Origin of the sequence: Neolewinella agarilytica (genome assembly GCF_900110645.1) — a bacterium.
Classification (GTDB): domain Bacteria; phylum Bacteroidota; class Bacteroidia; order Chitinophagales; family Saprospiraceae; genus Neolewinella; species Neolewinella agarilytica.
This window is the reverse complement of sequence record NZ_FOFB01000003.1, coordinates 57,672-173,014: the sequence shown is the minus strand read 5'-3', so window position 1 is coordinate 173,014 and position 115,343 is coordinate 57,672. Positions and strand designations below refer to the sequence as shown.

93 protein-coding genes, 1 tRNA gene and 1 other RNA gene (2 of these 95 cut by a window edge) are annotated in these 115,343 nt (G+C 52.9%); 46 read left to right on the top strand and 49 right to left on the bottom strand.

Annotation, left to right across the window (positions count from 1 at the left end; translation table 11 throughout):
• The 3 genes from BM123_RS04195 to BM123_RS04185 all read left to right on the top strand — a co-directional run.
• Nucleotides 1–1,395, top strand: the final stretch of a protein-coding gene (locus BM123_RS04195) for a T9SS type A sorting domain-containing protein (RefSeq protein WP_090165609.1). The gene continues 2,892 nt to the left of window position 1, outside the view; only the last 1,395 of its 4,287 coding nucleotides appear in the window; its start codon lies beyond the left edge, outside the window; its stop codon occupies nt 1,393–1,395.
• Nucleotides 1,396–1,571: 176 nt separating this feature from the next.
• Nucleotides 1,572–2,504, top strand: coding sequence for a sulfurtransferase (locus BM123_RS04190; protein WP_245748421.1), 933 nt, complete (start codon nt 1,572–1,574; stop codon nt 2,502–2,504).
• 142 nt (nt 2,505–2,646) lie between these two features.
• On the top strand, nt 2,647–3,012 hold the full coding sequence (locus BM123_RS04185; protein WP_090165608.1) for a DUF2237 family protein: 366 nt from the start codon (nt 2,647–2,649) through the stop codon (nt 3,010–3,012).
• 99 nt (nt 3,013–3,111) lie between these two features.
• Here the strand turns inward: BM123_RS04185 and BM123_RS04180 are convergent, their stop codons facing one another.
• The 5 genes from BM123_RS04180 to tamL all read right to left on the bottom strand — a co-directional run bounded on the left by BM123_RS04180 (nt 3,112) and on the right by tamL (nt 9,064).
• Entirely contained in the window at nt 3,112–3,768 is a 657-nt protein-coding gene (locus tag BM123_RS04180) for a hypothetical protein (RefSeq protein ID WP_090165606.1), read from the bottom strand.
• Between the two features lie 134 nt (nt 3,769–3,902).
• Nucleotides 3,903–4,568, bottom strand: a complete 666-nt coding sequence (rsmI, locus tag BM123_RS04175; protein WP_090165604.1) for a 16S rRNA (cytidine(1402)-2'-O)-methyltransferase — start codon at nt 4,566–4,568, stop codon at nt 3,903–3,905.
• Between the two features lie 95 nt (nt 4,569–4,663).
• On the bottom strand, nt 4,664–5,263 hold the full coding sequence (locus BM123_RS04170) for a hypothetical protein (protein WP_090165603.1): 600 nt from the start codon (nt 5,261–5,263) through the stop codon (nt 4,664–4,666).
• A 54-nt stretch (nt 5,264–5,317) separates the two neighbouring features.
• On the bottom strand, nt 5,318–6,232 hold the full coding sequence (locus BM123_RS04165; protein WP_090165601.1) for a sterol desaturase family protein: 915 nt from the start codon (nt 6,230–6,232) through the stop codon (nt 5,318–5,320).
• Nucleotides 6,233–6,544: 312 nt separating this feature from the next.
• Complete coding sequence (gene tamL / locus BM123_RS04160) at nt 6,545–9,064, bottom strand: translocation and assembly module lipoprotein TamL (RefSeq protein ID WP_090165599.1); 2,520 nt, start codon at nt 9,062–9,064, stop codon at nt 6,545–6,547.
• On the opposite strand from tamL, the gene BM123_RS04155 reads away from it, so the two are divergent.
• Nucleotides 9,033–9,791 (top strand): TrmH family RNA methyltransferase, encoded by a 759-nt coding sequence (locus tag BM123_RS04155; RefSeq protein ID WP_175489243.1) that lies wholly within the window; start codon nt 9,033–9,035, stop codon nt 9,789–9,791. The two genes, tamL and BM123_RS04155, sit on opposite strands and share 32 nt — an antisense overlap.
• 243 nt (nt 9,792–10,034) lie before the next feature.
• On the opposite strand, the gene BM123_RS04150 is transcribed toward BM123_RS04155, so the two are convergent.
• On the bottom strand, nt 10,035–10,979 hold the full coding sequence (locus BM123_RS04150; protein WP_090165595.1) for a T9SS type A sorting domain-containing protein: 945 nt from the start codon (nt 10,977–10,979) through the stop codon (nt 10,035–10,037).
• Between the two features lie 174 nt (nt 10,980–11,153).
• Between BM123_RS04150 and BM123_RS04145 the strand changes: the two genes are divergently transcribed.
• A complete protein-coding gene (locus BM123_RS04145; protein WP_090165593.1) occupies nt 11,154–11,978 on the top strand; it encodes a purine-nucleoside phosphorylase in 825 nt (274 codons plus the stop codon).
• Between the two features lie 100 nt (nt 11,979–12,078).
• Here BM123_RS04145 and BM123_RS04140 read toward each other — a convergent pair whose 3' ends face one another.
• Nucleotides 12,079–13,245, bottom strand: coding sequence for a thioredoxin family protein (locus BM123_RS04140; protein ID WP_090165592.1), 1,167 nt, complete (start codon nt 13,243–13,245; stop codon nt 12,079–12,081).
• A gap of 417 nt (nt 13,246–13,662) precedes the next feature.
• On the opposite strand from BM123_RS04140, the gene uvrA reads away from it, so the two are divergent.
• Entirely contained in the window at nt 13,663–16,503 is a 2,841-nt protein-coding gene (gene uvrA, locus BM123_RS04135; RefSeq protein WP_090165590.1) for an excinuclease ABC subunit UvrA, read from the top strand.
• Between the two features lie 211 nt (nt 16,504–16,714).
• Nucleotides 16,715–17,380 carry a nicotinamide riboside transporter PnuC gene (gene pnuC / locus BM123_RS04130; protein WP_090165588.1) on the top strand — a complete coding sequence of 222 codons (666 nt, stop codon included), beginning with the start codon at nt 16,715–16,717 and terminating at the stop codon, nt 17,378–17,380.
• 16 nt (nt 17,381–17,396) lie between these two features.
• Here the strand turns inward: pnuC (BM123_RS04130) and BM123_RS04125 are convergent, their stop codons facing one another.
• The 4 genes from BM123_RS04125 to BM123_RS04110 all read right to left on the bottom strand — a co-directional run bounded on the left by BM123_RS04125 (nt 17,397) and on the right by BM123_RS04110 (nt 23,782).
• Entirely contained in the window at nt 17,397–19,808 is a 2,412-nt protein-coding gene (locus tag BM123_RS04125) for a TonB-dependent receptor (protein WP_245748420.1), read from the bottom strand.
• Between the two features lie 89 nt (nt 19,809–19,897).
• Nucleotides 19,898–21,025, bottom strand: a complete 1,128-nt coding sequence (locus BM123_RS04120) for a DUF4249 domain-containing protein (RefSeq protein ID WP_139211752.1) — start codon at nt 21,023–21,025, stop codon at nt 19,898–19,900.
• Nucleotides 21,026–21,155: 130 nt separating this feature from the next.
• On the bottom strand, nt 21,156–22,196 hold the full coding sequence (locus tag BM123_RS04115; RefSeq protein WP_090165584.1) for an MBL fold metallo-hydrolase: 1,041 nt from the start codon (nt 22,194–22,196) through the stop codon (nt 21,156–21,158).
• 38 nt (nt 22,197–22,234) lie between these two features.
• On the bottom strand, nt 22,235–23,782 hold the full coding sequence (locus BM123_RS04110; protein ID WP_090165582.1) for a M20/M25/M40 family metallo-hydrolase: 1,548 nt from the start codon (nt 23,780–23,782) through the stop codon (nt 22,235–22,237).
• 224 nt (nt 23,783–24,006) lie between these two features.
• Here BM123_RS04110 and BM123_RS04105 point away from each other — a divergent pair, with 224 nt between their 5' ends.
• Nucleotides 24,007–25,077 carry a Fic family protein gene (locus tag BM123_RS04105; RefSeq protein ID WP_090165580.1) on the top strand — a complete coding sequence of 357 codons (1,071 nt, stop codon included), beginning with the start codon at nt 24,007–24,009 and terminating at the stop codon, nt 25,075–25,077.
• A 161-nt stretch (nt 25,078–25,238) separates the two neighbouring features.
• Here BM123_RS04105 and BM123_RS04100 read toward each other — a convergent pair whose 3' ends face one another.
• Entirely contained in the window at nt 25,239–28,424 is a 3,186-nt protein-coding gene (locus BM123_RS04100; RefSeq protein WP_090165578.1) for a DUF7619 domain-containing protein, read from the bottom strand.
• Nucleotides 28,425–28,730: 306 nt separating this feature from the next.
• On the opposite strand from BM123_RS04100, the gene BM123_RS04095 reads away from it, so the two are divergent.
• On the top strand, nt 28,731–29,534 hold the full coding sequence (locus BM123_RS04095; protein ID WP_090165576.1) for a pseudouridine synthase: 804 nt from the start codon (nt 28,731–28,733) through the stop codon (nt 29,532–29,534).
• A 104-nt stretch (nt 29,535–29,638) separates the two neighbouring features.
• Here BM123_RS04095 and BM123_RS04090 read toward each other — a convergent pair whose 3' ends face one another.
• The gene (locus tag BM123_RS04090) at nt 29,639–30,457 is read right to left on the bottom strand and encodes a mechanosensitive ion channel family protein (RefSeq protein WP_090165574.1); all 819 of its coding nucleotides are present in this window, start codon (nt 30,455–30,457) and stop codon (nt 29,639–29,641) included.
• A 242-nt stretch (nt 30,458–30,699) separates the two neighbouring features.
• On the opposite strand from BM123_RS04090, the gene BM123_RS04085 reads away from it, so the two are divergent.
• Both BM123_RS04085 and pyrH read left to right on the top strand, forming a co-directional pair.
• A complete protein-coding gene (locus tag BM123_RS04085; protein WP_090165572.1) occupies nt 30,700–31,185 on the top strand; it encodes a regulatory protein RecX in 486 nt (161 codons plus the stop codon).
• Nucleotides 31,186–31,329: 144 nt separating this feature from the next.
• Nucleotides 31,330–32,055 carry a UMP kinase gene (gene pyrH / locus BM123_RS04080; protein WP_090165570.1) on the top strand — a complete coding sequence of 242 codons (726 nt, stop codon included), beginning with the start codon at nt 31,330–31,332 and terminating at the stop codon, nt 32,053–32,055.
• A gap of 92 nt (nt 32,056–32,147) precedes the next feature.
• Here the strand turns inward: pyrH and BM123_RS04075 are convergent, their stop codons facing one another.
• The 3 genes from BM123_RS04075 to BM123_RS04065 all read right to left on the bottom strand — a co-directional run bounded on the left by BM123_RS04075 (nt 32,148) and on the right by BM123_RS04065 (nt 37,454).
• Nucleotides 32,148–33,518, bottom strand: a complete 1,371-nt coding sequence (locus BM123_RS04075; RefSeq protein ID WP_090165568.1) for a Gfo/Idh/MocA family protein — start codon at nt 33,516–33,518, stop codon at nt 32,148–32,150.
• 12 nt (nt 33,519–33,530) lie between these two features.
• Nucleotides 33,531–34,325, bottom strand: coding sequence for a 3-keto-disaccharide hydrolase (locus tag BM123_RS04070; RefSeq protein WP_090165566.1), 795 nt, complete (start codon nt 34,323–34,325; stop codon nt 33,531–33,533).
• A 135-nt stretch (nt 34,326–34,460) separates the two neighbouring features.
• Entirely contained in the window at nt 34,461–37,454 is a 2,994-nt protein-coding gene (locus BM123_RS04065; RefSeq protein WP_090165564.1) for a glycoside hydrolase family 3 N-terminal domain-containing protein, read from the bottom strand.
• Between the two features lie 268 nt (nt 37,455–37,722).
• On the opposite strand from BM123_RS04065, the gene BM123_RS04060 reads away from it, so the two are divergent.
• Complete coding sequence (locus BM123_RS04060; RefSeq protein WP_090165562.1) at nt 37,723–38,232, top strand: hypothetical protein; 510 nt, start codon at nt 37,723–37,725, stop codon at nt 38,230–38,232.
• 132 nt (nt 38,233–38,364) lie between these two features.
• Nucleotides 38,365–38,913, top strand: a complete 549-nt coding sequence (locus BM123_RS04055; protein WP_139211751.1) for a hypothetical protein — start codon at nt 38,365–38,367, stop codon at nt 38,911–38,913.
• Between the two features lie 53 nt (nt 38,914–38,966).
• Here the strand turns inward: BM123_RS04055 and BM123_RS04050 are convergent, their stop codons facing one another.
• The 4 genes from BM123_RS04050 to BM123_RS04035 all read right to left on the bottom strand — a co-directional run bounded on the left by BM123_RS04050 (nt 38,967) and on the right by BM123_RS04035 (nt 42,392).
• A complete protein-coding gene (locus tag BM123_RS04050; RefSeq protein WP_090165558.1) occupies nt 38,967–39,536 on the bottom strand; it encodes a GNAT family N-acetyltransferase in 570 nt (189 codons plus the stop codon).
• A 206-nt stretch (nt 39,537–39,742) separates the two neighbouring features.
• On the bottom strand, nt 39,743–40,705 hold the full coding sequence (locus BM123_RS04045; protein WP_090165555.1) for a transketolase family protein: 963 nt from the start codon (nt 40,703–40,705) through the stop codon (nt 39,743–39,745).
• Between the two features lie 135 nt (nt 40,706–40,840).
• Entirely contained in the window at nt 40,841–41,686 is an 846-nt protein-coding gene (locus BM123_RS04040) for a transketolase (protein ID WP_090165553.1), read from the bottom strand.
• 184 nt (nt 41,687–41,870) lie between these two features.
• Nucleotides 41,871–42,392: a class IV adenylate cyclase gene (locus BM123_RS04035; protein WP_090165551.1), complete on the bottom strand. Its 522-nt coding sequence runs from the start codon at nt 42,390–42,392 to the stop codon at nt 41,871–41,873.
• Between the two features lie 59 nt (nt 42,393–42,451).
• On the opposite strand from BM123_RS04035, the gene BM123_RS04030 reads away from it, so the two are divergent.
• Nucleotides 42,452–43,465: an AAA family ATPase gene (locus BM123_RS04030; RefSeq protein ID WP_090165549.1), complete on the top strand. Its 1,014-nt coding sequence runs from the start codon at nt 42,452–42,454 to the stop codon at nt 43,463–43,465.
• 4 nt (nt 43,466–43,469) lie between these two features.
• Here the strand turns inward: BM123_RS04030 and BM123_RS04025 are convergent, their stop codons facing one another.
• Entirely contained in the window at nt 43,470–44,621 is a 1,152-nt protein-coding gene (locus tag BM123_RS04025; protein ID WP_090165547.1) for a DUF819 family protein, read from the bottom strand.
• A 127-nt stretch (nt 44,622–44,748) separates the two neighbouring features.
• On the opposite strand from BM123_RS04025, the gene BM123_RS04020 reads away from it, so the two are divergent.
• Together BM123_RS04020 and BM123_RS04015 are read left to right on the top strand one after the other, a co-directional pair.
• Nucleotides 44,749–46,167, top strand: coding sequence for a sulfatase-like hydrolase/transferase (locus BM123_RS04020; RefSeq protein ID WP_090165545.1), 1,419 nt, complete (start codon nt 44,749–44,751; stop codon nt 46,165–46,167).
• A gap of 100 nt (nt 46,168–46,267) precedes the next feature.
• On the top strand, nt 46,268–48,556 hold the full coding sequence (locus BM123_RS04015) for an FdhF/YdeP family oxidoreductase (protein WP_090165543.1): 2,289 nt from the start codon (nt 46,268–46,270) through the stop codon (nt 48,554–48,556).
• Nucleotides 48,557–48,590: 34 nt separating this feature from the next.
• On the opposite strand, the gene BM123_RS04010 is transcribed toward BM123_RS04015, so the two are convergent.
• The 3 genes from BM123_RS04010 to BM123_RS04000 form a co-directional block, all read right to left on the bottom strand.
• Nucleotides 48,591–49,397: an alpha/beta hydrolase gene (locus BM123_RS04010; RefSeq protein ID WP_090165541.1), complete on the bottom strand. Its 807-nt coding sequence runs from the start codon at nt 49,395–49,397 to the stop codon at nt 48,591–48,593.
• A 4-nt stretch (nt 49,398–49,401) separates the two neighbouring features.
• Nucleotides 49,402–50,523 (bottom strand): Zn-dependent alcohol dehydrogenase, encoded by a 1,122-nt coding sequence (locus BM123_RS04005; protein WP_090165773.1) that lies wholly within the window; start codon nt 50,521–50,523, stop codon nt 49,402–49,404.
• Nucleotides 50,524–50,833: 310 nt separating this feature from the next.
• The gene (locus BM123_RS04000; protein ID WP_090165539.1) at nt 50,834–51,892 is read right to left on the bottom strand and encodes a Fic family protein; all 1,059 of its coding nucleotides are present in this window, start codon (nt 51,890–51,892) and stop codon (nt 50,834–50,836) included.
• 134 nt (nt 51,893–52,026) lie between these two features.
• On the opposite strand from BM123_RS04000, the gene BM123_RS03995 reads away from it, so the two are divergent.
• The 5 genes from BM123_RS03995 (at nt 52,027) to BM123_RS03975 (ending at nt 58,987) form a co-directional block, all read left to right on the top strand.
• Nucleotides 52,027–53,043: a metal ABC transporter solute-binding protein, Zn/Mn family gene (locus tag BM123_RS03995; protein ID WP_090165537.1), complete on the top strand. Its 1,017-nt coding sequence runs from the start codon at nt 52,027–52,029 to the stop codon at nt 53,041–53,043.
• A 195-nt stretch (nt 53,044–53,238) separates the two neighbouring features.
• Nucleotides 53,239–54,966: a GMC oxidoreductase gene (locus BM123_RS03990; RefSeq protein ID WP_090165535.1), complete on the top strand. Its 1,728-nt coding sequence runs from the start codon at nt 53,239–53,241 to the stop codon at nt 54,964–54,966.
• Between the two features lie 109 nt (nt 54,967–55,075).
• Nucleotides 55,076–55,717, top strand: a complete 642-nt coding sequence (locus BM123_RS03985) for a gluconate 2-dehydrogenase subunit 3 family protein (RefSeq protein WP_090165533.1) — start codon at nt 55,076–55,078, stop codon at nt 55,715–55,717.
• Nucleotides 55,718–55,909: 192 nt separating this feature from the next.
• Complete coding sequence (locus tag BM123_RS03980; RefSeq protein WP_090165531.1) at nt 55,910–57,175, top strand: aminotransferase class V-fold PLP-dependent enzyme; 1,266 nt, start codon at nt 55,910–55,912, stop codon at nt 57,173–57,175.
• A gap of 96 nt (nt 57,176–57,271) precedes the next feature.
• Nucleotides 57,272–58,987, top strand: coding sequence for a GMC oxidoreductase (locus BM123_RS03975; RefSeq protein ID WP_090165529.1), 1,716 nt, complete (start codon nt 57,272–57,274; stop codon nt 58,985–58,987).
• Here the strand turns inward: BM123_RS03975 and BM123_RS03970 are convergent, their stop codons facing one another.
• From BM123_RS03970 to BM123_RS03960, 3 genes are all read right to left on the bottom strand, one after another.
• Nucleotides 58,988–60,472: a D-alanyl-D-alanine carboxypeptidase gene (locus BM123_RS03970; RefSeq protein WP_175489242.1), complete on the bottom strand. Its 1,485-nt coding sequence runs from the start codon at nt 60,470–60,472 to the stop codon at nt 58,988–58,990.
• Between the two features lie 171 nt (nt 60,473–60,643).
• Nucleotides 60,644–61,387 carry a response regulator transcription factor gene (locus tag BM123_RS03965; RefSeq protein WP_090165526.1) on the bottom strand — a complete coding sequence of 248 codons (744 nt, stop codon included), beginning with the start codon at nt 61,385–61,387 and terminating at the stop codon, nt 60,644–60,646.
• A gap of 33 nt (nt 61,388–61,420) precedes the next feature.
• Nucleotides 61,421–62,845, bottom strand: a complete 1,425-nt coding sequence (locus tag BM123_RS03960; RefSeq protein ID WP_090165525.1) for a sensor histidine kinase — start codon at nt 62,843–62,845, stop codon at nt 61,421–61,423.
• Between the two features lie 218 nt (nt 62,846–63,063).
• Between BM123_RS03960 and BM123_RS03955 the strand changes: the two genes are divergently transcribed.
• Nucleotides 63,064–63,798, top strand: coding sequence for an RDD family protein (locus BM123_RS03955; RefSeq protein WP_090165524.1), 735 nt, complete (start codon nt 63,064–63,066; stop codon nt 63,796–63,798).
• Nucleotides 63,799–63,803: 5 nt separating this feature from the next.
• Nucleotides 63,804–64,565 (top strand): sulfite exporter TauE/SafE family protein, encoded by a 762-nt coding sequence (locus BM123_RS03950; RefSeq protein WP_090165523.1) that lies wholly within the window; start codon nt 63,804–63,806, stop codon nt 64,563–64,565.
• Here BM123_RS03950 and BM123_RS03945 read toward each other — a convergent pair.
• On the bottom strand, nt 64,562–65,476 hold the full coding sequence (locus BM123_RS03945) for a PfkB family carbohydrate kinase (RefSeq protein ID WP_090165522.1): 915 nt from the start codon (nt 65,474–65,476) through the stop codon (nt 64,562–64,564). The genes BM123_RS03950 and BM123_RS03945 overlap by 4 nt on opposite strands.
• Nucleotides 65,477–65,568: 92 nt before the next feature.
• A tRNA-Asn gene (locus BM123_RS03940) sits at nt 65,569–65,642 on the bottom strand.
• Between the two features lie 151 nt (nt 65,643–65,793).
• On the opposite strand from BM123_RS03940, the gene pnuC (BM123_RS03935) reads away from it, so the two are divergent.
• From pnuC (BM123_RS03935) to BM123_RS03920, 4 genes are all read left to right on the top strand, one after another.
• On the top strand, nt 65,794–66,462 hold the full coding sequence (gene pnuC, locus BM123_RS03935; protein WP_090165521.1) for a nicotinamide riboside transporter PnuC: 669 nt from the start codon (nt 65,794–65,796) through the stop codon (nt 66,460–66,462).
• Nucleotides 66,463–66,483: 21 nt separating this feature from the next.
• Nucleotides 66,484–67,548 carry an AI-2E family transporter gene (locus BM123_RS03930; RefSeq protein WP_090165520.1) on the top strand — a complete coding sequence of 355 codons (1,065 nt, stop codon included), beginning with the start codon at nt 66,484–66,486 and terminating at the stop codon, nt 67,546–67,548.
• Between the two features lie 62 nt (nt 67,549–67,610).
• Nucleotides 67,611–68,060, top strand: coding sequence for a cytochrome B (locus tag BM123_RS03925; protein WP_090165519.1), 450 nt, complete (start codon nt 67,611–67,613; stop codon nt 68,058–68,060).
• 12 nt (nt 68,061–68,072) lie between these two features.
• Nucleotides 68,073–68,780 carry a class I SAM-dependent DNA methyltransferase gene (locus tag BM123_RS03920; RefSeq protein WP_090165518.1) on the top strand — a complete coding sequence of 236 codons (708 nt, stop codon included), beginning with the start codon at nt 68,073–68,075 and terminating at the stop codon, nt 68,778–68,780.
• Nucleotides 68,781–68,907: 127 nt separating this feature from the next.
• Here BM123_RS03920 and BM123_RS24160 read toward each other — a convergent pair whose 3' ends face one another.
• The 3 genes from BM123_RS24160 to BM123_RS03910 form a co-directional block, all read right to left on the bottom strand.
• Nucleotides 68,908–69,075, bottom strand: coding sequence for a hypothetical protein (locus BM123_RS24160; protein ID WP_175489241.1), 168 nt, complete (start codon nt 69,073–69,075; stop codon nt 68,908–68,910).
• 440 nt (nt 69,076–69,515) lie between these two features.
• Nucleotides 69,516–71,054 (bottom strand): hydroxymethylglutaryl-CoA synthase family protein, encoded by a 1,539-nt coding sequence (locus BM123_RS03915; protein ID WP_090165517.1) that lies wholly within the window; start codon nt 71,052–71,054, stop codon nt 69,516–69,518.
• A gap of 121 nt (nt 71,055–71,175) precedes the next feature.
• On the bottom strand, nt 71,176–72,030 hold the full coding sequence (locus BM123_RS03910; protein WP_090165516.1) for an alpha/beta fold hydrolase: 855 nt from the start codon (nt 72,028–72,030) through the stop codon (nt 71,176–71,178).
• Nucleotides 72,031–72,205: 175 nt separating this feature from the next.
• On the opposite strand from BM123_RS03910, the gene BM123_RS03905 reads away from it, so the two are divergent.
• Nucleotides 72,206–73,483, top strand: coding sequence for an MFS transporter (locus BM123_RS03905; protein ID WP_175489240.1), 1,278 nt, complete (start codon nt 72,206–72,208; stop codon nt 73,481–73,483).
• Here the strand turns inward: BM123_RS03905 and BM123_RS03900 are convergent.
• From BM123_RS03900 to BM123_RS03885, 4 genes are all read right to left on the bottom strand, one after another.
• Nucleotides 73,446–73,907: a hypothetical protein gene (locus BM123_RS03900; protein ID WP_090165514.1), complete on the bottom strand. Its 462-nt coding sequence runs from the start codon at nt 73,905–73,907 to the stop codon at nt 73,446–73,448. The genes BM123_RS03905 and BM123_RS03900 overlap by 38 nt on opposite strands.
• A gap of 81 nt (nt 73,908–73,988) precedes the next feature.
• Nucleotides 73,989–74,348 carry a hypothetical protein gene (locus BM123_RS03895; RefSeq protein ID WP_090165513.1) on the bottom strand — a complete coding sequence of 120 codons (360 nt, stop codon included), beginning with the start codon at nt 74,346–74,348 and terminating at the stop codon, nt 73,989–73,991.
• Between the two features lie 47 nt (nt 74,349–74,395).
• Entirely contained in the window at nt 74,396–75,043 is a 648-nt protein-coding gene (gene pdxH, locus BM123_RS03890; RefSeq protein ID WP_090165512.1) for a pyridoxamine 5'-phosphate oxidase, read from the bottom strand.
• Between the two features lie 115 nt (nt 75,044–75,158).
• Nucleotides 75,159–79,040: a PASTA domain-containing protein gene (locus BM123_RS03885; protein WP_090165511.1), complete on the bottom strand. Its 3,882-nt coding sequence runs from the start codon at nt 79,038–79,040 to the stop codon at nt 75,159–75,161.
• A gap of 429 nt (nt 79,041–79,469) precedes the next feature.
• On the opposite strand from BM123_RS03885, the gene BM123_RS03880 reads away from it, so the two are divergent.
• From BM123_RS03880 to cysS, 4 genes are all read left to right on the top strand, one after another.
• Nucleotides 79,470–80,090 (top strand): DNA-3-methyladenine glycosylase family protein, encoded by a 621-nt coding sequence (locus BM123_RS03880; RefSeq protein WP_090165510.1) that lies wholly within the window; start codon nt 79,470–79,472, stop codon nt 80,088–80,090.
• Between the two features lie 35 nt (nt 80,091–80,125).
• Nucleotides 80,126–80,668 carry a DUF6794 domain-containing protein gene (locus tag BM123_RS03875; protein ID WP_090165509.1) on the top strand — a complete coding sequence of 181 codons (543 nt, stop codon included), beginning with the start codon at nt 80,126–80,128 and terminating at the stop codon, nt 80,666–80,668.
• A gap of 129 nt (nt 80,669–80,797) precedes the next feature.
• Complete coding sequence (locus BM123_RS03870; protein WP_175489239.1) at nt 80,798–81,961, top strand: TlpA family protein disulfide reductase; 1,164 nt, start codon at nt 80,798–80,800, stop codon at nt 81,959–81,961.
• 138 nt (nt 81,962–82,099) lie between these two features.
• Nucleotides 82,100–83,593: a cysteine--tRNA ligase gene (gene cysS, locus BM123_RS03865; protein ID WP_090165507.1), complete on the top strand. Its 1,494-nt coding sequence runs from the start codon at nt 82,100–82,102 to the stop codon at nt 83,591–83,593.
• Nucleotides 83,594–83,731: 138 nt separating this feature from the next.
• Here the strand turns inward: cysS and BM123_RS03860 are convergent, their stop codons facing one another.
• The 6 genes from BM123_RS03860 to rnpB form a co-directional block, all read right to left on the bottom strand.
• Nucleotides 83,732–86,596 carry a phosphatidylinositol-specific phospholipase C domain-containing protein gene (locus tag BM123_RS03860; protein ID WP_090165506.1) on the bottom strand — a complete coding sequence of 955 codons (2,865 nt, stop codon included), beginning with the start codon at nt 86,594–86,596 and terminating at the stop codon, nt 83,732–83,734.
• Nucleotides 86,597–86,796: 200 nt separating this feature from the next.
• Nucleotides 86,797–87,561, bottom strand: a complete 765-nt coding sequence (gene ppgK / locus BM123_RS03855) for a polyphosphate--glucose phosphotransferase (protein WP_090165505.1) — start codon at nt 87,559–87,561, stop codon at nt 86,797–86,799.
• Between the two features lie 156 nt (nt 87,562–87,717).
• Nucleotides 87,718–88,596 carry a peptidylprolyl isomerase gene (locus BM123_RS03850; protein WP_245748419.1) on the bottom strand — a complete coding sequence of 293 codons (879 nt, stop codon included), beginning with the start codon at nt 88,594–88,596 and terminating at the stop codon, nt 87,718–87,720.
• A 12-nt stretch (nt 88,597–88,608) separates the two neighbouring features.
• Nucleotides 88,609–89,256, bottom strand: coding sequence for a peptidylprolyl isomerase (locus BM123_RS03845; protein WP_090165503.1), 648 nt, complete (start codon nt 89,254–89,256; stop codon nt 88,609–88,611).
• 39 nt (nt 89,257–89,295) lie between these two features.
• On the bottom strand, nt 89,296–89,661 hold the full coding sequence (locus BM123_RS03840; protein WP_090165502.1) for a hypothetical protein: 366 nt from the start codon (nt 89,659–89,661) through the stop codon (nt 89,296–89,298).
• Nucleotides 89,662–90,284: 623 nt separating this feature from the next.
• An RNA gene (gene rnpB, locus BM123_RS03835) (RNase P RNA component class A) lies at nt 90,285–90,690 on the bottom strand.
• Nucleotides 90,691–90,768: 78 nt separating this feature from the next.
• On the opposite strand from rnpB, the gene crtD reads away from it, so the two are divergent.
• The 3 genes from crtD to BM123_RS03820 all read left to right on the top strand — a co-directional run bounded on the left by crtD (nt 90,769) and on the right by BM123_RS03820 (nt 93,564).
• Nucleotides 90,769–92,250, top strand: coding sequence for a 1-hydroxycarotenoid 3,4-desaturase CrtD (gene crtD / locus BM123_RS03830; protein ID WP_090165501.1), 1,482 nt, complete (start codon nt 90,769–90,771; stop codon nt 92,248–92,250).
• A gap of 144 nt (nt 92,251–92,394) precedes the next feature.
• Nucleotides 92,395–93,111 carry an OmpA family protein gene (locus tag BM123_RS03825; RefSeq protein ID WP_090165500.1) on the top strand — a complete coding sequence of 239 codons (717 nt, stop codon included), beginning with the start codon at nt 92,395–92,397 and terminating at the stop codon, nt 93,109–93,111.
• A gap of 69 nt (nt 93,112–93,180) precedes the next feature.
• Nucleotides 93,181–93,564, top strand: a complete 384-nt coding sequence (locus BM123_RS03820; RefSeq protein ID WP_090165499.1) for a VOC family protein — start codon at nt 93,181–93,183, stop codon at nt 93,562–93,564.
• Here the strand turns inward: BM123_RS03820 and BM123_RS03815 are convergent.
• Both BM123_RS03815 and BM123_RS03810 read right to left on the bottom strand, forming a co-directional pair.
• Nucleotides 93,548–95,440, bottom strand: coding sequence for a cation:proton antiporter (locus tag BM123_RS03815; protein WP_090165498.1), 1,893 nt, complete (start codon nt 95,438–95,440; stop codon nt 93,548–93,550). The two genes, BM123_RS03820 and BM123_RS03815, sit on opposite strands and share 17 nt — an antisense overlap.
• 13 nt (nt 95,441–95,453) lie before the next feature.
• A complete protein-coding gene (locus BM123_RS03810; RefSeq protein WP_090165497.1) occupies nt 95,454–95,765 on the bottom strand; it encodes a YbaB/EbfC family nucleoid-associated protein in 312 nt (103 codons plus the stop codon).
• A 322-nt stretch (nt 95,766–96,087) separates the two neighbouring features.
• Here BM123_RS03810 and fabG point away from each other — a divergent pair, with 322 nt between their 5' ends.
• A complete protein-coding gene (fabG, locus tag BM123_RS03805) occupies nt 96,088–96,822 on the top strand; it encodes a 3-oxoacyl-[acyl-carrier-protein] reductase (RefSeq protein WP_090165496.1) in 735 nt (244 codons plus the stop codon).
• 38 nt (nt 96,823–96,860) lie between these two features.
• Here the strand turns inward: fabG and BM123_RS03800 are convergent, their stop codons facing one another.
• Together BM123_RS03800 and BM123_RS24860 are read right to left on the bottom strand one after the other, a co-directional pair.
• Nucleotides 96,861–97,742 carry a T9SS type A sorting domain-containing protein gene (locus BM123_RS03800; RefSeq protein ID WP_090165495.1) on the bottom strand — a complete coding sequence of 294 codons (882 nt, stop codon included), beginning with the start codon at nt 97,740–97,742 and terminating at the stop codon, nt 96,861–96,863.
• 808 nt (nt 97,743–98,550) lie between these two features.
• On the bottom strand, nt 98,551–98,766 hold the full coding sequence (locus tag BM123_RS24860) for a T9SS type A sorting domain-containing protein (RefSeq protein ID WP_406603238.1): 216 nt from the start codon (nt 98,764–98,766) through the stop codon (nt 98,551–98,553).
• Between the two features lie 213 nt (nt 98,767–98,979).
• Between BM123_RS24860 and BM123_RS03790 the strand changes: the two genes are divergently transcribed.
• From BM123_RS03790 to BM123_RS03770, 4 genes are all read left to right on the top strand, one after another.
• Nucleotides 98,980–100,200: a transposase gene (locus BM123_RS03790; RefSeq protein ID WP_090165493.1), complete on the top strand. Its 1,221-nt coding sequence runs from the start codon at nt 98,980–98,982 to the stop codon at nt 100,198–100,200.
• A 198-nt stretch (nt 100,201–100,398) separates the two neighbouring features.
• Complete coding sequence (locus BM123_RS03785) at nt 100,399–101,103, top strand: glycosyltransferase family 2 protein (RefSeq protein WP_090165492.1); 705 nt, start codon at nt 100,399–100,401, stop codon at nt 101,101–101,103.
• Between the two features lie 2 nt (nt 101,104–101,105).
• Nucleotides 101,106–102,719 carry a cellulose synthase family protein gene (locus tag BM123_RS03780; RefSeq protein ID WP_090165491.1) on the top strand — a complete coding sequence of 538 codons (1,614 nt, stop codon included), beginning with the start codon at nt 101,106–101,108 and terminating at the stop codon, nt 102,717–102,719.
• A gap of 493 nt (nt 102,720–103,212) precedes the next feature.
• Nucleotides 103,213–105,015: a tetratricopeptide repeat protein gene (locus BM123_RS03770; protein WP_245748418.1), complete on the top strand. Its 1,803-nt coding sequence runs from the start codon at nt 103,213–103,215 to the stop codon at nt 105,013–105,015.
• 110 nt (nt 105,016–105,125) lie between these two features.
• Here BM123_RS03770 and feoB read toward each other — a convergent pair whose 3' ends face one another.
• The 3 genes from feoB to BM123_RS03755 all read right to left on the bottom strand — a co-directional run bounded on the left by feoB (nt 105,126) and on the right by BM123_RS03755 (nt 108,432).
• Entirely contained in the window at nt 105,126–107,267 is a 2,142-nt protein-coding gene (gene feoB / locus BM123_RS03765; protein ID WP_245748417.1) for a ferrous iron transport protein B, read from the bottom strand.
• A gap of 31 nt (nt 107,268–107,298) precedes the next feature.
• Nucleotides 107,299–107,532: a FeoA family protein gene (locus BM123_RS03760; RefSeq protein ID WP_175489238.1), complete on the bottom strand. Its 234-nt coding sequence runs from the start codon at nt 107,530–107,532 to the stop codon at nt 107,299–107,301.
• A gap of 231 nt (nt 107,533–107,763) precedes the next feature.
• Complete coding sequence (locus BM123_RS03755; RefSeq protein WP_090165488.1) at nt 107,764–108,432, bottom strand: GldM family protein; 669 nt, start codon at nt 108,430–108,432, stop codon at nt 107,764–107,766.
• Between the two features lie 249 nt (nt 108,433–108,681).
• On the opposite strand from BM123_RS03755, the gene BM123_RS03750 reads away from it, so the two are divergent.
• The 6 genes from BM123_RS03750 to BM123_RS03725 all read left to right on the top strand — a co-directional run.
• The gene (locus tag BM123_RS03750; protein WP_090165487.1) at nt 108,682–109,929 is read left to right on the top strand and encodes an efflux RND transporter periplasmic adaptor subunit; all 1,248 of its coding nucleotides are present in this window, start codon (nt 108,682–108,684) and stop codon (nt 109,927–109,929) included.
• Nucleotides 109,930–110,009: 80 nt separating this feature from the next.
• Nucleotides 110,010–111,509, top strand: coding sequence for a TolC family protein (locus BM123_RS03745; protein ID WP_090165486.1), 1,500 nt, complete (start codon nt 110,010–110,012; stop codon nt 111,507–111,509).
• A gap of 100 nt (nt 111,510–111,609) precedes the next feature.
• Nucleotides 111,610–112,275 carry an ABC transporter ATP-binding protein gene (locus tag BM123_RS03740; protein ID WP_090165485.1) on the top strand — a complete coding sequence of 222 codons (666 nt, stop codon included), beginning with the start codon at nt 111,610–111,612 and terminating at the stop codon, nt 112,273–112,275.
• Nucleotides 112,276–112,379: 104 nt separating this feature from the next.
• On the top strand, nt 112,380–113,708 hold the full coding sequence (locus BM123_RS03735) for an ABC transporter permease (RefSeq protein WP_090165484.1): 1,329 nt from the start codon (nt 112,380–112,382) through the stop codon (nt 113,706–113,708).
• A gap of 48 nt (nt 113,709–113,756) precedes the next feature.
• Entirely contained in the window at nt 113,757–114,935 is a 1,179-nt protein-coding gene (locus tag BM123_RS03730; protein ID WP_090165483.1) for an ABC transporter permease, read from the top strand.
• 48 nt (nt 114,936–114,983) lie between these two features.
• Nucleotides 114,984–115,343 carry the 5' portion of a hypothetical protein gene (locus BM123_RS03725; protein WP_090165482.1) on the top strand. 33 nt of this gene lie beyond the right edge of the window, so only the first 360 of its 393 coding nucleotides appear in the window; it begins with the start codon at nt 114,984–114,986; its stop codon lies beyond the right edge, outside the window.

Below are 115,343 nucleotides of genomic sequence, written 5' to 3'. Positions count from 1 at the left end.
ATCACCTACGCCATTTACCGGGAAGAAGAAGCTGCCGTACCCGGCTTCACCCCACAATCTGACCAGTCGAATTTAACCGTTAGCTGCGTAGACATCGGGGAAGTTCTCCTGCGCGTTTACGCCTTTGCGGAGAGTAACGGTCAGAACGGCTTCTGCAACGTCTCGCTGAACGTAAGAACCAACAACGAAATTTGCGAAGACCGTAATGGCATCATTGCCGGTGTGATTCAAACGGAGCAGGGAGAAGCCATGGAAGGCGTTGATGTCTATAATGACGGCCACAGTACTACCCAGCGGCAACAGACGAATGAGAACGGCAATTTCCTCTTCAACGGGCTGGAGGAAAGCCAGGACTATACCATTCAACCCCTGCTAAACGCTAACCCGATTAACGGAGTATCCACCCTGGACATCAACCTCATTGCCCGTCGCCTGCTGGGGGTTGACGACGGGCTTTCGCCCTACCAGCTCATTGCAGCGGATGTGAACAACAATGGTCAGATTACGATCCGCGATCTGATTATGATCCGGGAAGTCATTTTGGGTCTTGAAGAGGATTTTGCCAACAATAACAGCTGGCGGTTCATCCCTAAAGACTACGATTTTCCGGACCCGACCAACCCCTGGTTGGAGCGATTCCCGGAGGTTGCCAACTTCAATAATCTGGAGGGGCAGGAATTCGTGGAGTTTATCGCCATTAAGGTGGGGGACGTCAATGGTAATGCGTTACCCCACAACAGCAACGCCCTGCCTCCGGGCACTGGCAGCGGAAATATGGCCACACTGGAATGGCAACAGGACGAGCAAACGGAAGCCTGGGCGCTGTACGCAGGTGCAGAGGAAGGTATGAGAGCCATGCAATTTAGTTTGGCACTGCCAGCTAAGACTTTCGTCCGTCCTGGTCTTATCTCTGCGGCGGAATACACCTATGATGAGCAGGGACATCTCCACGTAAGCTATGCTCCCGACCCCTTATCGGACATTCCCGCTAACCGGCCGCTGCTGACCTTAAGCAGCCCGGAGCTGAGCCAGGCGCCTGACTTCCTGCAAGCGCCCGAGGCACTTGCCGCAGAGGTTTATTTCGAGGACCTTTCCACCCGTCCCCTGGGTATGCTTCAGATGGGCGAAGACCGCCCTTCGGCCACCGCCAGCCTCTTCCCCAACCCCAGCCGGGCGGCTACGCGCCTGAGCTTTGACTGGCCCCGGGCGGAGGTCCTTACCCTCAGCGTACATGACCTGGCCGGTCGGGAACTTCGCCGACAGCGACTGACGGCCACCCTGGGACATAACCAGCTTACACTTACGGCAGATGCTTTCGGTGCGGCGGGCGTTTACCTGCTTCGGCTGGAAGGGGATGCCGGGCAGACGGTAGTGTTACGGGCGGTGCGGGAGTAAGCGAGAGTATGCTCGCGGAGGACGCGGAGAGGAGGAGATACGCGGAAGGAAGACGCGGGAGTGATGTCTCCCCTAAAAAAATGTTGCCGAAATGGGGAACAGACACTCTCTTGCGCCTCAACTCCTTCGGAAAACTATCCCCTTGAGAATTACACACCTCAGAAAGTAATAGTCGCTTGGCAGGCAAATTTTCCGGAGGAGCTGGAGGAGAAGAGGAGTTGGAGGAGAAATCGCTCAATTATTGTTGGCTGCCCTATCTTTCCGGATATAAGCCATTACCGATGCCCAGCCTTCCTACCCCCATTATCTCTGCTGAAGAATTGTACCCATTGACGGGACAGTCGGACCTGCTAATCCTCGATTGCCGGCACAACCTCTTTGACACCGGCGCCGGGCGCCGGCTCTGGGCCGAAGCCGCCCTGCCCGGCGCTCAGTATCTGCATCTGGATGAAGACCTCTCCGGCCCCATCCTACCCGGCCAAACGGGCCGGCACCCGCTACCGGAGACTGCCGACTTTGCGGCAGTGATGGGCAAGCTCGGACTGGAGGCCGCGACTTACGTGGTCGTTTATGATGACAAGGGTGGCGGCATCGCCGCCCGCCTGTGGTGGATGCTGATGGCCCTGGGCCACGAACGGGTGGCCGTGCTGGACGGTGGTATTCAGGCGTGGGAGGCAGCGGGGTACCCGCTGCTGCCGGGCAAAGAACGGACCGGAGCGCCAACCCAACCCCGCTTCCCCAACGGGGATTTCCCTGGCACCTGCGACCGCGCCCAGACGGACAAACTACGCCAAGACCCCGCTTTTACCCTGATCGACTCCCGTACCGCCCCCCGCTACCGCGGCGAAGAGGAACCCATTGACCCCGTTGCCGGCCACATCGAAGGCGCCATTAACCTGCCCTGGCCCGACAACCTGAAAGACGGAAAACTTCGCCCACGGGAAGAACTCCGGGAGCGCTTTGCCGTTCTGCAGGCAGAGGCCCGTCAGAACGTATTCTACTGCGGTTCCGGCGTAACGGCCTGTCACAATATCCTGGCCTATCACTACGCCTACGGGGAAATGCCCGGCCTCTACCCCGGGAGCTGGAGTGAATGGCTTATTGGTTAGTAGTGTAGTGCTGTAGTTTTGTAGTAATGTAGTGCTGCCGCTCGGCAATGTGCTTCTACTACGAACAGCAGCACTACAGTACTACCGACTACAGTACTACCGACTACAATACTACATTACTATTCCCCCCTCAAGCCCTCCCATGCCCAACAACGTACTTGGAACTCCTCTCATCGGCTGCTGCATTGATCCTATGACCGGATATTATCGTGATGGCGTCTGTAATACCGGCCCTACGGACAGTGGTCGCCACGTTGTTTGTGCCATCATGACGGAGGAATTTCTCCTGTTCACCAAAAGCCGGGGCAACGATCTCTCTACCCCCCGGCCGGAGTATCAGTTTCCTGGTCTGAAAGCCGGTGACGGCTGGTGCCTTTGTGCTCTGCGCTGGAAGGAAGCCTGGGAAGCGGGCGTCGCCCCGCCCGTGAAGCTGGAAGCTACCCACGAAAAGGCCCTGGAATACCTTGATTTTAGCGCATTGCTGGAAGCGAAGGTGGTGAAGGAGTGAATTGGGGAACAAGAGAATGGGAGAATGGGAGAATGAGTAAATGCGGTAAAGCCATTCTCTCATTCTTGCATTCTTGCATTCTCTCAATCCTGCATTCTCTCATTCGAATACTTCCAGTCCTTCGAACAGCTCATCCAAGTCATCAAAGCTTTTATAGCCGACCTTTTCCTCACTACTCCCACGTACAGCGAAGCCGGTGAGCGGGTAGGTCTCTTTTATGGTCACCGGATCATTGCCGGCGGTGTCAATCTGCAGCAGGCAGGGGCGGATGGCCAGCAATTCGCGAAGGTTATCCAGGCTGAAGGGGCTGCCCGCCGCCAGGTCTTGCCAGGTGATGCCGCCCTGTTCAAAATCAAGCAGCACGAGTTCAGCTTCGGGGTGCTCCCGGATGGCATCCGCTACATCTTCGGCACTTTGGTAGCCCGCTACTTTTACGTGAGAGAAGACGCGGATACCGGCGGCCTTCAGGGCTTCAGGCGCGGACGCAGGTGCCGTGGAAGCTACGAGCGCAATGTTGATATTCTCCGCCTGCAGCGTCGTGGCCCAGGCGCTTCCTTCATCGATGTTGCCCAGCTCCGCGACGATAGCCGGCCCTTCAATCCACTCTCTCAGAGCGTTGAGCATATCCAGGCTGATGGCCTCGCCATCGGTCTTTTCCCCAAGGGGGAAGGCAAGGTAATCCACTTCCCAGGCGGCGAAGTAGCGGGCGTCCGTAAGGTGGGTAATGCCGGAGGCAAGAAGTTGGGTAGCTAGCATGGGGCAAAGGTAGTTTAGTAGACGGTAGATTGGTAGACAGTAGTCGGTAGATTGGTAGTCGGTAGTCGGTAGAGATGTAGAGCCTCCCTTCTGCAATTTTGCCGTCTACAAAACTACAAACTACCGTCTACTATCTACTTCCCCGCAACGACGACCACAATTTCCCCTTTCACCTTGCCCTTGGCTTCGTAGTGGGCTTTCAGCCCGGCCAGAGTATCGGTCGTAATCTCTTCGTGGAGCTTGGTGATCTCCCGGGCGACGCAGGCGGTGCGCTCTTCCCCGCAGAACTCGGCCAACTGGCCGAGCAGCTTTACGATGCGATGGGGGCTTTCGTAGAGGGCGAAAGTATTGGGTAGCTCCGCGAGGTATTTCAGCCGCGTTTGCCGTCCCTTTTTGTGGGGCAGAAAACCTTCGAAGTGAAAACGGTCGCAGGGGATGCCGCTGGCCGCCAGCGCAGGTACGAACGCTGCCGGACCGGGCAGGCAGCTGACTGCCACGCCTGCCTCCCGACAGGCCCGTACGAGCAGGAAGCCCGGATCAGAGATGCCCGGGGTGCCGGCGTCCGTAATCAGGGCGTAGGTAGCTCCGTCTTTCATGTCCTCCACTAGCTGGGGGGTAACGCCGTGTTCGTTGTGGGCGTGGTAGGCCCGCAGTGGGGTATCGACTCCGTAATGTTGTAAAAGCGGGCGACTCGTGCGGGTATCTTCCGCCAACACCAGGTCAGCTTCGGAGAGTATCCGGATGGCGCGGGCGCTCATGTCTTCACGATTGCCGATGGGGGTGGGAACGAGGTAGAGCACGAAATGGGGAGTTGAGGAAGTTCAGCGGAAGTGCGAAGAACGGGCTAAATACGCTGAAAAGCATCAGGCCAGGCTAAGAATCTGCCTGACTAAGGTTAGTCCTCATCCAAATAATAGCGAACGGCCCGACGGGTAATCTCCAGAGTTACCCCGAAAGCAACGTGGCCGGCGATCTTTTCTAACTTGTCATCCGCAGCGTCCTTCACCGTAGCGGGGGCTATGCCCAGAACAGGGAGGGCCAGCTGTTGGGTGGTAGCCAGGAATTTGTCCTGGCCCATGTCTTTCACTTCAGGAACGGCTTCCACGGCCAGCCCGTATACGCCACCGATGAGGGCTCCCATGCCGAATTCCACAAAGGTTTCAGCGATGTCCTCCTCTTCCTCCGTGAGGTCAATGTGGGTAAATGCTTCGGCGGCATTGACGGCCGCTTCGGCGTAGTCGTCTTCGATCTGCCGTCTTTTAGGGGCGATCTTTCCGTCTACGAGCATTTTCACCCCTACGGCCACCAGGCCGCCCAATACACCCGCCAGAAACCCTTTACCAAAGTTCTTATCCCGGGTTCTTTCTGTCTTCGCCATAAATTGATCGACGGAGTCAATCTTGCCTCCGGAAAATTGCTGAATCTGCTGGCTGTCAATGTTCCCTGCGGCATCCTTTACGGTGTCGATGATCATTTGAAGCGTGGAAGTGGCCATGAAGGGTCTTTTGGTCTGTTAAGAGAACGAAGAGAGGGGGGCTAGGTTCGATGTTTAACCGCCTGGTTTGATTGTTTTTTTTAACTGTTGCTCTTCCTGTCGCAGTTGCTCACTGGTCTTACGGCTACCATCATGGCTCCAACCGGGTGGGCCGAAGAGATAGCCTAATCGGCTCCGCCAATCCGGAGCCAACCAAACATCCCGCCCGATGGCGGCCCATTCATGGGTCGCGATTCGTAGCGGGTTGTGCGTATGGATGTTGCTCACCAGGCCGTATACCGGTTTCTCTTTTTCCGGGGTGAAGGTCCCAAAAAGACGATCCCAGATGATGAGCACTCCACCGTGGTTTCGGTCCAGGTAGGCGACGTCGCTTCCGTGATGTACCCGGTGGTGGCTGGGGGTGTTAAACAACCATTCGATGGGCCGCCAGAATTTGTCAATGGCTTCAGTATGTATCCAAAACTGATAGATAAGGCTGAGGCTTCCGAAAATGGCAATCATGATGGGGTGAAAGCCCAGCAGTGGCATCCATGCTTTAAAGATCCAGGCGCCGGAGAGATCGCCGGTCCAGGTTTGCCGCAGTGCCGTGGAGAGGTTGTATTTCTCACTACTGTGGTGCACAACGTGGCTCGCCCAGAAGTAGCGGATGGAATGGCTCCCCCGGTGAAAGGCGTAGTAACTTAAGTCTTCGGCAAAGAAGCATAGTACCCACACCCACCAGGCATGCCCCAGATCGAAAAGCCGAAATTGATACAGGAAAAAGAAAGCCCCGATGGTAATGGTCTTGGTAAACAAGCGGATGATGGCGTTACCAATCCCCATGGATAGTGAGCTTAGGGTATCTTTAGTCTCATACCAGTCACGGTCCTGCCAAACCGCTACTCCTATCTCTAACAGGAGCAGAAGCAGAAACCCGGGGATAGCGTAGTGGATGGCTACGGGGTTGTCCAGAAAAATGAAATCAGGCATGACGGAAAAGATGATCGACGCAGAGCAAAATTAGCGAAATTTCGCTTACTGGCGTTTCACCCCCCCCTTTGGTGTGTATAGCAAATTGCACTAACGAAGTATAAACGGCCCCTCGACTACGCCCTCCACACCCTTCGACTTCTATCTCGACTCCCTCCGGTCGCTCGATATCCGCTCAGGGACCGGTCGGGCTCCGCTCGGAGACCAAAGGGAGTCGAGATGGTAGTCGAGGGGCATTCGCGCAAATTGTTATCCTCCCCTTGCACCTGCGCAACCGCGCCCAAAAAATCTCCATTCCTGAAACTACGCCTACTAAAAAGGATACCCCAGCCCCAACTGAAAGGTAATATCCCGTAAGCGGAAGCCCCTGAAGCTACTCCAGTAATCGCTTTCCAGAACGTCATTACTGTCCCGGTCAAGCGGTTCTCCGAAGCCATCATTCGGATAGTTGTAGCGAAGCGGCACGGCAGCATCCAGTCGAAAAATGAAATAACTGAGGTCGACCCGGATTCCGGTACCCGCCGCAATAGCCAGCTGTCGGTAAAAGGGTTGGAAGAGTACACTGCCATCCGTACTCAGCTCTTTACGGAGTCTAAACTTAGAGCCGGGTCGCCCGCCGTCTTCATCATCGTCCAGGGTCCAGATGTTGCCAATGTCCGCAAAAATGGCTCCCCGAAAGAAGGAGGCAATGGGGAAGCGATATTCCAGATTGAGTTCCAGGCGCAGGTCCCCCGTTTGAAACAAGCGCAGGTTATTGTCCGTGTCCAGGCTGAGCGTATCCACGTAGCCTCCCGGCCCCAGCCCACGCGGTGCCCAGGCCCGCATGGAATTGGCTCCTCCGACGAAAAATTGCTTCACATAAGGCACTTCGTCATTACCGTCAAAGGGCTTAGCCGCAGCAGCCAGGAATCGAGTGGCGAAACTGCTCAGGGGGGTATAGTTTTTGTAAAAGCGGACGTCCGCTATCCCGAGGTAGTACTTTGAAAAAGTGGCCCCTTGTTTTGGAGTTAGAATGGTATCGTCTTCCCGGAAAACATTCAGCAGCCCATTGAGCGCTGACACTTCTGCCCCGGCCACCTCAAATTGCCCGTTAAACGTAATCGACCTTCCTTTATGATCCGACCGCCCTACCCGGCTGTATTCAATATTCCGGAACAGTACAGAAAAAAAGTACTGTTCCCCAAAGCTCCGTTCCAGGAACTGATTTTCTCTCAGGATAGCATTAAACTGCGGCTCCGTTACGGGATCAAGAATATTAATGGCCAGGTGATTAATTCGATAGCGGGTAGTTGCTGACCGTCGGAAGTCATAGCCCAGGCTGGCGTTGAAGATCGTGTAGGAGTAAAAATTTCGAATCAGCAGATATTCATAGCCCAGACTGTAGCGGGTGTTCGCACGTTCCCGTAGCTGGCTGAGCAAACCATCGGAAACCATTTTACCTCCCCAGGGGGCCGGCAACTTATTCATCAGCCGGTAAAAGCCAAAATCTTTAAACCGGGGTAAATACAGGCTTACATCCGCTCCCAGGTCGATCGTATTGAAAAAAGCGCCCCTCCTCGACCCGAAGCCCGGGTTAATTTCCACCCCCGCCCGAAGGCTGGTGACGAGTAACTCTGCCCCCCCGAGCAGATTTCGGTTTTGAAAGCTGGGCCGAACACTCAGACCAACAAGGTTTCCGGCCCGAACCGGGCCACTGCGGTCGGTGTAACTGACGTCCAGATCAGCACCAACAGACATGCGCTCACTTGGCGTTAGCTGTATCTGGTAATTGATGACCTCACTGCCATCTCCTTCAATTTTGGAGTTAATCCTCACAAAGCGGTAAATCCCCAGCCCGTTTAGCGAAAGCCTTGTTTTTTCCAGGTTCTCCCGCTTGAACAATTCTCCGGGTTTCAGAAAAATATTTTTACGCAACAGTTCCGGTCGCATTTTAAACTCCTTCTTATCGGAGGCAAACCGTACGCCGTCAATGATGGTATCCAGTAAAAACGTCCCCCGGTCAATGGCCAGAGGGTTTACATCCGTCAACACCAGTATTTCTCCTACCCGATAGCGCTTGTAGTTTTCCTCTTGCTCCGGTGGCAACACGTTGAAAAACACATCGGCATAACCTGACCGGCGGCTGGTGTCAATCTCCAGCTTATCGAAGTTGGTCGCCGTAAAGAAGGCGTAGCCGTGGTTATTCAGGTAATTCCCGAGTCGGGCTTTTTCCTGATCAAACTTATTGAGGTCAAGCGGCTCTCCACTTACCAATAAAGTTTCTTGCTGGGCTTCCTCCAGCAGGCTGTCAATTAAGGGATCCGGGCTGGCGAAGACCACCGAATCAATGATGAACCGACGGCCTGGCTGTATGTGATAAATCAGGTTTACTTTGCGTTTTTTACCCCGATCAGCTTCGTGGTAAGCCGTTGCGTTGAAATAACCGAGGTAGCGCAGGTAGTCCGTCATGGCGGCTACCGAACGGCGGCTAAGACTATCACTATAGATCGCTGGCTCCTGCCCGATGGTTCTGCGCAGGAAGCGATCAATGCGGGTGGTGTCCCGTGGTTTGTCGTTATCGAGGTAGAAATATTCCCGGGGCCATAAGAAAAGGAAATTACCGTTGGGCTGCTGTTTGGCAATGGTGGAAAGCTCGTAGGTAATGTCCGCCCGGTTAGTCAATGTGGCCCCTTTCTCTATTTTTACCCGCTGCGAGACCAGTAGTTCCTGATTAGGCGCCAGATATTTGGTAGTATTGCAGGACGCCAGGAAGGCCGCCAGTAGTATGGCTGGCCCAACCAGGCGCAAACTTCGCGCCAGTATGCCCATCAGCTCCGGTACCATTAAGTTCATAAGCAGCCTTCGTCAGAAAAAAGTTAGGCAAAACTACCACAAATTCACCGCCGAAGGGGGACGTATTGTGGAAGAACTGTTGGGGCAGTCCCGATACGTCGTTGACCACCTCTATGCGCTCGAGTCATGGGTAGCGGAGTTACCCGGTGATCCCGGCGTTCCATTAACGACCGTTACCCCAAAAGAATTGGGTAGAATCTCCCAATTGAAGACCGCCAATCAGGTTTTGGCCGTGGTGGACATCCCCCGGGAGGCAGAGCAATTACCAGCCTCCATCGCAGAGGGCTGGTCTCTTTACCTGGATGGCATCCAGTCACCCAGCAACCTGGGGGCATTATTGCGCATTGCGGACTGGTTCGGCTTCCACCACGTCATCGGTGGCCCGGGTACGGCTGATCTGTACAACAGCAAAAGTGTGCAGGCCTCGATGGGCTCCTTCCTGCGGGTACATTTTCGTCAGGGGCAGTTGCAGGAGATTACGGAGCGGTTCCCGGAGTTGCCCGTCTTCGGCGCAGATTTGAATGGTGAGAACATCTACGAGCTGCAGGCACCAAAGCAAGGCTTGCTCGTCATCGGCGCGGAAGGCCCGGGGGTGAGTCAGGCGGCGCGGACGCAGGTGCAAAGATGGTTAACCATTCCGCCCGCTCCGGGGCGGCAGGCAGAGAGCCTGAACGCTGCCGTTGCGGCGGGGATTCTCTGCGGGGGGCTGCGGTTTGGGGGAAAATAAATCCTGTATAGACATCCCCAGGCAGGTTGTGCATCACCGTAAGTATTGGCCGCCTGTTCAAGCACTTTTTCCAATCGCTTGGTTAAATAGCCCCTATAAAAAGCGATCAGCGGACCGCATTCAGAACTCTTCCTTCTGAATGCAGTCCGTTGATCGCTTAAAGTCTTGTCAACTCTTTAAAACACAGTCATCACTTTCAGGATCAGGGATAGTCCCCATTGTTTTAAGTAGGCTGATCTGCACTTATTTAATCACCAGGCGAACGGGCTTTATTTCTTTACCCGGAACACGTAGGAGGTAAACTCCTGCAGCAATATCATTCGGAACGATCGTCTGACCGCTTTCCACCGTTAACTGTCGCAATACCTGACCGTTCATTCCGAGAAGGTCAACCCGGGATGCCTCCGCTACGCCCTGAAGACGAATCGTTTGACCAGCTTTGCCAGGGTTAGGGAATACACTCAACCCTGAAGCAGCATCCGCTTCCCAGCGAACGCTCCGAATACCAAGCTCCCGGTTTGCGCCACTAAAGTCCCGCTGCGTCAGGCGGTAGTAAACGTTTCCGGAGAATGCCGGGACATCACTCACTTCGTAAGATTGCGTTGTAAACGCGCTTCCACGGCCATCAACAATTGTTACGGGCTGAAAGCTAAAGCCGTCATTACTTATTGAAATCTCAAAGGATTCATTCTCGAATTCCTCCGCGACAACCCAGGTAAGCATTACTTTTTTAGCCATAACCCGTGCATCAAAAGAAAGGAGAGAAACAGGTAAGACTCCGTTTGCTAATTCGGCGGCTTCACCAAGCGTTGTTGCTCCCCCAACCATTTCTGCATTGAGGTCATCAAGATCCGGGGAACCATTTTTACCGAATGAATAGGGCGTTCCTCCGACGATTACCGTCAAGTCGGTATTACCCGTTCCCGTGACAAAGGATGTAGAGGCATCTACCACTGTCTCTGCAGGGAGCGTAAGGTTGACCTGATTTCCAAGGTCTACCGTAACTCCACTAAGATCAAGAGGACCAGGAACGTCCATATCAGCCGTAACCATGATGATGCCATCGGCAGGATTGGGCAAACAAGCCGCAAACTCCGCAGCCGTGGAAGCGGTACATTGAGCTGACAGGATCGAGCTAGAGCCAATAAGAAATAAGAAGGAGGTTAAAAAAAGAACTGGATTGTTCATAACATGGGTATTTTTCCTGAGTCGCCTCAGAAGTGAAAAAAAACCACATTAGCCAATTACTAATTTCAACACTTTTAGAAATCACAGTATAGAACTCTAAATATAGCAGTTAAAAAACTAAAACACATCGCTATTCGCTTATCTTACCTAGTTTTGTAATTTACCCATACCAATATGTCTCTGTACAACGAAATTCAGGAATGCCTTGCCTTCATCCAAAAAAGGTCCACTACCAAGCCAAAGCTCGGCATCATTTTAGGTACGGGATTGAGTTCTGTAGCTGATGATATTGTAGTAGAGCGGGAGTTCATCTATGGGCTCCTACCCTATTTCTGTACTTCTACCGTAGACTCTCACCGGGGCAAACTCATTCTGGGCACGCTGCATGGCGTGCCGGTCGTGGCCATGGCTGGCCGCTTACACTATTACGAAGGTTACAGTATGCAGCAGCTTGCCTTCCCCGTCCGGGTCCTTGCAGCGCTGGGTATCGAGCACCTTATTATCTCGAATGCCTCCGGCAGCGTGAATGCTGACATTAACGCCGGAGACCTCATCTTCCTCCGCGACCACATCAACATGCAGCCGGAAAACCCGCTGCGGGGTGCTAATGATGAGCGCCTTGGCCCACGTTTTCCGGATATGCTCCATGCCTACGACCGGGAGCTCAACGCCTGGGCCATCGAACGGGCCGCTGATCACGGTCTTAAAGGTCACGAAGGCGTCTACCTTGCCCTGGCCGGCCCCAACCTGGAAACGCCCGCGGAGTACAAGATGGCCAATATCATCGGCGCAGACTGCATCGGCATGAGTACTGTTCCCGAAGTACTGGTAGCCCGTCACGCCGGCCTTCCGGTATTCGTTATCTCCGTTGTCTCCAACAAGTGTTTCCCCATTGCAGAGATTCAACCTACCACCGTGGATGACGTGATAGAGACCGTCAAAGCCGTTGAAGAAAAACTACGCAAGCTGATGAAAGACGTCGTTCAGAAGCTGGGCTAAGCTTTACAAACGAACATCCAAATAATACCGGACACCACAAATACGGAAGCGGTATCGGGAATATCCCCGGTACCGCTTCGACAGTAAAAAGGCAGAAGGTCTACTTCTCCTTCAACAGTTCTTCTGTGTCTTCGTAAGGCACACCCGCTTCCTTGGCGATCACGATGGCCTTTTTAGCTGTTTCAACTGCTTTAGCCCGGTTGCCCACCTTATCATACAATCTGGCGAGGGTATCAAGGCTATTGTAGTTTTCTTCCAGTTCCACAGACTTAATGGCCCAGGTCAGTGCTACTTTCAGAGCAGCCATATCTTCACTGTTTTCAAAGATGCTCCAGGCAGCTTTATCCAGTTCGTAAGCATCTTCACTGGGGTACGCATTGAAATACGCTAATGCTGCGGGTACGTAAGCGTCCATATCCCGGCTCTGCTCAGCGTGCAGCATTCCGTAGTGCGCCATCAGGCGACCTCTGATCGGAGCGGCCCACTTCGTATAAACAGTTTCCATTTTTTCCGCCGGGGGTAGCGCCCGGACGCCTGCATCTCTCATATATTTAGTAATCAGGGAGCGCTGCATCGTCATCATATAGCTGGCGCTACCCGCCGTCTTAATGGCCGCATCTGCATGTTCTACGAGATAAATCATTCGCTTATCACCGGGCTCACCGGGGTTATCGAGAATCATCGTCATTATTTCGGGACTGGACCAATCTTTCTCTGAATCCAAATAAACCGAGATAACCTCTCCGGCCCGCTCCTGCTCATAAACATCGGTCAGGGTTTGCGCGTACATTTTCACAAATTCGGGACTACGCTCACCAGCCTTATAGCGTGCGTTTAGTGCACCGAGGTTATTATCGCTTACGGCAACATCAGCCAGGGCAAGAAATTTATCCTGCGGGATGTACCCCAGCCCCTTGTGCACGATATCACCGTTGCCGTCCACGAAAAGGTAGGTGGGATAAGCCACTACATTGTAGCGCCTGGCGAGCGCAGGGCCTTCTCCTTTTTCCATGTCAAACTTAGCGTTGATAAAACGCTCGTTGTAAACCGTTCCTACCGTGGCATCCGGAAAGATTTTAGCCGCCATCATTTTGCAGGGCCCGCACCAGGTCGTGTAGGCATCGATGAAGATCACCTTATCTTCCGCTTTGGCCTGCGCCAGAAGCTCTTCGAATGGTTTTTCCACGAATTCCATTCCTCCTCCCTTTTCCTGAGCGGATAAAGAGAAGGTAAACAGGAAGAGTAGCAGGTAGAAAGAGTACTTCATAATGTTAGTAGTTATTATGTACCGAAAATAAGGGGTTCTCCGGGCATGACACCTAAAACGGGGCTGTCTTTAAGATAATTGTAAGGAACGCGATAGCCCGGGAGGTAAATAGCGGCCTAATTCAGGGAGGTCAGGGCAAGGCACGGGATCATGGCTGCTGAACGAAGCCAAAATACAGGTGCAAGAGTAAGCTCGTGCAGCGCCGCTGGCGCTGGAGCTGAGCAAGCATCCAATGCTTTACAAGCTACGCATTGCACCTGCGTGCTCGCCCCTTTCTTTTTCAACAAAAAAGAAACTACTTTCTGGTTTTCTAACTATTTTTGTCTCCCGCTACTAATTATCCCGGAAAGTTGAACTACCACCGGGGAAATTGCTTTTGCAGAGTGAATACCTGCCAACCGTCCAAAAGACTACTCCTTGTCCAAGAATTCCGATCTCTCCGCTGCCGACCTCCGCACCTCGATATTCATCAAAGGTGCTGCTGCGAACAATTTGAAAAGCGTGGACCTCGTCATCCCGAAGAACCAACTCGTGGTGGTGACCGGTGTCAGTGGCAGCGGGAAGTCAAGCATCACCATGGACACCCTCTTTGCTGAGGGCCAGCGCCGGTACGTTGAGTCTCTAAGCAGCTACGCCCGCCAGTTCCTGATGCGGATGAAAAAGCCCGAGGTAGACTACATCCGGGGCATCTGCCCGGCCATTGCCATTGAGCAAAAAACGACGACGGCCAACGCCCGGTCTACGGTAGGCACCCTCACCGAGATTTATGACTTCTTTCGGCTGCTCTACGCCCGTGCCGGACGAACCTTCAGCCCCATCAGCGGAAAGGAAGTAAAACGACATCGGGTAACCGACGTCGTTGACCATATTCTCGCTATGGATGAAGGTTCCCGCGTTCACCTATACGCTCCCCTGCCCCGGGAATACGACGATCGTACCCTCCGCCGGGAACTCGAGCTCCTCGTACAGAAAGGCTATACCCGCGTCATGGCCGATGATGAGGTAAAACAGATAGAAGACATTCTGGAGGAAAACCTGCCCAGTCTGGCTAAAACGTTGATTGAGCTGGAGGATCACGAAGAAATGATGGTGCTCATCGATCGTTTTATCGTCAAAGCCGACGACGAAGAGAACAACAAACGAATTGCGGACTCCGTACAAACCTCCTTTAGTGAGGGCGGCGGAGAGGTGATCGTTTATCTGGACGCCGATAACTGGACGGCCTGGAACAACCGATTTGAGCTGGACGGCATGACTTTTATGGAGCCCAGCCCCAGCCTGTTCAACTACAATAATCCGGCTGGCGCCTGCCCTACCTGCGAGGGCTTCGGCCGCACGATGGGTATTGATGAAGACAAGGTCATCCCCGATCCCTCCAAATCCGTATACGACGGTGCAGTGGCGCCGTGGTCAGGGGCGACCTTCGGCAGCTGGCAGAAAGACTTTCTCCGGCAGGCCAACAAGTTTGAATTTCCGGTCCACACTCCCTATGGCGACCTGACCAAAGATCAGCAGCGGGTCCTCTGGGAAGGTAACCGTCATGTGGGGGGTATCACTGACTTTTTTGATCAGCTCGGTAAAAAGCTGTACAAAATCCAAAACCGGATCATGCTGGCCCGCTACCGCGGCCGGACCACCTGCCACACCTGCCGGGGTGGTCGCCTCCGTCGGGAAGCCGAGTACGTGAAGGTGGGGGGCACCGCCATCACGGAGTTGATTGATCTGCCGATTGATCAGCTACAGACCTACTTCAAAAATATCAAGCTCAACGAGCATGACGCCACCATCGCCCGCCGGCTCCTGCTGGAGATTAACAACCGGCTGAAGAGCATGATGGACCTTGGCCTGAGCTACCTTACCATCAACCGGCTGAGCAGCACGTTGAGTGGCGGCGAAAGCCAACGAATCAATCTGACCCGTACGCTGGGCAGTAACCTGACGGCCTCAATGTACATACTCGATGAGCCGAGCGTCGGCCTTCACCCAAGGGATACGGAACGGCTGGTAGCCGTCCTCCGCCGCCTGCGGGACCTGGGAAATACCGTGCTCGTCGTCGAACACGAGGAAGGTGTTATTGCCGCAGCAGACTACCTCATCGACGTCGGCCCCGCCGCGGGTATCCACGGCGGAGAGATCGTCTTTGCCGGCCCCTACGAAGACATCCATAGTGAAGCAGCCGACAGCCTGACGACGAAGTATATGAACGGGACGATGTCCGTCCCCGTCCCCGAACAACGCCGCCGCCTGACGAACTGGCTCAACATTGAAGGAGCCCGGATGCACAATCTCAAAAAGATCGACGCGAAGATTCCGCTCAACGCGCTGACGGTCATCTCTGGTGTTTCCGGCAGCGGAAAGACCAGCCTGATTAAGGGCATTCTTTATCCCGCCCTCAGGCGGGAGTTGGGGGAAGGCTCCAGCCAGGCACCCGGCCCGCATGCCGGCCTGAGTGGAGACCTGAAAATACTTACGCAGGTGGAGATGGTCAGTCAGAGCCCCATCGGTAAGTCCAGCCGGTCAAACCCGGTCACTTACGTCGGAGCCTACGATACCATTCGGGCCATGATGGCGGATCAGCAGTTGTCCAAGATCCGGGGCTATGGCCCGGGTCACTTCAGCTTCAACGTTGATGGCGGCCGTTGCCCTACCTGTAAGGGAGAAGGCGAGCAAACGGTGGAGATGCAGTTTCTGGCCGACGTTCGCCTCGTCTGTGAAGAGTGTAACGGAGCCCGCTTTAAGCGGGAGCTGCTGGACGTAAACTACAACGGAAAAAACATCTCCGAAATTCTGGACTTAAGCGTGGATGAGGCAGTGGACTTTTTTGCTGAGGAGGCTTCCATTAGCAGAAAACTCAAGCCGTTGCAAGACGTTGGCCTCGGCTACATCACCCTCGGGCAGGCATCCTCCACCCTCTCCGGTGGCGAAGCCCAGCGGGTGAAGCTCGCCAGCTTCCTCACCAAAGAGAAAAAGGGAGAGCACATCTTCTTCATTTTCGATGAGCCTACGACCGGACTGCATTTTCACGACGTAGCCATTCTGCTTACGGCCCTGAATGCACTCGTGGAACGAGGGCACACCGTGCTGGTCGTCGAGCACAACATGGACGTAATTAAATCCGCCGACTACCTCATCGACCTCGGCCCCGAAGGCGGACGTGATGGAGGGCACATTGTTTTCCAGGGCACACCGGAAGCCCTGGTGGAAAACGGAGAAGGGTTTACGGCGGGGTATTTGAAGGAAGCCTTGGCGGGCAACTAGTACAGTATAAACTAAGTATTCGCTGGTTCCTGCTTGGTCTTTTGCCCGCTGGCGTCATGACAAAACAGGTCCGTCCCGCAATACTGCGGGATGCACCGGTTTTTTCATTTAGCCAGCAAACAAAATCCCGGCGCAAAAACCTATCTCAACTTAGTTTACACGGTACTAGTCCTTGTCATTACCTCCCTGACCATTTGATGATTTCCTTCCCATGCCGCCATCACTCCAACGTACTTACTGGCCACTCGCCCTGACGAGTCTGGCCCTCGTATTCTGCCTGGCTACGAAGACGGATTGGCTGACGACTTCAACCGTTGTATCCGGGGTGGCCTGTGTGTCGCTGATTGCCATTGGCAAGCGGCTTGGCTATCTCATCGGGCTGGTCAGTAGCATAACTTATGCCTGGATTGCCTATCAGAACGGGCTCTTTGGGGAAGTGGGGCTAAACATCCTGTTCTACCTGCCCACGGGTGTTGCCGGGTATTTTATGTGGGCAAAGAACGAAGCCAACGGGACGGTAAACATGCAGCGTTTGGCCAGCCGTCAACGACGATGGCTTGTGCTTGGCTCCGTATTGGCCACGATAGTTCTGGGCCTGGTATTGCGGGCAATCCCCGGACAGAATTCGCCCTTTGTAGATGCCGCCACCAATGTACTCAGTATTATCGCCACCCTCCTGATGATGTGGCGATTTGCGGAGCAGTGGTGGCTTTATGTAGCACTGAACGTACTGACCGTCTCCCTGTGGACCATCCGCTACCTGGCGGATGGATACGCAGCAGACAGAATGATATTCCTCTGGTTAATCTATCTGATCAACAGTGTATTTGGCCTGATTATCTGGGCGCGGGGCGTTGAGAAAAGAGAGAATACATGATCCTCCTTTCAGCCCTTCACTCAAAATTAAAGCTATAGGTAAGGCTGGCAATCGGCGCGCCGAAGATTGTCAGCTCAAAACTCTGCAAAGGATTAGTGTTCACTACACCCGTACTTGGTCTCGTCGTAACCGGCACGTAGTAAGTGTTGAAGATATTTTTACGCCCGTAGAGATTGTAGACGGTAAAAATCCAGTCTCCCGTCCAACGTCTCTTTTTAAGTTTAGGGTTATGAATCCGCCAACTGAAATCCAGTCGGTGGTAAACGGGTAGCCGGTCATTGTTGCGCTCCAGGAAAAGCGGTACACTGAGATCATTCGATATTACGTAGCCGTTCGGAGCGGTATAAGGCCGGTTCGTTTGCAGCGTGAAATTGAGGTTAAAGGTATTGGCCGGGCCATCCTTGGCGGAGATACTTGCACTCAGGGTGTGCGGCTGATCAAAATAGCCGTTGTACCATTCCCCCCGGTTGATCCTGGTGTTGAAGGTAGACCCTTGCACCCGGTTTTGCACCCGGGCGTAACTATAGTTGACCTGGCTCGTTACCAGTCCTTTTGTCTCCTTCATCGAGAGCTCAATCCCGTAAGCCCGGCCCTCCCCCTGCAGCACATCTGTTTCTACCCGAGGGGTAAGAAAGAAGTCAGCGCCCGGTTTGTATTCAAGCAGGTCATCAATTTTACGGTAGTAGCCCTCCAGGCTGAACTCGTAGGCACCGCCGTTGATAAGCTGATAAATTCCTGCGCTGACGATCTGCGCCCGCTGCGGCCGGATGTTATTATCCGATACTTTCCATCGGCTCGTCGGCAAAGGGGTAGTTGCGTTGTAAATATTTTGCAGGTACTGCCGCGTCATGGCAAAAGACGCCTTCACATTCGTTGATGGCAGCAATTGATAGCTTAGGCCCAATCTTGGCTCCAGCCCGTCATAACTGTTCATCACCCCGCTGCCTGCCTGGGTCACGTCCTCCAATGTGCCTTCAGCCAACTCCTCTCCTGCCGGATAAGTACGGACGGAGCCAGGACCCAGCTGATCGAATTTAGTGTACCGAACGCCCAGGGAAAGCCGGAGCTTATCCGTCACCGTCCACTCGTCAGCGAGGAACAAGCTACTCTCCAGTGCCTGCTCCTGATCCAGTTGCTGGGCCAGGAGTGATTCCGAACCGTTTGGCTCCAGAAATCCGGGATTCAGCTTGTAGTGGATCAGTTGGAAGCCGCCCGTAAACTGGTGCCCACCCCCCAGGCGGTAATCAAGCGAGTTTTGCAGGCTCCGGTACTGAATTCGGGAGCCGTAACGGATTTTACGGTCTTCTTCTTCCTGTGGAAACAGAATATTAGGTTGGTGGTCGCTACTAACGAGTCGGGAAGACAGACTCAGTTTATCGTTGATCACCTTAAGCCAATCCAGCGTCCCGTTCAGGGTGTGGTAATCGTACTGATTGCTGGTAGCGGCAATGCCGGCGAAGTTGTTCAACAGGTCAATGGCGTAAAAGTCCTTGCTGTAGAAGCCAGAAAGCGTCACGATGTTATTCTCGTTGGCGGTGTAGCGCAACTTCACGGTTCCGTCCACAAAGTTGCTTTGGGTGTTTTTGAGTCGTTCCACGAGGCCAAAGATGAAATCATTAAAGCCCGCCCTGCCGGCGGCCAGCACCTTCAGCCGCTTGTCTTTTGTCACCGGGGTTTCTACCGTCACGCGGCTGGAAATGAGGCCCAGACCTCCACTTAGTTTGAGGTTATCGCTGGTGGGGTTCCGGGTCTGAACGTCGACCACCGAAGAAAGCCGGCCTCCAAAGCGGGCGGGGATGTTCCCGCGATAAAGGTCAACACCGCCTACGGCATCGGGCGTAAATACCGAGAACAAGCCGAAGAGGTGGGTAGGGGTGAAAATCGGTGCGCCGTCCAGCAAAACCAGATTTTGGTCAATGGTTCCACCACGAACGCTGATGCCATTGCTCACCTCCCCGGCGGAGTTTACACCGGAGATCGTCTGTAGCCCCCGGAACACGTCCACCTCACCCAGGGCAACGGGTAATACCGCCAGTTCCTTCAGGGTGAGTCGTTCCACGCCCATGAGGGGTCGGAGCTGCCGTTCACTGGCGTCGTCGGTAGTGACCGTAACTGTTTCCAGTGTGGCGGCAGTGGGTCGTAGCTCGAGCAGTAGTTGGCGGTTGGCGGAAATCGTTTCCCTCAGCGGATCGCTTTCGTAGCCCAGGGCGGAAGAATTGATCGTGATGGGACCGTAGGGCAGTTCAATTCGCCAAATGCCTTCAATATCAGACGTTCCTCCCGGCCCGTTTTCAATCTGCAGGCTAACGAAGGGTACGGGCTTTTTCGTTTCAGCATCCCGGGTAAAAATGCGAACCTCATAGGTTTGCTGGGCGGAGAGCATACCCGAAAAGAGGAGCAGAAAAGCATTAAATAAAAGTGGACGCATACGGGACATTTAGAAGAGAAGGCGGGCGCGGACGCCGGTGCAAAGTGGGTTGAATAGCAAAGGAGGCTTAGCCATTGAATCGGCGATCATCATTCCTCCCACCCTTCAGGTTCCGTGGAGGTCCAGCGTGGCCCGGAGCAGGGAGCTAATGGCGGGCAATCCATAACACAGTCAGGGGCCGGTTCCAGGCGGATGTCCCGGTCAAAAGGCAGAGAGACACCGTCTACCGTCGCCCGGTCAATAAATCGCCTTTCGGCTGCGACCGAGACGGCACCGAAATACCCCAGCACGGTCAGCTCCTCCCCGGCACCCAGCTCACGCATATTACCGACCAGAGCCGATGGAATGGCGGCGTTCAGCCCGCCGCTCTCCGTCGTCAGTTGTTTTAGCAGGCTGTTGTACTCGTAGTTTTCCCGGCTCAGCTGCAACTGAGAGACCTCGATCAGCAGACCGCCGTTAGGCCGGTCAAAATCCTCATACCCCACCAGCAGATCACGGATTGGTAATCCCTGACTGAACTGGTCGCTGAAGAGTTGAAAGTCGAGCGGATTACTTACCCCCCAGCACTGCCCCTCGCAGAGATAGTCCCAGCGTTCCGCAAAGCGGGCACTGCGATGGCTCTCGCACTGGCCGTTGCGATAGCGCTGAAAGTAGCAAGACTGGCAAACGTCCACGAGCTGAAAGGTCCGCCTCGACCATTGGTAAAAGTTATCCCGGCCGGCCGGGTCGTCGGCATCAATCAAGAGTCGGAAAGCAGGAATGAAAGCATCCCGAACCACGTCGAAATAAGCCTCTTGTTCAAAGCTTATTCGGAAGTCAGCGATCGGCACGGGCTCCGGCATCGTTTCCGGGCTTGATTCCAGTATCTTTCCGTCAGGAGTCTCTACTCTGATGTGGTAACTCCTTCCGGGCACGCCGGTAAAATTCTCCGGTGGGTAATAGTCGATAGTTCCCGCATTTGCCTCCCATTCTACTGTCTGCCCCTGATCATCCACGGTGCTCACGCGGGCGCCTTCTAAGCGATTAAGGCGGTAAACACCGTCTACTAACTCACTGAGGCTTACGCTTACCTTACCGTATCCATCCTGGTTAGCGATCCGCCCTTCCACGAGATAGAAACCGTCTTCGAACTGATAGACGGGGTCTATCTGGTCCGCACAGGCCCACATCAATATCAGGAGCAGGGGCAGGCCCGGCAAAAGCAACTTAACACGCATAATTTTTCTTTTCCGGTGGCTTTCCTTGGCCACTGAATAAAATTAAGCCTTTGCTGCGTAGCTATTTTCCCTCATTGGGCGACTCTCGTGTTTTTGAATACCTCTGATTACCAAGGCCTGCAGACGCCCGTCAGACGAGGTAATACGGGGCATTAACGGCCGGCTGTAACAGCCGGTTTTCCAGCCCCGCCTCCCCCATCAGCCGCTCCGCCCAGCGGATCGGTTCACTCGCCGGCTCATTACTCAGGTCGTAGGTGCCGTGGTGCATCGGCCACCAGAGTTTTGCCTTCAGGTCGAGGAATCCCTGGAAGGCTTCAGCCGGGTTAGCGTGGTTTTCTTTCATCACAAAGTCAGGGCGGTAGGCACCGATGCCAAGCATCGCTACGTCAATGCCCGGAAACATCGTTCCGATCTCCGACCAGTAGCTCGTCTCGGCGGAGTCTCCGCCGAAGTAGATGGTCTGCTTTGCTCCTTTAACCTCCTCTGCACCCTGCGTTCCTGCGCCCAAAACTTCAAACATAAAACTGCCCCACAGGGAACGGTTGAAGTCCGTCAGCCCGCGCCGGCACCAATGCCGGCTGGGCAGAAAAGTGATCCTTACGCCCGCTGCTTCTGTGTCAAATTGCTGATACCAGGCGGCTTCTTCGATGGGCGTATCCCCTACCCACCCACCAATGGTTCGGCTCAGTCGGAGCGGACACAGAATTTTCCGGATCGGATTATTGGCCACAATGGCCCGGATGCATTTTTTATCGACGTGATCCCGATGGTCATGACTCAGCAACAGATAATCCACGCCCCGAATATCCTCATAGCCAAATGGAGGAAAAACCCGCCGGGGAATAAAGGGCATATCCGTCAGCTGCGGGTCGATCAGAAAGCGAACACCCTTAAACTGCATCAAAAAACAAGCGTGGCCCAGCCACACCACCCAGTCTCGCTCCCGGTCTTCCAGATAGGTTACGTCAGCCGATACTTCCGGCGTCCAGGTGTCGGCCTTCTTCTCCGCCCGCAGGGGGTTGGGCGTGAAAAGCATCTTCAACACCATGGTCCAGTCTGGCCGAAAAGAGTCTCGGTCGTACTTGAATTCTTTGTCGGCAAAAGGATTACCCTTCCAGCCCTCAGGAGCACGGGGATGAAGAGGAAGATCGGGATTGAGGAGATATTGCATCTACAGAGTTGGAGGTTGGTCGACTAGTGGGCCTGACGCTACAGTTTTTCTGTTAACACGCCATATAAAGTCTCTGCTCCCTTAAAGTAATTCTTCAGCAGAATGTTCTCATTCGGACTGTGCTGGTTATTGTCCGGATTAACGAGTGGCAGCACAACGGCCGGCACGTCAAGCTCCGTCACGAAGGGTGCAATCGGCACCGATCCACCCATGGTACGGATCAACACGGGATCTTTGCCGAAGGTATGCTTAATGGCGTTCTGCAGCCAGCTCCCGGTTTTGCCGTTGAGGTCGGTGCGGAAGGCAGCGTAACTCGTTTTCCCGCCGAAGGAAGCCAGTCGTGCGTGATTGGCCCGCTCTTCATCCGTAGGCTCCCGGCCTTCGGGGATGATGTAGTAGCCCTGGGCTTTGATGTGGTTGCGCACGAGGCCAAGTAGCCGGTCTCCGTCGGATTCTTTGACGAGGCGAAGGTCCATATTTACCACCGCGGTGTTGGGGATGATCGTCCGGGCGGAGAGCCCTACCCAACCGCTGGACATTCCTTTGATGTTGAGGCTCGGGTACTGCAGGGCTTCCTGCAGGTTGCGCCCGACGCCGTCGGGCTGGCTGAAGCCGATTTTCTGGTGAATGGAGTTAGCATCATCCGGCACACCATCGAGGATGCGGCGGGTAGCGGCATCGATCTCAATACCGTCGTAGTAACCGGGAATGGTTACCCGGCCGGCATCGTTTTTCATACTGGCCAGCAGCTGGGCCAGCCGCAGCGCCGGGTTCGGGGCATAGTTGCCGTAGTGGCCACTGTGTTGTGGCAGTTTGGGGCCATAGACGGTGAGCCGGGCGCTGGCAATTCCGCGCGCGCCACCCACAATGGTAGGTTGGTTAGTGATATGGACCGGACCATCCAGAATGATCAGGTGATCAGCAGCCAGAGCGGCACGGTGGGTTTTGACGGCACCGGGCAGGTCGGGGCTGCTGAACTCTTCCATGGAGTCGATGATGAATTTCACGGTGTAGTTGGGCCGCTTACCGTCGGCGATCATCTGGTCCCAGGCAACGAGGAAAAGCATGATCGGTGCCTTGGCGTCGGAGCTGGCGCGGGCGAAGAGGCGGACGTCGGTCGTCTCGGGTTTCGCGGGTAGCGTGGCAACCTTCTGGTAGTTGATGGTGCCATCGGCCATCGCCGTCATCGTTCCGTAAACGGGCTTGAAGGGCGGAGAAAGTATCCACTTGGACACGTCTACTGACTGCCCGTCCACGTGGCCGTAGAACAGTACCGTTTCGGCCTTCGGGGTAGCCGCCTGATAGGTAAACAGCAACAGATCGATGCCTTCATTTTTCAGGCGCCTGCCAACAAAGCCACGCTTGGCGAACTCCTTTTCCAGCCAGACGAGGTTGGGTTCTAACTGTCCTTTGATGCGGGCGTCGTTGGGGATGGAAAGAAACTCCTGATAGGGCTCCAGACTTTCCAGGGTGCGATCGTGGAGCGTTTTGTGCCCTACGGGCGATTGCTGCGCTTGAAGTTGGGCGCTGACGCAGGTGCAGAGGAGGGTTAGAAGGAGCAGGGGGAGGGGGTACCGATAAAGCATAAGTAGTAGCGATTAAGCGCCAAAAGCAGCAAGGTACAATGACATTATCAAACAAATAATACATAAAAACTAATTCAAAACCTTTCTACGAGGCACATTACATGCGTAAAAAAAATTATTCTTTACGCATGTAGCTCATTACATGGGAAGCAGCTTCCCCTATAAACCACCTAATGTGTAATTTTTATCACAATTTACCCATATATTTGTTTTAAAATAAAATTATGAAAGCTTGGCCGATTGAGAAGATACCCAGTTCTACAGAACTCGAATCTAAAGCTGTATTGCGCGAACTGGTAAGTGCCCGCGCGGCCCTTGCGGAGCTTAAAGGAGTAGCGAGGACGATTCCAGACCAATCCATACTGATCAATACTTTAGGCATACAAGAAGCCAAAGACAGTTCAGCCATTGAAAATATCATCACCTCGCTGGACGAGTTGTTTAAAGGAGACCTTCAGCTATCCGGTAACTCCTCTTCGGAAGCCAAAGAAGTCCAGAATTATGTGGAAGCGCTGAAAAAGGGCTTCGAGCTTATCTCGGAGAAAAGACTACTTACCGGAAACGATATCATAAAAATCCAATCTGTGCTAGAGAAAAACAATGCAGGCTTTCGGCGAACTCCCGGAACCTCATTGTTAAATGCCTACACGAAAGAGGTAGTCTATACACCACCACAGGATTTTGAGACAATAAGTGCCTTGATGAAAGACCTTGAGCAACTAATCAACAATCCGGATTACAGGCAATATGACCCTCTGGTCAAGATGGCCATTATCCACTTTCAGTTTGAGAGTATTCATCCATTTTACGATGGAAATGGTAGAACTGGTCGCATCATCAATATTTTATACCTCATCCTGTCCGATCTACTTGATTTTCCGACCCTCTACTTGAGCAACTACATAATCCACACTAAACAGAGGTATTATCAGCTGTTTCAGGAAGTGCGTTTAGAAAGCAACTGGGAAGATTGGCTAATCTATATTATCCGTGGAGTCAGCTTGACGGCAAAAGACACCATCAATCTCATCGAAAGCCTTCAACTCCAAATCACAGACATGCAGCGTAAACTTCGAAGCAACTATAAGTTTTACTCCCACGAACTCCTGATGAACCTTTTCCGCCACCCTTACACTAAAATAGAATTTCTGGAGAGAGATCTGAAAATCTCCCGGAAAACGGCTTCTCTCTACCTGAATAAATTAGCGGATGATGGCGTTTTGCGAAAGGAGCGGATGGGGAAGCATCATTACTTTGTTAATGAAGACCTCTACCACCTGTTTCTGACACGATGAGTCTCTCACCCCATCGGCTCCCCCACACTCACCCCTGCCCCCAGGGCAAGCATTAAACCCCACACCGAAGAGTAGAGTACAAAGCACAGCTATAGCTTTTAAAACCTCCCCTTGCACCTGCGCCCGCGCCAGAAAGCTCTTCTCACACAGACCTCAGCCCTTTACCGCACCAACAACTTAAAGCAGCTACTCCCCTTCGGGCCGATAAAGCCAATCCAGTATACACCGGGCTGCAGCCCGGCCGTGTTGAGTCGATCCGTTGCGGGACGGAAAGCCTCTTGCTGGCTTACCGGCCGGCCGAGTGGGTCAAAGACCGTCAGCGTACCCGCCGGGCTGTCCAGTTCAAAAGCGACCCGATCACCTGATGTAACTGGGTTGGGATACAGCTTACCGCTTAGCCACGGCGTCGCCGTCCGTACCGCGGCGGGTCGTTCCACTACCGTAATAGCTTCATTCGTGATGATGGGCTCGTTGAAGTCGAAGTAAATGGCGGCCTGATTAGCAATACTATCCCCGTTCATCAGCTCTTCGTCCACCGCAATGGTATAGGTGATGTAACCGTGGCTGGCCGCCTCATCCCGGGTGCTGTCCGCCAACTGAATATTTTCGAAAACGAAGGCCAGTAGGCGGTCGTCCTCCACGACGATCTCAAAGTCATGACTCGCCTCCACGCTTTTGATGGACCCCAGCTGCAGGCCGGGATCAATCTCATTGCGTACAACTACCGTCTCGGCCGGATAAGTCCCCGTATTCTGAAAGCGAATCCGGTAGTTCAGCAACTGACCATCCGCCACCTGCATCGGGGTAACGATGCTTAGGTCCACGGCAATATCGTTGGGGTCGTAGGAGCCGACCAGAATGTCCGTCAGGGTCGCAATATTATTTGCCGGGGTTTCTTCGGCCGCCGAAGCGCTGCTGATGGTGGCCGTACTGCTGATGGTGCCCCCAAGCATGGCCATTCGGTCAACGGTAAGGTACAAGACGATCAGACCAGACTCCAGCGGAGCCAGATCCCCCAGCTCATAGGTGAGGGTATTACCATCTTGTTGGTCAGGGTCCTGATTCGCCCCGTCAAAGGTAAATTGAGGATCGAGTACGATTTCCAGACTTACCCCTTCCGTAGGAGCCGCTCTGTTCTCGTAGTGCAGATAATAGCGATTAGAAAAACCCGGACGGTGCACATTGTCCGTTTCCAGGCTTACGCGCAGGTCATTGACATTTCGGTTGAGCTGCAAGCCAAAGTCCAATGGCCCTTCAGCATCCGTTTGCCGGACGGAAGGATTGGAATTGAAATAAGGGTTGTTGATCTCCGGAGCAAAAGCGCCATCGTTACGGAAGAACATCGTATAAACGCCTTCCGCATTGGTAAACGCCAGGTCTTCTCCGTTTTCCAGGAGCATTTTCACCATGGGCAGGCCACTTTCACCTGCATCGAAGAGGTCGTTTTCGTTGGCATCGAAATAGACGGTTCCTGTGGCTTTTCGGAGTTGAACCTGATCAGGGTCCAGTTGCCAGAACCCATTTCGATCGGTGGATATTATAACTTTACCGTTCACCAGTTGCATAACTTCTACCCGATCATTAGGCAGCCCGTCATTGAAGTATGTCCAGTTGCGCCCCTGATCACCCGAAATTACGATTCCGTTATCGCGGGCGGCCATGAGGTGGAAGCCATTAACGGAGATTATTGCCTTCACTCCCGGAGGAGCATTCAGTGTAGGGTAAATAATGGGCTCCAGCTCCGTAGCCGTAAGGAGCCAGTTGTCCCCATCATCATGCGTTACGTAAATGTCATATGTCTCTTTGGAACTTCTGGAGACCAGCGCGAAAAGCGCCCCTTCGGTACTGATCAGACGGCACTCATTGCTGCGGGTACCGATGGGAAACTCCTCCAGTTGTAAGCCCGTATTCACTTCCGTCCAGTCGGTTTCCCCATCTCTTTTTCGCTGAACGGAGCCGGTTTGGAAAGCAAACACTGCCTCCCCATGCCGCACATAATCGTTGAAGAAAAAAGGAGCCAGTTCAGACATTTCCTGCCAGCTTTCTCCGAGGTCCTCAGAAAATTTTCTCACCCCGTTTCCGTAGTAGAACAACTTTCCGTCTTCGTATTCCAGATGGTCACTGGCCAGCCAGGGCTGGTTCCCCTCCTGAATGACCAGTTGTTGCTGCCCTTCAGGAGATATCCGGTAAATGCTCTTTCTCTGTCCCGAACTGAAAGAAGAAGCGCCGTAAAACACATAGTCATCCGGTGCGGCAATCATTTCATCCAGATTACCCTCCCATAGGGTCAGGGAGGAATCCTCGACAAAACGCAGCCCTTCATCGTTGGTGTGTACCAGCTGCTTATCGTTCTGGTTATAGGTAATTCCATCACCCTGTGCTACCCATTCACGGATGACCGTACCGTTCATTCCGTTCATTCTCGGCACTTGGGTAAGACCCTCATCAGGAGACCAGACAACATCAGTACCGGAAAGAAGCAGCAGGCTACCCGAAAGGGGTAAGAGTCCCATCAGGCTACTGGTGCTAACGGGCATCGTCCAGTTAGCGCCGGCATCAGTCGAAGTGTACAGCTTATTTCCGCTCAAGGCGTAGAGTGTGTCTCCTGATGAACTCAGAGAATTCGTGGCGGCATCAAAATCCCCCACTCCGCTACCAACGCGCCAATCCTCCCCGCCGTTATGACTGTAGTAGATTGAATCATTCACAAAACCCGTGATCAGCGTATCTCCTTTAACCAGTAATTCTACCCGGAAGCTGGTCCGGACGGGATAATTCACTTCCTCCCACTCGGTAGCCGCAGCATCTGTTGCCCGGTATAGTTCGCCGGCAGTGTTACGGATGTAGAGTATTTCGTTAATACTGAAAAGCTCACTCGGCACACCAATGCCAAAGCCCATGAAGGTCCAGTTTAATCCCCCGTCAAAAGATACATAGCCGGCTCTGATATCCCGGTAAAGAATCACCGTCCCGTTGAAAGCCATTCCGCGATAGCCGTTAATATTTTCGGGAAGGGACAGGCGCTGCCAGCTTTCGGTTCCATCTGTTGAAATGAGCAGTTCATAAACTCCGGTCTCCGTATTGAAGACCCGGACAATGGCATTGTTTCCATCCGTTTTCACCTCAAAAACGCTGCCTCTGGCAATGGCTCCTCTAAACGTTTCTGTCCAGGTCATTCCTTCGTCCGTACTTTGGTAGAGTCCACCGTCAGTGTCCGCCAGCAAGGTGGCTCCACAGCGGGCAATGACCCGGGTGGTAGCTCCGTAAGGACCGTCCATGGCTTGCCATTGGGCCGAAAGCGTTGTTGATATGATAAAGAAGAGAAGAAAATTAGTGAGGAATTTCATGAAGTAGTGTTTCTCTGGGTGCGATTTGGTGTAAGCTACTACTAAGATAAATAAAAGTTACAACAATGTAATCTAAAAAATAAATAAAACCGATTTTGTAACTAATTTGATTTCAAATACTGCGCATCCGCAGGTGCATAGAGTTGTACGATGGCAATGAGTGTGGCAAAGAGGTCTATACATAGCCACCATAAAGTGGCTTCCCCTTAACTCTTTCCATTCCCAACCGTTCCCCTAACAAACCTCTGCTACCGGAGGGCCGCACTTAGATTACTGTACAATCACTGCTACCACTACTATCAGACTATGAAACCTCCCCGCCGATTCCAACGTTCCCAGGCCCGCAACTCTGGTCAGCCCCCCGGCCTCGACCGCAAAGCAGAAGACATCATCGGCATGCGCCTCAACAAATACCTGGCGCATTCCGGCGTAGCCAGCCGGCGGCAGGCCGGCGACATGGTCAAAGCCGGTAAGATCAAAGTAAACGGGAAAGTAGAAATAAACCCCGCCTACCAGGTTCAGGCCGGAGACGAAGTAAGTTATAAGGATAAGATTGTCTCGCCAGACGAGCAGTACATCTACGTACTCCTCAACAAGCCCCGCAACGTCATTACCACCACCAGCGATGAACACGACCGGACAACCGTAATGGACCTGCTGGACGACCCGCAGCTGAAAGACTACCGCCTCTTCCCCGTAGGTCGCCTCGACCGGGAAACCACGGGCCTGCTACTCATCACCAACGACGGAGACACCGCCAAACGGCTTACCCACCCCAGCCATCAGGTAAGTAAGATCTATCACGCTACGCTGGACAAGCCCTTCTCCGGCGCCAGCCTCGCCGAAATGGAGCATGGTTACGACCTGGATGATGGCCCCTTTGCAGTAGACTGGGTTCGCTACGCCAAACAAGATGACCCGATGACCGTTGCTCTCCAGATCCATGTGGGTCGCAACCGCATCGTCCGCCGGGCCTTCGAGCAACTGGGCTATACCGTAAAGAAGCTCGACCGGGTATACCTGGCCGGGCTCACCAAAAAGAACTTACCCCGGGGCTTCTACCGCTTCCTTACCGAAGAAGAAGTGCGGATGGTGCGCCACTTTAGTTAATCCACAAAAAAAGCGATCAGTAATCAACGTCCAAAGCAGTTATGCCCGTACGCCGATCACTGATCGCTCATCAATTCACTCCTGCTAAGGAGCGGATAAACTTTTTAGCTTACCTGGTGCATGTGCACATCCTGCTGTGGGAACGGGATGCTGATGCCTTCGCGGTCAAACGCCTTCTTGACGTTCTCCTGCATGTAGAAGAAGGTGTCCCAGTAGTGCTCACTCTTACAGAATGGACGGGTAGCCAGGTTGACAGCGCTGTCTCCATGAGAAGCAACAACTACTCCCTGTCCTGGCTCATCGAGAATCCATGGGCATTCCTTACCAACGGCCAGGATAACTTCCTTTGCCTTGTCAATAGAGTCACCGTAGCCGATGCCATAGGTCAGTTCCACACCAATGGTGCCCTGACCGCTGATGTTCGTGATGATGTTGCTGGTTACAACACCGTTAGGTACCATTACCCGCTTGTTGTCAAGCGTTGCCAATACAGTGTTGAAAATGGCCAACTCCTTCACGGTGCCGGTTTCACCGCCACCAATAGTTACCAGATCACCAACCTTGTAAGGACGGAAAAACAACAGCATTACACCGCTGGCGAAGTGGCCAAGGGTACCCTGAAGGGCCATACCTACCGCAAATGCCAAAGCACCGAGGATAGCAATAAAGCTAGCCGTTTCAACACCTAGCATACCAACAGCAGCCAGGCCAACAAGAATCTTAAGGCCGGTACTGACCAATGACATCAGGAAGGGGCGAACGGTATCGTCCATACCGGACTTCTCCATCCGTTTGCCTAAGAAGGATGCAATGCGGTTAGCAATCCAGAAACCGATGATAAGGACCAGAATAGCTCCGGCAATAGAGGTTGCGTAGCTTATAATTGTTTCCATGTTGCTCTCAGAAAGAAAATCTAAATCCATTAGAAAAATAAATTAATTGATGAATGAATAGTTTTTGGAGGGTGAAGCACCCAAATCTATCTTTCAGACGCGGAAGCCTGAAAAAGACACTAGAAAAGTTAATTAAATTATAAAGCGACTGCTTTCCCGGCTCTACGTATACCTCCATCTGAGGGAACGGTAGACCACTTAAACTGAATAAAGGGATTCAAACCACGACAACCAATGTTTTATTTGTAGCTTTATCCAAAATTAAAAACACTTTGTTTAGTAAAGACAAAAAGGTAGTTTATACTCATGAGCAGGCATTAGAAGCTTTACAGGCTTATTGCGCTTATCAGGACCGTTGCCATAAAGAAGCACGACAAAAACTACGTGATTTAGGTTATTACGGAGATCCCGCCGAAGAAGTCATTTGTGACCTGATAAAAGATAAGTATCTCGATGAGGAGCGATTCGCCCGCTCCTTTGCCCGAGGCAAATTCAAAATGAAGCGATGGGGGCAACAAAAAATCATTCGGGAACTCAAACGAAGAGAAATATCTGCCTACTGCATCAAGAAGGCACTCACTGAAATTGAAGAAGAGGAGTACCAGCGGGTTATCGACGAGGAATTACAGCGAAGAGATCGCCTGGAAAGAAAAGCGACGCATCCCTACCTGCGCCGGCGAAAGCTGGCCGACTATATGTTTCAGCGAGGATTCGAATCTCACCGGACCTGGGAAGCCATCAACCGATTGGAGCTATGAGTGGTCTCGTGATTCGTTCGTCTTGCTGAACTTTGCAAGGATTTAGGAAAGGTGGCAGACTACCAGTCTACTTTTTCGCTCTCGTATGTCTTTCCTGATTACCTTAGCGCCGCCGTAAGTCACGGCACTCCAATTCCTCCCTCCATGGCCCTTAAGTACCGTCGTGTGATGCTAAAACTGAGTGGTGAAACCCTAATGGGTGACCAACAGTACGGCATCGACTCCAAGATGCTCATTTACTACACTAAACAGATCAAGGAGCTTATTGACATCGGCGTAGAAGTAGCCGTGGTAATCGGAGGAGGAAATATATTCCGGGGGCTTTCTGCAGCTGAATCAGGTGTTGAACGTACTCAGGGGGATTATATGGGAATGCTGGCGACCGTCATTAATGGTATGGCACTACAGAGCATGATGGAAACTCATGGCGTATTTACCCGCCTGATCTCCGCCATCAAGATGGAACAAATCGCTGAACCCTACATCCGCCGTCGCGCGATGCGCCACCTGGAAAAAGGACGGGTAGTGATCTTCAGTGCCGGAACGGGCAATCCTTACTTCACCACTGACAGTGCTGCTGCTCTGCGCGCCAATGAAATCGGTGCCGATATTATCCTGAAGGGTACCCGGGTAGACGGCATTTACTCCGCCGACCCCGAAAAAGACCCTACCGCCACCAAATATGACACGATCTCCTATAAAGAGGTCATGTCTAAAGGGCTTCAGATTATGGACCAGGCCGCCTTCGCCCTCTGTGCAGAAAACAACGTGCCCATCATCGTCTTTGACATCAACGAGCCAACGAATCTGCGTAAAATCATGTTCGGCGAAAAAGTAGGCACTCTCGTCAGTAATCAAGCGGATCAATAGCCCTTATAAATGGCTCTTTGTTCCGCCGACTTCAGTCGGCGGAAAGTAATCGACCGACGAAGGCAGTCACTAAGCCTGCTTGGCGGCACAGATTAAAACTTACGGTAAGGCGCGTCCAGCAGCGCATTCGCCTTCTCTTCCCGGAAGCGCGCCGTTGCGTTGTCCCAGTGCAGCGTCTCTCCGGGAAAGCGGCCGGCAATGGTCCCCAGCAAAATGGTCTCCGTCAGACGCGCCGCGTAGGAGAAAGGAGCCGTCACTTCGCCTTCTCCCAAACAGGCATCCACGAACTGGTGGTAGTGCTTCGGGCTTTCAGAAGCATAGTCCCGCACCGGTTCCGGCATATTGTGCTCTTTTTCTACGGCAGCTATCTCCGCGGAGATATCGACATATTTCCCATCCACCATTTTACGGGGTAGCTCCATGAAATGAGGGAGCAGCAAAGTTCCCTCCGTGCCAATGAAAAGCGCCCCTTGCTCCGGCAGCGTTTCTCCTTCGGGCAGCATGAGCTCTTCGTTATCGCCAGCGGGCGCACCGGGGCCGTCATACCAGATCCACTGGAAGCCATCCGTGGTATACTCCGTTGCCGGAAAGGTGTAAGTCACCACATTGTTTTCGGGGAAACCGAAGTCATTGGGCGGACGACAATTAGTGGTAATCGTCTCCGGCACATCCAGGGCCAGTGCATTGTAGGGAGTGTCGAAAATATGAACCCCCATATCACCAAGCGTTCCGCAGCCGTAGTCTACCAGCTTACGCCAGTTTCCGGGGTGATAGACTTCTGCCTTATAAGGCCGCTCAGCGGAAGTGCCTAGCCAGAGGTTCCAGTCCAGTGTATCCGGCACGGGATCAGTGCCAGTGGGCGCTTCTCCGTCGTAGCCCCAGTTTTTGGGTGACCAGGCATGAACCCTCTTCACCTTACCAACGATGCCTGACTGAATCAGTAGCGTAGCCAGTTTGTAATCATAGAAAGAGTGAACCTGAATTCCCATCTGAGTCGTCAGCCCTTTTTCTTCCGCCAGCTTACGCATGGCGCGCGCCTCTGATACGTGGTGAGTCAGTGGTTTCTGGCAGTAAACGGGCTTACCCATCTCCATGGCCTTCATCGAAGCCGGAGCGTGGGTGTGGTCAGGGGTGGATACGATAACAGCATCCACCTCGTCGGCCATTTCAGTCAGCATCACCCGGTAGTCTTTAAAGGTCTTAGCTTCAGGGAAGAGTTTACTGGCGGCTTCCAGATAGTTACTGTCCACATCACAAAGAGCCGTAACGATCACTTTCCCGTGAGAGGCTACTGCCTTCAGGTCTTCGAGCCCCATGTTCCCGATGCCGATGTGAGCAGTCCGTAGGTTGGTCAGCTTTTGGGCAACGGCCGCCGTAGTTTCTGCTGCCGGGCTTCCGCAGCCAGGTAAGGTAGCCGCCGCAGCAAGGGCCGCAGAAGCTTTGATGAATGTTCTTCTTTTCATAGCGCTGATCGATTATAACTTTTTAATACGGATGTTACGGAACCACAGAGAGCTGTCGTGGTCTTGCAGACCGATATAACCAGATTTGAATTTCCCGTAGTCAGGCGCAAGCCCCCACTTGCCGCTGTTCTTCCTGGCCATCCAGTCATCAGACCAAGGTACGAAAGAGAGTACCATCTGTCCGTTGAGCCAATGCTCTACCCGTTCGGGGGTGAAGACGATCTTCGTTTTATTCCACTCTCCGGCGGGGTGCAAGACTTTTTTAGCGGGGTCCGGCTTGTACATGGCGTAGTCCGCCGCAGTGGATTGTAAGGGCTTGATTTCGTTCGGGTTTTCGGTGTAGCCGAGGCTTTTGTTGTAGGCCGTGATATCGTGGTATTCAGTGTACCCTTCATCATCGATCAGTTGGTATTCAGGAGAGACCTCCGGTGGCCCGCCGTAGCCTTCTTTCAGGTGATAGAAAATGCCGCTATTGCCGCCGGGAGGTATCTTCCACTCCAGCTCCAGTTCGAAATTTTCGAATTCCTCGGCAGCGTAAATGATGTCTTTCCCACCTTCGTATTCAGCATCGGACAGTTTCTCACCGTCGTTAAAGGTTAGTACACCCTCTTCGATCACCCAGCCCGGAGGCAGGGTTTTCCCATTATAGCCACGCCAGCCATCGGTGGAGCTCCCGTCAAAAAGGGTAATCCATTCCGATTCAGCGGGGGGCGCGGCCGCAGGTGCAGGGTCCGTTGAAGGAGCAGTGGCGGACGGGCCACAGCTCACGGCGCAAAGCGCCAGGGCAAAAAGAAGTAGTTTTTGCATAATCTCGTCGTTCTTCCGCTGTAGGCGGCATTTGTTCGGGGAAGATAAGGCCTTAGCACAACTTATTGCTCCCATAACCTTACACTGCACCCGCGCGCCGCCGGCTCCACTAAGCTTACCAAACGCGCCTAAATCCTACGGCAGTTTCCCCACCTGCACACTCCGCCGATCCTCAAAAGAAGAGTGCTTCGTGATGCTTTCATACATCGCCGTGTGTAGCCGCAGCCGGGTATCCAGCTTACCGAACGTATTGTTATTCATGCTCGGGTAAGTACGGTTGCTGAGCGCCACAAAAACGAGATCTTCCACGGGGTCCGCCCAAACGGCAATGCCCGTAAAGCCCAGGTGCCCGAAAGCCCGTTCGCTGGCCATCGGCGAGAGGTTCATCTTCCGGTTTTCGTTTAGCTGCTTCATATCAAAGCCCAAGCCCCGGCGGGTTTCATTCGTGTAGCGGCTGGCGAATAAGCGAACGGTCTCCGGCCGCAAATACTGCCGCCCACCATAGTTACCCTCCTGCAAAAGCATCTGAAAAATAGTCGCTACGTCACGGGCCGTGCCGAACAGACCAGCATGCCCGCTCACACCGCCCAGCATCGCGGCGCCCATGTCATGGACGGTTCCCTGCACCCGCTCATGGCGGAAGTAATTGTCGTTCTCAGACGGTGGGATTCTGCTCTTGGGGAATTTTTTAAGCGGCTTGAATGTCAGCGTCGTCAGGCCCATCGGGCGGTAAAAATTGCGGTCAGCAAATTCGTCAACGGTCAGCCCGCTTACCTGGTCAACAATCTTGGCCATCAGATAAAAACCCAGGTCGCTGTAGCGATACTGCCCTTCATTGGGCAACTCGTTGTTATAGATCTTATGCCACATCGAGTCCAGGTAAACCCGGTGCATGTAGAGGTTCTCGGAAACGGGCACAACGAAGTCACCAGTCGGCGCTTTGCGATAAAACTGAGAACTGGGTTTCCCGCTCTGATTGAGGGTCTCTGTGTAAAAAGGAATCCAGCTGCGTAGGCCCGCTCGGTGGGCCAGCATGGGCCGCAGCGTGAGGAACTCGACCGCACTGCCTTCCAGGCCCGGCAGATAGTTACTGATCGGCAGATCCAGGCTAAGCTTCCCCTCATCAACCAGTTTCATGATGGAGATGGTGGTAGCGCAAACTTTAGTGACGGAAGCCAGATCGTAAATATCCGAAGTATGCACTTCTTTACGCCGGCTGTAGGTGTGGTAGCCGTAGGCTTTTTCGTAAACGATCTTACCGCTGCGGGCAGCCAGCACAACCATACCGGGCGTCGCCTTGCGGCGCATGGCTTCCCGGGCCAGCAGGTCCACCTTCGCCGCCAGCTTATTGCCGTTCATCCCAACGGCTTCCGGCTCAGCGTAGCCCATCCGGAAAGACGCGGAGGTTTCAATTCCGGCGTTAAACACTGCTCCGGGGCTGGCCGTAATCGGTAGCCGGCCGGTGATACGGTTAGCCCCGAAGAGGGCCTGCGCAGCGGCATCCTGCGCCACCTCATCTCTGGAGTAAGCCATCAGCACCGTGCCCGCAGAACCGTCCAGGGCCGCCAGGCTGTAGGGGTTACCAAAGACCGAGACGATCATCCGGGCCTTAGCATCAATTCCCCGCAGCAGGCTAAGAACACCAGCCGTAACCGGCACCTTTTCGCGAAACCGGCTACCGTCAGAATAGAGACCAATGATGACCAGATCGTCTTCCGCAATTTTAGCCAGAATCCGCTCCCGGTCCGCTGAACTCAGGTTATAGCCTGCATTCAGGTGGGTGATTTGCCCGTAATCATCCAGACGTTTGGAAAAGGCGGTCGGAGCGTTGAGCCCGACGTGGACACTGACGATCTTGCCACGCTCCAGGTCATTAATCGGCACCAGCCGTTCGCCGTCCTTCACCAGCGTCATTGCATTTTCGAAGAGCGTTTGCTTCAGGGCATAGGCGCCAGCCGTGTTGAGGTGACCCCGCAGATTATCCAGCGGCAAGGTTCTGGTCTTCCGGAGGCCAAGACGATATTTTGACAGCAAAATGCGCCGGACTTTGCGCTCCAGATCCGCAGAAGTAATTTTCCCTTCGTTCATATACCGCTTGATGGCGGTGAAGGCATCGGCGGTACTTTCCGGCAGTAACAGGATATCGGATCCGGCGGCGATGGCCTCCGCTTCCACTTCTCCGTTGCCGTAATGATTGGTAACGCCCTTCATCTCCAGTCCATCCGTGAAGACAAGGCCGGTGAAGCCCATTTCCTTACGCAGCAGATCGTAAACAATGGGCTTACTCAAAGACGAGGGCCGGTTTGGCCGGTCGTCCAGCGCCGGAATCTGAAGATGAGCCGCCATCACTGAGCCAATGCCGTAGCGAACGAGCGCCTGAAAGGGATAGAGCTCCAGGCTGTCCAACCGGGCCCGGTTGTGGGCAATAACCGGCAGATTGTAGTGGCTGTCCGTCCCTGTATCTCCATGGCCGGGAAAGTGCTTTGCACTGGCCAGGATACCATTGTCCTGCAGGCCACGCATATACTGATAGCCTTTGATGGTTACATTGTAGCGGTCTTCGCCAAAGCTCCGGGTGTCAATCACCGGGTTGTTGGGGTTGTTGTTCACGTCCAGCACCGGGCTGAAGCTGACGTTAACGCCCATGTGATGCATCTGCCGGGCGATCTCCGCGCCCATATCGTAAATCAGCTTATTGTCCCGGATAGCCCCCAGCGCAAGCTGCTTGGGAAAGCTGATGGTCTGATCGGGCAGCCGCATGCCCAGTCCCCATTCGGCATCCATTGACACCATAAGCGGAATGCTGGAGAGCGTCTGGTATTCGTTCGTCAGTTGCAACTGCTTTTCCGGAGTTCCCTGAAAAAAACAGAGCCCGCCAACCTGATACTTTTTAATCTCTGCCTTCACGTGCGCGATGTGGTCTGCGCCCCGGTCAGAGTGCGCGCGAATCATCATTAGCTGACCGATCTGCCCGTCAATGGACAAGGTGCTAAAGACGGAATCCACCCAGGCTTTTTCCGCAGCGGTATAGCTGGAAAGATCTCCCTGATAGCGCTGCTGCCCCGTCAGTACGACGGAGGACAGTAAAAGGGCGAGGCAGAGAAATCGTGTCAGGGGGAAAGCTTTCATAACTGGATAAAAAAGACCGTTCGTGGGAAAAGTAAAGCAGGGCGCTACCGCAGGTGCAGGGGAAAGTTGAAGGAGCGATGAGCTAAAGTCCTTCCTTCAAACGGCATCAAATTACGAATTAGGCGGCCTACGATGTTAAAATCGTCTGAAATTTGCCAAAAAACGCTCTTTGGGCGGTTAGATGACTTGTAAACCAGCCAACTAGGCTGCATATTTAAGGATCATTCCTCTACAATCCAGAACCATTAACCCTTAAATCCTTTCCCGTATGACTTGGAAAACTTTACTCCTTTGTCTCCTTACCGGAGCTCTTTTCACCTCTTGCCTCGAAGAAGACAGTGGCCTCGCCGGCATGATGACCGTCGATGATTTCGCCAACCAGGAAGAAGTACTCGCCGGAACCGGACTCCCCAAAACTGCCTTCCTCGAAACCGTAACCTACACCGGTAAAGAATCCGAGTCTCGTACGGAGTCTCTCGGCCACGTCGAGATGCGCTTCCGTAATTGCGCCGACGAGTGGTGCAAAGCCCTCGTGGACGACTGTGGCATCTCCAGCGGTGTTGACTTTAGCTACACCGATGATGGTGGTGCTAAGAAGATGGGCTTCGATGCTTACTCTACTTCTCCTGCCGTCAGCCAGTGGGCCGTGCCTAACCGCGCCTTCGACTTCGAACGCGACGGAGCAAACCTTACGCTTAGCTGTTTCGACTGCCCCGGTACTACCTCCGACGGATTCGAATTCACTGACCGCAAAGTAACTATGCGGGTGGTTCGCTAAGAACGCTTAGTCAGGAAACTAAATCCCCCCAGGAGCTTCCGCTGCTGGGGGGATTTTTTATGTCGATAAAAGACGTCCCATAAATACCGGCGGTAAGTCTCCGGACGTTTACTCTCTTCAAGTGCCTGAATTATGCGTTCATCAATCCTACTGTTTCTTTTGTCTGTTCTTTTGCTCTCTACTGGCTGCAAGCAGGAGGGGCTGGGAGATCGTTTGTTTGAGATTACTTACCCTGTGAGTGACTTCGCCGTCCCCGCCGGCCGGCCCAATTTTCAGACCTTAGTCATCAGTCAGGATCGGCTCACGACGGGTTTCATGGAAGAAATGATGCGCACCTCTACTGCCTCCGGAGATATTGATGCCGTTGGCGGGCTTCGTGCCCGGGTCGTTTCTCTGAATGGCGAAGACTTCAGCGAAATTGAGCGTATTGAGCTCCGGGCCTGTCCCGTTGGCCAGGCAGGAGGCTGTAGCCAGTTCGACCTTCTATTCAGCGTTGACGACCTTTTCCGCCGCCGACAGCAAACGGTCAACCTGAACCCCGGACTACGGAATTTCAAAGAGCTCTTCCTTGGTAACGAACAATTACGGGTGGAACTCGTCCTGAGCCCCGGCATCACCACCTCCCGCAATATCGAGGCCCGCCTCGAATGGGCCATCCAGGCCGTTGGCAATCTTGACTAATTTGTAGCCACGGCTTTAGCCCTTGGCTTGCTAGTACACGGCTGAAGCCGTGGCTACCGCTCCCAGTCCCAAATCACCAGCATCCAATCCTTACCGGACTCTTCGCCGATGAATCGGTCCAGGAGCTTAAAGCCAATCCGTTCGTGTACCCGGATGGAGCGGGCGTTGCGGGCATCGATGGCCGTTACCAGATAAGGATAATGCAGGCTGTAGCAGGAGCGCATGTATTTGTACATCCGATCCACTACTTTCTTCCCCCGTGCCTCTTCAGCAACGCAGACCTGCCCCATAACGAGGTACTGCTGATCGCCCAGCCGCTGCCCGTGGTGAATGGCGTTATCCTGTCGTTCGAACAGTTCGGTAAGCGCGGGGACGTCGTTGGCAAACTCCCGTTTCATGGTCAGGGCGTAGCCTACCACCTTTGTCCCGTCTTTAGCAATCACGGAGGCTGCCGCGGAGTTCATGGCCTCCAGCACGTCGTAGGTATGCACGGCGGTGACGAAGCCCTGGTCTTGGGCGGTATCCTCGCTTACGGCTTCCAGATGGTTTTTTTTCTGCAGTTCAATGATCTGCTTCAGCTCCGTTTTCTTACGGGCGAGGGTAATGCGGATGGCTTGGTCCATGCGTGAACTGTTTTGGTGGATGCAAGGTAAGTACGAAGTGAAGGTTTTCACCCCTTAGTTCTCCTTGCTTCTCCAACCTTCAAAGCATCCTGCGTTTGCGCCCAAAACCCAAAAAACAAGAGAGCCAAACAGTACTATTTGACTGTTTGACTCTCTTACTACTTGACTGTTAGACTGTCTGACTATTTGACTGCCTGACTTGCAACCTACTTCTTAGCCACTGCCCGCTTAGCCGCAGCAACGATATCCTTGATACCAAGGCCGTACTTATCCAGCAGATCGGTCGCTTTTCCAGACTCGCCGAAGGTATCATCCGTAGCGACGAATTCCTGGAAGGTTGGCGCACTCTTGCTGAGACACTCCGCAATGGCGCTGCCCAGACCACCGTACTTGTTGTGTTCCTCACAGGAAACAACGGCACCGGTCTTTTTGGCGCTGGCGATCACGGCCGCCTCGTCAAGGGGCTTAATCGTGTGGATATTGATCAGATCGACGCTGATGCCTTCAGCTTCCAGCTCACGCGCCGCTTCTACTGCGTACCAAACGAGGTGTCCGGTAGCGAAGATGGACACGTCGCTACCTTCATTGAGGTGCAGCGCTTTACCGATTTCGAACTTTTGATCTTCGGGGATGAAGATGGGCCATCCCGGACGGCCAAAACGAAGGTAAACCGGTCCGTGGTGCTCAGCGATGGCCTGCACGGCGGCTTTGGTCTGGTTGTAGTCGCAGGGGTTAATGACGGTCATGCCCGGGAGCATGCGCATCATCCCGATGTCTTCCAGGATCTGGTGGGTAGCCCCGTCTTCACCGAGTGTAAGACCGGCGTGACTGGCACAGATTTTCACGTTCTTGTCGCTGTAGGCGATGCTCTGGCGAATTTGATCGTAGACGCGGCCGGTACTGAAGTTGGCGAAGGTCGTCGTCATGGGAATCTTACCCGCAGTAGCCAGACCAGCGGCAACGCCCATCATGTTGGCTTCGGAAATACCACACTGAATGAAACGATCGGGGTAAGTATTGATGAAGTCTTCTGACTTCATGGAGCCGCGGAGGTCAGCGGTGAGCATGATCACGTTGTCGTGCTTGTCGCCGGCGGCTTTGAGGCCGGCGCCGAAACCATCGCGGGTGGCTTTCTTGCCGGTTTGTTGGAGTTTATCTAGAGATAGCATAAGTAAGGGAGTAAAGGGGGAAGGGGAGTAAAGGGGAAAGAGGGAGGAAGGGGGCGCGGACGCGGGTGCAAGGGAAAGGTCAAAAGAGCAGAGTAGGACCGCAGTCCTTTACTCCCTTACACCTTTCTACCCTTACTAGGCCGGGAAATCGCCAAGGGTCTCCTCCAGCTGCGCGAGAGCCTTTTCGGTCAGCTCATCGTCTGGGGCTTTACCGTGCCACTTATGGGTACCTTCCATATAATCAACGCCTTTGCCCATTTCGGTTTTCATCACGATGCAGGTAGGCTTACCGTTACGCTTAGCTTTGGCCTCTTTGAGTACCTTGACGGTCTCGGCCATATCATTACCGTCCATGTGCATGATGTCCCAGCCGAAGGCTTTGTACTTGTCTTCGAAGCTACCAAGCTTCAATACTTCTTCCGTAGGACCATCAATTTGCTGGCCATTGTCGTCAATGATCAGTACCAGATTATCGAGTTTATTGTGGGGAGCAAAGAGGGCTGCTTCCCAGATTTGACCTTCCTGCTGCTCGCCGTCGCCGGTTAACACGAAGACGGTTTTATCATCTCCGTCCATACGCTTAGCCAGTGCCATACCACAGGCGACAGACGGGCCCTGGCCCAGGGAGCCGGAGGCAATCCGGATACCGGGCAAGCCTTCGTGAGTCGTCGGGTGCCCCTGTACACGGGAATTGATCTGGCGGAAAGTCGCCAGTTCCTTCACCGGGAAGTACCCCCGGTGTGCGAGTACGGAGTAAAAGACGGGAGAGATGTGCCCGTTGGAAAGCAGGAAGATATCTTCTCCCTTACCCTCCATATTGAAGGAAGGGTCATTCTCCATTACCTCAAAGTAGAGGGCCGTCAAAAGGTCAGCGTTCCCCAGGGAGCCACCGGGGTGGCCACTCTGGCACAGGTAAACCTGCCGGATAATATCGCGCCTTACCTGACTGGCGATGCGTTGCAGTTCTTGGATGTCTGCCATGGATGTATGGTTTGTCCCCGTCAAACGGGTAAATAAATGTAAGGTGGTTCCCGAATAGAAGGTATTAGCGGGCTAATAAGTTTAGTTGCAAAGCTAAGTCCTTTTAGCTAAACTTTCCAGCACTTACGGCTTGCATTCGTTTGCAATTTCCGGGCTTAGAGATCATAGATAAAAGACGGTATGATTATTTCTGCGTTAACAAATCACTGTAGCTGTTCTCTACCAGCTCATCCGGCCTGACCTCCAGCAGCTTCATGTACTGCTGGCACTGGGCCAGTAGTTCCGGGCGTTGATCGGGCGAATTTCCGATGGCTTCGATTTCAAGGAAGCTTCCCAGGCCAACTACTTCATCGAGGTGAAATTTGACGTTATCGATGAAGTAAATCTCCCGCTGTTTGTCCACCTTCACCCAGGTCCCCAGGGCCGCATCCAGTGTCTGCGCAAAGCTGTTGGCCAGTTCCTGGGTGGCTATTCGGGTCAGCGCCACGGAGCTGTCTTTGGGGCCCGCCTGGTTGTTTCGTTTGTAGAAAATCAGGCTGTGTTCAATGTTTCCGCTGCGGAGTTTGAGGCGGCCTTCGGGTACGTTGAAGTAGTGGTCTACCTGATGGTCCGTTCCTTTGAATTCAGCCCCGTGAGCCAGCAGGATTTTTCGCTGAGTTGCCGCCCGGGAGGAGCGGGCTTTGATTTCTACCAGATGTTTCTGCATGAGGGTAAACCTACATCTTTTCTGCTACCTTACGGAGCAAATACCGAACCTACTTCAGCATGCGTGAGGATACTCCCCTAAAGACCGGATTAACCCTGGGTAAATTCGCTCCCTTCCATAAGGGGCACCAATACCTGGTGGAAACGGCTCTCGCCGAAGTGGACCAGCTTTATGTCTTAGTGTATCATACTGACCTTACGTCCGTCCCGCTGCAGGTCCGGGCGGCCTGGATCAAGGCGTTATACCCGGACGTAACCATCCTTGAGGCATGGGATGGCCCCGAAGGCTACGGTGATACTCCGGAGATCAAAAAGATTCAGGAAGACTACATCCTGAAGAAGCTGGGAGACATCAGGATCACCCATTTTTATTCTTCAGAGTTTTACGGAGACCACGTCAGTAAAGCCCTCGGAGCCATTGACCGACGGGTGGATGAACCCCGCTCTTTTGTCCCCATCTCCGGCACCCGCGTCCGCGCCGAATTATTCCAAAACCGGCAGTATTTATCTGATCTCGTGTACCGGGATCTCATCATTAAAGTTTGTCTGTTAGGCGCTCCTTCCACCGGCAAAAGCACCTTGGCCCAGGCCCTGGCCAAGCACTTTAACACAGTTTCCATGCCCGAATACGGCGCCGAATACTGGCGGGCGAATCAGGTAAAGCGCCGCATCACCCTGGATCAATTTGAGGAGATCGCCCCGGAGCACCTCCGCCGGGAAGACGAGCTGTTGCTGCAAGCCAACACCTACCTTTTTGCTGATACCTGCCCCATAACCACCTACGTGTTCGCCAAAGACTATCACGGCACCGCTGGCCCGATCCTTACCCGCCTGGCCCGCGAATCTGAAAAGCGATACGACCTCTTCTTCCTCTGCGATACGGACATTCCTTACGATGACACCTGGGACCGCTCCGGCGACCAAAAACGGCAGTGGTTTCAGCAACAGATCATGGGAGATTTAGCGCAGCGACGACTACCCTATTTCGTGTTAAGTGGAAGTCTGGAGGAAAGAATTTCCCGGGTAGCAGAAATACTGGCGGAATACTCAAAATATGGGAATGTGTTGGCTTAATTGACTACGCCCCCAACCAGCCCGCCACCAGAAACCCCAGGTAAGTCCCCAGCCCGTTGCCCAGTGCGCCGACGAGAATGCCGGGCAGAAACAAGTCCATCCGCCCCAGGCTTTTAGCCAGCGCGAGTGCTGAGGAAGAACCGCCAATATTGGCCTGGGAGGCGACGGCGGCCACGTCCCAATCCAGCTTACCGATAGCGGCAGTGCCGAAGACCACCAGTCCGTGGACCAGCACAATGACCGTCACGAGCGCGAGCAGCCTCCAGGCCAGCGGGCCAATTTCAGCCAGTGCCGCCAGCTCGCAAAAAGCACCGATAACCGCCAGAAAAAGGTAGACGCAAAACAGCCCGATCACTTGCCCGCCCGGGAGTTTATGGAAATAGGGAATCTGCGCCAGCAGCAGCGCGATGGTGGTCAGGATGAGAATGGAAGGAACATTAAAGCCCGCAGCCGCCAGCCACTCCGTCAGCAAATTCGACGCCATCAGGGAAGCCAGCCCGACGCTGATCAATACGCCCAGAGTAATGATGCTGATCTCCTCACTTTCACGTTCGACGTCGGCCGTGGCGGCCGCGTCCACTTCGGTCACTTTGCCGCCAAAAAGGCGGCGTAACAACATCGGCGCACCGAGCGTAACCACCATCCAGATAGCGGTAATGATGTTGTCCACCGCCGTCATTCCGGCGTAGAGGACGCCTTCTTCCATCACGTTATAGTGTAGCGCAACGGCGTTGTAATTCACGCTACCGCCCGTATAGGTGCCGGTAAACATTCCACTGATCGCCGGGTAAAGATCACCAAAATGTGTACTTCCATCAATCAGGTACATCCCCGCCAGCACTCCGGCTACGGTTCCCAGACTACCAATAAAAAACAGAATTAACATCGGTGCCCCGGCACGTCGAATACTCGCCAGATTGACGTTCAGTAAAAGATAAAAAATCGATAAGGGAGCCAGGTAGCGAAAGACTCCCGTGTAAATGACGGAGCCTTCAGAAGCCGATGGCAAAAAGCCAACATTTGCCAGGACCGCCACGAAGAGGATCACCAGCAGCGCCGTTCCAAGATGTCGGAGAAAGGTGTTGCGAACAAGCCATTCACAAATGAGAACACTAAGGGTAAGCAGGGTAAGAACGTAGAGCGGGGAATCTAACATGGGAGAAAGTTAGGCAACAAGTTTAATAGTCGGCGAGTCCGTTATTTTTCTTCCACCCTCGGTTAATTTCATGTCGGGAAAACATGACTTCAATTACTTTCAGGCAAAACCAGTCCATCAACCCATCATGAAATTCGCCCACTACTTTTTTCTGTTCGTTCTGCTAGGCCACTGCACCACGGCCCCCAAGGCTGTAGCGACCACTTCCCTGAGTCCGCCGAACGTCATCATTATTCTCACCGATGATCAGGGCTGGGCAGACGTAGGCTTCAATGGCGGCACTGACATTCCAACACCTCACCTCGACCGCCTCGCTGAAGAAGGGGTCATCTTTACCAACGGATACGTTTCTCATCCCTACTGCAGCCCTTCCCGGGCGGGCTTACTCACCGGCCGCTATCAGGCGCGTTTTGGCCATGATTGCAACATGCCCTACAATACGGTCAACGACGAATCTGTCGGCACGCCCCTGTCCGAAATAATGCTCTCCGAGGCCCTCAAAGAACAAGGCTATCGTACGAGTGCCATTGGCAAATGGCATGTGGGTGATCACCCCGCCCTGCACCCACCCGCTCAGGGCTTTGATCATTGGTTCGGCTTCCCCGGCGGCGGGATGAACTATTGGGGAATTCCTAAAGGACCGCTTCGGACGATCGTCCGCAACGGCGTCCCCGTTCCGCCGGCAGAACTTACTTACCTGACGGATGATTTCACGGACGAAGCTATTGACGTCATCACGGCTAAAGACGAAAAGCCCTTTTTCATTTACCTCGCCTACAATGCACCCCATGCGCCGGATCACGCTACGGCACAGTACCTGGAGCAGACAAAACACATAGAATACAGCGGCCGCAGCATTTATGGGGCTATGGTGAATGCCGTTGATGCTGGTGTTGGTCGTATCGATTCCACCCTGATAGCCAATGGCATCAAGGATAATACGATGGTCTTCTTCCTGAGTGATAATGGTGGTCGTGGGCAGTGGGCGGACAATCGTCCGGGAAGAGGGTTTAAGGGAATGCTCTTTGAAGGGGGCATTAAAGTTCCCTTCTTCCTGAACTGGCCGGCAGCAATATCAGGTAATCAACGCTACGAGCATATGATTACTTCTCTTGACATTTATCCCACCGTCGTAGAAGCAGCGGGCGCGGACGCAGGTGCCATGAAACAACTGGATGGCAAAGATTTGATCCCCTTCATCTCCGGCAGAAACGAAGCTCCTCCACACTACCAGCTTTTTTGGCGCTCTGTCGGTGGCTACGAATATGCCGTACGTAAGGGTGACTATAAACTCTATAAAAACGCCAGCAAAGAAAAAACCCTGCTCTTCAACCTGAAAGACGACCCGGGTGAGCGACAAGACATCGCCGCTATCAAACCCGAAATGGTGGCACAGTTGGAACAGGCCTATCTTACCTGGGATGAAGACAATCTTGAGCCTGGCTGGCTGGACCCACACATCGAGAACTGTATCCGCGATCAGAAACAATGGGAGAAGGAGCGAAAAAAAGCAATGCCCCCTCCAGAAAGACCTTCGGGAAAATAGTCTGCTCAAATAGCCCCGATGTCTCAACATCCCGGGCTCTCCGCCCGTTTGAGCATTTGACGGCCATGCCACTATTCCACGCTACAACGAATCCTGCTTTATGCCCAACGAACTCACCCCTGAACGCCTCAAAGGCCTTGAACTTCGCGAGCCTTATGACTATGCCGCAGGTATATCGGGCGTAAAGGTCTCTCTGCAACACGTCAATGAATACATGAACTTTGGCGAGGGGATGCACGCCCTGCTTAAGCTCAACCAAAAAGACGGCTTCGACTGCCCCGGCTGCGCCTGGCCCGACCCGGATGGTCGGCGGAGCCCCGTGGCGGAGTATTGCGAAAATGGCGCTAAGGCCATTGCGGAAGAAGCGACAAAGAATCGGGCTACACCGGAATGGTTTGCCCAGCACAGCATTGATGAGCTTGGGGACATGACCGACTTCGAGCTGGGCAAATCCGGCCGCATCACCCAGCCGATGTACCTGGCTCCCGGCGCTACACACTATACCCCCGTAAGCTGGGACGATGCCTTCGGCATCATCGCTAACGAACTCAATGGACTCGACTCCCCCGACGAAGCAATCTTCTACACCTCCGGCAGGGCGAGCAACGAAGCGGCCTTCCTCTACCAACTCTTCGTTCGGCAGTTCGGCACTAACAATCTGCCTGACTGCTCTAACATGTGTCACGAAAGCACCGGTACAGCCCTCAGCAAGGTAATCGGTATTGGCAAGGGCACCACCACGCTGCAAGACCTCCACGAAGCCGACCTCATCATCATGCTCGGCCAAAACCCCGGCACCAATCATCCCCGCCAGCTCTCTGCCCTGAAGACCTGCAAGGATAATGGCGGCCGTATCATTAGTGTCAACCCACTGCCAGAAACCGGGCTAATGCGTTTTGTTGACCCTCAGGACCCCATCAACATCCTGAAGCGAGGCACCAAGCTAACCGACCTCTTTTTACAGGTCAGGATCAATGAGGATATGAGCCTGGTCAGAGCTATCTGCAAGATTTTGTGGGAGAAGGAAAAGGAAGCGCCCGGTACGGTTTTCGATCAGGAATTTATCGAACAGCATACGGCAGGATATGAGGCCTGGACGAACATGCTCGAGGCCACTGACCTGGAGCAATGCATCAGCGGTTGCGGGATTGACCGCGATCAGATTGAAGAAGCCGCCGGCCTCATTCACGGCTCGGAAAAGATCGTTCTCTGTTACGCCATGGGGCTGACCCAGCACGAGAACTCCGTTGACGTGATCAAGGAAATGGTCAACCTGCTATTGCTGAAGGGCAGCATCGGAAAACCCGGTGCCGGCATCTGCCCGGTACGCGGCCACAGTAACGTACAAGGCGACCGCACGGTCGGAGTCTGGGAAAAACTCAAGCCTGAACTGCGGGATGCACTTCGGGCTCACTTCAATTTCGAGCCGCCGGAGAAAGATGGTTACGATGTCGTAAACAGCATCAAAGCCATGGGCGAAGGCCGGGCGAAAGTCTTCTTTGGCCTGGGGGGCAATTTCTTGTCGGCAACACCGGACACGGTCTACACAGCTAAGGGCCTCCGGCAGTGTAAACTGACGGTCCACATCTCTACCAAGCCGAATCGCAGTCACGTAGTGCACGGTGAGCAGGCGCTTATTTTGCCTTGCCTGGGGCGCACCGAAACGGATATCCGGGCACAGGGCGAGCAGTTTGTCAGCTGTGAAAATTCCATGGGCGTCGTACAGATGAGCAAAGGTGTACTGAAGCCCGCTGGTGAAAACCTGCGCAGCGAAGTAGCCATCATTTGTGGCCTGGCCAGCAAAACATTAGGGGCGCGCTCGCAGGTGCAATGGAAGGACATGAGCAATGATTATGACAACGTCCGTGATGCCATCGCAGCCTGTGTACCCGGCTTCGAACGCTATAATGAGCGGGTGCGCGAACCCGCTGGATTCTACCTCCCCAACGGCCCACGTAATCGTCGCTTTGGCACCGAAGATGGTAAAGCACACTTCACCGTCTCCCCGCTGAGTTGTCATATCCTTGAGCCCGGTGAATACCTGATGATGACCGTGCGCAGCCATGATCAGTACAACACCACGATTTACGGCATGCACGACCGCTACCGGGGCATTCACAACGAACGGAGAATCGTAATGATGAACAAGGCAGACATGGCCGAGGCGGGGCTCTCCACCGGAGACAAAGTCAATCTAAGTAGTGAATATGACGGAGAAACGCGCCACGCACGCTTATTTCAGGTGGTCCCTTACTCTATTCCGCGCGGCAATATCGGCACCTATTTCCCCGAGGCAAATACGCTCGTACCGATCACCCGCACGGCCCGGGGAAGTAATACTCCGATTTCAAAATCTGTCCGCGTACGGATCACGGCTTTGACGGATTAACCCGATCGGGGAGTTGCACGCCGGGTGAGTAATCTTAGTCGGAGTCCAACTCCTCATCCACGAAGAAAAAACGCAGGCTATCCACCAAATGCTCTTCCCAGTAGCTCCATTCGTGGCCGCCGGAAAACTCTTCGTAGACATGGTCAATCCTGGCTTCTGTTAATTGCTGGTGCAGCAATCGATTACCGCTTACGAGCTCATCCTCACTCCCGCAATCAAAACGAAGCCGGGGCAGATTTTGCTCGTTCCGGAACAGGTCAATAACATCCTCAATAGTGTCCGTTTCCCGGTAGTCTGAGACGGGCTCTTCTACGAAACGGGCCATTTCCTCTAATCGGGTAATTGAGCTGTGGGCGGAGGCAGCCTGGTACACTGCTGGATACTCCCCCGCCAGACGAAGGGTTCCATAGCCCCCCATGGAAAGTCCCCCCAAGTAATTTTCCCGGGAGTTTTTCGCTTCCGGAACCAACAACCTTACCGCATCAATAACGTCTTCGCAAATCCAGCGCCCGAAATCCCGCCCGTGGTGCGGCAGGTAACCGGAGCCGTCTCCCCACAGACCATCCGAAGGCATTGCCAGAACGAAAGGTGGAATTTCCCCGGCGGCTATCATGCGGGCGGCGGTGCGGTGCGCACCGCCCTTCAGCGCCCAGCACCAACAGGAACCGTAGACACCGTGTAAGAGAGTAACAACCGGGAGGTCTGTCCGGCCGTAACCCGATGGCACAAATACACAAATGTCTCCCCGCCCACGCAAGTGACGTGTTTTTACCGTAATGAAGCGAAGGCCATCAGCTTCAAAGCGGGGATCGGACAGCTCAGTGGTGCGAAATCGTTTCATAGTTTTAAAAAGTTATCACTCCCTTAGCATTCTTCCCCGACAGCATATCATCAAGTGCCTGCTGTAAGTCCTGCAAAGGGTAAATGTTAGTGATCATTTCCTCCAACAACAGTTCTCTATTGGCAAACCAGCGGAGCAGGCGCGGAAAATCTCGCTGCGGACGGCACTTCCCGTAAAGCGGGTTAAGGTAGATTTTATCCCATTCGAAGAGGTTCATATCAATGGTAATCTCCTGTTCTATGCCGCTAACCTGTACGGCCGTTCCGGCATTACGAATCATCGCCAGCGGGGCCGCGCCCAGCGCGGGAATGGCCGTACACTCAAAGGCATAATCAGCGCCTCGCCCTGCGGTCATTGCTTTCACCTGCTCAGCGGCGCGCAGCAACCCCGTGTCGTCCCGATCTGCCAGCAGCGTATCCGTTGCTCCGAATTGGCGGGCCATCTCGAGCCGGGCCGGATTGATGTCAACAGCGATGATTTTGTCAACACCCGCAATCTTCAATCCCTGAATCACATTTAACCCCACCCCTCCGGTACCCAAGACGGCGGCAGACTCTCCGGGCTGTACATCAATGACGTTTACGACCGAGCCAACTCCGGTCATTACACCGCAGCTGATGATACTGGCGGCGGGGGCAGAAATATCTTCCTCACCAATTTTCACCAGCGCGGAAGCTTTTACCAGGGCATATTCTGAAAGGGTACCCAGATTAAAGGAGCGCTCGATGGACTGTCCACGCCAGCGCGTACCTTCCAGGTGAGCGTGGCCCGGAGTAAAGCCGTTGCCCCCAGCCACCACCGGGGAGTTATTCTCACAGATGTGTTCGTTCCCGCGTTCGCACTGAAAACAGTCATAGCAAGGAGTAGCCCAATTCAGGATTACCCGGTCTCCGGGCTTAAAGCCGTCAACACCTTCGCCAATGGCAAACACTATGCCCGAGCCTTCGTGTCCCATCACAATGGGTTTACCCCAGCTGAGGGAATCATAATCGGTGTGGCACAGGCCTGCGGCCTGCATTTTCACCACTACCTCGCCCGCCGCTGGCGGGCTGACCTCCGTTAGCTCAATAGAAAAACCACCTTTACCATCCGCAATCGCCGTCAGGGCGCTAATCGTCTTTTCCATACCACAAGAATAAGTAAGCTCGAATTCATGCAAGGCCTCCATTGGTTAGAAAAGAGCCTGAAATCGTTATCTTACCTTGTGCGGTGTAATTAAAGCTGAGTAAGGGGTATACGCTGAGATTTTGGTCGCTGACTAGGTAAAAATGACGGTTTATACCTATAGAATCATGTATTGGGGCGACCAAGCGCAGGTCCAATGAAAGGGATAAAGGAGCAAAATTTACGCCCGGGGCGGATATTTCCCCTTTGGGGCTGTTAGTATTCAGCGGTCAGCATTCAGGCTTTACACAGGGAATACTGACCGCTGATTTCTACCGGGTATAGACCGTTCCCCGGCCCTTTCCGTGGCGTTTGAGGTAGCCGGCTTTGGTGAGCTGCGAGAGGTCGTTCTTCACCGTACTACGGCTTATTTCGGGCAGTAATTCGTCGATCTCCCTAACGGATAATTCGTCTTCCCGCTTGAAAAAGTCCAACACATTACGCATCCGCCGATTAAGGTATAGTGCCTGTGGCTCCTCCACAATCATCACCTCATCATCATCAAGCTTTTGGGTTAGTTTCTGCATCGTGTTGAGCATAAAAAATAACCAGCGACCAACCTCTTCCTCCTCTTTACCACGGTACCGCTGCGCCAACATCAGGGCTTTGTAGTACGCTTTCTTTTCGTCCTCGATGCGCTGCTCGATACTATGATAAAGCACAAATTCATAGCCTGCCTTTAGTAAAAGAAAATTGGTCAAAAGACGAGATAACCGCCCGTTGCCATCCTGAAAAGGATGGATGGTCAGGAACTCATAAACGAACGTAAACACAATGATCAGCGGGTGTCGGTTACCTTCTTCCAAAGAGCGGTCATACCACTCAACGGCTTTTCTCATCGCATCCGGTGTTTGCAGTACGCTTGTCGTATTAAAGATCGTTCGTTCGTTTCCTGCCTCATCAGTAGCAACGACTCGGTTACTCTGTTTTTTATAGTCGCCGCGATGATGGTTATCCTTGCTACTGAATCGCATGAGCTCGTTGTGCAGCCCTTTGATCAAGGTTTCGCTAAGCGTCAATTCCTCATACTGCTCCTGCAGGATATCCAGTACCCGATAGTATCCAGCCACCTCTTGCTGATCCCGGGAGACAAGCTGGGTGATGTCCATATTCTCAATCAGTCGGGCGACTTCTTCATCACTCAGGCTGGAGCCTTCTATCCTGGTGGAAGAACCAATACTCTGGATGGCAGCCAACTTTCTCAGGGACCGTAGTTGTTCCGGATCGAGCTGATCTCTTCGCTTCCAATTACGGTTGTACTTGTCAATCTTTTCGATTAAGCCTTTGATGGATGTCTGGGTGATGTAATCCAAACGCAGCAACCTATCCATAAGTATCCAATTTTATCCAATAACATCCAATTTTATCCAATAGTTTCAAATCTCCTCCTTTTAGGCTACGAGACTTTTCGACCTTGCCTCAGTTTACCACTCAACCCTTCCGCTCCGGGCGGTGTAGTAGCTATATGCGTAGTCTTATCACCCTGCTTTTCATCCTTCTGGTTTGCACCTGCGTCCGCGCCCAGGAAGACAAGGATGCCCGTCCACTCGTCGTTTGTTCAGCCAGCATTTTTGCTGACATGGCGGAAGTGATTTCCGGCGATCTCGTTCGCGTTGAATCCGTCGTCCCGATCGGTGGTGACCCACACATCTATGAGCCGACACCGGACGATGTCCGCCTTGTTTCTCAGGCAGACCTCGTACTCATCAATGGGCTCACCTTCGAGGGCTGGATGAACGAGCTGATCGCCAACAGCGGAACCCGGGCAAAAACCGTGACCATCACCGAAGGCATCGGCACCATCGAGAGTGAAGAATACGCCAATTCCAGCGATCCCCACGCCTGGATGACGGCCGCCAATGGCGTCCGCTACGCCGAAAATGTCCGCGATGCCCTCATTGAACTTGACCCCTTCAACAAAGAGGTATACGATTTCAACGCAGGCCTTTACATTCAACAACTGCAGGATCTCGACGCCGAAATTTTCCGTCAGATAGAGTCCATCCCTGCTGCCAGACGCATCCTCATCACCAGCCACGACGCCTTCCGCTATTTCGGCCGCTACTATGGTATTCAGGTCGAAGCGGCACTGGGTACCAGCACGGACGCAGAGGTACAAACCGACGATGTGAACCGACTTACGAACATCATCCGTAACTCCGGAGTGCCCGCCATTTTCGTAGAAACGACCATTAACCCAAAGCTGATCCGCCAGCTGGCTACCGACAACGACGTCATCATCGGTGGTAACCTTTACGCGGACTCCCTCGGTGAACCAGACAGTCCCGCTGGCACTTACTTGGGCATGCTCAAATACAACGTCCGCACCATTGTTGCTGCGCTACGTGGTGAAACCGGTGACGTGGGCGTTGGGCTCGGCCCCAGCTCGGCCCAGCAATGGTTGTTATTGAGCATCATCCTCGCCGTTATGGCCGGCGCCTTCGGTTTCATGGTCAACCGGTTGAATCGGGGGATTGCATAGAAACTCTTACTGATTGCGGGCAATAAAATTTGTCGGCTGGCCGAAATAAGTCGCCTCTACACACAATCTTTCGTTACCATTTAAATTTAAGTTTGGTAAATGCTGACCTCAGCGATTACCTCCAAACTTTATTTGTAAATTGTCGCCCCAAGCGACAAGCTTACCTAATTTTGATCAGCAAAGCACCAATCATATATGAAATTTAATTCTCAGGGTGACGAAGAAGTCACCTACGACGCCATAGTTGTCGGTACCGGCATCAGCGGCGGCTGGGCGGCCATGGAGTTATCCACCAAAGGGCTTAAAACACTCGTTCTGGAAAAAGGGCGAATGGTTAAGCACGTGATCGATTACGAAACGGCCAACCTGGACAATTGGGAACTCCCCAACAACAACCAAACCCCTCAGGACGAAATCGCCAAGCACTACCCTAAGCAAAACCGAACGGGGTATACCATTCGGGAGTCTCACAAGAAATGGTTCGTTAAGGATAGCGAACACCCCTACGATGACGAGAAGGCTCGCTTTGACTGGATGCGCGGCTACCACGTCGGTGGCCGTTCCATCATGTGGGGGCGCCACAGTTACCGCTGGAGCCAGATGGACTTTGAAGCCAACGCCCGCGACGGGCACGGCACCCCATGGCCCATCAACTACGACGAGATTGCTCCCTGGTATGATTATGTTGAGACTTTTGCCGGCATCAGCGGTGAGCTTCTGGGCTTACCCCAATTGCCCGACGGCAAATTCCTGCCCATGATGCCCCTCAATTGTGCCGAGGATCACCTTCGCAAAGGTGTAATGGATAAAATGGGCCGTGTCATTACCGCCGGCCGGGTAGCTCACCTGACCGCCTATGACCCCGCCGTGCACAAAGGCACGCGTGGTGCTTGCCAATACCGCAACCGCTGTATCCGGGGCTGTCCTTTTGGCGGTTACTTCAGCAGCCTGTCCTCCACCATTCCCGTAGCCGAGGCAACCGGAAATATGACCCTGCGGCCCAATAGTTCGGTCTACAGTCTGATCATGGACAAGGAAGCCGGCAAAGCTAAGGGTGTCCGTGTTCGCGACACGGAAACGGGCGAAGACCACGAATTCTACGCCAAGGTCATTTTCCTCTGTGCTTCCGCTATCCCTTCCAGCTTCATCGTGATGAACACGGAGCATGAAGAAGAAATGACCATGGACGTCAGCGGAGAGCTCGGTGGCAACATTATGGATCACCACTTCCGCGTCGGTGCCCGTGGCAAGCTGGATGAATACGGAGACAAGCACCACAAAGGGCGCAAGCCAAACGGTGTCTACATCCCACGCTACCAAAACCTGGGAGACAAAGCCAGTGCCAGCAAGGACTTCGTCCGCGGCTGGGGTTACCAGGGCGGCGGTAGCCGCACCAACTGGATGCGCGCCGTTCGGGAAATGAACGTTAAGGTAGGCCCTGGCATGAAGGAAGCTCTGATTGCCCCCGGCCCATGGCAGGTAGGCCTGACGGCTTTCGCTGAGGCACTGCCCGACACGAATAACCGCATGACCATCAACCGCGAGGTCACGGATAAGGACGGACTGCCCACGATAAGCTTCAACGCCAAGTGGACCTCTAATGCCTACGCCATGAAAGACCGGATGATGAACGATGCGGCAGAAATGCTCGAAGCGGCCGGCTTTAAAGATGTGAACACCTACGATGCACACTCTTATCCAGGCCTGGGCATCCATGAAATGGGGATGTCCCGCATGGGTTCCAGCAAGCGAAATTCCGTAGTGGACAAGCACAACCGCCTCTGGGCTGCGCCCAACGTTTACATGACTGATGGCGCCTTTATGGCCTCTGCAGCCTGCGTGAACCCTTCCTTAACCTATATGGCCTTTACCGCCCGCGCTGCGGATCACGCGGTGAGAGAGCTCAAAAAAATGAATATCTAGACGGGTGCAGGTTACAAGTTGCAGGTTGCAGGACAACCTCAACTTGAAACTTGCAACCTGCAACTAGTAACTTGTAACCTGCAACTCGCACCCTGCAACCTCTTATAAAATGAACAGACGAGAAATACTACGCTACGCAACCTACGCAACGGGTTTTGCGGTAAGCGCTCCCATAGCTTCTGCCTTTTTTACCAGCTGTAAGTCAGATCCGGAAATTAAGGATATGGGCTACGCCCCTGCGTTCTTCAGCGCGGCAGAATATGCCTACATCTCCAAGATGGCCGACACTATGTTACCTTCCGATGGCACCCCCGGAGCCGTTGAGGTCGGTGTCCCCCAAATGATCGACAAGATGATCGGTGAGGTTTACAACGAAGAAAACGCAGAAAAAACACGGAAAGGGCTGGCCAAACTGATGGAAAAGATGGACGCTGATAACCCCGGCGGCTTCTCTGCACTGGACAGTGACAAAGCCCTGATCTACCTTCAGGACCAAGACCTGCACTATAAGAGCTATAAAGCGCCGGAGGTCAAAATGTCTGGCGAAGACGTGCCACAGGAAGAAATAGACATGAAGGCGGAAGCAACCGCCCGCAACGCCTATTTCAGCCTTAAATCAATGATCATCAGCTCTTACTTCAACACCGAAGAAGTAGCGACAACTATGCTTGCCTACGACCCCGTTCCCGGAGAGTACATCCCTTGTGGAGACTTGCAGGAACTAACGGGCGGAAAAGCCTGGGCGCTGTAGCATAGTAATGCGAGTTTGATAGTAGTGATAGTATGATAGTAGCTGCCGCATGCCGGGAGCTACTATCATACTATCACTACTACCATTTACTATCAGACTAAAATAAGGGGCGCGGACGCGGGTGCAGAGGGGATTTTTTTAAAGCAATGGGTGGTGGGTTTTTCCGCCTGAACTCTTCATAACATTACGAATATGCTTAATCGCCGCAACTGGCTTCGTCAATCTGTTTTGGCTACCGCCGGAGCGGCCTTACTGGCTCCCGCAGGCCTGCAAGCGCTTAATGACCGACAAACAAGGCTCTACGAACAATTAGCCACTCCGGGAAGCGACGAAGCCTACTGGGAAATGGTGAAAAGCCAGTTCTCTTTCGCCCCGGGGCTTACCTATTTCAACAACGGATCTCTGGGCGCCTGCCCGGATCACGTAAGCCAGGCCACTAACGAATTCAGGAAGACTCTCGACGGTTTTCCTTCCAGATACATGTGGGGTGGCTGGGACGATGAAAAAGAAGCCGTTCGGGAGAAAGTGGCGGAAACGTTTGCCGTCTCACCGGAGACCATTGCACTGATCCACAACACTACAGAGGGGATGAACCTCATCGCCTCCAGCATGGAGTTGGAGGAAGGAGATGAAGTACTGCTCAGCAGCCACGAACACACCAGCGCCCGCGTGCCATGGAAATACTGGCAAGAGCGTAAGGGAGTAGTGCTGAAAGACGTAGAACTCCCCTTACTACCCAAGAGCCGCGAAGAAATTGTTGAACTCTTCCGGCAGGCCATTACCCCGAAAACAAAGGTCATTTCCATCGTCCACGTCACCAACACCAACGGTATGCGCTTACCCGTCCGGGAGATTTCGGACATGGCGCACGAGCGGGGCGTACTCGTTGCCGTAGACGGTGCCCAATCCATGGGAATGTTCCGGATTAACCTCGACGAGCTGGGCTGTGATTTTTTCACTTCCAGCAGTCACAAATGGCTGTTCTCCCCAAAGGGAATGGGCGTTTTTTACGCCCGGGAAGAAGCGCAGAAGTGGTTGAAGCCCCTCATCGTTTGCCGGGGTTGGGAAGATACCTCTATCCGACGGCTGGAAAACTACAACACCAGAAACTTACCCGAACTGCTCGGCCTGGGTGCTGCCCTGGATTTCCGGTCGCTGATCGGTCAGGAACGCATCGAACAGCGGATCTTCGAACTGAAGCATTATTTCAGGGAGTTGCTGAACAGCGATGACCGATTCGCGCTGAAAACGCCGGCTCCTGACGGCTTGTCAGCGGGCATACAAACCGTGGAGGTACTCGGCAAAAATGCCGCGGAGGTAAGGAAAGCTCTTTCCGACAACCACGGGATAGATTGCCGACCGATGACGGCCCACAGCATCAATGGCCTCCGGATTTCTCTGGCCATTTACTGTACAAAAGCGGATGTAGACCGATTAGTTAAAGCTTTAGCGGGTTAACCAATCGATTGCCTTGCTTTTGTCGGCCAACATTGCACCCTGCGTATGCGCAAAATGGCTACCTTATCCTCCAAACACAAGCATTAAAAAGCGATCATGAAATTCAATTCTCAAGGTAAAGACGAAGTCACCTACGACGCTATCGTTGTAGGCTCCGGTATCAGTGGCGGTTATGCAGCAATGGAACTCTGCCGAAAAGGCTATAAGGTACTTATGCTGGAGCGTGGACGAATGGTAAAGCACGGGGAATACCCGACGGCCAACCTCGACAGCTGGGATCTTGAATTTCAGGGCAAAGTGCCACGAGAGGAAATAGCAGCGCACTACTACAAGCAAAACCGCCTGAACTGGTGGGTCAACCAGGACAATAAACACTGGATCGTAAAGGATGATGAGCGGGACTATGGAGAAGATCAACGATTCGACTGGATCCGCGGCGAGCACGTCGGCGGGCGCTCCATCATGTGGGGCCGGCATTGCTACCGCTGGAGTGACCTTGACTTCGAGGCCAACATGAAAGACGGTATAGCCGTTGACTGGCCCGTGCGCTATAAAGACATTGCTCCCTGGTATACTTACGTTGAAAAGTTTGTTGGGGTACAGGGCAAAAAGGAAGGGCTGGCTCACGTCCCGGATGGAGAGTTTCTCCCACCCTTCGACCTCAACTGTGTCGAAGACCACTTCAAGAAATCGGTTGAGGCTAAGTGGCCGGTACGTCGGATTACGCCCGGACGGACGGCCAACCTGACCAAATACATCCCTGAGCTTCACCACGGCACCCGTGGTCAATGCCAGGCCCGTAACCGCTGCTGGCGGGGTTGTCCATACGGAGGCTACTTCAGCAGCCTGTCATCCACCATCCCCGTAGCGAACGACACGGGAAACCTGACGCTGATGGCTAACAGCATTGTGCACTCTGTTATCTATGATGATAAAACCCAGCGGGCTACCGGCGTAAACGTTATTGACGCAGAGACGATGGAGACCAGAGAGTACTTCGCTAAAATCGTTTTCCTTAACGCCAGCACCATTGGCTCCACGGCCATTTTGATGAACAGTAAGTCAGCGCGCTTCGCAGACGGACTGGGCAATGACAGTGGTGAACTGGGCCATAACATCATGGATCATCACTATGGCATGGGCGGCAGCGGTACTTACACCGGGCATAAAGACAAGTACTTCAGTGGGCGCAAGCCCAGCGGTGGCTTCTACATCCCCCGTTTCCGGAATATCGATAAGGCTACCGAACGCAAAGATTACATCCGTGGCTTCGGCTATCAGGGCGGAGCCGCCAGAGGGATGAACCTCAATGCTCCGCTAGGTGCAGGCTTCAAAGAAGCCATTACCAGCCCCGGAGACTGGACCATCCGGGCAACTTGTTTTGGAGAGCTACTCCCCTACCACGAGAATCGCTTTTATTTCCACGAAACGAAGAAAGACAAGTATGGCATCCCCATGCTGGTATTCGACGCCGGCCTGAAGGAGAACGAACGGAAGCTGCGCATCGACGGGGTGAACTGCCTGGAAGAAATGCTGCTTGCCGCCGGTTGCGAAAACGTACAAGTTCACAACCAACCTACTGCGCCAGGAGCCGCCATCCATGAGATGGGTACCGCCCGCATGGGTCGTGACCCTAAGACCAGCGTACTGAACAAATGGAACCAGGTACACGCCGTACCGAATGTTTTTGTCACCGATGGTTCCTTTATGACCAGCGCAGGCACGCAGAATCCTTCCATTACCTACATGGCCTTTACGGCACGAGCGGTAGACTTTTTAGACAAGGAAATGAAGCGGAACGGGACGATCTGATTACAGGTTCTCGTAGCACCAGCTCAGCGTCTTCTGCATTTCGGCGTAGTAATTTCGGTTACTGCCTACGAAGTTGTTGTGCATGAAGCTGAAGGCCAGCCACTTTCCTCTTTCGGTCTTCAGCAGGCCGCTAACGCAAACGACGCCGGATAGAGAGCCCGTCTTGGCCCATACGTATGCTTGCGGCTTATTATCAAAGCGGTTAGCCAGCGTGCCGGATACTCCGCCTTCGGAGAGGAGTGAAATGAGTCGGTCGCGGCCCACCTCCTGATCAAGCGCCATCACCACGCGGGCCATATGGCGAGGGGTAAGCAGATTATAGCGGCTGAGGCCGCTGCCATCTACCCAACGAATGTTTTCAACCCCGATGGCAGGCAGCAGGGTATCCTTAGCGAAACTCAGGAGGGCTTCTACATCAGGCTGAGCATACCGGCTGGCGGCCGCTTGCAGCAGTAATTGTTCCCCCAGGAAGTTGTCACTGTCTTGCAGCAGGCGGCGAAAAACGGTGTCAGGGAGAGAAGCTTCCAGCACATTGAGTGTGGATGCCGGTGGGTAGCTTTTTTGCCCGCTGCTCACCCGTAGTGCGGGGTAAGCGGCAGAGAGCTCATTACTCAGGAGAAAAGGAGAGAGGTGAAGCGGCCGCTCAATCGGGAAGCGGTCCGACTCATAAAAATCAGGCCCGACGGTAAAATCATTCCCGAACTCAGAGCGGCGGATGCGATCTTCCTGAGCAGGCACCTGGCGCATGGCGCCAGCGATTGACAGTGGCGCTCCCAGTAAGGACTGCCGGCCTTCTGCATCCGTAACCGAGAGGTCCAGAAAAAGGCGGTTACCGTAAAGCGGGAAAGCGGAACGTTCGTATACGTAGCTGTCATTGTAGTCGTCCCAGCTCCAGCCGGGGCCGTAGCGGGCCACTGATTCGTCTCCCGGGGGGAAGTTCAAAACCAATGGCTTTCGTTGGTTCAGCAGCCAGGGAGCGAGTTCGTCGTAGCCCGTGAAGGCAGGGTGTAAAGTCAGCGGATAACCGCTGCCCCAGGCTTCGATCCGGTCGGGAAACTCCTGATAGAATATGGCCGGCGTTCGATGCCCTAACAGACGGTTCGCCAGGTAAAAGGTGAGCAACTTTACGTTGCTGGCCGGCACGAAAAGGCGATCAGCGTTGTAACCGTGCAGGAAAGTCTGGTAATCAACATCATAGAGGCAGAAGCCGGTATGCCCCTGACCAAAGACTTCGTTGAACTCGATGAACTCCTGTAGTTGCCGGTGAGAGCGGGCATTCAGATCGGTTTGCCCCTGCACCTGCGGCCGCGCCCAGCATAAGCTTATCAGTAACAGCAAAGCGATCCGGAGCAATCCGGAGCTTTGGCCAACAGGTACTGCAAGCCTGAAAGCTGTCGCTGAAGTATAGCGAATGAGGGCGTGCTCATGGCACCACTTCTTACTGGCGGAAATCAAACGGTATTCTATCATTAGAATTGGTGGCATAAAAAAGCCGTCCCGATAGTGTCGAGACGGCCCATAAATCATAATCCCAAAAACTAAAATTCTTGCGCATCCGGGAGGATGCTTTTTCTTGATTGAAGTCCAAATGTAAAGAATTTTCGCTCAGCAAAGGGACAGAAACAAGACTTTTCTAATCTGTGTCAGACCATCGGTTTAGTTTTCTTCCATCTCGCTACGGACGAGAAGCTGGAAACCATTGCCGTGAATATTGACGATCTCGATATTCTCGTCTGGCTTAACGTACTTTCTTAGCTTGGTCACGAAAACGTCCATTGACCTGGCAGTGAAGTAGTTGTCTTCTCCCCAGATTTTAGTCAGGGCCTCGTTCCGACTAAGAATGTTGTTTTTATTAATGGCAAAAAGGCGAAGAAGTTGTGCTTCTTTCGGACTAAGTTTCTCCTTGGTCTTCTCCCCCTTATCGTTCGTATGCGTAAGGATGCGCAGCGGGAAGTTGAAATGAAACTGGCCGAACTCGAAGTCTGTCTGCTCTTCTTTGGGGTCCGCAGGCACCTGGCTGCGGCGCAGAATTACGTTCATCCGGGCCAGCAGTTCTTCGCTATTGAAGGGCTTGGTGATGTAATCATCAGCCCCGATCTGGAATCCATTGAGGATATCATCCTTCATAGCCTTCGCCGTCAGGAAAATGATGGGCGTCTGCTTATCACTTTCTCTAACCTTTTTGGCCAACTCAAAGCCACTGAGGCGCGGCATCATTACATCAAAGATGCAAACATCCCACTTACCCTGGCGGTAGGCTTCGAAACCTGCGAGACCGTCAGTAGCCAGGGTTACGTCGTAATCATGTACTTCAAGAAAGGAACGGAGAACGTCTCCGAAATTCTGATCGTCTTCGACCAGCAAAATTTTTGGGGCAACTGCCTGGGTAGCTTCGCTCATGGTGGGTCGGTTTTTTTGTCGTGTACGGGTTATTTAATCCTGGCGGTAGGGGAAAGTAACGATGAAACTGCTGCCCTTGCCTAATTCACTTTTTACGTTTATGGTTCCGTTGTGGGCTTCCGTAATGGTTTTCACATAGGACAAGCCCAGGCCAAAACCCTTCACGTCATGTCGATCTCCGGTATGCACACGATAGAAACGATCAAAAATGTTTTTTCGCGCCTCACGGGTCATTCCGAGACCATGATCCGTTACTGTAACCTCTACACCCTTGCTAACATTGCGTGTGGACACAATGATTTTTGGTGCATCGGGAGAATATTTATTGGCATTGTCCAGCAAATTATTCACCAAACTGGACAAATGCGTCATGTCTCCCTCCACAATGGCGGGCTCCGCCTGCAGCTTAGTTTCTACGGAACCGCCCCGGGGTTCCACCTGTAAAGAGATGTAAACAGCCGCATCCGTAACGACGTCATTCAGGTCGACAGCCGTAAGATTGAGGTTAAGTTTAGATTTATCGAGTTTTGCCATCTGCAAGACTTTCTCAACCTGATCGTTCATCCGTTTATTTTCCTGCTTAATGATGTTCGCAAAGCGTTTCACCTTCTCAGGATCGCCTGAAACGCGGGGGCTGACGATACTGTCCGTAGCCAGCGAGATGGTCGCAATCGGCGTTTTGAACTCGTGCGTCATGTTGTTGATGAAGTCCGTCTTCATTTCAGACAGTTTCTTCTGGAACAGGATTACGTAGATCGTATAGATGAAACACCCCAAAATGATGCCGACAAAGAGCAGGCTGGCCACCAGGTTGTACCAGATGGAGTTAAAGATGACCGTTTTCTTCTGGGGGCTGTAGGCCATCAGATAGCCGGGAGTGTCTACCTCCCCGGCAAATAGAGACACCCGAAAATTACTGTGTAGCAGGTCCAGGTGACGGGAAGTGTCCGCGCCGATCTCTGAAAGTCGACGGCCATTACGGATGATGAATTCTTTTTTTCGATTGTCGTATACACCATATTCGAGCGCTCCTTCCAGATTGGCGTTCTCAATTTCGTTCTGGAGCTTTTTTTCCAGGCTGCTCCGATCCACCCTTTCTACCAGATCTTTATTGTTGTACTGGTTTTCCAGGCGCAGCCGGTAAGAGTAAGGCTCGGGAATGAGGATACCGTTATTCCCCAACAATTTGGATCGCTGTATATCCCGGGTGAATTTGCCCGGCCCTAAGTTGATGTTAGACTCCGAAGAGTTAAAGCCGTTCGTCTGCAAATTAATTTCTGATGCTTCCTGCTGCTCCAGCTCCCGGGCAGCGTTCTTCAGCGCGTCCTGAACGGCTTCATCATAGCGTTGCTCGTTGACCTCCATACCCGTACGGATCATGTCCAATTGCAGCAAAATCACCCCCAAAACGGCGGTGACGATCAGGCCTATGATGAGGTATATGGTCTTTTGGCTCATGGGTTCTTTTAGCTTCGGCGGCCTGCTTCTCTTCAGGAGAATTACGCTTGCGAGGCTACATATTACGTCTTCCCCGGTAAAATAGTGCGAAAAACGGGATAAGTTTAATGGATTGGTAACGGTTACAGCCCATCAGAGCGTCTATTTAGGCTAAGTGTGGATATCACCTAAGCCAATCTTAAAAGAAGCATTCTAAAAAACCGCCTTACCTTTCCGAAATGGAATCCGTCACGATCCAAACCACCCAAAACGTTAGCATTGATTATTCTCTGGCCAAAACCGGGACACGGATAGGTAGTTTTTTTATTGACCTGATTTTCATGCTCGTCGTTTACTGGATTCTGGCAGCCTTATTGCTCAACATGATTTCCGGAGTTGACGAGACGGTACTGATCGCCTTCGGGCCACTCTTTACTTTTATCCTCTACTACTTCCTGATGGAGATGTTCAACCGCGGACAAACCATCGGGAAAAAAGTAGTCGGCATTAAGGTTATTCGCCTCGATGGTAAAGATCCTACACCAGCGGATTTTCTTGCTCGTGCTATTTTCCTCCTCCCTGACGTCATTCTCTCTTCCGGCATTCCTGCTGTTTTACTTATCTCCAGCGGACGGCATAAGCAAAGGCTTGGAGATATGGTGGCGGGCACGGTCGTCATACAATCGACGGTAAGCGCTGCTTTCACCCTGGAAGAGATTATGGGGATCCGCAACCGGGACGATCACGAGCCGGAGTTTCCCAACGTGCAACGGTTTACGGATGAAGACATGATGATCGTCAAGCAAACCCTTGCCCGCTCACAGCAGTACGGCAATACCGCTCATCGACAGGCTGTGCGGCAGCTGGCCGTCCGCCTGGCGGATCAGATGGAGATAGATAAAGCCGAAGTTAAATACTCGCCGGAAAAATTTCTTCAGGTGCTACTGCTTGACTATATCGTACTCACCCGATAGCTTATATGTTCTACCTCATTGCCCTGGTTGGGGCCATTCTTGCCGGAGCGGTCAATACACTATCCGGTAATGGTTCTGCCATTACCCTGACCATTTTAATGGAATTACTGGGCCTCCCGGCTAATGTAGCCAACGGTACCAACCGGCTTGGCGTATTGGGTAACGGCTTTGCCGCCAGCCTGGGCTTTCAGCGGGCGGGGCGCTTTACCGTAAAGAAAGAGGAAAGGGTGGAAATGACGCGGGTAGTGGTCATCACTACACTCGGCGCAGTTCTGGGAATTTACCTGAGCCTGATCATCTCCAACGAGGCGTATCGCGCGGTATTTCGTTACTTGCTCATTGTTATGCTGGTTGTTGTACTCGTTAAACCGAAGCGCTGGCTCGTAGCTCCCGAGGGGCGCCCTACCCTACCGCAATGGTTAAGCATTCCGCTATACTTTGCGCTTGGCATTTATGGCGGATTTATCCAGATGGGTATGGGCGTTTTTTTCCTGGCCATCATGGTGCTCGTTGCTCGCTACGAGATCATTCAGGCCAATGTTATCAAAGCACTCGTCGTCACTGCTTACACCCTGATTGCCGTTGCCATTTTCTCCTGGCGGGGTCTCATTGATTGGCCCATCGGGCTGTTGATGGCTGCCGGGCAGATGATCGGTGGTTACCTGACGGCACGCTTCGCCGCTCAGCACCCGAAAGCGGGGCTATACGCTTACCGCTTACTGATCATCGTTATCATTGCCGCTATCGTAAAAGCTTTCTTTCTTTAGAACTTCACCTCAATCAGATCAACAAACTGCTGGATGCGCGCATCAATTTGCGCCTTGTCCAGGTTTTGCATCCGTCGGGTGCCAAAGTCTTCCACGACGAAACTGGCCATAGCCGAGCCGTAGATGATGGCGCGCTTGAGGTTCTCAAAGCTGGTGTCATCCGTAGCCGCCAGATAGCCCATCAGGCCTCCTGCGAAAGTGTCACCAGCACCGGTTGGATCTACAACGGTAGGCAGCAATAGTGCCGGTGCGCTGAAGACCTTGTCTCCGTCAAACAGCAAAGCACCATGCTCTCCTTTCTTAATGATAAGAATGCGGGGGCCCATATCGACGATCTTGGCTGCGGCCTTCAGCAGGCTCAGCTCTCCGCTAAGCTGACGGGCTTCCTCGTCGTTGATCACCAGCACGTCGATCCGCTTCAAAACGGCTTTGAGCTCCTCCATGGCAATATCCATCCAGAAGTTCATGGTGTCCAGCGCAATCAGCTTCGGCTTACTCTCCATTTGATCGATAACCTGCATCTGCACCTGTGGGCTCAGGTTACCGAGCATTACGTAGTCGGTATTGCGGTAGCTGGCGGGCAGTGTTGGGTTGAAGTCAGCCAGCACATTGAGCTGGGTCTCGAGGGTATCCCGCCCCATCATATCGTCGTGGTAACGACCGGCCCAGAAGAAGGACTTTCCGTCGGGCACCACTTCCACTCCTTCCAGGTCTGCTCCCCGTTTTTTCAGATCCTCCAGAAAGGCCTGGTTGTAATCTCCTCCGATGATAGATACCAGTTGAACGGGCTGAGCGAAATGCGTGGCAGCCATGGCAATGTAAGTGCAGCTGCCTGCTTCAATCATGCGTACTTCACCGTAAGGAGTGAATACGTCGTCGTAGGCAATGGTTCCGATGGAAAGAAGACTCATGAGTAAGGAGATAAAGGAGGAAAAGAAAGAAGGGGCAAAAGGATAAGAAACAAAAAAAGCCGAGCACGAAGATTCGTACTCGACTTTTTAGGCGCCTCAGAAAGGGCTCGAACCTTTGACCTACGGATTAACAGTCCGCCGCTCTAACCAACTGAGCTACTGAGGCAATTTTCGCGAAGCGGCTGCAAATGTACATCCGGTTCTGATAATTCGCAATAGTAGCGCAACTTTTTTTTTCGGCGCGGACGCAGGTGCAGGTTTTTTTCTTGAAAAGCAAGGGAAAAAACTCCGCCTTAAGCGTAGTAACTTGCCCTCCGATGGACGCGTTAACCGATCAACTTCTTTCCGCCTCGTTTCTTGACTGGCTGGCGATACTCACTTCTTTGTTATACGTTTGGCTCGCTGCCAAAGACAACAACTGGTGTTGGCTCTTTGCCGCCATCAGCACCTCCGTCTGGGCCTGGCAATCTTTTTTCGAATATCAACTGGTGTCAGACGGGTTGCTACAGGTTTTTTATTTCATCATGGCGGGTGTTGGTCTATGGCGCTGGACCCGTGGACAACCAAACACCCCGGCTACTTCAGCAGATACTGTTCCGGGCACAACATCCATGCCATCCACGGAGGACACCAGTATTCAATCCATGTCTTTCAACGAACACCTGTTTGTCATTGGCGGCGGGCTGTTGGGCGGGCTAGCCCTGGGTTTTCTTTTCAGCAACACGCTCGTTGCTGCGGCCACTTATCCGGACGCCATCACGACGGTCTTCAGTATCATCACCACTTTCCTGCTCATTAGTCGTCGACTGGAAAACTGGCTTTACTGGATCGTAATCGATGCGGTATACGTCTGGATTTATGGCAGCACGGGAGCTATTCTCTTCGCCCTGATGATGCTAATCAACATTGGGATGGCCGTTTACGGCTACCTCAATTGGCGGAAAGAGCAGTCAAAACCGAACACCTCTGTTACCTCCGGGGTTTGAAGTTTTAACATTCACTACTCCATGCAAATAGCTCAACCTTCCAAACTATCCGTAGCTGTTCTACAGTTAGCTCTCCTCATTGGAATTATCGTGGTGCTTTACTTCGGTCAGAGCCTGCTGCTTCCTTTAGTAGTTGCGGCCCTGTTGGCCATGGTGTTAAATCCTCTACACGAAAAGTTTCTGGACTGGGGATGGCCCAACGGCCTGTCCATCGCCGGAGCTGTGGGCGTACTTTTATTATTCTTTGCCGGTCTTTTCGCTGCAATCGGCCAACAGGCCGCAAGCTTTGCGGACAACTGGCCGGAAACGAAAGAACGCATCAGTACCCAGGTATCCTCCCTCCGGAAAGAGTATAGACTGGAAAGCATTTTGCCCAAGGTCCCCGTTATCGAGGAAAGCAAAAAAGGTGCCGCCAGTACGCAATCAGAAACAGGGTCCATGCCCGTTAGTGGCGGTGGTATTATGGGCTTTATCAGTAGTACCTTCGGTATTCTGGGCGACTTCTTTCTGATGCTCATCTACGTCATCTTGCTTTTATCCCAAAAAGATCGCCTGAGAGAATTTGTACTCAGGGTGGCCCCCGATGAGAAGCGGGGTCTCACGCACCAGACGCTGAATGAAAGCCGGGACATCGTGCAGAATTATTTGCGTGGCTATATGATTCTCATCGGCGTCCTGTCGGTTCTATACTCCGTTGGGTTTCTCATCTCCGGGCTTGACTACGCCATTCTGGTAGCCGTTCTGGCTGCGACGCTGAGCCTTATCCCCTATCTCGGCAACATTATCGGTGGTTTATTTGCTCTTGCACTGGCCTATTCCAGTGGCGGAGACATCTCGGCTGTTTACGGAGTGCTCATCACCATGGGGCTGGCCCAGCTACTGGAAAATTATGTGATAACGCCAATGGTTATTGGAGACGAAGTGGACCTTAATCCGCTGGTCACCATCATTTGTGTAGTGGGCATGAGTATCCTGTGGGGGCCGGTAGGTGCCATTGTGGCGATTCCCATATTTGCTATCCTCCGGATCATCTGTAGCCACGTTGACGGCTTGCGGGACTACGCCTACCTCCTCGGTCAGAAATAAGCCCTTCTGTTGTTTCCGGGGGTTGTTTACTACCTTGCGGGCAGTCAAAGCAAAACACACAGATGGATATTCTTTACACTGCCATTCAACATGCTCACTCCGGCCTTCGCTGGCTTGTTCTCGGCCTGCTCCTCGCGGCCATTATTAAATCTGCCGGCAAGCGCCGTGGAGGTAGTGTTTACCCCGGGAAGGATAAGCTCGCACTCTTCGGTATGATCTCCGTACACATCCAGCTCCTTCTTGGCCTGGTGCTGTACCTCTGGCTGAGCCCGAAATTCAATTTTGACGGCAACCTGATGAAGAACCCCGTTGCCCGTTTTTACGGGGTAGAACACCTGATCGGGATGCTCGCCGCCATTATCGTTATCACCATTGGCCACGCAAAAGCCAAGCGGCAGGCAGAACTCAATAAAGGTTGGAAAACCATCAGCACCTGGTACCTGATCGGATTGATTCTGATTCTTATTTCTATCCCCTGGCCTTTCCGCAACCTGGGCGCCGGCTGGTTCTAAACCCACCGGAAAATGTCTACGGACGAATACGGACAAGCGACCGCCCTGCACTACGGTGCCTGGCGGCCGCCACTGCATTCCTGCATACTGGCAACTGGTATTGCGGCAGGAGAATGGTTCCAGCGGGGCCTGGACCTGGGCTGTGGCACCGGGCATTCGACCCACGCCTTAGCGAAGTATTGTTCCGAAGTAGTGGGTATTGACCCTGGCGAAGAGATGGTCTCCCGGGCAATGCCCCGGGAAAAAGTTTCTTTTAGCTCACAAGCACTCTCTTCCCTTGAAGGCAAGCCGGCTTTTGATGTAGTTACCTTCGCCGGTTCTCTGCATTACATTGATTCTCTTCAGGTGATCGATGAGCTAAGACCGCTACTCAATACAGGAGCCACGCTCATCGCCTATGACTTTGAAGTCAGGCTGGATAACTATTTCCACTGCCTGGGCTATACGCCCGGGCACTCTGATTACAACCACCAGGCAGGGTTTGAGCGGGAAGACCTCCTAAAAATAAAATGCGTCACCAGAGGAATGAGCTTCCGCGCCAGCGCGGAGCAGCTGGCTCATCTGTTACTCTCTTTGCGGGACTTCCGGGAATGGGCTAAAGAGGCTTTCCAGAGCGAAACGCCTCATGCCTCTCTCAGCCTAAGACTTAGTCAACTCTGTAGTGGCAAACATGAACTTTCGGCCAGGACTTACCTGACCCGCTATGCTATCAACGATTAAAAGCTTGCACCTGCGGTCCCGCGCCCGGATGTCGCGTGATGATTAACACCACCGCCGGGAAACAGCCCGCAAACCACGCGGTTTTACATCAGATCGCAGGCCTTTCTATATCTGGTCGAATTCACTACTAACGATCGTGCGGACGGTCAATTATTTCCTGATTCTCGCGCTTGCCGGCTACATCCGCCAAACCCGTCATCTCCAGAAAAACCGTGAGCAGGATTATACCCAAAATGACGTAGAGCAATAGTTTGAACTTAGAAGTAGGCTTAGCCCCTGCGGGATGGTCAGACATGATTGCTTAGTTGTAATTATTTTTTTTGCCAGAGCAAAATTCAGGTCCGCAATCTACAATGAACCTTGGACAACCTTGTCCGGCAGCCTGGTATAAAAAAGGGAAGCACAAAAAGCGATCACAAAATATAATCAATAAGTTTACAAAATCATATTTATTGAAAACAATTCACTTATAGTTGCAACATATTGATTCTTTAATTATCTTTGTCAGGTCGAACGGAAATCGTTAAACGACTGTGATAAACACCTGAAACCTAAAGATTTTTCACTTTTTTGCGACCCTATTTTACCGGAGCCGGGGCTGATTGCCCCGGCTTTTCCTTTTGTTTTAGTCAATAAGCCCGTTTAAACTTTTCGTTCGCGACCTTATCCAAGCCCTGATTTCCCCTGACTTCGTAGCGGCCAGCTCAGAGCACGAAGTACTGCCCAGCAAAAAGTTTAAGCGGGTTCAATACGAGCGCTGGCGTAACCATAATGGCGGGCCCCTTCTGATTCGTTTCTTTCTTCGTGTATGTCGGCCAGGAAGAAGCTTCCTTCATCATGAGAAGCGACGTTCTCTGCTGCAGTACAGCGGTGCAGTTTTTCGTAGGTCTCATAGCTGATTCCCTCCCGATTATCCAGGCGTCGCTCCAGGTCAAAAGCGCTGGCGACCGTTCGCCATTCCGGCTGAAGAGTAGCCCCGAAGACCTTAGACTTTGAGCCGCTGCCGTAAGCGAAGACACAAATAGACTTTCCATCCCCGGTTTCTTCCAGGTGCAGGGCTTTTTCCAGCGTAGCCATCAGGCTCAGAAAGACACTGCCGGCATAAAGGTTCCCCACTCGCGAGCTGGCCCATTCGCCCGGAGCGATGCGTTCCTTCACGAATTGACGGTATTCTTCTGTTTTGGACACCAGCCTCAGAAATTCCCCACATTTAGTGATGTATTCCTCACGATCTTCATAGTTATCAGCACAGGGCACATCGAGCTGATTACGGTCAACGAAGTCGATCCACTGGCCATTGGCCTTCAGTTCTTCCATATAGATTTCGGAGAACATCCTCCGTGCCTGGAAGGCATAGGGGAGGTGAAAGACGAGGTAGTCGAAGTCTTGCAACAGCTCACCGGCTTTATGACCGCTACGACGCCGGTAGTCCGTCAGTGCTTCCCGGATTCGGGCCTGGTAAGACTCGTTGCTGTAGGGGCCGTCAAAAACGGGAGTGTTCTTATGAATCAGAAGGTGGGACTCATTACAGTCGAGCACCCCGTTTACGGTAAGTCCATTCGCCAGCTGGGCTTCCAGCTGATCGAGGTTCATATCTTCGGCGGAGACGTCGGGCAACAGGCCGATGACCTCTTTGATGATTTCGCGTTTGCTGACTTTACGGTGTGGCTTAAAGAAATCGTGCGCGGGCCGGGTGGCGACTCCGAAATCGGGATCGATGGCCAATAAGCGAGGATTTTGCTTAACGAGCATCGCAACTGCCCCGGCGCCCTGGGTATACTCGCCGGTACTGGCCATTTCGTATTTAGCTTCATCGCTGGCGACAACGATTCCGATGCGGTCGGCCTTTGCCGCAGCCCATTCAAGGGTATTCTGGAGAGCATCAACCCCACCGATGCAGGCGAAGGTGAGATCCACCACATCACAGTGCAGGAAACAGTTACCGCCGTAGGTATCTGCGAAGTGGTCTTTGAGCATGTCCAGCACATAGGTTGCCGTTGGCTTTGCTCCGTCGAGTGCACTTTCTGTACCGAGGTAAATGCGACCGATAGTTCGGGGGTCCAGATCGTTTTTATGGATGAGGTCGAGCACGGCATTTGCCGCCATGGTGGCGGCATCTTCACGGGTATCCGCTACGGCCATTTGCTCCAGGCCGAGGCCTTTGTTGAGTTTAGCGTAGTTCAATTCCCGGGCTACGGCCAGGTCTTCAATGGATAGGAATAACTGGGGGATGTAGACGGAAAAATCGTCAATGCCGACGGTAGGTGAGTGCATGTACTAGGATTATGTGACGCGAGAGAAACAGGTCCTGCTTCAATCTGTTCAGCCATAACGCCTATAATCACCAGGGATTTTACGGAACCTAAGAGGTTTTACCACCCATCTCAGGCGCTGCCTAATCAAACTGCTTTAGGTATTCCACTACCATTGCCGGCACGAGGTCTCCGGTCAGGCTATGGCCACAGCCACGGGTAGAGACCAGCTTAGAGCCACGCCAGTTTTCGTGCATTTTCTGGGCACCGGAGAAGGGGGCAACGTCGTCTTCCTCATCGTGAATGATCAGGCCGGGAACGGTAACTTCCTTGACAAATTCCGTAAAACGGATATCCGCAAAGCGGTGCTCCAGTTTCCGGTTGAGGCGGTGTTCGATACCATATTTAACCCGATCGTTAGCCCCTACCAGCTCACAAAACTTATCGATAAAGTTTTCGATTTCGCCAGGCACAGCCATACTGACAATGCGCTTGGGCTCGAAGGAATACCCGAGGCGCGAGCAGTAATAGATGGCGGCCATGCCTCCACCCGAGTGACCAATCCAGTAATCCTGAGCGAAACCTATTTTCTTAAAGTAGGCATCCAGGATTTCGCAGTAAACGAAGACACTAAATTTTTTTCCACCGCTTTTACCATGTGCGGGTGCATCGAGCGCATAGATATTGTAACCTGCCTCCCGTAGAGGTTCGAACAGGGCGAACCAACGGGCCGTAGAGCTTTCCCAGCCGTGAAGCAACAAAACGGAAGGGCCATCTCCGGGCCAATGATAGGTATGGATGTCCATACCGTTGAGGCGGAGAGTAGCCTGATCAGCGTCTTCGAGAAAAACTTCAATGGCGGGGTCTTCCTCCAGGCGCCGGGGGTGCGAGAGCAGGTAATAACCAATGCGGCCCGCGCCACGTCGGGTCATCCGGGCGGTTCCATTGAGCAGGCGGCGCAGGCCGCCGATCATCAACTTCTCTTTGTCTATAGCCATATACAAAGGTGGTTAAGGTCAGCTGCAGATCAGGAAGGCGTGAACCTGGTCTGATCAAAAAAAAGACGGGTGTGGTGGTGGGCGATGAAAGATTTCCCCGTCATATTACAAACTTACGGGAAGGAACGGGAACTTCATGGATTATGAGTGGGTTATCTGCTCTCAATTCCGGCCCATGAGCGCACTATTACACCGAATATTCGACCTTTATGTCAAAGCATTTTCTGGGCTCCCCCGTAAGGTTTGGTTGCTGGCCCTCGTTCTCTTGGTCAACCGGAGTGGCGCAATGGTCGTCGTCTTTTTATCTGTTTACCTGATCAACGACCTGGATTATGCTCCCATAAAAGCAGGCTACGTGATGGCTGCCTTCGGGGCGGGAGGGATTGCCGGGAACTATATTGGTGGGTTACTGAACGACCGCTTTGGCTCCTGGCACATCATGTTTTACAGTATGATTGGAGCTGGCCTGCTTAACATCATCCTGGGGCAGATGGACCAGTTCTGGTCCTTATGCCTGATGTCTTTTTTAATCTCACTTTTTGCTGACGCCTTCCGGCCGGCTAACCGGGCAGCGGTGGCCATTTACGCTCCGCCAGGAAAACTTACCCAGTCCTTTGGTTTGCTTCGCATGGCGGTTAATCTTGGGTTATCCATTGGCCCGGCCATTGGGGGCTGGCTTATTCATCGTTACGGTTTCCAGTTGATGTTTTGGGGAGACGGAATTACCTTTCTGCTCGCCGCAGGCGTCTTTTATTTTGCGCTGCCACCGGATGAGACGGCCAGACCTCTGGTTACCGAAGAAGAGAAAGACGCCGCCGGCCAGCCCCGCCCTGCACCTGCGGCCGCGCCCGCCCATCGCCAACCCTGGCTGCTGGTTTTTGTAGTAGCCAATGTGGCCATTATTCTCTGCTTTTTTCAGTTGTTCGGGCCGCTGCCCGCTTTTCTGAGTGAATCGGGTTACAATGAGCAAATGATTGGCCTGCTGCTGACCATCAACGGTCTTCTCATCGTTGCCGTCGAAATGCCCATGCTGTACGTTATGGAACGGCGCTTTCGCCCGATCCCCATCATGGTAATTGGTGGCTTACTGATCGCAGTCGGCTATCTGCTACTGCCCGCAGGCGTCTCTACCGGCTTTGTTGTATTGTTCATAATGATGATCTTCCTGACCATCGGAGAGATCCTTTATATGCCCTTTACGAATACCTATGTGTCAGAACACGCTCCGCCTAAACGCAGAGGTGAATATCTGGGAATGCTCTCCGCCAGTTATTCAGCCGCTTTCGTTTTGGCGCCGCTGATTGGTTTTGGCATCGCTGAAAACCGTGGCTACGCCACGGCCACTTTTGCTTGTTGTGGCATCGCCGCTGTGGGCTGCTTATTACTCTCGCGGGTAAATATGATTCGGGAAAAGGCTACACCGTCAGCACGTCAACAACCGTCTTTAAAGTAATGAACAGGGGCTCGCGGGCTTCCCGGGTAATGCCCTCTTCTTCCGCCTCCCCCACTAACATATCTTCCACAAAAGCGAGGAGCTCCTCTTCCGGGCTTTGCTCAAAAGCCGGGGTGACCCGCTGACGAAAATCCCCCTTCCCTTCGCCAATCAGTTCGTAGTTGGCCTCTTCGGCGATGCTGATGGCGTTACCGGAAACGGGGTCTGGCTCCGTCCTTTCGTCCGTAACGGATTGATAGATTACCACAGCTCCAAACAACAAAAGCTCCCGTTCGGCATCCGTGAACGCTTCGATTTCTTCGTTCGTCAGGTAACTCATCAGTTCCGGCTGAGATTGGGCGAAATCCTGAATTTCAAGCGCAAAGTCGTCCGCTCCGCTTTCCAGGCGGGTAAGGACTCTTTCGATGGTGGCTTCTTTTATCACGTGGGGAGTAGTGTAGTAATGTAAGCGGTAGTAATGTAGTGCTGCCGCATGTTGGAGACGGCAAGGTAGGGCATTATCGCACTATTTCGGCACAAAACCGAAGCGGGCACCTTCGGCGTCCACGATGAGGAAGCAGAGGGCGTCCGGGCTTTTTTTGTAGACGTTCCGAAAGGGGTCGACCTTATCCGCCGTCATGACCTGCTTAGCAACCAACTCTTCGAGAGTAGACACATTCACCCGCCATTGAATGCCCCGGTTAGTCGGTACGTTAAGTACAAAAATGCCCGGTGCCTGCTCGTTTTCTTCGCCCACGTAGGCGAAAAAAATGGGGTAATTACTCACCTCTTCATTGGTCACCGTTTCAGCAGCTACCGATAATTTCGGGAGGTAGGGTTTCACGTCAGTCTGGAGTTGAATCCAGTCGTTTTTTTGTTCCGCCATAAATGGTTTGATCTTCTTTTGAAAAGAATGTAATTAAGTGTGGGGCCTTAGGGCGCCAGCCGCACCATTTCCCAATCGCCTTTTTCTGTTTTCCGGTAAGCCAGCCGATCGTGCAGCCGGCTGCTACGCCCCTGCCAGAATTCTATCAGGCTAGGTTTGATAACATAACCACCCCAGTACTCAGGCCGGGGTAACTCTTCTGCATCAGCGTACTGCTGTTCTACTTCTTGCTGGCGGGTTTCCAGGAAATTCCGGTCAGGGATCTCTTCACTCTGCGGGCTCACCCAGGCTCCGATCTGGCTCTTCTTCGGGCGGCTGTGAAAATAGTTGGTGGACACTTCCGGCGCAGCGCGTTCTACCGTTCCCTCAATGCGGACCTGCCGCTGCAACTCCAGCCAGTTGAGTACCGCCGCAATGGCGGGTTTCCGGGACAGCTCCCGGCCTTTTCGACTTTCGTAATTCGTGTAAAAAACGAAGCCTTCGGAAGAGGCCTGCTTAAGCAATACGACCCTTGCGGCCGGTGTTCCGGACTCCGTGACCGTAGCAATAATCATGGCATTCGGCTCAGGAGACCCGCTGTCTTTAGCCACCTTAAACCACTCGCTAAATAAAGCAAAAGGATCCGCAGGAGCGGTGCGTTCCAGTAGTTCGTCTAGTTGGTAATCGACCCGGAGGTCGCCGGCATCAATGGCCATAGCAATTGCGTTTTATCAGCATGAAAATGGTATACGCTCAGAGGACCTTGCGGTTCTCCTCAACTTATGTTTAGCCTAACACCCAAAGCCGGAATTTGTCAAATAAACAGCGACATTAATCACAGCCATCCGGGCGACGAGCGGACAGGTAAATGTCAAACTTCGACCCTACCGGCACCATTTTCCCTCCCGGTGGTTCGGTGCGGATAACGTAGGCTTCGCTTTGGTCGGACACATTGCCATGGATGGTGCCTACTAACAGATCAGAGCCATCCAGCAAAAATTCTACTACCCCAAAGCGCTTACACTTCAGGTCGGGAACCTTTACCTCGCCGGTCTGGCGAACGGAAACGACAAACTCTAATGTGCTGCCTTGCGGCACCTGCACGTTTCCGCCGCGCAGGTCGGAGTCCGTTATTTTCCGGTCATCGAAGAAGAGGTGAATAATGGTGTTTTCTTCCAATTTGGGATCATAAACCTGTTCGCGAATCTTGGAGCGAATGTCGCCTATCCCTTCAATATAAGTGCTGTATTCTGTGTAATCGTACTTACCCACCAGATCAGGAAGCGTGATGAGCGGTGCCTCATCATTCAGGATGGTGAGGTAGATAGAGCGGTTCTTCTTCACCCCGGCTCCTGGCTTGGGGTGCTGCAGCACGACCAACCCGGCGGGGCGATTAGGGTCAAAAGGACCTTTTTCGAATTTGAGCTTGAGCCCCATATCGTCAGCCAGCGCTTCCGCATCTGCCCGCTGCATATCCACAAAATTGGGCAGTTCGGTACTCTTGCCGTGAGCGGTGTAGAGGTTCATACCTACCCGAAGGAGAACAAAGCAGAGTAAGAAGAACAAGAGAGCACCGAAGATACTTTTCCAAAAGTAGCCGGATTTGAATAGTCGCCAGCCACTGGCAGCGGTTGCTTTTGCCCGATCGGCAAAGGAGTTAGCCTCGCGGCTTTCTTCCGTCGTGGTTTCGGTTTCCTGAAGGAGCGTTTCCTCTTCGGTGGGTGCGTCCTGAAAAGCCATAGCTAAAGTTGATGCAGCAGCAGCGGTGGTTGCCGCGGCCGCAGGTGCGGAGAAAGTTGTAGGAGCGGGGGTGGGCTCCATGTCTGCCGGCGTAACCGCCGGTTGAAGATCAGGGTCTACGGTGACCGCCGGCGCTGCCGGCGCTGCCGCAGCAATCGGAACGGCTAAGGAACCTTGTTCCCGCCGGCTTTTACCGTACTTCAGAATCTCGCCGATGAACTCGGCGGGCTGATAGCCGGCAATCGCTGCCTGATGGAAAATAGCCGTTGCGGGCGTCATACCCGGCAGGCTGTTGATTTCGATGGGGACAGTCTCCACCCGGCCGTCCGCAAAAACACGCACGAAGGCATCAATGCGGCAGTAGCCTTCCACCCCGATGGCGCGGGCAGCCCGCTCCAGGTCGGCTTTCACCTGTCCGGAGACAAAATCGTAGCTGTAATCGTCAGTAGCCAGACGCGCGGGGGTGAGGTTCTGCCCTTCGCCCGCCAGGAACTTCTCTTCCAGGCTGAGCACTTCCCCGCCGGCCAGCGTTTCGCTGGGCTCGAAAACTTCGTAGCGCAGGGTTCCGTCAACGCCCCGGTGGGTAAGCATACCGCCGGTAATTTCCAGAAATTTAGCCGCTCCTTCGGCAGTGATCGCCTGCTCAAAGAGGATGGTATCTTTTCCGGAAGGCCATTCGTCTTTGGCCGTCAGCTTCATTTCCTTGCGGGAGTGCGCTTCATCCAGCGTTGAGGGCCGGAAGGTGAGGTGACAGTAGGCGTGGAGTTCGTCTCGTTGCTTGATGAGCTTGACGGCGGAGCTACAGCCATCGTCTACGGGCTTAGCAATGAGGGGGTAACCAAAGAGGCGCTCCACTTTATCGTAGAAGGCATATTCGTCGGCAATGAACTCTTCTGCGGTGGCGAGCCATTGTTCGGTGGTGGTCAGGCCGGCTTCGCGCAGGGTCGTCAGGCAAGCGTGCTTATCAATACTGATCTGGCTGCTGGCAATGCCCGAGCCGTTGTAGTAGAGGCCGAGTGGTTCCAGCAGTGCCTGCACCTGCCCGTCTTCGCCCGGACGGCCGTGGAGGGCGATGAATACACCGTCGGCAATCGACGGCAGTTCCTCCCAACTGATCTGCCGTGGCTGAAACACAACATCAGGGTCCGCAAAGCGATCGGTGATGCTTTTGCAGGCCTGACGGATGTCAGCAACGACAGGATGCTCCGCTGTTTTGGAGAGTTTATCGCGGATGTCGTCGGCGTTGTCTTTTAATAAAAGATTGATCGGTAGCTGGTGGAGGGAGTAGGTCGTCTGGTGGTTCAGTAGTCTGGTAGTACCGTCGTTGGAGGAGCTTCCCCCTAAAAAGACAGGTATCGGCCGATACGCTTCACTCGAAGCCAGTTTCTCATAAATATTCCTTCCGGATTCAACGCTGATGTGGCGCTCAAAACTATTACCGCCAAGAATAACGGCAATGCGTTCTTTAGCCGTTGCCGCAGCGCGCTGGGCGTCAATGGCGGCATCGAGCTGATCACCGAGGATTTGGGCGACTTCCATGGCTTCCTGTCCTTCACTCTGCATCCCGCGTTCGCGCAAAGAAGCCCGAATGATGAAGGTGAGGAACTGGCTGGGATTCAGTCCTATTTCCGCTGCCTGGTGGAAAAAGAAGCTGCTGGGCATCATGCCCGAGGTCGTGTTCGGATCATTGAGATAGATGCCTCCTCCCGGCGTGTGGAAGCCGTCGATGCGGGCATACACGTGGAAACCGAGGGCTTCGTAGAGCCGCTCACATTCTTCGCGAATGGCCTGAATCCGGTCCGTCGGCAGTTCGATCGGCGTCACCTTGCGGCTGCGACCGGGCATGTATTTGCTGCGGTAATCGAAGAGCTCGCTGCCAGACTTGACGATCTCCGTCGGGGGCAGGGCGACTACTTTCCCTTCCAGAGTACGGACGACAATGGTACTGAATTCTTTACCGTCGATGAAGCCCTCGACGATGACGCGCTCTTCGGATTGGTGACCGGTGAAAATGACAAGGCCATTTTCAGTAGTCTGGTAGTCTGGTAGTCTGGTAGTGCCGTCGTTGGAGGCGTTGGAGGCGTTGGAATTTACCGCATTTTCCAGGTAGGTGTGGAGATCATCGGGGGTATATAAAGTCAGCACGTGGTCGCCACGCTGGGCGTCCATCGGGAAGGCGATGCCGTCGCGGAGGTCACTGAGTTGACGGACGTATTCGAGGCGCTCGTATTCGTCGCGGGCGCGGTATTCGTTCAGGGGCAGTAGCTCCCGAAAGAAGGCCGCGTTAACGGCCCGCTCGAAGGACTCCAGGCCGTCATCTTCTTGCAGGATGGCGACCCCGATGGAACTCCCCTGGCGGGCGGGGCGGATGACCATTGGCCAGCCAATTTCTTTCTCCGCTGCGGCGAAGTGTTCCGTAACCCGGTCTCCGTCAAAGTCTCCCTTAGCGATTACCCGGATGGGCGGAGAGGCGAAGCCCAGCTCCGACATCAGTTCTTTCTGCAGGGCTTTGTCCATGCCAATTTCGCTGGCCTTCACACCAGAGCCCGTGTAGGGAATGCCGGCGTATTCGAGTTCGCGCTGCAGCTGGCCGTCTTCGCCATACTCGCCGTGCAGGGCCAGAAAAGCGAGATCGATGAGCTCGGGCAGTTCGTCCCGCCGGATGCGACGACCGACCTTACGGCCCATCGCTTCCAGGCTCAATTCATCCAGCGGCCCCAGGCTTTCCTGATAGACCTGAAAGCCGTGTTCTGACTTCGGCGCCAGCTCAATGGGCGGGAAGAAATCCCGGATGGTACCCCGGTACAGGTACTGCCAATCGAGCAGGTGCCACTTCTGGAAGCTATCCACAAAAATAGGGACGGGCTCAAAGAGTTCCTTATCGAGATTATCGTAGACGGTCCTGCCGCCCGCGAAAGAAATTTCGCGTTCGCGGCTGGGGCCGCCGAAGAAGATGCCTACTTTGATCCGCATAGCTTATGTCCGTAAATTCCAGTTTGCTTTTTAGCCGAGTGCGAAGGTAGGGAGATTGAGGGAGATCTTAGCGAAGGGTTAGTATTTGCAGGTGTTGGAGAAGAATTTGCGGAGGAGCGGGCAGTTGGGGCGCGGCCGTGATTACTAAGTCTGCCGAATGTGCTGGTGCCAGGGGAGACCTTTTAGAGCGGGGATGCCGTCGGACCTCTCTGCGAAAACCTTCACTTTAAATCTGTACAAAAATGTGCAATTTTCAAGTGCGACTTTCGATCTGTACAAAAGGTTACAAATCCAAAGTGACATTTCAGGCTAATTCCACGCAGCCTTCCCAATCTTATCAGAGTCTCACCCCCAGGTTTTACTACTACCGCGATCATCGCAAGGAAGAAGTCGGCCTCATCTTTCAACGGGAAGAAGTAACTTACTCCCATGATCGACCCCGCTATCCGTGCCCACCTCAGCCAGGAGCCTAAGATTGCCCCCATTGTAGCAAAGCTCACCATTCCGCCCCGGCCGGATCACGACGGAGACGTTTACTTCGGCCTGTTGCGCTCCATCGCCTACCAACAACTGAGTGGTAAAGCCGCCGGCACCATCTTCGGCCGCTTTCTCGACCTGTTCCCCGACGGCTACCCCCACCCCGAACGCCTGCTGGAGATGGAAGACGGCGCCATCCGCGCCGCAGGAATGAGCCGGGGCAAAACGGCCTACATCAAAAACGTCGCCCAATACTGGCTCGACCATAAACTCATCAACGCAGACTGGGAGCAGTGGAACGATCAGGAAATCATCGATCGGCTCACCACCATTAAAGGCGTAGGGCAATGGACGGTGGAGATGATGCTGATGTTTGTCCTCAAGCGCCCCGACCTGCTACCCCTCGATGACCTGGTGGTGAAGCGCAACATCATCACCCTGTTCAGCATCGACGATACGAAGCTGAAGGGTAAAAAACTGAATGCGGAGATCATCCGTTGCTGCGAGCCGTGGCGGCCGTACCGGAGTTATGCCAGCCGGTTTATGTGGGCGATGAAGGGGACGGAGGTGTAGGATACGGAACCTGAACTTTTTTCGTTTTCACATCCATGAAACAATTATTTCTATCCCTATTGATCTTTCATTTTTCTTGTGGGAATAATGAACGTCCTGAAGAGGATTTTGAAGAGCCTGAGACTTACTCTAATGATTCAGTCTGTGATCAAATGTTTCACCTCTTATATTTATCCAAACTGGATCATTTTGACAAATCGTGGTATATACCGACTTCGCTGGAAGAGAGCTTTGTAGAACTCGATAAAATGATTAACGATCCATTGAAATCCTGGATCAGATGTATAGATGATGGGGCATTCTCCGCCAGGGTTCACTTAAGCCTTGGTATGCATCTGCGCAATAACTGGGGATTATGGCTTGGTTCTCCGCTCCATCAATCATTCCGAAAAATGGGCTTGCGTCATCCTGATGATATGTCTGGGGTGATTCTCGATAGTTACCAACGGAGGTTAAAAGGAGAAGATATTCGCCTACAGGAACAAATCGACAGTTATACAACTTTTTGGAATCAACAAAAACCTGATAAGGATGGCAACATAAATATGAGCCAACCTAGCCTACAGGACTATCAATAATCAATCCAATCCTGAGCAAAATCAGTTATAACGGAAAATCACTACAACCCTCTTTTTCCTATGCATCGTTTTATTCCTTTGCTATTCTTTTGTCTTTCTTGTTCGCCCCTTTCTGCCCAACTCACCACTATGACAGGCGACGAAGCCCCTCCCATCACCCCTACCGAATACCTGGAAAACAGGTTGAAAAAGTCCGACCTCAAAGACAAGTTCCTCGTCCTCACTCTTTGCAAAACCTGGGACCAGCCCTGCTTCAACGATATAGTCTTTCAGGACTCCCTGCGCGCTGCTTACCCCAACGAAAAGGTGGAATTCCTTACTTTATTTAGGGGCAGTACCGAACTTGCTCAGTCTGACATCAAGGGCAATAACTTAGGTATTCCGCTGGCAACCGACCTCTACGGAAAAACACAAATTCATTACGGTGATGGTGAGACCGGATTAATCAGCTGGCCTCTGACCCTTCTGATTGACGATAAAAATATCGTCCGTTGGCAGGGAGATGGTGACGATCTCAATGAGGAAGCATTAGAAAGATTTGTAAACAGAGAATATCCAATAATTGACCTCTCCGAAAAGTACGTACCGCTGGCTCCCGAGAGTTTTTTATTCGAACCCATGACGTGTGAAGAACTTTTCAAACTTGAAATGGAAGACTCCGTAAGTTCCTTCGTGCGCGTATGGGATAAGGATGAGTTCTCAGATGACATGTTTATGTCGACTTGGTCATTATCCTACAATGCCGGGGCGATTGGCCCGATGTCCCTTGAAGACCTTTTTCACAAATTATTTCCACGAAAACGGCTGGTTATTCCCGGTGACCTCATGGAGAAAGAATATCGGGTAGCGTTTGTCCAGCGAAATACTGATCGGAAAACGGCAGATCGATTGGCAGCCGACATCCTCGGAGAAATAGGTCTGGAAGCTTCCGTTACGCCACTCCCCGCTACTTATTATGAACTTACAATCAGTAATAAAGAAAAATTAGCTACCCCAAGGAAAGTATCTCTCCGCAACCGACTTCCTGAAGGGATGCAAGATTTGGGTAACTACAGTGATCGAGACCTCCATAATTTTGAAATTAGACGATACGATCTCAGAGACTTAGCCAAACTTCTCAACAGTTACTCCCCTGATCGTTGGAGCTACACCGGCAACCACCGTAAGGAGTACAATTTCATTCTCGACGTAACCTCCACCAAGGCACTATTGAAAAGTCTCCGCCAGCATGGCATTAGTGCTGAAGGCAAAGCAGGAACTGTAGACGAAATGACAATTAAGTACAAACAATAAATAACGCTCAATACTTCCAGGCCTGGATACTTTGCTCCTCGGTCCCTCCCTCTGCACCCGCGTCCGCGCCCGGCAACTTTTCTTTCCTTGCTGACCTTACTACTAAAGCCGTAAATTCGCGCTCTCAAATGCTCAAGAATGTCTAACGAACTATCGCTTTACAACAGTCTCAACCGCCGCAAGGAGGTCTTCGAACCGCTACACGCCGGTCACGTCGGTCTTTACGTTTGTGGCCCGACCGTTTACAGCGACGTTCACCTGGGTAACTGCCGGACCTTTACCAGCTTCGACATCATTTACCGTTACCTGATGCACAAGGGCTACAAGGTGCGCTACGTGCGCAACATTACCGACGTGGGCCACCTGACCGATGAAGGCGAAGACAAGATGAGCAAGGGTGCCCGGCTGGCCAAGCTCGAACCCATGGAAGTAGCCCAGCGCTACACCGTCGGCTTTCATAATATGATGCAGGCTTTCAACAACCTGCCGCCCAATATCGAGCCGCGCGCCACGGGTCATATCATCGAGCAGATTGAAATGGTGCAACAGATTCTGGCCAACGGTCTGGCTTATGAGGTAAACGGCTCGGTCTACTTCGACGTGGAGGCCTTCAACAAAAAGCACGATAATAATTACGGCAAACTCTCGGGCCGTAAGATCGATGAGCTGATGGCGGAGAGCCGCGAGCTCAAGTCGCAGAGCGACAAGAAGCACCCTTCCGACTTTGCCATCTGGATGAAGGCTACCGACGATCATATTCTGCGCTGGAACAGCCCCTGGGGCGAAGGTTTCCCCGGCTGGCACCTCGAGTGCTCGGCCATGAGTACGAAGTACCTCGGCGAAGAATTTGACATCCATGGCGGGGGTAACGATCTCAAGTTCCCACACCACGAAAATGAAATTGCCCAGAACGCCGGCTCCTGCGGCTGCGGCGGAGCCCGCTACTGGCTGCATACGAATATGCTGCTGATGAACGGCCGCAAGATGTCTAAATCCGACGGCAACACCATCACGCCACAACAACTCTTTACCGGCGAAAGCCCGCACGTGACGGATAGCTACAGCCCGATGGTACTGCGCTTCTTTATGCTGCAAACGCACTACCGCAGCACGATGGATCTGACGGACGACGCGCTGCAAGCCGCCAAAAAAGGCTACAGCCGCCTGATGGAAGCCTGGGCCAATCTCCAGGGTCTGGAAGGCAAAGGCGGGGCGCAAAACGGCACCGTGGGCAAGGAATTGGAGACGATTCTGGCGGACGCTTACGGCGAGATGGACGACGACTTCAACACACCAAAAGCGCTGGCAAAAGTCTTCGAACTCGTCTCCCGCATCAACGCCCTTAAGGGTGGTCAATTAAGCCTCAACGAAGTCTCTCCGGCCACCATGACGGCGGTTAAAAGCAGCCTGAAAACACTGCTGTTCGACGTGTTCGGCCTGAAGGAAGAGAGCGCAGACGCAGGTGCAGAGGGAGAAACACTGAGCAAGGTGATGGACCTCGTTCTTGACCTCCGAGCTCAGGCCCGTGCCGAGAAAAACTGGGGTATGAGCGATAAGATGCGCGATGGACTCAAAGACGCCGGCATCGTCGTCAAAGACGGTAAAGACGGGACGGAATGGACGGTGGGGTAGGTATAGTCGGTAGAATCAACTCCGTCCGCCCTTAATTGCTGGCAATATTCGCCACCTTCCACTCACCGTACCTTATAGCCACCGCCCCTCCCGAAAATCCGGAAGAGGCGGTGGCATCATGAAAGGTATTCGTTTCTCCTAATTACGCTTACTCTCCATATTATTAGTGTCAATCAGTAAGCCAAGTAGTTTTGGAGTAGGAAAGTCCAGGCAGACAACACCGTAAGAACCGCGATTGTAATCCGGACTACCGATTGCTTTGGTGAGTTTCGGAACAATTTCATCGGCTACATCATCCGGGCCAATTTCCTCCTGAACGACGCCCCCCAGGATATTACCGACATTACTGAAAAAATTACCTACTTCCTCACCCCACGAAGCACCCTCCGGGAGGCTGTTCCAGTCAAGTGCATTACCGTTGAACGCAATGATCCAAATCTTACTACGGCGACTCCCCAGATTATTACAAGCCACCATTCGATTGAACTGCTTTACGTAGCGGTCATTGATCGTGTTGTCATCCGTGATTTTGTAGCCTCCACCGGGTACGTTCATACTATTCCACTTGTAATCAGCCAGGTCGCCAACATTGTCGAGTACCATGATCTTACCACGTAGCTGAGCTACCGTCGGGATGCTGGTTCCTTTGTAGAAGTAACTCGCATTGGCGGCAACGTACTGGTCCCAACGATCTTTATATCCGCTCTCTTCATCGTCTTCCCGCTTAACGCGCATCAGGATTCCTTCAGAAGGGTTAGCGGCCAGAAAGCTGGTGATCGTCTTTAGAATACTACCAAAGTCTTCGCGCTGGTCGCAGCGGCCATGGTAATTCTGCAACTTTCCGTCTTCGATGTTCAGGCGAATATCCAGGTAGCGGACACCTTGCTTAAGCTGCTTATCGATGGACCAGTCCTGACATTTACCATATTTATTAAAAGCGGGGTCGGGACAGCCATAGTCAGCGCCAGAGTCATGGGTTCCGGGAATGGTGATGTCTTTAATGCTCAGATCATCCTTCAGTTTAGCCATCCAATTACTGCGGTTATCCGATAATAGACCTGAAGGCATAAGAACGTGACCAAACCGCATCGTCGAGCCTTCCGATCGAGACAAGCGGATAACGATGCCACGGTTGCCAAAGCCTACCAGGTCGGCCTTACCGTCACCGTTCATATCTGCTACCAGGCGGGTATGGTCTTTGCCATTCCAGCCCATTTTCGTGGTAAAATCACCCGTTGCTTCTATAACAGTAGCATAACGGTTGTTGCCCTGGCCAAGTGCGATATAAACCTTATGATAGCCAAAGCCGATGATGTCCATTTTACCGTCGCCGTTAACATCACCAACGGCACGCTCATGCTTGTCGTTTACCCAACCCTTAGCACTACCAAAATCATTGAGTAGCGGGATTTCCGGCCCGAAAGTGCCGTTTTTACGCCCTTCAGCCATTAATACCTGGTTGGTTCCAAAGCCTACAATATCCGCCCGGCCGTCGCCATTCATATCTACAACTAAGCGGCGATGTTTACTCGTAGACCACCCTGCTTTGGGGGTAAAGCTGGTGTGGGCGGTTATTACATCAGGTTTAAAAGTTCCATCTCCGTTGCCGAGGTACACAAAGACCTTTGCCGTACCGAAACCAATGACATCAAGGTTACCATCACCGTTGACATCACCAAAAGTCCTGAAGTGCCTTTCACTCGTCCAGCCTTTACTATTGACAAAATCCTTAAGTATCTCACGAGCGCTGGTAAATGTACCGTCCGTCTTGCCCAAAGCAGCCATCACGGAGTTGCTACCAAAGCCAACGAGATCTGCCCGACCGTCGTTGTTAATATCGCCAATAAAGCGATCGTGCAGGTTCGGCCGCCAGCCGGAGTTGTAGGCAAGGTTGTTTGGTAGTCCCCGTTTAGCTTTCCTTAATGAAAGGTCTTTCTTCATCAGACCAACAAAAACATCCTTGGTGCCGCAGCCAATAAAGTCGGGAATTCGGTCTCCATTCACGTCCCCTACTCCACGAAAATGCTTAATGGAACTCCAGCCGTCATTATGTCCAAAGTCATTCAGGCCGTTATCAAACATAGTATGGTTCGGAAAACCCAGATTGGTACGGCCTGCGGTCTGGGTTGATGGGGTTTTACCCGCGGCGGGTTCCGCCGTGAAGTACATGTTTTCCCCCTTCTCTCCATTGAACAGTACGATGTTATACTGATGGTCTATTCCGAGATAGGTATTGGGGGCCAGGGCGGAGCGGAAGCGCAGGTGCCCCTGAGCGTTTTTTTCTATGTACCACTGTTGGTTGGCTTTTCCGCTGAGCAGATTATTAAGGAAAATATTGGTACCATCAGCTGTACGGGAATGTTCTACGGAAAGAAACATATTACCCATCTCTGTTTTGAGTAAATACACACCAGGAACGCTGGAGGAAACAAAGCGGAAAGTCTGACTAAGCTCATCCAGAGCACGATTGACCTTTACGTTAGCACGAACGGCGGCCTTGTTCCCGTATACGTTCATGCGCTCGGCGGGCATACCGACAGAGCGAAGGTAATAGGGCTTATTATCCATCGTGAAGGCAGTCCAGTTTCCCGAACCAGGCGCGGACGCAGGTGCCGTGGAGCTTGAACGAAGCGATGCTTTTATAATGTCCCCTTCCGTACCTCGCGTACGGTCATAGACTTTTTTTTGCCACAGATCGATTTGTATTTTGGTGAGTCGGTTGTCTTGAAGATATACAGACCACTCGTCTCGCCCCATTTCTTTGTAGGTACCAACGACCTGCCCGGAAGCATTGGTCGTTTGCCAGATTTTGTCTCTGGTCTGGAACCAGGTCGTTTGAATTGAATTATAGGCTTCTGTGACCAGGCCGACGTTCCGCCCATTAATCGACTTGTTGAGTTGAGCCCCACCCGGGCGTTGAGCCTGTATTGAGGCAGGAGTTACAACAACAAGAATAAAAAAGGCCATCAAGGTAGCGTGTAAAAGGGATGAAACGGTTCGCATAATAACAATGCATTAAGGTGAGAAAAAGAGAGACTACTTGGCCTCATTTGCTACACAAAGTTGAGTAGCACTCACCTATACGTTTCCCCTTTTTCCACGAACGGTTAACTAGACCACATGAGCGGTCTCAATAAGACACACGGATGAACCTAATCCACTACGCGAATTACCCCCAGGCTCCAAACCGAGTGTTTACGATCTTATTTCTTACTCCGCTCCCAGGCATACACCGCTGCACCTACGGTCCCCGCCGTATTCTGAAGTTTGGCCGGCTTAATGGTAGCGTAGGCGTCCAGGTGCTTTTCGAACTGCTCGAAGGATTTGCTTGCCCCTCCTCCCAGAATGATCAGGTCAGGGTTGAAGATGAAGTCTACGTGGCTAATGACCTTGTTGAATTTCTTGCCGAAAGTCTTCCAGTCCATCTTCTCTTCCTTGCGGACTTTATTACTGATGAACTTTTCAGCTACTTCTTTCTGGTTTTTCAGGTAAATCTGCCCGATTTCCAGGTTGGGCATCAGATTTCCGTCAACGAATAGTGCTCCTCCCAGGCCGGTACCGATGGTAACCATAATTACTGTTCCATCAGTAGCGTATTCTTTACCTACGCCAAACTTCATGGCGGCGATCCCCGCCGCATCCGCATCGTTGACGGCAAAGAACTTGAGCCCCGTCTTTTTTTCAAAGGTATCGGTAATACTCGTCCCGATCCAGCTATCATCAATATTGGAGGCGGAAGCCGCCACCCCCCGGCGGACTATTGCCGGAAAACCTACCCCCACGACACCGTCATATTCAAAATGATCTACCAGTTTCTGGATCGTTGCGGCAATAGCCTTCGGCGTAGCCGGAGCCGGTGTATCAAAACGGTGCCGCTCAGTGAGCATTCGCCCGTGGCGAACATCAACTAGCCCACCCTTTACGCCGGTCGCCCCAACGTCAATGCCAAGAATTACGTGGTCTTTCATTTTGTGTCTCTGTGTGGTTGAATCTAAAAGCAAGGGATTCTCTCTACATCCTTACTTGATTATTCTATAGCCAAAGCTCAAAGCGTTGAGCCAATGCCCCTCTCCGTTGCGCCTTTGGCAGGACACTCCGGAGAGGGGCCGGGGAGAGGTTTGCGCTTACTGAATCATGCTGATCTTCATCCAAACATCTTCCGCTGGCCGGTCAGCCGCTCCGGTCTGCACCTTAGCAATCTTATCGATCACGTCTAATCCTTCGATAACCTGACCGAAAACGGTGTAGTTCTGGTCCAGGAAAGGAACTCCTCCTTTTTCCAGGTACTCTTCGCGGATGGCACTTGGGTAGCGGACACCAGTGCTGGCTTCCTGTTTATTGAGTTCCGCGTCCGTTACCGCACGCCCGGACACAATGTAAAACTGTGAACCGGAGCTAAGTTTTTGCGGGTTGTTCGTCCGGGCAGCAGCGATGGCGCCCTTCACGTGAGCCAGACTATCGACAAACTCAGCAGGAATCTGGTAGCCCGGGCCACCGGACCCCAGACGTGCGCCCGGTCCGGCACCGCGGCTGTTGGGGTCTCCGCCCTGCAACATAAAGCCGTCAATTACCCGGTGGAACAACAGATCGTCATAAAAGCTCTGTTCTACCAGTTTGACGAAGTTATCCTGGTGCTGAGGCGTAGCGTCAGAAAGACGGGCGATCATATCGCCTTCAGAAGTTTCAATGCGAACGAGGCATTCCTTGGGTGGAGTCACGGTAATGGTTTGAGTGATGGTCTTGGATTTCCCTTTCTCGTTTTCGGCGGTCAGGGTGACGACGTAGTCGCCTGATTTAAAATAACGGTGCGTAGGCGCCTCCTCGGAAGAGGACGTCCCATCGCCAAAGGACCAGCTGTAAGTTGAAGCCTTCTGCGAAGTGTTGGCAAAACGGACCTCATCCAGCACCTTGGCGTTACGGTTAGTAGTCGTAAACATCGGCTTAGGAGCCGAGCACTGACTAAAAAGGACAGCCAGTAGGAGAAGCGGTAATAATTTTTTCAAAGCAGGGATGATTTAACGTACGATAGAAACGTGCTCGATAATGACGTCTGATACGGGGCGATTCTGCGCGCCGGTAGCCGTAGCACTGATCTGGTCAACGACTTCCATTCCGGATACGACTTCACCAAAAACGGTGTATTCCTGATCCAGGTCGGGGCGTCCGCCCTCTTTAATGTAGGCCTCTCGCTGAGCTTCATTGTATTTGATGCCTTTCATGCGTTCGGTCTGATCCAGGCTGGCGGCACTCTGTGGCTGGCCGGTAACGATGTAGAACTGAGAGCCGGAGCTCTGTTTAGCGGGGTTGTTAGTGCGGGCAGCAGCGAGGGCGCCGCGGAGGTGAGGAGCACCGATCTCATGATCAATCAGGTAACCCGGGCCACCACCGCCCAGCATGGTGCCAGGAGCAGCACCCTTACTCTGGGGGTCTCCACCCTGAATCATGAAATTCGGGATAACGCGGTGGAACAAGGTTCCGGCATAATAATCCTCTTCCACTAACTTCACGAAGTTGTCTTTGTGCAGAGGCGTCTCGTTATAGAGCAACACCTTGATGTCTCCCATATTAGTCTCAATCAAGACGTAAGTATTTCCGTCTCCGGAACATCCGGTCAGCAGACTAAGCGCGATGGCTACAGAAACAAGAAGAATCAATTTACGCATGGTCAGGTATGTTTGCGGGCAAAGGTAATTAATGAAGCACTAACCAATCATACCCTCTTCTTCCTCCAGTTCATTGAAGTAGGTAACGATTCGGGACTTAATCAGGGCTTCCTGCCCGGCCAGGTCCTTCGGCGGAATTTTACTGATCAGCTCGTAATGGGGCCACCCCTGATCGTCACGGCCGATAAATTCATAATGACCGTCATAGCTCAGTAGCCGGCAAATAGCAATGTGCATCAGGTCCTGTTTTTCCTCTTTGGTAAACTCTTCCTTCCAGCGGCCCAGCTCCTGTACACCAATGAGGAAGAGCATGGCATCCAGGTTTGGCAGCACAGGCCGGTTAAACCGCTCTTTGATCAGGTGCCTTACGCGTTGGTAGGCAAAGTCTTCTTCCCAGTTTTCCATCTTGTCGAAAATTTTGTGCGAAGATAGGGAGGTATTGTAGTCTGGTGGTTCGGTAGTCTTGTAGGCTCCGCGCGTTGGAGGCGCTGGAGGTAGGGTAGTTAGAATTTGTGACTGCCTACGTTAGGAAACCTCTCCCCCGGCCCCCAGGGCTAACGCATACTCACCGGACGCTCAAAGGAACTCAGCAATTTCGCCTCCGGCTCCATGGCTGAGCACACTTCGAGGTCCTAGACTGCCAATTTAGGACCTCGAAGTGTGCATTTTCCGTAGCGGAGCGAAGGATAAAATGTTCCTTTCCCTTCGGGGCTGCTTCGCGGTGAGGGTCCGGCTTCGAGTATGCGTTAGCCCTGCCCCCGGCCCCTCTCCGGGGGAGAGGGGTTACCCTTCGATATTAATTATCAGTGAATTATAACGTTTTTACTCTCCAGCAATAATCTAATTCAGAGTGCTGAATCTCAGATTCTAACCACCCTACGTTGGAGGCGTTGGAGGCGTTGGAGGCAATATCGCATCTCCCCTACATTGCCGCCTATAAAATGCGGCAGCCGACTAGACTATCAGACCACCCAACTACAAAAAACGGCGACGACCCGCACCCTCCGAAGAGAGCCGGGCCGTCATGTACAGTCAGGATTCCGATAAGCCGGGTTCTGTCATCACCGCCCGAAGGCGGTGAGCTCCACCATTTATCCAGGCCCGGCATTGCTACCGGGCTCTATCTACCTACCCGCATTGCTCCCGAAAGAACCGACGGACCGCCGGCTGCCGCAAGCGGCAACAATACTGCTCGGTATTTCAACCCACGGGGTTTACCCACGCTCCGTGTTACCACGCAACGTCGTGCGCTCTTACCGCACGTTTTCACCCTTACCCTTCCCCGAAGGGAAAGGCGGTTTAGCTTTCTGTGGCACTTTCCGTACCTCCCCCATTCGGGAGGCCCCGGCCGTTAGCCGGCGTGGTGCCCTGCGCTGCCCGGACTTTCCTCTTGCGGTCTCCCCTAAGGGGCCGCAAGCGGTGGAGTGGACCTGCCTGCGGAGAGTAAACGGAATCGTCCGTTTTTAAGTTGCCCGATGAAAACAATATTCCCCCAGGCAGCCTTTCACTCACATGCAAACCATCATCATCGGTGCCGGCATCGCCGGCCTGGCCGCCGCCGTCCGGCTGGCAGCAGCCGGCCATCAGGTTGAGGTCTTTGAGGCCAACGACGGCCCCGGCGGCAAACTCAGCCAGTTTAGCCTGGGAGGCTACCGTTTTGACTTCGGCCCCAGCCTGTTCACCATGCCACAGTACGTAGACGAACTCTTCCGGATGGCTGGCGAAGAACCAACGGAATACTTTAATTACGTCCGCCTGCCGGAAGTCTGCCATTACTGGTGGGCGGATGGCACCCGCTTCTCCGCCCCCGGCGATACCGATCAACTGGCAGACGCCGCTGCGGAGACCTTCGGCGTGCCGCGCGGGCGCGTCGCGGGCTTCATGGCTGATGCCGCCCGAAAGTATGAATTGACGGGGCGGACCTTCCTGGAGAAGTCTCTCCACAAAGCCAGCACCTGGCTGGATTGGCAGGTGGCCGGCGCCATGCTCCGCATCCCCGGTCTAGATCTGTTCCAGAGCATGCACGCCGTGCATGAGCGCGACCTGGGGCACCCAAAGCTGGTACAACTCTTTGACCGCTTCGCCACCTACAACGGGTCTAACCCCTACAAAGCACCGGGGCTGTTATCCATGATTCCGCACTTTGAGCATCACTTCGGTGCTTACCTGCCCGAGGGTGGTATGTACGATATCAGCCAGAGCATTTATGCGTTAGCGATGCGACTGGGGGTCAGCTTTCACTTCAATAGCCGGGTGGAGGAAATCCTTCGGGAGGGCAGGAAAGTCTGCGGTGTCCGGGTGGGCGGACGGGAGTGGACGGCGGAAAATGTTGTCTGCAACATGGATGTCTGGCTGGCCTACGACCGGCTGTTGCCCGGCGCGAAGCGGCCGGCACGAACATTGAGCCAGCAAAAAAGCACCAGTGCCGTCATCTTCTACTGGGGCATCCGGCGGGAGTTTCCTGAGCTGGGTGTCCACAACATCTTCTTTAGCGAAGACTACGCCCGGGAGTTCACTGCGTTGGAAGCCGGAGAACTGAGTGATGACGTGACGGTCTATGTCAACGTCAGCAGCAAGATCGTCAAGGAAGATGCACCGGCAGGGGCAGAGAACTGGTTTGTGATGGTGAACGCTCCGGCGGATACGGGGCAGGACTGGAAAAGTATGGTACAAACGCTACGGGCACGGGTACTCACTTTGCTCCAGAAACGCCTCCTTGCACCTGCGTCAGCGGCAGAAAACCTGACCCTCGAAGATTTAATTGAGGAAGAACGCATCGTCACTCCTCCGGAAATTGAACGCCTGACCGGCTCTCATCAGGGAGCGCTCTACGGCACCAGCAGCAACAACACGATGGCCGCTTTTTTGCGACACCCGAACTTCAGCCGGAAAATTGACGGTCTGTACTTTTTGGGCGGCAGCGTGCACCCTGGCGGGGGCGTGCCATTGTGCCTGCTTTCGGCGAAGATTACTGCAGGATTGATGACCGGCTGAAACACCATATCCGGGCTTAAAATCAGACCTATTAAACGATAAGATTGCACACGCTGCAGCCGTCAGAGCTGGACACGGAAAAACCTGCCGGAACAAACATCCGGTAATGAGGAACGGTTGTATCGGGTAACCAACAATCAAATTATGAATATTTCAAAACCAGCTTCTATTCTGCTACTGGCAGTCCTTGTCGTCTTCCTGGGTTTTGGCTGTAATACCTCAAAAACCGCAAAAGGAGCCGTCATCGGAGGGGCCACAGGTGGTGTCATCGGCGGAGCCATTGGCAAGAAGGGAGGAGATGGCACCAAGGGCGCCGTTATTGGTGGCATCGTAGGCGGAACGGCCGGTGCCATCATCGGTAAATACATGGATAAACAGGCTAAAGAACTGGAAGAAGAAGTACCAGGTGCCAAAGTGGAAAAAGTGGAAACCATTGACCCTGAAACAGGAGAGACCGTTACCGAAAGTGTGACCGTTACCTTCGAGGGCGGGGTACTCTTCGAGTTCGCCAAAGCCTCCCTTACCGCCGCCAGCCGGGCGGAACTTGACCGCCTCGCAGCCATTTTCATCCGCTACCCGGATACCGATATCATCATCGATGGTCATACGGACAGCGTGGGTAAGGAGGATGCTAATCAACGACTCAGCGAACAGCGAGCCGCTTCAGTTGCTGATTACCTTGCCTCTGACGGCATTACCCGCTCCCGCATGCAAACGACCGGCTACGGTGAGATGCGCCCGGTAGCCAGCAACGAGACAGACGCCGGCCGCGCCAAGAACCGGCGGGTAGAACTAAGCATTAAGGCCAACGAAAACCTGGCAAAAAAAGCGAATGATGGTAGCCTTACGGTACCGGAGTAAGCATTGGCCAGCAAAGAAAATTCAGCAACGGGGTGTAGAGTTAAGTCTCTTCACCCCTATTTTTAGGCTATGTCCATATTAAATAAGACCTCTAACCTCCGCCCCTTCGTTCCCGCTAAAGACTTCGCCGTTTCCCGGGCTTTCTACAAAGACCTGGGAGCAACTGAAATCTGGGCCTCGGATGACATGGTACTGTTCCAACTCGGCGGCAGCCAGTTTTACTTACAGGCCTACTACGTCAAAGCCTGGGCGGAGAATACCATGTTATTCCTCATGGTAGAAGAGTTAGAGCAGCTCTGGGAGGAGTTACGGGCACTGGACCTGGTAAATCGCTACGAAGGCATTCGCTGGAAAGAGCCCACCGATTATGAATGGGGCCTCCGGGAAATCCATCTGATTGACCCCGCCGGGGTACTGTGGCATTTTGCTAAAGTTCTTACGCCGGCTGGTTAGGCGCATCCTGCAGCTCACCACTTTCTTCGCGGCCAGCCAGAGCGGGGAGTTCCAGCCCCAGGTAAACCAGATGATAAGTTCCTTCTTCGAGGGTCATTTCTTCGGGATCGCGGGGGACTACGTGCAGCATTCCATCGGGGTGCTTCAGGAAAAGCGGCACGGTATACTCTTCCGCGTTCACGTTCTTGAGGATCTCCAAAAGCTCGTCTTTGCTGCTAAAGGCCATTTCCAGCACCTCCGCTGACTCGCGGTGGGCTTCACTCAGGTTGAGGAAATCATCCGAGTAACTGAACACGAACTCTGCATCCGCCTCGCTTCTCTGCTTAAGCTCATCGGCCGTGATGAGGCGGTAAGCGCCTCTTTCACCAAATATTTTCGCGTAGCGGCGAAGGGCGTAATTATTTACGTCGCTACTGCCGGTAAAGGCCAGCATGTAGCCTACATCGAGCAGTTCGTACTCTTCGGCAAGTTCGCTGTTGTAGATATTAGTCACGATACCATCGAGCCCCTTATCCCTTGCCTTACGGATGTTGTTGTAGTTGCTGTCAACCAGATGCACATTGCGCCCCTGCTCCTTCAGATAACTGGCAATGGCGATAGAAAAATCGTTGGCCCCAAAAATAACAACGCCACCGGAAGCTTCCTGAATAACGCCCAACAACCGGGCTACCATCCGTGCCGTAGTGGCATTGAGCAAGACCGTGCCCAGCACGATCATGAAGACCAGGGGCGTGATGTATTCCGCTCCAGCAACGCCTTTCTCCTGGAGGATAAGTCCGAAGAGAGAAGCAATACCTGCCGCCACAATTCCGCGGGGCCCAACCCAGCTGATGAATAATTTTTCGGCAACGGAAAGGTTCCCCTGGTAGGTACTGATGAACACACTGAGCGGCCGCAAAACGAGAGCAACAAATCCAAACAGGGCGATCGGGCGCCAGTCCTGGGTCAGCAAGCGCAGCTCATCCATATCCATATTGGCGGCCAGCAGGATGAAGAGTATGGAGATAAGCAGTACGCTCAGGCTTTCTTTGAAGGAAAGAATTTCTTTAATCCGTGGCACATCTTTATTGGCCAACACCAGGCCCATCACGACTACGGCCAGCAGCCCGGACTCATGCGCCAGAAAATCACTGGCCACAAAAATAAGCAGTACGTAAGCCAGCACAAAAACATTGAGCAGATAGTGCGGCACCAGCTCCCGCTTAATGATGCGCACCAGGGCCAGCCCGGCCAAAAACCCGAGCGTTCCGCCGTAAATCACTACCTGAATAAAGGTGCCAAAAGCATGAGAAGTAACGCTCATACCGTGGTCCGTCGTGCTGATAAATTCAAAGACAAGAACGGCCACCAGTGCCCCGATGGGGTCAATCAGGATGCCCTCCCACTTCAGCACCGTAGCGACGTTTTTATTCAAGGGGATATTTTGCAGGATGGGCGCAATCACCGTTGGTCCGGTCACAATAATCAAGCCGGCGAAAAGAAAGCTGACACTCCAGCTCAACTCCATAATATAATGGGCCGCTAAACCGGCCCCGATGAAGGTAATCAGGCTCCCCAGCGAGATCAGTCGAAGGATAGATCGCTGGGTTTCTTTTACTTCCTTGATCCTGAGCGTCAGCCCTCCCTCAAAGAGAACAATACCGATGGCCAGGCTGACGAAATAAAAAAGCGAGCGGCCGGGGAAGAGTCCCTTACCATCCGGTTTACCATCAAAAATCGGGCTGATGAGCTTTAATCCGTCTTCGGTCCAAAGCGTAGACAGCGGCCCGACGAGCAGACCGATCACAATCAATGGCAGGATAGCGGGTACACGAATGCGCCAGGCCAGCCATTGGGCAAAAATTCCAAGAATGATTATTCCTGCTAGTTCTTCCATTCACCGCTATTTCTTAGCCGCCAAAGAGGCCTCCCAGTCCGCCGGGCAACATATTATTCATCATGGAGCCCGCTTGCTCCGCTTCGTAGGCAGCGGCGGCTTCCAAAGCCCGATTCGTGGCCACTACGATGAGGTCTTCCAGACCCTCAGCGTCCGTCAGATCAATCTGTTCCGGGTCAATTTTTACGTTGGTAATGCTGCGGGCACCGTTGCAGGTAACCGTAACGGCACCACCGCCGGCTTCGGCACTGAAAGATTGCTCGGCCAGCTGCTTTTGCATCTGTTCCTGCATCTCCTGCATCTGGTTCATCATGTCTCCGAACATAGCTGTTGAGTTTGGTTGGAAACTAACTAAGGATTACAGCAGGGGTTTAGTTCGATGAGCGAGTGAAGTTTAGTGGCGCGAACGCAGGTGCAGGGCTGAGTTTTGGAGCGAAGGAGGGTTGATAAGTCAGAGAGTCAAGCAGTCAAGTAGTGCTGCCGTGAGGGGATTGCAGCCCAAAAGACCAACAGACCATTTCCGCCAGCGGCGAAGCAGCGTACCAGAAAACAGCGGCAGCTACTATTTGACGCTCGGACTGCCTGACGCTCGGACTGCTTGACTACCTGACTCCTTGACTATATTTGCCCCACAAAAAAACACACCCATGGGACTTCTTACCGGCAAAACAGCCCTCATCACCGGCGGATCACGCGGTATCGGCGCAGCCATCGTTCGTTATTTCGCAGCCGAAGGCGCGCGCGTTGCTTTCACCTATGCACGCTCCGTCGGACCGGCAGAGGCACTAGTAGCTGAATTAGGCGATAACGTAAAGGCTTACCAGAGTGATGCGGCCAGCTTTGAGGCGGCCGGAGACCTCGTTAAGGCCGTCACGGCTGACTTTGGCGGCTTCGATATTCTCATCAACAACGCAGGTATTACGCGAGACACCCTCCTCCTCCGCATGAGCGAAAGCCAGTGGGACGAGGTGATGGACAACAACCTCAAATCCATCTTTAACCTGACGAAGCACGCCCTGCGCCCGCTCATGAAATCCGGCGCCGGCTCCGTCATCAACATGTCCAGCATCGTCGGGGTGACCGGCCAGGCCGGTCAGGCTAACTACGCCGCCTCCAAGGCGGGCATCATCGGCTTCAGCAAGTCGCTGGCCAAAGAGATGGGCTCTCGCAACATCCGTTGCAACGTCATCGCCCCCGGCTTCATCGTCACGGATATGACCGACGAGCTCTCTGACGACCTCAAAGCCGCCTACCTCGGCCAAATCCCGCTCAAACGCATGGGAGACGCCGAAGAGATCGCTAAAGCCTGTGCCTTCCTGGGCTCTGACCTGAGTTCCTACGTGAACGGACAGGTGATTGGGGTTGATGGGGGGATGTCTTAAGAGGGCTTAGCGTTAGGTTATCCGAGTTTATTTTTGATTTAGCGTTTCACAAAAGTCTCTGACCACCTTTGTTGACCGTCCTCAATCATCAGATGGTAAGCCCCTGGCGGTAAATTGCCCACGTCCATACTGTAGTTTATTTCATCCGTAAAGGGAATGCTGGCACGATGACTCCGAATCACTCTGCCAAACTGATCTATGATAGAAAAACGGAGGTGTTGGCCCCATTTCCCCCTGGGTTGTACGTTGAGTAAGTCATGTGTCGGGTTTGGAAATAGAATGCCACCGACCAATTCAGTTGGTTGATACCCAACGGCACTTACCGTTGTATCGAGGCAGGACGGGTTCAGTCGTCCTTCTGAATCGACTTTCAATATCCAGCCGCGCTGACGGAAAGCATCGGTGGTATCTGTCTCGAAGTTGGTGATTTCCCGCCGGCTCTCTCCAACCATAATGAACCCACCGTCCCGAGTCGGCTTGAGATCGTAAATTTTGTTGTCAACACTAATGGTGTCACTCTCCCCAAAAGAAGAATAAAGCCGCCGCCATAGTAGCTCTCCCTGATCCGTGAATTTAATGATCTGCACTACCTTCTGAAAAGTCAGCTCCGGGCTGTCGGCAGGAATAGCCTGGCTGTAAGCCGTAACGAAATTCCCGTCCTGAGTTGATGCAATGTCCGCGATCCTGCTCTCCCATTCAAAATCATCGGGCCGGGTGAAGTCTCTTTCCCACTCCAGGCCAAGGGTGTCGTTGAATTTAAAAATCCGGGGATCTTTGTAGTTAGCCGCATTACACCTCGGGTTGGTATTTAAATAGGTTAGCCGTTGGGCATGAAGGTAGACAGAACCGTCGGGAGCTTCGTGTAAGGATGTATTAGAAGCAGAAATCAATGAGCTGTCATTAAAGCTAAATTCACGCACATAGAGGCTTAGCGTAGGATCGTACTCTCGTATGTGTAACCTTATGTACGGTTCGCATTGTGTACCTGACTCACTTTCACTAAACAATACTAATATGTTCTTATTTTTTTTGCTCAACAAATCTTGTATAACAACTTGGGAGGGGCTCGGTTTTTGTATAGCGACCCTAGGTACTGTATGTAAGTTTGAGTCGACTACATATACTATTCCATTACTTAGCCTATTTTCTTCACTTATTGTTGAGTTTCCGTAGACTAATGTTTGGCTATTTATTTCCTTAATTCCTACGCCGTTAATCCATCCTCCTTCTCGAATTCCCTGTTGAACAGTGCGTATTCTTAAGGTGTCAGATGTCGTATCGTATTTGCCAAGTAATAACTCTCGATCTGAAGCAACACTATAACCAGTGAAATAGAAATTACCGTCCTCACTAAGTAGGCTTTGTCTTGCCCAAGCTTCTATTGACCTTGTGCTGTCTAAAGCTGTAGCCTTTAGTTCATAATTACCCAAAGAGTCAACGGAATAAATTTCACTTCCCAGATTTAATGGATAAGCGTTACTTCTTACGATTCCAGAAATGAGGTACTGATCATTAAATAAGACCACAGAATTAAAGACCGTATTAATTTGCTCGGAGTTAGTTCTAATATTAAACGTGCAGGGCATTTGTGCCGCTACGTCACTAATGCAGAAGAAAACGAGTATGGAAAAGAAATAAAATGGTAGTCTCGTGGAGAAAGAGGAGCCCATAGTTTCTATAAATGAGCCGCGCCAACAAAGTCCTTACTTGTTGGCGCGGCAAGATGGATTAATGAATAATTAGACGTTCTGTCTGAGAAGTACCATTAGGCGAGTGCATACTAACGATGTATACTCCGGGCTTTAATTTGCCGAGCTTAAGTATCTCTCGTTGATGGCCAGCCTTCCGTTGTAGCAATATCCTTCCCTGCAAGTCCATGATTCGGATAGTTGTTCCAATGCTTGTGCCGTCTATTGCTATTTGATTGGTGGCGGGGTTGGGGATAATGGATGATTTGGGTAAGTTCCCCTGAAACTCGTTTCTGGGATCAACTTGATGAGCTTCCCTGAAATAGGTTTACGGGTTATGGGTCAATTCCGGTTATAGATTGACAAGTTGAATGAGGTTACTAAAATCAATGGTCCGTTGCGAATTGAGCGTATAAAAAGCTAAAATCAGGTGAGTCTTACCTTGTGAGTAACTACACAAACAGGACCTATGACTCACCCTACGAAGATCGAAACCCTCGCTACCTCAATATTACGAAATCAAGTTGAACTTACCGCTTGGCAGCGAAAATTTCTACTTCATCTCTTTGTGCTTTGGCTATGCGTAAAAGGCCCTCACAACTTCATCAATATGTCTCGGCACGGTGATTACGTCGAGAGTACTTATCGCAATAATTTTGCTAAACCCGTAAATTGGTTGGAGCTCAATATTCAACTGGTAAAAGATAACCTGAGTGATGATCGCAGCCTAAATTTTGATCCTAGTTTTTTACCCAAAAGCGGAAAATGTACGGACGGCGTTGGTCGATTTTGGAGCGGCTGCGCTGGCGAGGCAAAACGTGGATTAGAGTTTAGTGGCCTCGCCGCAGTTGATCTGGAGGATAAAACGGCCTTGCATGTTTTGGCAGTACAAACAGTCGAGAAGAACAGCAACGAATCGCTACTGGACTACTACGCATGCATCATTACCATCAATGCGGACAAACTCATGGAAGTATCCAAGTATGTAGCCGCAGATGCCTGTTTTTCAAGAAAACCTTTTGTGGATCAGCTAGTAGCCAGTGGATTTGAGTTGGTGAGCAGATTACGAACAGACGCTCATTTGCGCTATTTGTATATCGGACCCAAAGAAAAGCGAAGTGGTGCTCCGCGCAAATACGACGGTCGAGTGAATGCACGTCAGCTTAGGCCGGATGTCTTCACGTCTTGTTATCAAGCAGAAGATGGCTCATGGATTGGCTATACTGCTGTGGTAAACATCAAAGCATGGAAACGTCCCGCTCGCATCGTCATCATTCATGACCTGGACGAGAACGGAAAAGTTATGGGCCATAGAATTTATGTGGCTACCGATGTACAGCTTGATGGGGGTGAGCTACTCCATATTTATCAGTGTCGCTTTCAGCAAGAGTTCCTTTACCGAGACGCCAGACAGGAACTTGGATTGGAACATTGTCAGGCTTACTCTTGGGAGAAAATTGACTTTCATCTCAACGTTTCGCTTACGGTAGGTTCGCTCGCAAAAGTGGCTCATCATTTACAGGGGCAGACTCAGCGATCACAACCATTTTCAATCGCCGACATCAAGACGCAGTACCGCAATGAGTATCAAGCCATCAGAATATTATCGCTGTGTCGAATCGACCTACACCATCCATTAATCCGAAAACTATGGCCAGGCATTAGGAATCATGGGAAACGAAGGGCTTAAATTTGCAACGGACCATTGTAACCTAAACTGGCAATAAAAGGACAGGCCAGCGCATCAATAATAGAGTTGGATAACCCGCCAAGTGCTTTTCCGTTAGCACTATTTCACTTCCTATCTATTTAACGCTCTGCCTTATCCCGACACCCCACTCCCCTCCCCCTGCCGTATCTTTGCCGCCCAAACCAAACCAACCTACTTTTGCCCACCACGGCTCCCGTCATTGATGTCATCATTCCTGCCTACAACGAAGAGGAGAGCATTGCCCTGGTGGTGAAGGAGCTTCCGGCGGGCTTGATCCGTGACATCATCGTGTGTAACAACAACAGTTCGGACGACACGGCTGCGGTGGCCCGCGCCGCTGGCGCGACGGTAGTGGACGAGAAGCGGGCCGGCTACGGCTCGGCCTGCCTGCGGGGGATGGCGCACATTGCGTTACGACCAGAGGCCGAATGGCCGGACATTGTGGTCTTCATCGACGGAGACCACAGTGACTACCCCGAGCAGTTGCCTGAAGTCGTTGCTCCCATCCTGAACAACGGAGCAGACCTGGTGATTGGCTCCCGGGCAACGGGTGATCTGGAGCCTGGCAGCATGCAACCTCAGCAAATATTTGGTAATTGGCTGGCGACTTCACTCATAAAATTAATCTACGGTATCGAGTTTACCGATCTCGGGCCCTTCCGCGCTATCCGCTACCCCGCCCTGCGGGAGCTGGGCATGGAGGACCCTGACTTTGGCTGGACGGTAGAAATGCAGGTTCGTGCTGCCAAAGCGGGTATGAACTGCGTGGAAGTGCCCGTCCGTTACCGAAAACGAATTGGAGTATCTAAAATTTCCGGCACCGTGAAGGGGACCTTCCTGGCCGGGCACAAGATCCTCTGGACCATCTTTAAACTGATCTGACCATGACCGGACTCGCCCTTTTTGTGCTGGCCGTCTATACGGTTTCTCTTTTGTACATCACAGTATATTGTTTACTGCAGTTCAACTTGTTGTACCATTACAAACAGAGTAATAACCCGACGGATCATCCCGTATCGTTTAACAATCTCCAACCGGAAGAGGAGCTGGCAGCAGCCCCGGCCTTAGCCGGGGTGGGTGGGCCAGACAATGCTTTTAAAGAATCATCCTCTGCACCCGCGGCCGCGCCCCCTGCTGAGCCTGCCGATGTACCCTACTACCCTTTCGTTACCGTTCAACTGCCGATTTACAACGAGTATTACGTCATCGGTCGCCTCATTGATGCCGTGGCAAAATTCAACTATCCAAAAGACCGTTTTGAGATCCATATTCTGGATGACAGTACAGACGAAACCGTTGAATTGGTCGCTTCTAAAGTCGATGAATACCGTGCCAAAGGGTTCAACATTGACCAGATCATCCGGGAAAAACGGCAGGGCTTTAAGGCCGGTGCGCTGCGGGATGCCATGCCTGTGGCGAAAGGAGAGTTCGTCGCTATTTTCGACGCAGACTTTGTGCCTGACCCCGAGTTTTTGCAACGGACGATCCCTCACTTTGCGGACCCCGAAGTGGGCGTCGTACAAACCCGCTGGGAGCACATCAATCAGGATTACAGCATCATCACCCGCTTGCAGGCGCTGCAGCTCAACGTGCATTTTACCGTGGAGCAGGTAGGCCGGATGAACGGCGGTCACCTGCTACAATTCAACGGCACTGCCGGCGTCTGGCGCCGGGCCACCATCGAAGCCGGTGGCGGCTGGCAGCCGGACACCTTGACGGAAGACCTCGACCTCAGCATTCGTTCTCAACTCGCCGGATACAAGATTCACTTCCTGGAAAACGTCGGCAGCCCCGCCGAGCTCCCCGTAGAGATGAACAGCTTCAAAAGCCAGCAACACCGCTGGATGAAGGGCGGTGCCGAGACCGCCAAGAAGATGCTTCCCTCCGTCTGGAAAAGTGACATTAAACTGGGCCACAAAATTCACGCTACGGCACACTTGCTGGGCAGTACGATTTTCCTCTTCGTCTTCCTTTGTGGTGTCTTCAGTGTACCCTTATTATTCCTCTTCGGAGAACTGGTGGAGTTTGGCTTTAGCAAAAACTTCTTCGCCATTTTCCTGGCGGGTCTGTTGTCTGTTATCGGCATCTACTACACCGCCAACGTGCAGAGTGTGGCCAATAAGGAGCAAAGTTTCCTGAAGTCTGTGCTGAAATTTTTGCTGCTGTTTCCACTATTCCTGGCCTTGAGCATGGGGCTTTCTCTCCACAACACCGTTGCTGTATTACAGGGGTACCGGGGTAAGAAGAGCCCTTTCGTCCGCACGCCCAAGTTCAACATCAATACGATTAAAGACAAGCTCACGTCTCAGAAATACCTCAACGGCAAGTTGAACCTTATCACCATCGGGGAAGGTGTCCTGAGTCTGTACTTCTGCTTTGCGGTATGGGGGGCTTTTTATTTGCAGAATACCACTTTCGTGATTTTTCATGCTTTGCTGGCGCTGGGTTATGGGGCCATCTTTTTTTATAGTGTGAAGCATTTGAGCTTGGCGAAGTAGGGTCGCTTCGCGACGGGGTTTCACGCAGATGGAGGCGGAAGGAGGGTCGCTTCGCGACGGGTTTTTCACGCAGATGGACGCGGAAGGAGGAGAGGACGCAGAGGGGAATCGCTGCGCGATTGGAAGGGAACCACAGATTTACACAGAGGAACACAGATTTTCGTGGGGCGCTTCCGCAGGATGCAAGGGAAAAGACAAGGGAGCAGTGGAGGGGAATCCTCTGAAAATCCGGTTTGGACTCTAAACACCCAACTTCCCTGGCTGGTGCAGAAGGACGCGGAGGGCGGAGAGATCGCATAGCTACTACCTGTCGTCATGGAAAGATTAGCGTAAATGTGATGAAACCACTCACACCTAAATCCCTTCCCAAAGCGTTAGCTTTATGCTTTCAGGGCAATCGCAGGCTCGGATAACGCGGACGCTCGAAGGTCCCGCAATACTGCGGGACGCTTGCGATTGCCCTGTTTATGCTTCTTCCCCAAATGACTCCCTTATGCGTTGGTTACTATTTTCAGCTTTCCTCTTTTCCTTCACGATTCTTTCCGCTCAGAACAATCAACTGGCTCAGCAGTATTTCCGGGACGGAGAGTACGAAAAATCAGCAGAGCTCTATCTGGCACTTTCAAAAGAGCGGCCGGACAATAGCTTTTACTTTGATCGCTACATCGCCAGTCTGCTACAACTCCAACGTTTTGACGATGCGGAGAGCGCGCTGAAAAAGCAGCTCCGCAAGCGGCCGGAAGAAGTAGCTCTTTACGTAAAGTACGGGCAGTTACTGGAGGAAAAATTTGACGAAGCCGGAGCGAAAGTACAGTACCAAAAAGCGGTAGACGAACTGCCCGCTGATCAGTTTCGCATTACGCAATTGGCGAATGCTTTCATCGGGATGACGAAGTATGAATACGCCATCAAAGTCTATGAAAAAGGAAGCCAGCTGCTGAAAAAGAAAGGTTTGTTCAGCTATAACCTCGGTGATCTTTACCGCCGCAAGGGAGATAAGGAACCTATGATCAGTAACTACCTCGACGCAGTGGGCAATCAACCCAAACGAGCACGGCAGGTACAGACTTACTTCCAGCGCTACCTCGATAAGGACGGCCTGCAGGAAGCCCAAAAACAGCTCTACACCCGCATTCAGGAAGCGGACAGTAAAGAAACAACTTACCCGGAAATGCTGGCCTGGGTCTTCATCCAGCTTAAAGACTATAAAGCAGCACTTCGGCAGGCCCGGGCGCTGGACAAACGCCTCGACGAAAACGGAGAACGGGTTCTGAGCATCGGCCAGCTGGCGGCCAACTCCCGCGATTACGAGACGGCTATTGACGCTTACGACTACATCATCGAAAACAAGAGTCCTTCCACGGCCATCTATCTTGATGCGAAGCGTGAGGGGCTGCTCACCCGTCGCCGGGCCATCACCGACGGCTATGACTACACGGAAGAAGATCTCCGTATTCTGGAGGCCTCTTATCTCGAATTCCTGGACGAATTCGGCACCAACCCCGCCTCCGCCCGCATCGCCATCCAGCTCGCTGAGCTGGAAGCCCTGTACCTGAATGATCTGGACAAAGCGATCAACATTCTATCCGATGTCGTAAAAGCCCCCGGCGTTAACATGAAAACCCAGGCCAGTGCTAAACTCGCCCTGGCGGACTATTACCTGATGCAGGGAGAAGTCTGGGAATCCACCCTGCTCTACTCTCAGGTAGACAAGAAATTCAAGGAAGACCTACTCGGCCACGAAGCCCGCTTCCGCAACGCCCGACTCAGCTATTTTCGGGGAGATTTTGAATGGGCGCAGTCGCAGTTCGACGTACTAAAGGCCTCCACTTCCCGCCTCATCGCCAATGATGCACTGGACCTCTCCGTCTTTATTCTTGACAATCTCGGCCTGGACACCAGCTCACTTGCCCTGCAGACCTACGCCGACGCAGAACTACTCGTCTTCCAGAATCGCTTTGACGAAGCCTTCACCACGCTCGATGAGCTAAAGAAATCCTTCCCTGGCCACGAACTCGAAGACGATATCGTGTACCTGAAGGCTGACATCTTCCTTAAGCGCCGCCGCTACGAAGAAGCTGCTGCTGCCTACCAGCAGGTCATCAATGACTACCCGGAAAGCATCCGACTGGACAACAGCCTCTGGAAACTCGCCGGCCTCTACGAAAAACAGCTCGACGACAAAGCCAAAGCGCAGGAACTCTACGAAACACTCTTCATCGATTACAGTGGCTCCATCCTGGCGGTGGAAGCCCGGAAAAAATATCGGGAGTTAAGGGGAGATGCGGTGCAGTAAAGTAGTACTGATAGTATGATAGAATTTATAGTAGGGTAGTAGCTGCCGCCTCCAACGCGCGGCAGCTACTACCATCACTACCATACTACCCCTACTACCATACTATATCATCACGCCATCAACTGATACACCGCCATCGCACTCACGTAGGCCAGTGCCGTCATGAACGTAAACTGAATGATGGGCCATTTCCAGCCCCCGGTTTCTCGTTTCGTGACCGCTGAGGTAGACATACACATCATGGCAAAGACGTAAAACACCAGCAGGCTCCAGGCCGTAGCGGGGTTGTAAACCGGCTGGCCGGTGCGGGGATTAATTTCTTCGGCCATCCGGTCACGGATGCGGAGTTCATCATCGGCGCTGCCGATGGAATAGATCGTCGCCATGGTGCCAACGAATACTTCCCGGGCAGCAAAGCTGGTAAAGAGAGCAATGCCGATTTTCCAGTCGTACCCCAGTGGCCGGATGACGGGCTCAATAAATTTTCCGATGTGGCCGGCGTAGCTGGCTTCAAGTCGCTCACTGGCCAGCAGGTCAGCCGCGTCGTCTTCACTGAGGCTTTGCTCCACGGAGATACGGGAGGCGTTGGCTTCGGCCGCCGCCATATCCGCCGAAGGACCGAAAGTCGAAAGCCCCCAAAGGATGATACTGATGAGCAGGATGATCTGCCCTGCCTCCACAATAAAGGTGCGCACTTTCTGCCACACCGTAAGGCCAACGTTTCGCCACACTGGCGTGCGGTATTCCGGGAGTTCCAGCATCAGGAAGCTTCTTTCCTTACTTTTCAGGATGAGTTTAAAGACGAGAGCCGAAAGCATCGCCGCCAGTATTCCCAGAAAATAGAGCCCGGCAAAAGCCAGCCCCTGATAGCCCATTCCCAGGAATGACCCCTCCGGCACGGCAAAGCTGATAAGGATGATATAAACGGGAATTCGGGCAGAACAACTGGTTAGCGGGGTAACCATTATCGTTAGTAGTCGCTCTTTCCAGTTCGCGATCGTCCGGGTACTCATGATGGCAGGAATGGCACAGGCATGCCCGCTGATGAGCGCCACGACGGAACGGCCGTTGAGCCCAAAACGCTGCATAATACTGTCAAACATGTACGCAGCACGGGCCATGTAACCGACTTCTTCCAGAATAGAGATAAAGAGGAACAGGGCCGCAATTTGCGGCACAAATACGAGTACTCCGCCCAGGCCGGCGATAACGCCGTCGACCAATAAGTCGGTAAGCCATCCAGCTCCCAGCGTGTCCCGGACACCACTACCGAGGGTTTCGAAAAACCATTCAATGAAATCCATGGGCATTCCCGTCCACGCAAAGAGCGCCTGAAACAGAAAAAGCATAATGGTAACAAAAATGAGCGGTCCGAACACCCGGTGCGTCAGTAAATTATCTAATCGATCACTCGTACTGGCATTGACACCGGTGCGGCGGACACTGTCCTTCACGATGGGCTCAAAGGTATCATAGCGCTCCATGGTTTCTTCCACCTGTGCGCGCAGGCTGTGAAACCCACGACTCACCCTGGCTTTTTGCACCAGGTGACGGGTTTCTTCCGGAATATGCTTAAGCCAGCTGGCGTGGTGCGTCAGCAGCAGGGCGTGGTAATCGTTGCGGGCGGGCAGTTCCTGACGGAGGTCAGCCAGCACGTCCCGGGCCTGAGCCCCGGGCTCGTAGAAAGGCTCTTCGGGGCGGTATTTTTTCGGGTTCCGGAGAAGATCGGTGACGGCGGAGCGGAGCTCCGCAATGCCTTCATTCTCGCGGGCGCTGACGGGAATTACGGGAACGCCCAGTTGCAGGCTAAGACGCTCCACATCCACGATGAGCCCCGTCTCTTTCGCCAGGTCAGCCATATTCAGGACGAGGATCATCGGCAGATCAAGATCCCGCAACTGCGTAAACAACAGCAGGTGCTTATCGAGCTTCGTTATGTCAGCAACATAAAGGATGGCATCAGGGAAAAGATCCCCTTCAGGGTTCGTGAGCTCCTGCACCACGAGACGCTCATCCAGGCTCGTCGGGTAGCAACTGTAAGCCCCCGGAAAATCGATGATTTCAACATCGGGCAAGCCTTCCAGCCGAAGCACGCCGGACTTCTTTTCCACCGTCACGCCAGGGAAATTACCGATGCGTTGACGCAGACCGGTCAGTAAGTTGAAAAGAGAGGATTTGCCACTATTCGGGTTGCCGACCAGGCCGACGACGGGAGCAGAAATTACTGGCGGGGTGGTTCCGGAATTGGCCAAAGAGGAGAAGCATTTTTCTGAAAAAGGTTGGCTACTTAATCATGATGCAGGCGAGTTCCTGCTTACGCAGTGCCATACAGTGCCGGTCGATCTTCACGTACCAGCTACCCCCAAATGGCCCCTTGCGGATAATCCGTAGCCGGGAGCCCGGGCGCACCCCGATATCCAGTAGTTTACCCGCAAGATTCTCATTGGTAAAGCGATCAATGGTGCCGGCGGTACCGACATCGAAGTGGGAAGCTGCAGTGATCCGGGGAAAGGGCATGAGTAAGACTTTTGTAGCAAACGCAAATATAGGGGAACGCACACTGTCTTTAGTGAGTCTAAATAAAATATGACGGTTTGGTGGCGCAAACGCAGGTCCCATATCCCGTTCCTTACGGGTGCAAGGGGGAGGTTGTACAGCAGGATTTCGGAGCAGTGCTCCTCATTCCGGAACGTCGCCTCCGAAGGCACGAGGCGTCAGCCGAGAAAAGGCGCCCTTACCAGAAAGCTATTATTCAATTTCAAAGCTCATATCCGGCAGGCGTTGATCCATTTGAGCGCCCGGGCAACGGTACCGGACATTGCGAAAAAGGTATCGGTCTCCGGCCTCAGCTCTTCTTATTAATTGCCTGTTTTTAGCACTAAAATCTCCCCCCTCATTAATAACTACGGTTGCATTCTCACCGGGTCGGACAAGAATAATTTCATACCCTAAGACTTTGCATGTGGCACAAACATCATAACCTTCAACCCTGGCGTAAATACCTCTTTGAGCTCTGAATACATTTTTGTTCATCGGCTTACCGTCTATCCCATTAGCCATTCCATATCGTCCTACGGCTTTAAGTGGTTTTACGAAAAACCGAAACGATTCAATGGTATCCAGAAGCTCTACTTCAATGACAAGCTCTCCTGTTGATTCGGGTATAACCCGAAAGAAACCGTCCTCTCCTGTAATTACTAAGGGCTGCCTCCCTGTATCATAAATATCAAGGTAAGCTTTTACTTGATCCGAGCTAACGGGTCTTTCCTGCTGGGCAACTACCCGAAAGAAGTTATACATTCCACAGACGGGTCCGTACCTAAATGCAACCAAAGCTTTATCCCCTTGCTGCCCTGAAAGACAATTACTGACTAGAAACAGGGGCAAAAATATTCTTGAGCATAGGGAAGTAATCATGGTAGATAAACGATAAAGGACGCCTACATCATGTTGCCGATCTATTTTTAAGCATCATTATTACCGCTGCTGCGCAGCTCTTCTTTCGGAGCGGAGGTCCGAAAGCACGAGGCGTCAGCCGAGAAAAAACCTCGCCAAAACCGAACAGCAAGCGTCCGAAAACGAACACATTCGTTTTACCTTACCTTCGTAAATAATTGATTTTCAGCATACATTTATTTTGGCACGATTCTGGCCCTCCTTATTGGCATGGACCGTACCATTGACCAAAGTAGCATCAATAAGCGCCGCAACGGGCGCATCCTGACCTGGGTTATCGCCATTATAGCCGTATTGGCAGCCATATACTTCGGTATGCGCCTACTCCGCCCTACGGCGGATGAGGACAACCTTCGCTTCGCCACGGTAGAACGCGGGGAGGTGCTAAATACAATTACTGCGACGGCAACGGTATTACCCGCTTTTGAGGAACAACTCAATGCGCCCGTGTCCACCACCATCGATGAGGTGCTACTCACCGCCGGACGGGAAGTAAAAGCCGGAGAGCTGATCATGAAGCTCGACCGCGACTACGTAGGCCTTCAGCTGGACGGCCGCCGCGATCAACTCGCGCTCAAGGAAAATAACATTGGTTTGCTCAACCTTGAATACGAGCGGGACCTGAAAGACTTCGGCTACGACGCCGAGATCAAAAAGCTTGAGCTCGCCGCCGCCGAAGCCCGTCTGGCTGACGCCCGCCGTTTGCTGAAAATCGGCGGCGCCACCGCCGAAGAAGTAGAAGCCGCCGAACTGGCCGTAAAGATTACCAAACTGGAATCTGATAAGCTCGACAATGCACTCGCCTACAGCCAAAACAGTCTCGCCGGCCGCAAGCGACAGCTACAACTGGAGGTAGGCATGGAAGAAAAAGAGGTCCAGCAGCTGAGCCGGAAGATGCGGGAGACGGAAGTTCGCGCTCCCCGCCCCGGTGTCGTCACCTGGGTTAATGAGAACATCGGTCAGCAGGTAACCGAAGGCGCGCCGCTGGCGCGCATTGCCAACCTGGGTCGCTACAAGATAGAAGCTACCTGCTCCGACCGCTTTGCGGAACAAATCAACGTTGGCTTACCCATCGAAATGCGGATTAACGGTGCCAAACTCCCCGGAAAGATCAGCTCCATCCTGCCGGAAGTAACTGACAATGCACTACGCTTCCGCGTCGAGCTCGACAACCCGAGCAACGATAACCTCCGTCCCAACCTCCGGGCTGAGCTGTACGTAATCACGAATCGCCGGGAGGACGTCCTGCGCGTGAAGAACGGCCCGGCTTTCAGAGGAGGAAAAATGCAATCAGTTTTCGCAATTCGCGGAGAGGAAGCGGTGCGTCTCGAAGTAGCAACGGGTATTCGAAACGGAGACTTTGTAGAAATTCTGGGCGGCCTGGAGGCAGGAGACCGGATCATCATCTCCGACACCGAGGAGTTGGAACGGGTAAGTAGTTTTAAGCTTACGGAGTAAGCAGGTTGCAGGGGGGGCAGGTTGCGGGTTGCGGGTTGCGGGTTGCAGGTTGCAGGGTATCATCCAATAAAACGGAAAACATGTTAAAGACAATGATCATCAAGGTGGGTAAGAAGCAGACAGAAAACAGGTTCGTGTTGACCGCTGGCCTACTTTGCTGCTTGTCTTTTCTTTGCACCTGCGTTAGCGCCCAAACAACCATCAGCCTCAGCGAGCTACAACAAATGGCGGCCCAAAACGCGCTGGGGGTATTGGTGGCTGATCAGGATCTCCGCGCGGCCGATCTTGACCTGGTGGCCTTTAACGCCAGCCTTAAACCCCGCCTGGACCTAAACGCTAATTTCCCGAATTACTACCGGACCAGCACTGAAGTCACCCAGGACGACGGCACCGTTGCCTTCCGGGAAATTGAGCTCAACAACAGCTTCGTCGGCCTCTTTGCCAGCCAGCAAATTGCCAGTACCGGCGGCAGCATCAGCCTGGAGAGCCGCCTGCAACGCACCGACAATTTTTCACAAGACACCAAGGGGTACAACGGCTCGCCCATTCGCCTTTTCTACCGGCAGCCACTGCTGGCCTTTAACCCCTGGAAGTGGAATCGGAAAATATTACCGCTCGCCCAAAAAGTGAGCGAACGGCAACTGGCCGCCGCCCGTGCCACTGCCGCACTGGACGCTACGGAGCGCTTCTTTGACCTCGTCTCGGCCGATCAGGAACGCCGCATTGCCGAGACTAACAAACAGGCTAACGAACAACTTTACACCGTAGCCGAAAAGCGCTACGAACTCGGTAAGATTAACCGGGGTGACCTGGTACAACTCCGCCTCGAACTCACAAGCGCGGAACAAAACCTGCTGCGGGCCGAACGCCTCGTAGCTGCCGCTTCCGCCTCCATCCAACAATTATTGGGCCGCCCTTATGAGGGAGAGCTGCTCCTTCCACAGTTGCCCGATGCTAAAGTGAAGACGGAAATATCCGCTAAAGAAGCCGCCGAATTTATGCTCAACCGCCGTCCGGAAATACTCGCCGCCCGCCAACAAACCATGGAAGCCGATCGGGAGGTTGACCGTACCAAACGCGACCTCGGCCCCCGTATTGACATTGAAGCCGGCTTCGGCTTCATCCGCAACGATGAAGACCTCTCGCCCATTTATACCGACCCCCGCAACGAACGCATCCTGAGCGTTAACCTTTCCATGCCCATCCTGGACTGGGGTCAGCGCAAAGCACTCAACAAGCAGGCGACGACTAACCGCAGTCTGGCGGAAGAAGTCGCCCGCCGTACCGAAATGGATCTGGGTACTGAACTGGTACAACTGCTGGATCAATGGCGCACCGTTCAGGAAGAACTGGAGTTGGCTACTCAGATCAAAGACCTGGCGCAAGAGCGTTTCGAGATCAGCCGCGAGAGTTATGAGCTCGGCGCCATTCCTTTGGCTCAGCTGAGCCTGGCGCAACAATTCCGGGACCAGAACACCCGGGCCTACGCCCAGACCCTCCGCGCTTACTGGACTACCTACGCCCGGCTCGCCCGGCTGACGCTGTGGGACTTTATTAATGACAAGCCGCTGGGCGAATAGTACACCATCCGTCGACTTCAGTCGGCGGTACAAAACCTCCATCATGACTACCGCAACTACTCCCAATACCCCACCAATTTCCGCAACAACCACTCCAGCTATGATCGAAATTAAAAACGTCAGCAAGGCCTACCGAACGGACACCATCGAAACCCTTGCCCTGCAGAAGATGAACCTCAGTGTCCCCAGCGGAGAGTTCCTCAGCATTATGGGCCCATCCGGTTGCGGCAAGTCGACGCTGCTCAACATCATGGGCTTAATTGACGAGCCTTCGGAAGGGACCGTCACGCTGGCCGGCCAGCAGATTACCGATTATAACGGAACACGGATCGCTCGCTTCCGGAACGAACAGCTGGGCTTCATCTTTCAGAGCTTTCACCTGATCAATGACCTGACCGTAGTGGACAACGTCGAACTGCCCCTACTCTACCGCAAAGTTGGCAGCAAAGAGCGCCGCCGCCTGGCCACGGAGGCCCTTGCCCATGTAGGTTTGAGTAATCGCTCCACGCATTTCCCTAATCAGCTTTCTGGTGGACAGAAGCAGCGGGTAGCTATTGCCCGGGCCATTGTTGGCCGCCCCAACATTATCCTGGCGGATGAACCAACGGGTAATCTGGACAGCCGGATGGGAGACGAGATAATGGATATTCTCCTGAAGTTAAACGAAGACCTGGGTACCACCATCGTGATGGTAACACACGACGAGCGAATGGCAAAAAAGACGCACCGACTGGTGAGATTATCGGACGGGGAGCGCGTGAGCTAGACGCTTTGCTTTTAGATGCACTACGTGCTTTTAGACGGCCTTCGGCCTTGCAGACGCTTCGTTTTTAGGCTCCCACTCCCTTCATTTATAAAACATATCCAGCTGTGTTAAAAAATTACTTAACCCTTGCCATTAAGGTCCTCAAGCGCAAGCCGCTTTACACCTTCATCAGTCTGTTTGGCATCAGTTTTACGCTGATGATTCTGATGTTGCTTACCTCCATGTTCGACGCCATGATTGGTAACAATCAACCGGTGACCAATCGCGACCGCTTGGTCATTGCTCCCATGCTGGAACGCACCCGGACAGAAACCGATACGATCATGACGATCGACACGGTAAAACTGGCGGATGCTAACATGCGCTTCGATACTTCCTATACGTACGAAGACAATATCGTCTCCAATTCCAACGGGCCGATGAGTTACAAATTTGTCACGGAGCACCTGCAGAATCTTGACGGAGCGGAATACTCTGCTTTCTACAATGACAATTCCAATATTGACGGTTATCTGGATGGGCGGAAATTCTCCTTCTCGCCCTACTACGTAAATGCTGATTACTGGAAAATTCTAGACTTTGAATTCCTGCATGGAGGTCCACTTAACGAACAGGATGACGAACAGGCCAGCCAGGCGGTCGTCATTACTGACAAGGCCGCCAAGATCTATTTTGGCAGCGCTGGCGCCTCCGTTCTTGGTCAGGAAATGCAGTTGGGAAAAGAGTCTTTCAAGGTAAGGGGCATCGTTGCCCGGCCGATGTCTGACAGCCCACTGTTTGCTGGCGATGTCTACTTCCCGATTACTAAAGTGGACCCCCGGGCCATGAGTGATGATGATATCCAAGGGGGCTTTAGTGCTTTCTTTATGGTGGCTTCTCCGGATAAGCGGGACGCTCTCAAAAAGGAGATTGACTTTCTGTCGGAGAACTTCGACATGTCCGGTGACGAATATTACGACGCAATCAAAGTATATAATGCAACGGCCATTGAGGGCTTTGCGCAAACCATTCTACAGGAAAGGGATTCGGAACGTGCATTGAGAATGCTCTTCATACCCGTTACTCTTTTACTGTTTCTGTTCGTTGCTTTACCTCTCATCAACCTCATTAATCTGAACATCAGCCGGGTCTATGAGCGCAAGAGTGAGATCGGTGTTCGTAAGGCCTTCGGGGCGAACTCCAGAGATATTCTCTATCAGTTTATTTTCGAGAACCTCGTCCTGACCTTCATCGGTGGAATTATTGGTTTGGCCTTAGCGCTCGGCGTTATTTCCTACGTCAACGCCAACGACCTCTTAGGCATTACCCGCCTGTCTTATTCTTATCAGGTTTTCCTCTATTTCCTGATCGTCATCATCCTCTTCGGTTTCCTGTCGGGCATTTTGCCCGCCTATCGAATGAGCCGCACCAACGTAGCGGACTCACTCCGATAATACCCTGGTAACAGGAACCCACTTTTTAACGAACTAAAATACCAACGCATGTTTAGTCACCTGCTAAAATTGATGTGGAACAAGCGCCGTGCTAACGGGATGATCTTTCTGGAAATCCTGCTGGCTTTTATCGTCCTCTTTGGCGTCTATTCCTTTATTCTCTATAATTTGGAGCGCTACCAGTCTCCATTGGGCTTCAATTACGAAAACAGTATCGGCGTCCGCCTGGATTTTGATGATGAAATGGACTCTCTTACTGTATTAAAAACACAAGAAAGGATTCGCCAGGACCTGCTGGCCATGTCTGATGTAGAAGCGGTTACCTGGATTGGGCCCGTTAATCCTTTCGGGGGAAGCACCTGGCAGACGAGCTCAGACGCCAGCGGCCAGCTCATTCAAACACAGATGATGTTTGTGGATAAGCACTTCGGCGATGCCGCTGAAGTTGAAATGATGGATGGCCGGTGGTTTACCGAAGACGATCTCCGGGGTAAATACCGCCCGATAGTCGTCAACCGTGAGTATAAAGAGCGCTTCTTCCCCAATGTGGAAACCATCGTAGACTCCATTGCGGAGGTGAACGGGGAGCACATCATCGTTGGCGTGACCAATGACTTTAAGTACAAGAGTAATTTTGCGGAGAACTTTCCATTGACGTTCTATCCTCAGGTAGAGCGAATGGACAACGGAGAGCCCTTTGAGATGATGATTATCCGCCTTCGCCCAAACAGCCTGGCAGAAGTGGAAGAACCCATTTACAACTTACTCGTGAGTGCCACCAAAAACACGGACGTTGTGATCTGGGATATGGCTAAGGACCGGATTAAAGCCAACCGGCCCATTGTGATTCCCATCGTAATTTTAATGGTCATCTCCGGCTTCCTGCTCATCAACATTGCGCTTGGCTTATTCGGCGTGCTGTTCACCCAGATCAATCGTCGACGGGCAGAAATCGGGCTTCGAAAAGCCATGGGCGCTACCCCCAGAGAGGTAACCACGCAATTCGTGATGGAGGTATTAATTGTAACGCTGGCGGGGCTGCTGCTGGGCACCTTTTTTGCCGTTCAGGTTCCCATCCTGGAATTAATGGACATCCCCGGAAAATTCTTTTACTACGGCATTATTGCAGCTGTTTTAACGATCCTGCTCATCGTTACTATCTGTGCGTTTCTGCCCAGCTTCCAGGCTTCGCGTTTACAGCCAGCCAATGTTTTGCACGAAGACTAACCTTTCACCTTGCAACCATCCTCATTCCTAACCAGACCTTATACTACCATGAAATACTTTCTCAGCCTTTTGATGCTCGTCGTGGCAATGTCGCTGACCGCTCAGAATTCTCACCAAAGCATGACCGAAACCTGTGATCAGGAAGGCTACTCCCTCAAGATGAAGGTGAGTAAAAACAAAGCCGATCAACTCCAACGGACCTATAATGCCTTGACCGGTCAACCTGCTGATCGTAAAATCAGTGGTGTAGCCACCCATGAGGGGCCCAGCGGAACGATGATCGAACTCAATACCCGGAAAAACAGCCTGCTGATTTCCTATACCGGAACCGACGAAGAAGCACTTAAGGTGGCAAAAGCCCTTGGTGCGAGCGCGAGAAAGAGCTTCGGCACACCACCGCTACCGCCG

Bases quoted from the DNA above. Each gene is read 5' to 3' on its own strand.
- BM123_RS04185 (WP_090165608.1), top strand. From the start codon at position 2,647: ATGCCCAACAACGTACTTGGAACTCCTCTCATCGGCTGCTGCATTGAT.
- BM123_RS04180 (WP_090165606.1), bottom strand. From the start codon at position 3,768: ATGCTAGCTACCCAACTTCTTGCCTCCGGCATTACCCACCTTACGGAC.
- BM123_RS04170 (WP_090165603.1), bottom strand. From the start codon at position 5,263: ATGGCCACTTCCACGCTTCAAATGATCATCGACACCGTAAAGGATGCC.
- BM123_RS04165 (WP_090165601.1), bottom strand. From the start codon at position 6,232: ATGCCTGATTTCATTTTTCTGGACAACCCCGTAGCCATCCACTACGCT.
- BM123_RS04155 (WP_175489243.1), top strand. From the start codon at position 9,033: ATGCCCATCAGCTCCGGTACCATTAAGTTCATAAGCAGCCTTCGTCAG.
- tamL (WP_090165599.1), bottom strand. From the start codon at position 9,064: ATGAACTTAATGGTACCGGAGCTGATGGGCATACTGGCGCGAAGTTTG.
- BM123_RS04150 (WP_090165595.1), bottom strand. From the start codon at position 10,979: ATGAACAATCCAGTTCTTTTTTTAACCTCCTTCTTATTTCTTATTGGC.
- BM123_RS04145 (WP_090165593.1), top strand. From the start codon at position 11,154: ATGTCTCTGTACAACGAAATTCAGGAATGCCTTGCCTTCATCCAAAAA.
- BM123_RS04140 (WP_090165592.1), bottom strand. From the start codon at position 13,245: ATGAAGTACTCTTTCTACCTGCTACTCTTCCTGTTTACCTTCTCTTTA.
- pnuC (WP_090165588.1), top strand. From the start codon at position 16,715: ATGCCGCCATCACTCCAACGTACTTACTGGCCACTCGCCCTGACGAGT.
- BM123_RS04125 (WP_245748420.1), bottom strand. From the start codon at position 19,808: ATGCGTCCACTTTTATTTAATGCTTTTCTGCTCCTCTTTTCGGGTATG.
- BM123_RS04120 (WP_139211752.1), bottom strand. From the start codon at position 21,025: ATGCGTGTTAAGTTGCTTTTGCCGGGCCTGCCCCTGCTCCTGATATTG.
- BM123_RS04115 (WP_090165584.1), bottom strand. From the start codon at position 22,196: ATGCAATATCTCCTCAATCCCGATCTTCCTCTTCATCCCCGTGCTCCT.
- BM123_RS04110 (WP_090165582.1), bottom strand. From the start codon at position 23,782: ATGCTTTATCGGTACCCCCTCCCCCTGCTCCTTCTAACCCTCCTCTGC.
- BM123_RS04105 (WP_090165580.1), top strand. From the start codon at position 24,007: ATGAAAGCTTGGCCGATTGAGAAGATACCCAGTTCTACAGAACTCGAA.
- BM123_RS04100 (WP_090165578.1), bottom strand. From the start codon at position 28,424: ATGAAATTCCTCACTAATTTTCTTCTCTTCTTTATCATATCAACAACG.
- BM123_RS04095 (WP_090165576.1), top strand. From the start codon at position 28,731: ATGAAACCTCCCCGCCGATTCCAACGTTCCCAGGCCCGCAACTCTGGT.
- BM123_RS04090 (WP_090165574.1), bottom strand. From the start codon at position 30,457: ATGGATTTAGATTTTCTTTCTGAGAGCAACATGGAAACAATTATAAGC.
- pyrH (WP_090165570.1), top strand. From the start codon at position 31,330: ATGGCCCTTAAGTACCGTCGTGTGATGCTAAAACTGAGTGGTGAAACC.
- BM123_RS04075 (WP_090165568.1), bottom strand. From the start codon at position 33,518: ATGAAAAGAAGAACATTCATCAAAGCTTCTGCGGCCCTTGCTGCGGCG.
- BM123_RS04070 (WP_090165566.1), bottom strand. From the start codon at position 34,325: ATGCAAAAACTACTTCTTTTTGCCCTGGCGCTTTGCGCCGTGAGCTGT.
- BM123_RS04065 (WP_090165564.1), bottom strand. From the start codon at position 37,454: ATGAAAGCTTTCCCCCTGACACGATTTCTCTGCCTCGCCCTTTTACTG.
- BM123_RS04060 (WP_090165562.1), top strand. From the start codon at position 37,723: ATGACTTGGAAAACTTTACTCCTTTGTCTCCTTACCGGAGCTCTTTTC.
- BM123_RS04055 (WP_139211751.1), top strand. From the start codon at position 38,365: ATGCGTTCATCAATCCTACTGTTTCTTTTGTCTGTTCTTTTGCTCTCT.
- BM123_RS04050 (WP_090165558.1), bottom strand. From the start codon at position 39,536: ATGGACCAAGCCATCCGCATTACCCTCGCCCGTAAGAAAACGGAGCTG.
- BM123_RS04045 (WP_090165555.1), bottom strand. From the start codon at position 40,705: ATGCTATCTCTAGATAAACTCCAACAAACCGGCAAGAAAGCCACCCGC.
- BM123_RS04040 (WP_090165553.1), bottom strand. From the start codon at position 41,686: ATGGCAGACATCCAAGAACTGCAACGCATCGCCAGTCAGGTAAGGCGC.
- BM123_RS04035 (WP_090165551.1), bottom strand. From the start codon at position 42,392: ATGCAGAAACATCTGGTAGAAATCAAAGCCCGCTCCTCCCGGGCGGCA.
- BM123_RS04030 (WP_090165549.1), top strand. From the start codon at position 42,452: ATGCGTGAGGATACTCCCCTAAAGACCGGATTAACCCTGGGTAAATTC.
- BM123_RS04025 (WP_090165547.1), bottom strand. From the start codon at position 44,621: ATGTTAGATTCCCCGCTCTACGTTCTTACCCTGCTTACCCTTAGTGTT.
- BM123_RS04020 (WP_090165545.1), top strand. From the start codon at position 44,749: ATGAAATTCGCCCACTACTTTTTTCTGTTCGTTCTGCTAGGCCACTGC.
- BM123_RS04015 (WP_090165543.1), top strand. From the start codon at position 46,268: ATGCCCAACGAACTCACCCCTGAACGCCTCAAAGGCCTTGAACTTCGC.
- BM123_RS04010 (WP_090165541.1), bottom strand. From the start codon at position 49,397: ATGAAACGATTTCGCACCACTGAGCTGTCCGATCCCCGCTTTGAAGCT.
- BM123_RS04005 (WP_090165773.1), bottom strand. From the start codon at position 50,523: ATGGAAAAGACGATTAGCGCCCTGACGGCGATTGCGGATGGTAAAGGT.
- BM123_RS04000 (WP_090165539.1), bottom strand. From the start codon at position 51,892: ATGGATAGGTTGCTGCGTTTGGATTACATCACCCAGACATCCATCAAA.
- BM123_RS03995 (WP_090165537.1), top strand. From the start codon at position 52,027: ATGCGTAGTCTTATCACCCTGCTTTTCATCCTTCTGGTTTGCACCTGC.
- BM123_RS03990 (WP_090165535.1), top strand. From the start codon at position 53,239: ATGAAATTTAATTCTCAGGGTGACGAAGAAGTCACCTACGACGCCATA.
- BM123_RS03985 (WP_090165533.1), top strand. From the start codon at position 55,076: ATGAACAGACGAGAAATACTACGCTACGCAACCTACGCAACGGGTTTT.
- BM123_RS03980 (WP_090165531.1), top strand. From the start codon at position 55,910: ATGCTTAATCGCCGCAACTGGCTTCGTCAATCTGTTTTGGCTACCGCC.
- BM123_RS03975 (WP_090165529.1), top strand. From the start codon at position 57,272: ATGAAATTCAATTCTCAAGGTAAAGACGAAGTCACCTACGACGCTATC.
- BM123_RS03970 (WP_175489242.1), bottom strand. From the start codon at position 60,472: ATGCCACCAATTCTAATGATAGAATACCGTTTGATTTCCGCCAGTAAG.
- BM123_RS03965 (WP_090165526.1), bottom strand. From the start codon at position 61,387: ATGAGCGAAGCTACCCAGGCAGTTGCCCCAAAAATTTTGCTGGTCGAA.
- BM123_RS03960 (WP_090165525.1), bottom strand. From the start codon at position 62,845: ATGAGCCAAAAGACCATATACCTCATCATAGGCCTGATCGTCACCGCC.
- BM123_RS03955 (WP_090165524.1), top strand. From the start codon at position 63,064: ATGGAATCCGTCACGATCCAAACCACCCAAAACGTTAGCATTGATTAT.
- BM123_RS03950 (WP_090165523.1), top strand. From the start codon at position 63,804: ATGTTCTACCTCATTGCCCTGGTTGGGGCCATTCTTGCCGGAGCGGTC.
- BM123_RS03945 (WP_090165522.1), bottom strand. From the start codon at position 65,476: ATGAGTCTTCTTTCCATCGGAACCATTGCCTACGACGACGTATTCACT.
- pnuC (WP_090165521.1), top strand. From the start codon at position 65,794: ATGGACGCGTTAACCGATCAACTTCTTTCCGCCTCGTTTCTTGACTGG.
- BM123_RS03930 (WP_090165520.1), top strand. From the start codon at position 66,484: ATGCAAATAGCTCAACCTTCCAAACTATCCGTAGCTGTTCTACAGTTA.
- BM123_RS03925 (WP_090165519.1), top strand. From the start codon at position 67,611: ATGGATATTCTTTACACTGCCATTCAACATGCTCACTCCGGCCTTCGC.
- BM123_RS03920 (WP_090165518.1), top strand. From the start codon at position 68,073: ATGTCTACGGACGAATACGGACAAGCGACCGCCCTGCACTACGGTGCC.
- BM123_RS24160 (WP_175489241.1), bottom strand. From the start codon at position 69,075: ATGTCTGACCATCCCGCAGGGGCTAAGCCTACTTCTAAGTTCAAACTA.
- BM123_RS03915 (WP_090165517.1), bottom strand. From the start codon at position 71,054: ATGCACTCACCTACCGTCGGCATTGACGATTTTTCCGTCTACATCCCC.
- BM123_RS03910 (WP_090165516.1), bottom strand. From the start codon at position 72,030: ATGGCTATAGACAAAGAGAAGTTGATGATCGGCGGCCTGCGCCGCCTG.
- BM123_RS03905 (WP_175489240.1), top strand. From the start codon at position 72,206: ATGAGCGCACTATTACACCGAATATTCGACCTTTATGTCAAAGCATTT.
- BM123_RS03895 (WP_090165513.1), bottom strand. From the start codon at position 74,348: ATGGCGGAACAAAAAAACGACTGGATTCAACTCCAGACTGACGTGAAA.
- pdxH (WP_090165512.1), bottom strand. From the start codon at position 75,043: ATGGCCATTGATGCCGGCGACCTCCGGGTCGATTACCAACTAGACGAA.
- BM123_RS03885 (WP_090165511.1), bottom strand. From the start codon at position 79,040: ATGCGGATCAAAGTAGGCATCTTCTTCGGCGGCCCCAGCCGCGAACGC.
- BM123_RS03880 (WP_090165510.1), top strand. From the start codon at position 79,470: ATGATCGACCCCGCTATCCGTGCCCACCTCAGCCAGGAGCCTAAGATT.
- BM123_RS03875 (WP_090165509.1), top strand. From the start codon at position 80,126: ATGAAACAATTATTTCTATCCCTATTGATCTTTCATTTTTCTTGTGGG.
- BM123_RS03870 (WP_175489239.1), top strand. From the start codon at position 80,798: ATGACAGGCGACGAAGCCCCTCCCATCACCCCTACCGAATACCTGGAA.
- cysS (WP_090165507.1), top strand. From the start codon at position 82,100: ATGTCTAACGAACTATCGCTTTACAACAGTCTCAACCGCCGCAAGGAG.
- BM123_RS03860 (WP_090165506.1), bottom strand. From the start codon at position 86,596: ATGCGAACCGTTTCATCCCTTTTACACGCTACCTTGATGGCCTTTTTT.
- ppgK (WP_090165505.1), bottom strand. From the start codon at position 87,561: ATGAAAGACCACGTAATTCTTGGCATTGACGTTGGGGCGACCGGCGTA.
- BM123_RS03845 (WP_090165503.1), bottom strand. From the start codon at position 89,256: ATGCGTAAATTGATTCTTCTTGTTTCTGTAGCCATCGCGCTTAGTCTG.
- BM123_RS03840 (WP_090165502.1), bottom strand. From the start codon at position 89,661: ATGGAAAACTGGGAAGAAGACTTTGCCTACCAACGCGTAAGGCACCTG.
- crtD (WP_090165501.1), top strand. From the start codon at position 90,769: ATGCAAACCATCATCATCGGTGCCGGCATCGCCGGCCTGGCCGCCGCC.
- BM123_RS03825 (WP_090165500.1), top strand. From the start codon at position 92,395: ATGAATATTTCAAAACCAGCTTCTATTCTGCTACTGGCAGTCCTTGTC.
- BM123_RS03820 (WP_090165499.1), top strand. From the start codon at position 93,181: ATGTCCATATTAAATAAGACCTCTAACCTCCGCCCCTTCGTTCCCGCT.
- BM123_RS03815 (WP_090165498.1), bottom strand. From the start codon at position 95,440: ATGGAAGAACTAGCAGGAATAATCATTCTTGGAATTTTTGCCCAATGG.
- BM123_RS03810 (WP_090165497.1), bottom strand. From the start codon at position 95,765: ATGTTCGGAGACATGATGAACCAGATGCAGGAGATGCAGGAACAGATG.
- fabG (WP_090165496.1), top strand. From the start codon at position 96,088: ATGGGACTTCTTACCGGCAAAACAGCCCTCATCACCGGCGGATCACGC.
- BM123_RS03790 (WP_090165493.1), top strand. From the start codon at position 98,980: ATGACTCACCCTACGAAGATCGAAACCCTCGCTACCTCAATATTACGA.
- BM123_RS03780 (WP_090165491.1), top strand. From the start codon at position 101,106: ATGACCGGACTCGCCCTTTTTGTGCTGGCCGTCTATACGGTTTCTCTT.
- BM123_RS03770 (WP_245748418.1), top strand. From the start codon at position 103,213: ATGCGTTGGTTACTATTTTCAGCTTTCCTCTTTTCCTTCACGATTCTT.
- BM123_RS03760 (WP_175489238.1), bottom strand. From the start codon at position 107,532: ATGCCCTTTCCCCGGATCACTGCAGCTTCCCACTTCGATGTCGGTACC.
- BM123_RS03755 (WP_090165488.1), bottom strand. From the start codon at position 108,432: ATGATTACTTCCCTATGCTCAAGAATATTTTTGCCCCTGTTTCTAGTC.
- BM123_RS03750 (WP_090165487.1), top strand. From the start codon at position 108,682: ATGGACCGTACCATTGACCAAAGTAGCATCAATAAGCGCCGCAACGGG.
- BM123_RS03745 (WP_090165486.1), top strand. From the start codon at position 110,010: ATGTTAAAGACAATGATCATCAAGGTGGGTAAGAAGCAGACAGAAAAC.
- BM123_RS03740 (WP_090165485.1), top strand. From the start codon at position 111,610: ATGATCGAAATTAAAAACGTCAGCAAGGCCTACCGAACGGACACCATC.
- BM123_RS03730 (WP_090165483.1), top strand. From the start codon at position 113,757: ATGTTTAGTCACCTGCTAAAATTGATGTGGAACAAGCGCCGTGCTAAC.